A 113,999-nucleotide genomic window follows, 5' to 3' on the forward strand; every position below is an offset into this window, starting at 1 on the left:
CAACCCCTTGGCCCACAGAACGACATGGCTACGATCCGACTTGCCTCCGCCCGCCCCGGCGCCCGCGCCGCGCCGCCGCTGCCGCGCGCGCCCGCGCGGCGGTCAGACCTCGGGCAGGCCGGTGTAGTTCTCGGCCAGCTGCGCGGCGGCCGGGCGGCACGCCGCGATGTGCTCCAGGTAGGACTGCTGCATCCGGTTGTCGAACGGCGTCGCCGCCGGGTCGGTGTGCATCAGCGACGTCATCCAGTACGAGAAGTGCTCGGCGCGCCACACCCGCCGCAGCGCGGTGTCGGAGTAGGCGTCCAGTCCGGCGGTGTCCCCCTCGGCGTATCGGCGGCGCAGGCCCTCGGCCAGCAGCATCACGTCGCGCATCGCCAGGTTCAGCCCCTTGGCGCCGGTGGGCGGCACGATGTGCGCGGCGTCCCCGGCCAGGAACAGCCGCCCGTGGCGCATCGGCTCCGTGACGAAGCTGCGCATCGGCGTGATGCTCTTGTCGGTGATCGGGCCGGTGCCCAGCTTCCAGGCGCCGTCGGCGAGCTCGAAGCGCGCGGCCAGCTCCGACCAGATGCGGTCGTCGGACCACGCCGCGGTGTCGGTCTCGGCGGGCACCTGCAGGTAGAGCCGGCTGACCGTCTCCGAGCGCATGCTGTGCAGCGCGAACCCGCGCTCGTGGCGGGCGTAGATCAGCTCGTCGCAGGAGGGCGGCACGTCGGCGAGGATGCCCAGCCAGGCGAAGGGGTAGACCTTGTCGTAGGTGCTGACGACCTCCTCGGGCAGGCTGGTGCGCCCGATCCCGTGGAAGCCGTCGCAGGCCACCACGTAGTCGCACTCCAGCACGTCCTCGTCCCCCCCGGGAGAGGCGAAGCGGACGCGCGGCCGCTCGGACTCGACGCCCTCGACCGCCGTCGCCTCGGCCTCGAAGAGGATCTGCCCGCCGTCGGTCAGGCGCCGGGCGATCAGGTCCTTGACGATCTCGGTCTGGGCCCAGATCATCACGTGGCGGCCGGTCAGGTCGGGGAAGTCGATGCGGTGGCCGCGCCCGTCGAACCGCAGCTCGATGCCGTCGTGGCGGAACCCCTCGCGGTCCATCCGCCGGCCCAGCCCCGACTCGCGCAGCGCCTCGGCCACGCCGTGCTCGACCACACCCGCGCGCTGGCGCCGCTCGCAGTAGTCGCGGTCGCGGCGCTCCAGCACGACCGAGTCGACGCCGTGCAGGTGCAGCAGGTGTGACAGGAACAGGCCGGCGGGGCCTGCTCCGATGATGGCGACTGTGGTGCGCATGATCGGGTTCGCGGCGCGCCGGAGGGTCCGGTCGTGCGGGGACCGGGCCGCCGCGCCGCTTCCCTCCCTTCTAAGAGAAGCAGGAGAAACAGGAGAACCGGAGACAGGAGAAAGCGGGTGGGGCGTTGTTCACGGCCGAGCGCAAAGGCGCCCGCCGAATCCAGTGCGGCAGCAGCGGCGGGCCGCGGCCGAAGGCGGGGTGTGCCGGCGGCGGGACGGGGACGGCGGGCGGGTCCCATCCCTAGTTCCCGTTCTGTTCCCCGAGCTCGTCCAGCACGCGCTGGGCGATGCCGAAGGCCTTGTTGGCCGCTGGGACGCCGCAGTAGATCGCGGCCTGCAGGAACACCTCGGCGATCTCGTCGCGGTCGAGCCCGTTGCGTACGGCGGCGCGCACGTGCATGCCCAGCTCGTCCCAGTGGCCCTTGGCGGTCAGGGCCGTGAGCACCATGCAGCTGCGCGTGCGGCGGTCCAGGCCCTCGCGGGTCCAGATCTCGCCCCACGCGTAGCGGGTGATGAGGTCCTGGAACGGCTCGGTGAACCCCGTCTTGGCGGCTTCGGCGCGGTCGACGTGGGCGTCGCCCAGCACCTCGCGGCGCACCCCCATCCCGGCGGCGCGGCGGGTCTCGTCGGTACTCATGTGCTGTTCTCCGTTGCGGTTCGCGGTCCGTCGCCGGGGCCGCCGCCCTCGGGCCCGGCGGCGCCGAAGTGGTCGAGCAGCAGGGCGTCGACCTCCTCGGCGCACTCCCAGCTGGCCAGGTGCGCACCGCCGTCGAGCACGTGGAGGCGCGCGTCCGGCACGGCCGCGGCGATCCGCCCGGCGTGGTCGGGCGGGGTGGCGGGGTCCTCGGATCCGGCGACGACCAGGGTCGGTGCGGCGATGCGCGGCAGCACGGGCGGCAGGTCCATGCGCTCGATGGCGGTGCAGCAGCCGGCGTAGCCCTCGTCGGAGGTGTCGGCCACCATGGCGCGCATCCGCTCGACGAGCCGGGGACGCCCGGCGGCGTAGCCGGGCGTGAACCACCGCTGCACGACGCCGTCGGCGACCGCTCCGACGCCGCGGTCGCGCACCGTGGCCGCGCGCTGACGCCATCCCTCGCGCTCCAGCTCCGCGGAGGTGCACAGCAGCGCCAGCCGGTCGACGCGCTCGGGCGCGTGCGCGGCCAGCCACATCCCGGTCATCCCGCCCAGCGACAGTCCGGCGAAGTGGGCGCGCTCGGCACCGAGGCGGTCGAGGAGCCGCAGCACGTCGCCCCCCAGGTCGGCCAGGCTGTAGGGGCCGGGGGGCGCCGGAGAGCGGCCGTGCCCGCGGGTGTCGTAGGCGACGACGCGGAAGCGGCCGGCCAGCGCCTCAACTTGGGGCCGCCACATTTCCCGGGTGCTGCCCAGCGACCCCGACAGGACGAGCAGGGGCGCATCGGGCGGCCCCTGGACGGCATGGTGCACCTCGACGCTCAAACCGTCCTCCCTCCGTTGGACTCGGTGGCTGCGGCGCGGTGGGCGGCCAGCGCCTGTTCGACCATCGCGGGCGCCGACCCCAGGTAGCCGGCCGGGTCTAGCAGCGCGTCGACCTGACCGCGGTCGCGGAGGCCGTCCAGGTGGGCGGCGAGCACCTCCGCGAGGTCCCGGCCGCTCTGCGCCGCCTCCGCACAGGCCTCGCGCACCTTCTCGTGCGCCTGCGCCCGGCCCAGCTCGGGGGCCAGATCGGTGGTGACACGCTCGGCCATGGGGAAGCCGCCGGTGGCGGCCAGGTTGGCCCGCATGGCCCCGGGCCGCACCGCGAGCCGCTCCAGCGAGGTGTCCAGCCAGGCGGCGGCCGACCCCGTCGCCTCCAGCAGCCGCGACAGCGCCGGCCACTCGGCGTGCCAGGGCCCGGCCGCCCGCTGGTGCTGCTGCACCTGGGCGGCGAACAGCGTCGAGACCAGGCCGGGCGCCTGCTCGGCGCAGGCGGCGGCCGAGACGGCGGCGATCGGGTTGCGCTTGTGCGGCAGCGTCGACGACCCGCCCACGCCTGCGCCGGCGACCTCCTCGACCTCGCCGACCTCGGTCTGGGCCAGCAGCACGACGTCGCCGGCCGCCTTGCCCGCGGCGCCGCACACCCGGCCCAGGGCGGCCGCGACGTCGGCCACGCGGCCGCGCTCGGTGTGCCAGGGCAGGTCCGGCTCGGCCAGCCCCACCTCGTCGGCGAAGGCCGCGACGACCGCCGGGCCTTGGGCGCCGAGGGAGGCCAGCGTGCCGGCCGCACCGCCCAGCTGGGCGGCGGCCCGCCGCTCCAGCACGCCGGCCAGGTGCCGGGCGGAGTCCTCAAGCCCCGCCAGCCAGCCCGCCGCCACCAGACCGAAGGTGGTGGGCAGCGCCTGCTGGAGCAGGGTGCGCCCGGCCATCACCGTCTCGCGGTGCTCGTCGGCCAGTGCGGCCAGCCGATCGGCCGCCGAGCCGGCGTGCCCGGCGACGACCGCGCCCGCCCGCCGGCTGACGAGCATCGCCGCGGTGTCCATGATGTCCTGGCTGGTGGCCCCGTAGTGGATGCGGTGGGCGGCGTCCCCGCCCACCTGCCGGGTCAGCTCGGCCACCAGCGGCACCACCGGGTTGCCCGAGCCGGCCGCGGCCGCGCCCAGCGCCCGGGCGTCGAAGTTCTCCGGGACGCATGCGGCGGTGATCGCCGCCGCGTGGTCGGAGGGCACGAGACCCACCCGGGCGTGGGCGCGGGCCAGCGCCGCCTCGGCGTCCAGCAGCGCACGCAGCCACGCCCGGTCGCCGGTCTCGGCGCCGATGCCGCCGCGGCCGAAGATTCCGCCGTAGAGGCCGCCGACCGCTCCGTCGTCCTCGCTCACGGGTCCTTCCCTTCTTCCCGCCGCCGCGCCGCCCGTCCCCCTCCGCGGGCGGCGCGGCGCGCGTGTCCGCCTGCCTGCTCGCCCCGCATCCGCCACCACCGCCGGTCAGATGTCGAAGAAGACCGTCTCATCGTCTCCCTGCAGGCGGATGTCGAAGCGGTAGCCGTCCTCGGCGGGTCGGGCGACGATCGTGGCGCGCTCGGCCTCCGACAGCGTCGACAGCACCGGGTCGGCGGCGTTGGCCGCGGCCTCCTCGGGGAAGTAGATGCGGGTGACGGTGCGGTTGAGCATCCCGCGCGCGAAAACCGAGACGTCGATGTGCGGCGCCTGCACGCCGCCGTCCGCGCCCGGTACCGGGCCGGGCTTGAGGGTGTGGATCCGGAACCGGCCCTCGGGGTCGGTCTCGCTGCGGGCGAACCCGCGGAAGTCCGGCCACGCCTGGGCGCCGCGCGGGTCGTCGGGGTGGTCGAACCGTCCGTCGGGGTCGGCCTGCCAGGTCTCGATCAGGCCGTCGGGCACGGGCGCGCCCGCACCGTCGTAGAGGGTGCCGCGGATCCAGACGCCGCCTTCGGCGCCTTCGGCGAGGGCGAAGGGGCCGTCCGGCCAGGGCAGTCCGATGTGCAGGTAGGGGCCGACGGTCTGGGACGGAGTCGTCCCGTACGCAGTGCTCATCAGTCGTCGTCCACTTCCGACTCGAAGACGGTGGACTCGCGCCCGCGCAGCACGATGTCCCACTCGTAGGCCAGCGCCCACTCCGGCGCGGTGTTGGCGTAGTCGAACCGCGCCACGAGGCGCTCCCGGGCCTTCTCGTCCGGGATGGAGTTCCACATCGGGTCCTGGAAGAACAGCGGGTCCCCCGGGAAGTACATCTGCGTGACCAGGCGCTGGGTGAAGGCGCGCCCGAACAGGGAGAAGTGGATGTGGGCCGGCCGCCAGGCGTTGTCGTGGTTCTTCCAGGGGTAGGCGCCGGGCTGGATGGTGACGAAGCGGTAGCGGCCCTGTTCGTCGGTGAGGGTGCGCCCCACGCCGGTGAAGTTGGGGTCCAGGGGGCAGGGCCAGTTGTCGCCGGTGTGGCGGTAGCGCCCGCCGGCGTTGGCCTGCCAGATCTCGATCAGCGTGTGGGGCACTGGCCGCCCGTCGCCGTCGCGGACCCGGCCGTGCACGATGATGCGCTGGCCCTGCGGCTCCTCGGCGTGCTGGCGGGTGAGGTCGTTGTCGGTCTCGCCGATGCGGTCCTCGCCCAGCAGCGGACCGGTGACCTCGGTCAGCAGGTGCGGGAGAAGGTGCAGCCGCCGCTTGGGGTGGCGCAGCGCGGTGCTGCGGTATCCGGGATAGTCCAGCGGCGGGTGCACCTCGTGATCGCGCAGGTACCCCGCCGGCGGGACCGCGCCGACGCCCGGGTCGGTGCTCATGGCTCCTGTGCCTCCTCCCTCAGAGGGAACTGGTATGGGGGCGGGCCCGCTGCGGGCCCCGCTGCGCGTCATCAGGCGTGCAGCACCACGGCGAGGCCTTGGCCCACGCCGATGCAGATCGCGGCGAGCCCCCAGCCGCCGCCGCGGCGGTGCAGCTCGTGGGCGAGCGAGCCCAGGATCCGCGCACCCGATGCGCCGAGGGGGTGGCCGATGGCGATGGCGCCGCCGTTGGGGTTGACGATCTCCGGGTCCAGGCCGGGCCACAGCCGCAGGCAGGCCAGCGACTGCGCAGCGAAGGCCTCGTTGAGCTCGACCGCGCAGAGGTCGTCCCAGCCGATGCCGGCGCGGGACAGCGCCGTCTCGGCGGCCTCGACGGGGCCGACGCCGAAGCGGTGCGGCTCGACGGCGGCGACGCCGCGGCTGACGATGCGGGCCAGGGGAGTGGCGCCGGTGGCCGAGGCCGCCGCCTCGTCGCCGATCAGCAGCGCGGCCGCGCCGTCGTTGAGCGGCGAGGAGTTTCCGGCGGTGACGGTGCCGTCGGCGCGGAACGCCGGCTTGAGGCCCGCGAGTTTCTCCAGCGAGGTTTCGCGGATGCTCTCGTCGCGCGCCTGCTCCACGCCGGGCACCGGCACGATCTCGGCGTCGAAGACGCCCTTCTCCCAGGCGCGGGCAGCGTTGGTGTGGCTCCGCAGGGCGAACGCGTCCTGCTCGGAGCGCTCGATGCCGTACAGCTCGGCGATCTGCTCGGTGCACTCGCCCAGCGAGACCGTCCACTCATGCGGCATCGCCGGGTTGACCATGCGCCAGCCCAGCGTGGTGGAGTGCAGCGTCTCGTGGCCGGCGGGAAAGCCCTTGGCGGGCTTGGGCAGCACCCAGGGGGCGCGGCTCATCGACTCCACGCCGCCGGCCAGCACCAGCGACGCGTCACCCACCGCCACCGCCCGGTTCGCGGCGATCACGGCCTCCAGGCCGGACCCGCACAGCCGGTTCAGGGTGGCGCCGGGCACGGAGGTGGGCAGCCCGGCCAGCAGCGCCGCCATGCGGGCGACGTCGCGGTTGTCCTCGCCGGCGCCGTTGGCGTCGCCGAAGTAGATGTCGTCGATGCCGGCGGGGTCGAGCCCGGGCGAGCGCTCGACGAGGCCGCGCACGGCGTGGGCGGCGAGGTCGTCGGGGCGCACCCCGGCGAGGGCGCCCCCGTGCCTGCCGAAGGGGGTGCGCACCGCGTCCAGGACGAATACGTCGGTCATTGCGGGCCTTTCCTGTGCTTGCGGGGAGCGCCGCCGCGCGGAGGCAAAGCCGGCCGGCCGCGGGAGCCCGTGCCCGCCGCCGTTCCCCGGCGGCGGGCCGGCGCGGTCGGTGGCCGCCTTTGCCGACGGGTCATTGACTATCAGCCCCCGTCCGCCTCTCGGGGCGCCGCCCCCCTCGTTTCCGGTCTACCCGCGCGCGGTCAGCGACCGCAGCACCGACAGCTCCTCGGCCGTGGGCTCGGGCGTGGCGGCCAGGTCCGGCGAGACGGCCAGCTCCCAGCCGGTGGCGGCGCGGACCTCGTCGACGGTGACGCCGGCGTGCAGCTGGACGAGGGTCAGCTCGCGGGTGGCGGGGTCGGGCTTGAGCACGCCGAGATCGGTGATGACGCGGGTGGGGCCGGCGCCGGTCAGCCCCAGGCTGTCGCGGTCGCCGGGGCCGCGGCCGTGGCCGACCGAGGTCACGAAGTCCACCCGGTCGACGAAGGCGCGGGTGCTCTGGCGGGCGATCACCACGACCTCGCGGCAGGAGGCCGCGATCTCCGGTGCGCCGCCGGCGCCCGGCAGGCGGACCTTGGGGTCGGCGTAGTCGCCGATGACGGTGGTGTTGATGTTGGCGTAGCGGTCGATCTGGGCCGCGCCGAGGAACCCGACGTCGATCCGGCCGGGCTGCAGCCAGTAGTTGAACACCTCGGGGACCGAGACCACGGTGTCGGCGCTCTCGGCGAGCACGCCGTCGCCGATGGACAGCGGCAGCGTGTCGGGGCGCGTGCCCAGTGTGCCGGACTCGTAGATCATCCACAGCCCCGGCGCGTGCGTGCGGCAGGCCAAATTCGCCGCGGTGCTGGGCAGGCCGATGCCGACGAAGCAGGCCATCTGGGAGGTCAGCGCGTGCGCGGCCGCCACCGTCATCATCTCGTCGGAGGTGTAGCCCGTCGCTGTGGTCATCTCATCCTGCCTTTCCGGGCAGCGGGGCCGAGGCGCCCATCTCGTCCTCCAGCCACTGGAGGAACGTCTGCCTGTCGCGGCCGACGGCGTCCCAGTCCTGGTAGGCGCCGTTGTCCCGGGCGTAGTAGCCGTGGGCGTAGGAGGGCCGCGAGCCGCCGGGCGCCTCCGAGACGGCGGTGACCACGCGCGAGGGCAGGATCACCTGGCCGGGGACCGGTTCGAGCTCGTCGACGACCTCCTCGACGGTGGCCAGCGAGCGCTCGGCGGCGAGCACCGCCTCCTTCTGGATGCCGGTGATGCCCCACAGCTGCACGTTGCCCGCGCGGTCGGCGCGCTGGGCGTGCACGATCGCGACGTCGGGGTTGAGGGCGGGGACGGCGGCGAGCCGCTCGCCGGTGAAGGGGCACTCGACCGTCCTGATGGTGTCGGTCCGGCCGACCAGGTCGGTGCCGGCGTAGCCGCGCAGCACCGCGAAGGGCAGGCCCGAGGCGCCGGCCACGTAGCGGTTGGCCATGCCGGCGTGGCTGTGCTCCTCGATCTCCAGGGGGCGGGGCCAGCCGTACTGGATGGCGTCGCGGAACCGGTGGAGGGAGCCGACGCCCGGGTTGCCGCCCCAGGAGAAGACCAGCTTGGCGGCGCAGCCGGCGCCGATCATCTGGTCGTAGACGATGTCGGGGGTCATCCGGACCAAGGTCAGGTCACGCCGGCCCTGCCGGATGATCTCGTGGCCCGCGGCCACCGGGATCAGGTGGGTGAAACCCTCCAGCGCGACCGTGTCCCCGTCGCCGACGAGTTCGCGCACAGCCTCGTCCAGCGGCACGATCATATGTGGTCCAAATCTGTTCGTATGCCGAATGTGTGTTCTTTATACGCACATCATTGCCGACGGTCATCCCGCGGGTCAAGAGCGGGTTAACGGGCGGCGCGCGGCGCCGGGAGCTGCGGCGAACGGGAGTGGGCTGCGGCGCGGGGCCGGGCGGCGCGCGGAGCAGGCGTCCGCCGCGGCGGAGGGGTGGTGGGGTGAGGGAGGCAGGGGTCGGATGACGGGATGTCGGGGCGCGGTGGGCGGCGCCTTCGCGGCACTCCGGCGGGCGGGTGCCGTGTGCCGGGTGCGCCGGACGTCGCCGGGGCGGCGCGACGGCAGGGCGGAGCGGCTCGGCCGAGCGCGGGGGCGCGGCGGCGGAAGGCGGGTCGGCTAGAGGTGGCCCGAGGCCCGCTGGGAGATCTCCAGGTCGGCCTCGATGCGCGCGGCGGCGGCGAGCAGGGGCGGCAGCAGGTCGCGGCGGATGTCCTCCACCGAGGAGCGGCTGGCGTGGGCGGAGACGTTGACCGCGGCCACCACGCGGCCGTCGCGGTCGCGGACGGGGGCCGCCACCGAGCGCAGCCCCTCCTCCAGTTCCTGGTCGACCAGCGCCCAGCCCTGGTTGCGCACCCGCTCGATCTCCGCGCGCAGCCGGCCCGCCGTGGTCACCGTGTAGGCGGTCAGCCGCGCCGGCTCGGTGTTGTCCAGATAGTCGTCCAGCTCCTCCGCCGGGCGGCCCGCGAGCAGCACGCGCCCCATCGAGGTGGCGTAGGCGGGGAACCGGGTGCCGACGTTGATCGCCACGTTCATGATGCGCGAGGTCGACACCCGGGCGACGTAGACGACGTCGCCGCCGTCGAGCACCGAGACCGACGAGGACTCGTGCAGCTCGGCGGCCAGGCGCTCCAGGTGCGGTTGGACGACCTCGGGCAGCCCCGCGGAGGAGAGGTAGGCGTAGCCGAGCTCCAGCACCCGCGGTGTCAGCGAGAACAGCCGGCCGTCGGTGCGCACGTAGCCCATGTCGGTCAGCGTGAGCAGGAAGCGCCGGGCCGCCGCGCGGGTCAGCCCGGTCCCTCGCGCCACCTCGCTGAGTGTCATCGTGGGGGTCTGTGCGGTGAACGCGCGTATCACGGCCAGACCGCGCTCCAGCGACTGCACGTAGTGCTCGCCTTTGGGCTGGGCGCCGGGCTCGGTGAGGTCCGTGCTCATGTCTTTTCCCTTCGGTCTGCGGGGGCGCGCGGCGAACGCGGAGTGCGCGCTGCGCCGCCCCGCGTTTCTGCGCCTAGGGGGATGTTCTCATACCGCACAAGAGAGTCCCCAGGTGGCGACGCATCCGGCCGGTTCTGGTATCCGGAATATGGGGGTTGACGTGGGTGATCACCGTCACTTATGTTCGCTCGAAGAACGCGTGTTCGTATCTCGTACAGGTGCTGGCGGATGCGATACGGTGCACAGGCACTCGATCGCAGTTGTTCGCCCGCAGCGGCGGGCGATCGGGGCCTTCGTCGCGCGTCGGCGCATCGCCGCGCAGCGGCCCGCCCGCCGCGGAGCCCGACCCGGGCACAGCGCAGCGGTCGGCAGGCGAGTGGGCCCCGGCGCCGAGCGCAGGAGACTCTCCGCGCCGGTTCGCACGCACGACCGAAGGGAGACCGGCGAGACCATGACCCCATCTTCCAGCCGCCTAGACCGACCGCCCTTCCGAGCCGACCACGTCGGCAGTCTGCTGCGTCCGCGGCACCTGCTCGACGCCCGCGCCCGCCACGCCGAGGGCGCACTGAGCGCCGACGAACTGCGCCGCATCGAGGACGACGCCGTCCGCGACGTCGTGCGCATGCAGGAGGAGGTCGGCCTCTCCACGGCCACCGACGGCGAGTTCCGCCGCGCCTCCTGGCACATGGACTTCATCTACCAGCTCGGCGGCATCACCAAGGCCGCGGGCGACATGCAGGTCACCTTCCACAACGAGCAGGGCGACATCGAGTTCACCCCCGCCGCCCTGCAGGTCAGCGGCAAGATCGGGCTGGAGCACACGATCTTCGCCGACGACTTCGCCTTCCTGCGCGACACGGTCTCCACCGGCACGCCCAAGCTGACCATCCCCTCGCCGAGCATGGTCCACTACCGCGGCGGGCAGGCCTCCATCGACCCCGCCGTCTACCCCGACGCCGAGGAGTTCTGGCACGACCTGTCGGCCGCCTACGCCGAGCAGCTCCGCCGGATGGGCGAGCTGGGCTGCACCTACCTCCAGCTCGACGACACCAGCCTCGCCTACCTCAACGACCCGCGCCAGCGCACCATGATCGACGAGCGCGGCGACAACGGCGACAGCATCCACCGCCGCTACATCTCCCAGATCAACGCCGCCCTCGCCGGCCGTCCCGAGGGCATGCGCGTCACCACCCACATGTGCCGGGGCAACTTCCGCTCCTCGTGGGTGGCCGAAGGCGGCTACGATTTCGTCGCCGAGGAGCTGTTCGGCTCGCTCGGCGTCGACGGCTTCTTCCTGGAGTTCGACGACGCCCGCTCCGGCGGGTTCGAACCCTTGCGCTTCGTCCCCGAGGGCAAGTACGTGGTCCTCGGACTGGTCACCACCAAGCGCGGTGCCCTGGAGAGCAAGGACGACCTCAAACGCCGCATTGAAGAGGCGAGCCGCTACATCCCGCTCGAGCAGCTCTGCCTCGCACCGCAGTGCGGATTCTCCAGCACCTTCGAAGGCAACGACCTCACCTACGACGAGCAGGTCGCGAAGCTGCGGCTGATCGTCGAGACCGCCGCCGAAGTCTGGGGATGACCCACCCGGGAGTACCCCACCCGCGCCCGATGAGCGGCGCGTGCCCGACAAATCACCCACCAGGAGACCCAACATGCGCCGGATGATCCTCCCCGCGGCCGCCGCCGCGGTCACGCTGCTCGCGAGTACAGCCTGCGGCGGTGGCCAGGACGGCGGCGGCGGCGACAGCGGCGGCCCCCAGAAGATCAAGGTCGGAGCGATCCCCATCGTCGACGTCGCGCCCCTGCACCTCGGCCTGGACCAGGGCATCTTCGAGAAGCACGGCATCGACATGGAGATCCAGAACACCACCGGCGGTGCCCAGGCTGTGCCCAGCGTCGTCTCCGGCGAGTTCGACTTCGCCTTCGGCAACATCACCTCGATCATCGTCGGACGCAGCAACGACCTGCCGCTGACGATCGTCGCCAACGGCGTGACGAGCACCGGCGAGCAGGGCGCCGACTTCGGCGGCGTCGTGGTGCCCGAGGGCAGTGACATCTCCGACGCCAAGGGCCTCGAAGACAAGACGATCGCCGTGAACAACCTGGAGAACATCGGCGACACCACCGTCCGCAACTCCATCCGCAAGGCCGGCGGCGACTCCGACACCGTCGAGTTCGTCGAGCTGCCCTTCCCGGAGATGCCCGCCGCGCTGGAGCGGGGCGACGTCGACGCCGCCTGGGTCGTCGAGCCGTTCCTGACCGCCTCGCTGAACAACGGCGCGACCGAGGTCGCCTCGAACTTCGTCGACGCCGACCCCAACCTCTCGGTGGCCTACTACTTCACCACCGAGCAGATCGTCAACCAGGACCCGGAGCTGGTGGACAACTTCACCGCCGCCGTCAACGAGTCCCTCACCTACGCCGAGGAGAACCCCGACGAGGTGCGCCGCATCCTCGGCGAGTACACCGAGATGGACTCCGCCACCATCGAGAAGATCCGCCTGCCGCGCTGGCCCACCGACGGCTACAAGAAGCCCGCGCAGTCGATCGCCGACCTGATGATGCACGACGGCGTCATCGAGAAGCAGCCCGACATGGACAAGCTGTTCCAATGACGGCTGATACCACCACCGCGCGTCCCCCCGCCCGTCCCTCCGGGGCGGGGGGACGCCCCCGTGCCGCGCGGCGCCCGCCCAACCGCGCGCTGCTGGGGACCGTCGGAGTGGTCGGCTTCCTGCTGGTCTGGGAAGCGGTGCCGCGTCTGGGGGTCGTCCCCGCCCGATACCTTCCGCCGGCCTCGGAGGTGCTCGCCACGCTCGGCGAGCGGCTGGCGCTGCCCGAGTTCTGGACCGCGGTGGGCGACACCGTCATGACGTGGGCGATCGGCCTGGGCATGGCCTTCGCCGCGGCCGTCGTGCTCGGGTTCGTCGTCGGCTCGGTCCCGGTGCTGCGGGCCTTCACCTCCTCGACGGTGGAGTTCCTGCGGCCCATCCCCTCCGTCGCGCTCATCCCGCTGGCCATCCTGCTCTACGGCACCGACATGGCCTCCACCCTGCTGCTGGTGGTCTACGCCGCGTTCTGGCAGATCTACATCCAGGTGCTGTACGGCGTGGCCGACATCGACCCCGTCGCCGAGCAGACCGCCCGCTCCTACGGACTGGGACGCATGGCGCGGCTGCGCTACGTCGCCTGGCCCTCGGCGCTTCCCTACATGCTGACGGGACTGCGGCTGGGAGCGGCCGTCGCGCTGATCCTGACCATCACCGGACAGCTGATCATCGGCACGCCCGGCCTGGGCCAGCAGATCTCCGTCGCCAAGAACAGCGACGCCACCGCGCTGGTCTACGCGCTCATCATCGCCACCGGCGCCCTCGGCGTCGCCGTCAACGTCGGCGTGCGCGCACTGGAGCGGCGTGCGCTGCGCTGGCACACCTCGGTCCGCGGAGAGGAGATCGCGTGAGCGCCGCGACAACGACCGCACGCACCGCCGGAGGCGCCGGAGGCGCCGGCCGCGCTGCGATGCGCGCCCTGCACATCCTGCTGCTGCCGGCGGTGCTCATCGGCGCGTGGTGGGTCGCCAGCCTGGTCTCGGGCGTGTACTACCTGCCCACACCCGGGGAGATCGCCGCCACGTTCGTCGAGGTCTGGGGGACCGAGCGGCTGCTCGAAGACGTGCTGCCCAGCGTCGGGCGGCTCTTCGGCGGCTTCGCCCTGGCCGTCGTCCTGGGCGTCGGCCTGGGCGTGGTGCTCGGGCTGTCCGCGCGCATCCGCGCCCTGCTCGAACCCGTCCTGGAGTTCTTCCGCGCCATCCCCCCGCCGGTGCTGGTCCCGTTGCTGATGCTGTTCGTCGGCGTCAGCACCACGATGAAGCTCCTGGTGATCGTCTCCGGCTGCATCTGGCCGATCCTGCTCAACACCATCGAGGGCGTACGGGCCGTGGACCCGGTGCTGGTCGACACCTGCCGCTGCTACGGGATCCGGGGCCGGCGCTGGCTGACCACGCTGGTGCTGCGCTCGGCCAGTCCGCAGATCATGGCGGGCATGCGCCAGGGCCTGTCGATCGCGATCATCCTGATGGTCATCAGCGAGATGTTCGCGAGCAGCAGCGGGCTGGGCTACACCATCATCCAGTTCCAGCGCACCTTCGCCATCCCCGAGATGTGGAGCGGCATCCTGCTGCTCGGACTTTTGGGGTTCCTGCTCTCCGTGGTCTTCGGCCTCGTCGAGCGCAAGGTGCTGAGCTGGTACAACGGAACGCGCGCCGCGGCGCGCGGGGAGTGAGCGAACCATGGCGACCACATCGACCGCACCGGCGGAACAGACCGCCGCTGCGCATAAGAAGGCCCACATGCTCGATGTCACCGGACTGCAGAAGATCTACCCGGGCCAGCACGGCGAGGTCGAGGCGCTTCGCGACCTGACCTTCCACCTCGGCGACGGGGAGCTGGCCTGCCTGGTCGGACCGTCCGGCTGCGGCAAGACGACGCTGCTCAAGTGCATCGCCGGACTGATGCGCCCCACCAGCGGCAGCGTCGTGCTGGCCGGCACGTCGGTCACCGGGCCTCCGCCGGACATGGCGGTGGTCTTCCAGGAGTACGGCCGCAGCCTGTTCCCCTGGCTGCGGGTGCGCCAGAACGTGGAGCTGCCGCTCAAGGAGAAGCGGCTGCCCGCCAAGCGCCGCCGCGAGCTGAGCGACGAGGCGCTGGACGCCGTGGGCCTGCTCAAGTCGGCCGACGCCTACCCCTGGCAGCTCTCCGGCGGCATGCAGCAGCGCGTCGCCATCGCCCGCGCGATCGCCTACGAGCCGCGCGTGCTGCTGATGGACGAGCCCTTCGCCGCAGTGGACGCCCAGACCCGGGCCGACCTGGAGGACCTCATCCGCACACTGTGGAAGCGGTTCTCGATGACGGTCCTGTTCGTCACCCACGACATCGACGAGGCGGTCTACCTGGGCCAGCGCGTCCTGGTGATGTCGTCCTCGCCGACGGTCATCCAGGACGACGTGTCCATCGACCTGGCCGACGAGCGCGACCAGATCAACACCCGCGGCGAGCACCGCTTCGCCGAGCTGCGCACGCGCATCTACGCCGAGATCCGCAACGCCTCCCAGCCCGGCGCAGCGCAGCCGCAGGAGGCGGGCAAGGAGTAGCCGCCGCGGGCACGGCGCCGAGCACCGGCGGGCCGGGCGGCTGTTCACGAACCCGGCGGGCGGCGGAGGCGCCGCCCGCCGCCGGACCCTGCGGACGGCGACGGCGGACCGCCGCCGGCGCCGCCCGGCCCCTCATCCGTTCGACGCGCAAGGAGCCAACCATGACACTGCTCAACGACCGCGAATGGCGCGGCAACGTCTTCACCGGGTCCTGGCAGCCCGCTCAGGGCGACGCCCCGGTCACCTCGCCCACCACCGGAACCGAGCTGGGCCGGATCGGGTCGGCCGGAGCCGCCGACGTGGCCGAGGCGGCCGAGCGCGCCGCCGCCGCCCAGAAGGACTGGGCCGCGGCCTCGTTCGAGGAGCGGGCCGCCGTACTGCGGCGGGCCGCCGCCAAGTTCGAGGAGGAGGCCGACGAGATCGCCTCCTGGCTGCGGCGAGAGGCCGGTTCGGCAACCGGGAAGGCGGGCTTCGAGGTCCACCTGGCGGTCACCGAGGCCTACGAGTCCGCCGCCCTGGCCTCCCAGCCCACCGGAGAGGTGCTGCGCAGCGCCCAGCCGCGGCTGAGCCTGGCCCGGCGGGTGCCGGTGGGAGTCGTCGGCGTCATCGCCCCGTTCAACTTCCCGCTGATCCTGGGCATGCGCTCCGTCGCGCCGGCGCTGGCCCTGGGCAACGCCGTCGTGCTCAAGCCCGACCCCCGCACCGCGGTCTCGGGCGGCGCCGTGATCGCGGAGGTGTTCCGCGAGGCCGGCCTGCCCGACGGCGTGCTGCAGATGCTGCCCGGCGGAGCCGAGGCCGGCGCGCAGCTGGTGGCCGACTCCAACATCGCCGTCATCTCCTTCACCGGCTCCACCGCGGCCGGGCGCAAGGTCGGCGAGGCGGCCGGCCGCCACCTCAAGCGCGCACACCTGGAGCTGGGCGGCAACTCGCCGCTGGTCGTACTGGACGACGCCGACGTCGACCGCGCCGCGTCGGTCGGCGCCTGGGGCTCCTTCCTGCACCAGGGCCAGATCTGCATGACGACCGGGCGCCACCTTGTGCACGAGTCGCTGGCCGACGCCTACGTCGAGAAGCTCGCGGCCAAGGCCGACGCGCTGACCGTGGGCGACCCCGAGCAGGAGGGCACCGCACTGGGCCCGATCATCGACGTGGGCCAGCGCGACCGCGTGCACGACCTGGTCACCCGCAGCGTGGAAGCCGGCGCCCGGGTCCGCGCCGGCGGCACCTACGACGCCCAGTTCTACCGGCCCACGGTGCTGGAGGGGGTCACCCGCGACACCCCGGCCTTCCACGAGGAGGTCTTCGGCCCGGTGGCGCCGGTCATCCGGTTCTCCACGCTGGACGAGGCCGCCGAGATCGCCGCCGCCAGCGACTACGGCCTGTCGCTGGGCATCCTCACCGGCAACCCCATGCGCGGCATGGAACTGGCCGACCGCATCCCGACCGGCATCGTGCACATCAACGACCAGACGGTCGACGACGAGGCGGTGGCGCCCTTCGGCGGCGTCCGCGCCTCGGGCACCGGCGCCCGCTTCGGCGGCACCCGCGCCAACCTGGAGGCCTTCACCGAGACCCAGTGGGTCACCATGCAAAGCGAGATCCAGCGCTACCCGTTCTAGGACGCGCCCGGCGGGGGCCGCCCGGACGCCGTCGGCGACCGTTCCGGTCGACACGGCCAGCAGCACCGGGCGGGCCCCGCTCGCGTCCGCCTGCACGAATGCGGCGACCGGCCGGCGACCGCAAGGCCGCCTTGCTCCACACTCGCAATGCCCCGGCACCCCCGCCGCGACCTCCCGGCCACGGCGCACCCACGCGCGGCGGCACACCTGCGGAAGGGCGGGTTCGCCCTGCTCGCCGGGGGAGTTCCCGCGTGCGCGTGGTGGGGGTGCGGGATCGGGATGGTGTGATCTACGTGACCGGTTGCGTCGTCGCAGGTGGTGGCGGAGTCCGGATGGCGGGTGGGACGGGGCGGGGCGCTAGGCTGGCGGCATGCCCCGCCCCTACACGCTGCTCAGCTGCGCGGTGTCGCTGGACGGCCGGATCGACGACGCCGGCCCCGAGCGGCTGCGGCTGTCCTCGCCCGAGGACTTCGACGAGGTCGACGAGCTGCGGGCGGGCTGCGACGCCATCCTCGTCGGCGCGGGCACCGTCCGCAGCGACGACCCTCGCCTTCTCGTGCGCTCCCCGGAGCGGCGGTCGCGGCGCCTCGCCCAGGGGCGCGCCGCCGACCCGGTCAAGGTCGTGCTCAGCGAGCGCGGCGGCGTCGACCCCGCTGCACGCGTGTTCACCACCGGCGACGCCGCCACGCTGGTCTACGTCGGCTCGGCCGCCCACCGCGACGCGGTGCGCCACTTCGCCGAGGCGGGCGGCGGCGCCGAAATCGTCGAGGCCGGCCGCGGCCTCGGCGCGGTCCTCGCCGACCTCGCCGCGCGCGGCGTCGAGCGGCTGCTCGTCGAGGGCGGTACCGGCGTGCACACCCGCTTCTTGACCGAAGGCCTCGCCGACGAGCTGCGGGTCGCCGTGGCGCCCTTCCTCGTGGGCGACGCCGACGCGCCGCGCTTCGTGGGACCGGGCGCGTTCGCCGATGGCCCGGACCACCCCATGCGCCTCGCCGAGGCGCGCGCCCTCGGCGACATGGCGATCCTGCGCTACCTGCCCCAGACCACGGAGTCCCGACGATGAAGCCGCCCGCCTCGCCCCGCGCCTGCGGCCTGCGGCCCGGCACCGGCCCCGAACCCGGCGAGGCCGACCGCCACTGGCTGCGCAGCGCGATCGCCCTGTCGCGCCGGTGCCCGCCCTCCGAGACCGCTTACTCCGTCGGCGCCGTGGTCGTCGACGCCTGGGGCGGTGTCATCGCAAAGGGCTACTCCCGCCGCGACGACCCGCACGAGCACGCCGAGGAGGCCGCGCTGCGCGCGGTGGACGCCGACGACCCGCGGCTGGTCTCGGCGACCCTCTACAGCTCGCTGGAGCCCTGCACGGAGCGCACGTCGCGCCCCAGCCCCTGCACCGACCTGATCCTCGCCACGCCGATTCCGCGCGTGGTGATCGCCTGGCGCGAGCCGGCGCTTTTCGCCCACGCCGAGGGCGTGGAGCGGCTGCGCGGCGCCGGCCGCACGGTCGTCGAGGATGCGGCGCTGGCCCGGGAGGCCCGTGAGGTCAACGCCCACCTGCTGGGCTGAGGCCCGCAACGGGCCGCCGGGGAGGCGGGCCCCGCCCGGGCGCCGAGAGCGGGGCTAGTAGCGGTTGACGCCGGTGACGCGGACCACGGCGTGGCCGACCTCGTCGGAGGCGGTGAGGTCGACCTCGGCGCTGATGCCCCAGTCGCGGTCGCGGCTGGGGTCGTCGAAGATCTGGCGGACCTGCCACATGCCGTCCCGCTCCTCGATGAGCAGCATGGCGGGGCCGCGCGCGTCGGGGCCGATGCCCAGCTCGTCGTGCTCGTCGAAGTAGTCCTCCATCGCCGACTCCCACGCCTCGGCGTCCCAGCCGTCCTCGCCGTCGAGCCGGCCCAGCTCGGCGTAGCGGCCCAGCGCCGCGAGCTCCACGCGGCGGAACATCGCGTTGCGCACCAGCACCTTGAACGCCCGCGGGTTCGCGGTGACCGGCTTGACGCGCTCCTCGGCGGCCTCCTCGGCTGCGTCGTCCTCGGCGGGGTTGGTCAGCTGCTCCCACTCGTCGAGGAGGCTGGAGTCGACCTGGCGGACGAGCTCGCCCAGCCACTCGATCAGGTCGCGCAGCTCCTCGGTCTTGGCGTCCTCGGGAACGGTCTGGCTCAGGGCCTTGTAGGCGCTGGCCAGGTAGCGCAGCACCAGGCCCTCCGAACGCGCGAGCTCGTAGTAGCCCACGTACTCGGTGAAGGTCATCGCCCGCTCGTAGAGGTCGCGGGCGACGGACTTGGGCCGCAGCGGGTGGTCGCCCACCCACGGGTGGCCGCGCCGGTAGACCTCGTAGGCGTGGTCGAGCAGCTCCTCCAGCGGCTTGGGGTACTCGATCTCCTCCAGCCGCTCCATGCGCTCCTCGTACTCGACGCCGTCGGCCTTCATCTGCGCCACGGCCTCTCCGCGGGCCTTGTTCAGCTGGGCGCCGAGGATCTGGCGGGGGTCGTCGAGGGTGGACTCGACGACGGTCAGCACGTCCAGCGGGTAGGTGGGCGCCGCGGGGTCGAGCAGCTCCAGCGCCGCCAGCGCGAAGGTGGACAGCGGCTGGTTCAGCGCGAAGTCGGGCTGGAGGTCGACGGTCAGCCGGGCGACGCGGCCGGTCCCGTCCGGTTCCTCCAGGCGCTCCACGATCCCGCCGTCGATCAGCGAGCGGTAGATGGCCACCGCCTCGCTGATGTGCCGGCGCTGCGTGGGGCGGTCCTCGTGGTTGTCGGTGAGCAGATGGCGCATGCCCGCGAAGCAGTCGCCGGGGCGGGCGATGACGCTGAGCAGCATGGCGTTGCTGACCCGGAACCGCGACTTCAGCGGCTCGGGCTCGGCCGCGATGAGCTTCTCGAAGGTGTTCTGGTCCCAGCCGACGAAGCCGTCGGGCGCCTTCTTGCGCACCACCTTGCGCCGCTTCTTGGGGTCGTCGCCGACCTTGGCCAGCGCCTTCTCGTTCTCGATGACGTGCTCAGGCGCCTGCAGGACCACGTTGCCCACGGTGTCGTAGCCCGCGCGCCCGGCGCGCCCGGCGATCTGGTGGAACTCGCGGGCGCTCAGCCGCCGCACACGGGAGCCGTCGTACTTGCTCAGCGCGGTGAACAGCACGGTGCGGATGGGTACGTTGACCCCCACGCCCAGCGTGTCGGTGCCGCAGATGACCTTCAGCAGACCCGCCTGCGCGAGGCGCTCGACCAGGCGCCGGTACTTGGGCAGCATTCCGGCGTGGTGCACGCCGATGCCGTGCCGCACGTAGCGGGAGAGGTTGCGCCCGAACCTGGTCGTGAAGCGGAACCTGCCGATCTCGGCGGCGATGGCGTCCTTCTCGGCCCGGGAGCACATGTTGATGCTGGTCAGCGACTGGGCGCGTTCGACCGCCTGCGCCTGCGTGAAGTGCACGATGTAGACCGGGGCCTCGCGGGTCTCCAGCAGCTCCTCAAGGGTCTCGTGCAGCGGCGTGGTGCGGTAGGAGTAGTACAGCGGGACCGGCCGCTCGGCGGAGCTGACCACGGAGGTCGTGCGGCCGGTGCGGCGGGTGAGGTCGTCCTCGAAGCGGCTGACGTCGCCCAGGGTGGCCGACATCAGCAGGAACTGCACCTGCGGCAGCTCCAGCAGCGGCACCTGCCAGGCCCACCCGCGGTCGGGCTCGCCGTAGAAGTGGAACTCGTCCATGACCACGGTGCCGATGTCGGCCCCGGCGCCGTCGCGCAGCGCGATCTGGGCCAGGACCTCGGCCGTGCAGCACACGATCGGGGCGTCGGCGTTGACGCTGGCGTCGCCGGTCATCATCCCGACGTTGTCGGTGCCGAAGACGGCGCACAGCTCGAAGAACTTCTCCGACACCAGCGCCTTGATGGGCGCGGTGTAGAACGCGCACTCGTCGCGCCCGAGGGCGGCGAACAGCGCGCCGGCGGCGACCAGGCTCTTGCCGGAGCCGGTGGGGGTGCTCAGGACGACGTTGGAGCCCGACACCACCTCGATGAGGGCTTCCTCCTGGTGCGGGTAGAGGGTGAGCCCGCGATCACCGGCCCACGACGCGAACGCTTCGAAGAGGGAATCGGGTTCGGGGCGGGCGGGAAGCTGATCGATGAGACTCACGCATTCCATACTGCCTGCTCCGGGTGACCGCCCGGGCCACTCGTCCGCAGGCCCCGTGCAGGGGCCCGCCGGGCCGCCCGCCGCGCGTACCCGCGCGGCGGGCCCCGGGGCGCAGGCCCGCGGGTGCGCGGATCCGCGCGTGCGCGGGAGGGTGCTCAGCCCAGGTGCTCGGCCAGGAACGCCAGGTTCTCCTCGGTGGCGAACGCGTCGCCGCCCTCGTGCCCGTTGAACTCCCACAGCCGCATCCGCTTGGGCCCGGCGTAGGCGTTGTAGACGGCGTAGCAGGTGGAGGGCGGGGTCACCGCGTCCATGCCCGCCGCGCTGAACCGCGCGGGCGCGGTGGCGCGGGAGGCGAAGTTGAGCGCGTCGGCGTAGGCCAGCGTCGAGAACACGCGTTCGGCGCTGTCCCGGTAGGAGCGGCAGTACTCCGCGATCTCCAGGTAGGGCCCCTGCGAGGCGATCTCGGCGGCGCGGCGGAAGTGCGACAGGAACGGCACGTCGGCGACGACGGCCGCCACGCCGGGAGCCAGCGCGCCCGCCGCGACCGCCAGCCCGCCGCCCTGGCTCGCGCCCACCACGGCCACGCGGTCGGGGTCGACGCTTTCGAAGGAGCGGGCGGCGGCGACCGCGCGGACGGCGTCGGTGATGACCCGGCGGTAGTAGTAGCGGTGCGGGTCCAGCACGCCCTTGGTCATGAACCCCGGCCGGTGCGGGTGCGGCGAGTCCTCGGGGTCGGGGGTGTCCCCGGTGCCGCGGTCGGTGGTGCCCTGGCCGCGCACGTCCATCACCAGGTGGGCGTAGCCGCAGGAGGCGTACTCCAGGGCGCTGAGCGGGTTGGCGCGGCCGCTGCCGTAGCCGGGGAACCGGACCACGCAGGGCAGCCGCCCGCTGCGGGCGCGCGGCAGCGTCAGCCAGGCCTTGACCGTGTGCCCTCCGAAGCCCGGGAAGCCGACGTCGAAGACGTCCAGTGTGGTCAGGGGGGTGCGATGAACGGCGGCCGACACGGGGGCCTCGCGGCGGGCGGCCTCGCCGAGCGTCTGGGCCCAGAAGTCGTCGAAGTCGGCGGGGGCGGTGGAGGCGGCGCGGTAGCCGGGGAGCTCTGCGAGCGGGAGGTCGGTTCGCGGCATACCGGCATCGTAGGCAACCGCCCCCGGGCGCACGGCGTGCAGGGGCCGGGATGCGGGCCCGGCGGGGCCGCACCCCGGCCGCGCGTGTGCGCCGAGCCGGAGGCTCCGGTCTAGATCAGGCCGAGCTTGCGGACGGTGTCGCGCTCCTCGGTGAGCTCCTGGACGGAGGCGTCGATGCGCTCGCGCGAGAACGCGTCGATGTCCAGGTCCTGCACGATCTCCCAGCGGCCGCCGCGCGAGACGGCGGGGAAGGAGGAGATGAGGCCCTCGGGGACGCCGTAGGAGCCGTCCGAGGGGAAGGCCGCGGAGGTCCAGTCGCCCTCGGGGGTGCCGCGCACCCAGTCGTGGACGTGGTCGATGGCGGCGTTGGCGGCCGAGGCGGCGGAGGAGGCGCCGCGCGCCTCGATGATGGCCGCGCCGCGCTTGGCCACGGTCGGGATGAACTCGTCGCGCACCCACGCCTCGTCGCCGACCTGCGCAGCGGCGCCGGCGCCGGACACCTCGGCGTGGGTGATGTCGGGGTACTGCGTCGCGGAGTGGTTGCCCCACACCGCCAGCTTCTTGATGTCGGTGACGGACACGCCGAGCCTCTTGGCGAGCTGGCTCAGCGCGCGGTTGTGGTCCAGCCGCATCATGGCGTTGAACCGCTCGGCCGGGATGTCGGGCGCATGCGCCTGGGCGATCAGCGCGTTGGTGTTGGCGGGGTTGCCCACGACCAGCACCCGCACGTCGTCGGCGGCGCCGGCGTTGATCGCCTCGCCCTGCGGCTTGAAGATGCCGCCGTTGGCCTCAAGGAGGTCGCCGCGCTCCATGCCCTTGGTGCGCGGGCGCGCGCCCACCAACAGGCCGACGTTGGCGCCCTCGAACGCCGGGCGCGCGTCGTCGAAGATGTCGATGCCCTTCAGCAGCGGGAACGCGCAGTCGTCCAGCTCCATCGCGGTGCCCTCGGCGGCCTTGACCGCCGGGGGGATCTCCAGCAGACGGAGCTTGACGGGCGTGTCGGGGCCCAGAAGCTGACCCGAGGCGATGCGGAACAGCAGCGCGTAGCCGATCTGCCCGGCTGCCCCGGTGACGGTGACGTTGACAGGTACTTGGGCCATGACCTTCTTCTCCTGATGACGGTTGTGCGACCGGCGATGCTCTCCGCGGCCCTGCGGCCCCCGGCGTCCGCCTCCGCACACGGTGCCCCGCCGGCGCTGCCGAACGGCGCCGCGGCACCCCACCCTAGCCGTGCCGACGGCGGCGGCCGCGCCCCGCCCCACCTGCGTGTGCGGACCGATCGGCGGGAGGGGGCAGCGCGGCCGCGCAACCTCGGCCTCCCCTGCGGCTTTCCGGCAGAATGGGAGGAGCGGGGTGCTGTTAAGATAACGGCGTTCCCGACCGAGCACCCCGGCCGGGCAGCCATCGGCGGGACTCACTCCCGCCCCGTGGCGGGGCGGTAGCTCAGCTGGTCAGAGCAGAGGACTCATAATCCTTGGGTCGCGGGTTCGAGCCCCGCCCGCCCTACCCTTCCCGGACATGCAAAAAGCGCCGCTGACCTGCGCGAAGCAGGCCAGCGGCGCAGCGCCAGGCGTCCGGTCGGTTGCGGCGCGGAGCGGCTTCGCCCGGCGGGCCGGGGCGAATACCGGGTGAAGCCGGCTGCCTCTCGGAAGCCCCCGAACCGGCCGTTCTGCGGACCTCACGAGTATGACCGGCCCCGCTACACTGCGCAGGCGTGACCTCCTACATCTCCCACACCAGCGTCGACTGCCGGAACGCCTACGATCTCGCCGAATGGTGGAAGCCCGTTCTCGGCTACACGGACCTCCCCGGCGACCCGAACGAGCCGGGGCACCCGGAGTGCATGATCATCGACCCCGAGTCCGCCCACCGGGTGTTGTTCATCGAGGTGTCCGAGGAGAAGCCCGCGAAGAACCGGCTGCACTTCGACCTGCGTCCGCGCACGGGAACCCGGGACGAGGAGGTGGACCGCCTGCTCGGGAGAGGGGCGGCGCGGGTGGCCGACCACCGCGGAATCCATGGGCCCGGCAGCGGTTGGGTCGTGCTCGCCGACCCGGAGGGCAACGAGTTCTGCGTGTTGCGATCCGACGCCGAACTGGTCGAGCAGAACACCCGACCTGCCGTTTGACCCCGAACAGTGAGGGGTGGAGCGGCTCACCCCCGCCGAGCACGAAGCCGCGACAATGAGTACTGGGGTGGGAAATCCCTGCGGCTTCGATTCTCGCGCCGCCTCGTCCGCATCTCTTGTCCGAGTGGTGGCGACGATTCCTGCGGCTTGCTGCCTTCTTGAGCAGTACCTGTGGCACTCTCTCCTCTTCAACGGTAGCCCGGAGCGCCGTCGGACGGCTCGGCGTGCTCCGCGAGTAGGTCGATGACGACGTCGCAGGCACTCTCCTCGACCAGCGGGCGCAGCAGGCGGAGACTGGACAATCCTTCCGTGATCCGCGCCGGAGATGGCGAATCGGCCAGCATGCCGCGGACCATGGCGACCGCCCGGTCGGTCTCACCGAGCACGAGGTGGCACATCGCCGGATTGAACGTGTGTGCCTCCTCGCGCGGCTCCAGTTCGCGCAGCCGTTCGCCTTCAACGATCCCTCGGCGCAGGTACTCCTCCGCACGGGGACCCTCGCCGGCGCGGTGCGCCGCGAGACCCGTCAGGAAAAGCAGCCAAGGATGCGCCTCCGGTCCGTCGGGGGAGCGGCCGGCCTTCTCCGCGAGGTAGAGGAAGGCCTCCATGGCCTCGTCCGCGATCAACAGCAGCATCCCTGCCAGCTCGGCTGGAACCGAGTCCGGTGCGGCCCGGAAGTCCGCCAGCGCGCCCCCGTAGTCCTCTAGCAGAAGGCGAACTTTGAGGCGTCGGCCGATCGCCCAGAACTCGTCGGGCTTCGCCGCGATGGCCCGGTCCAGGTCTCGGAGAGCGGTTTCGAGATCTCCTCGGAGGCGGTGCACGTCGCCTCTGTGGGCGAGGACATGGGTGTACTCCGGATCGGCCTCGAGCGCCCGGTCGCAGTCGGCCAGTGCCCCCTCCAGATCGCCGATGTCCTGTCTCAGGACCGCCCGGTCCAGGAAGCGGCCACTCGTCGGCTCCAGTTCGACGGCTCGGTCGAGGTCGGCGAGCGCCGCTTCGAACTGATCCAGTCTCCAACGGGTGGACCCTCGCTGGGATAGTGTCCATGCGTCGTCCGGCGTGAGCCGTAGCGCCCGATCGAAGTCGGCCAGCGACTCGGCATGGCGGCCCTGTGCTCGGTGCAGGACGGCTCGGTGGGCTAGCAGATGGCCGTCTTGTGGGCGCAGGGCGAACGCCCGCGTGAAATCGGCGAGCGCCGCGTCGTGGTCGCCGCGTCCCTCAAAGGTCAGCGCGCGTTGGACGAGGGGTGCGGGGATCGTCGAGTCGAGTTCGCAGGCCCGGTCGAAGTCGGCGATCGCGGCGTCGAGGCGCCGGAGCTCCCGGTGGGTCCGGCCCCGTTGGATGTAGGAGGCGGCATCGTCGGGGCGCAGCCGGATGGCGCGCTCGATGTCCTCGAAGGCTTCGGCGTCCCTGCCGGCGTCGTGGCGCAGGCGCCAACGCTCGCGCAGGGCCTTGTGCAAGGTCGGCTCGGGCAGGTCCGCCTTGTCGATCAAATGGGAGAGGAAGGCCGCCTCGGGCTCCGCCCCGCTGAGGGCCGAGCCGAGCAGGTGCGCCCATCGGGCCGTCTCGGTCGCTCCGCTGTCTTGAGCGGCCTGCTCCAACGCCCTCGTCCAGCGCCGCGCCCCTGGCACGCCGTCGGCGCAGGCGTCCACCGCTCCACTCAGGGCGTCCGCGAGAGCGGTCTCCGGATCGGCGCAGAGGCGGTGGTAGATCTGCTGGAGCGGCGGACCGGGCTCGCCCACGCGCTCGTAGTAGGCGGTGAGCGTCCGGTGATGGCGCTCGAACTCGGCCGGCGAGCTGTTGCGCTGCAGACGCACCATCAGCGAGCGCACCACCTGGTGGTAGTGGCAGCGGCCGCCCTCGTCGACGACGAAGCGCAGCGAGCGCAGCCACCCGTAGAGTTCCGCGGCCCGCTCGGGCTCCTCCTCGCCGACGAAGAGCGCGAGGACGTCCTGGTTCAGGTACTGGGGGAGTGCGCACAGGCGGGCGATCCGCCGCCGCTCGGCGTCGTCGATCCCTTTGAGGAACCGGTCCACTGCGCCGCCGCTCGGATCCCTTATCGAGTCCGGGTCGCCGGCCGCAGCCTGCGCGAGCGTATCGACCAGGACCGGGAGCCCGCCGGTCAGCTCCCAGACGGGCTCGATCGTCTGCGGATCGGTGACACCGTGGCGCGCCAGCAGCCGGGAGGTCTCCTCGCGGGTGAAGGGGTGCAGCTCGACGTCGACGGTGAAGGGGCGCAGCAGCGACCAGGCGTTGGGGTCCGGCTTGTGCTGGCCGGCGATCGTGATCACGACGTCGTCGGGAAGGGAGCCGTGCTTCTCGCCCTCGACCAGAGCGAGCAGCCACTCCTGAGAAGTGGGGGCCGCGTTCTCGAAGGAGTCGAAGAAGAACGCGAGCCGTCGGGAACCGGCGGACTTGGCCAGCTCGCGGAGGAAGAGTGCTGTCAGCTCGCCAATCGGGTCGAGTGTCAGCCGCAGGTTCTGGGGCTCCTTGATCTTGCTCATCAGCCAGACCCGGCCCTCGTCGATCGCGTTCGCGGCGCCGTCCGGGTGCACGTGCCCCGCTACGTCGACCCCCGTCAGCACGGACATTCCGAGAAAGCCGACACGGGTGAGACCGTACGTGAGCATACTGGCGATGTTGTCCGGGACGTCCGGGCTGGACAGCAGCTCATGGCGGGTCTTGAGGTAGGCGGTGTACTGCTTCGTGTAGCCCTCCAGGCGCAGACCCTGGCTCTTCATCTGCTCCGCGACGGAGTTCAGCATGTCGAGCGGGCCGTCCGCGTGTTCGTCGTCGACGCGCGCGGTCAGGAACTCCGCATCGACGGCAAGCTGCTGGAACTCGCGGAGCAGCAGTGTCTTGCCGACGCCCGCGTTGCCGTGGATGTTGTAGACGAACCTCCTCGCCTCGTCATTCGGGGGGAGGGCGAGATTCGCGCGGTAGTCGTCGCGGTGGTTCTCCCGGCCGAAGAACGCCGCGCTGCGTCGTTTGCGGAGGATGTCCCGAAGGGAAGTGGTCACCACTGCTCCGAAGCCGGCCCGGGATCGTCTGTCTCGGATTCTGGCACGGAATACGGCTATCCGCCCCCCGTATTCGGCGATCCGGGTTGAACTTGGACGCGACCGACCGGGAGGCGGTCAGGTCTGCTGTGGTCGGTCGGCGATGAGGGGGACCTGGCGGGCCGCCCACGGGCTGACGGCCCAGGGGGCGCGCCGGGCCACCGTCGCGAAGTCGGCCCACTCGACCCACTCCCATTCGGCCACCTCGGCGGGCTCGGGGCGCGGGGTGTCCCGCGTGGCGGCCCGGTAGACGGGGCAGAACTCGTTCTCCACGATCCCGGAGGCGTCGGCCGCCCGATAGGCGAACTCGGGCAGCAGCACGGCGACTCCTTCGAGGGAGATCCCCAGCTCCTCGCGGGCGCGCCGGTGCAGCGCCTCCTCCATGGGCTCGCCGGGGCCGGGGTGCCCGCAGAAGGAATTGGTCCACACGCCGGGCCAGGCGGTCTTGTCCAGCGCGCGCCGCGTCACCAGCAGCCGCCCGCCGGGATCGAAGACGTAGCAGGAGAACGCGAGATGCAGCGGCGTCCGCGGGCCGTGCACCAGGCGCTTGTCGGCGGTGCCGACGGGGCGGTGGCCGCCGTCCAGCAGCACGACGAGCTCCTCCGCCGCCGTGCCGGGGCTTTCCGCTGTACCCGTCGCGTCCGCTTTCTCTGGCACGCGCCCCCCGTTTCCTCGAAGATCGTCCGCGGGAAACGTACTAGAGACGCGTGGGGGAAACAACAATTAGGTGAATTGCGATAAGTCAGGATTCCGGAAATATTCGCGGTGCGCTGCCCGCGAACGCGGTGGGGACGCGGGTGCGACCCGGGCGATCGGCGTCGGGGGGCCGAGAGGATCGGGGGCGCGCCGGGCCGTCGCCGTCCGGCCGGGGCTGCGGACGACGATCCGCGCCGAATCCCCGCAATAGGTGTGCGGGAGTGTGCGCCGATTCCGGATCCGCGAAAGCACTCCGAATTGCGCAGGACGCGGCAAAGGGCGGTGCCGCGCGCCGCTTCGGCCGCGGCCGCCGTTCGCCGCCCCGGCCCGAGCGGGCCGGCGGCGGGGGGCGGGGTCTGGCGCCGCCCGGTCGCCCGGCTGCGGCGCACCGCTGCGGTGCGCCGCCCCGGCGAGCGCGCCCTCATGGGAGTGAGCGGCGCTGCTGTCGGCGCTGCCGCCCGAAGCGGATCGCGACTCCTGGCGGCTGCCGAGCGTGCGCGGTCGGACCGCCGCTCCCAGCGCCCCGTGCGCCCCGTCTGCGGGACCGGATTCCGTGCGCGCAGGTCAGAAAGGCGGTGCCTTACTCGCAGTCGTCGAATTTCATCGAACGCGGTCTGCCTGATTGACAACCGCGGGTCGTGATGCGTAATATTCTGCGCATAAGGAAAGCGCTTTCCGGTGTTTTCCCCGAACCGCGTGGTGGAAAGGGAGTTCGTTTCGCGGTGCTTCCGATGCTCCGGGATCGGCGCCCTTCCGCATTCACCGCGGTCTCGCCGGCCGTGGAATTCCGTGTGTCCGCGGCCGGTGGTCCCCCGCCGCGATTCCCCCCGGCGTGCCGACGAGGAGGCCCGCCATCGCGGCGGCGGTCAAGCGAGGAGGTATTCCCGCAATGCCGTATTCCCCCAACAGCAGAAGAGACCCGCGGCGGTTCTCCCGCGGATTGGCCGCGAGCTGCGCTCTGGCGCTGGGCTCGGCCGTGCTGAGCGCAGCCGCACCGGCCGCAGCGGCCGCGGGCTGCGAAGTCGACTACACGGTCAACGAATGGAACAGCGGTTTCACCGCGAGCGTGGAGATCACCAATCTCGGCGACGCCCTCGACGGCTGGACCCTGGAATGGGAGTTCCCCGACGGCCAGGAGGTCACCGGGGCGTGGAACGCCGAGATCGACCAGTCCGGCTCCGCCGTCACCGCGGAAAGCGTCGCCTACAACGCCGCGATGTCCACCGGCGGAACCGCGTCGTTCGGCTTCCAGGCCACCCACTCCGGCCAGAACGGCGCGCCGGGCGGGTTCACGCTCAACGGCACGGTCTGCGACGGCAGCGCCGGCGGCGACGACGGATCCGGAGACGACGGCGACGACGGCGGAGGCGGCGGCGATCCGCAGCCCTCGGGCTCTCCCGCGGGGTGGGCCGGTGAGAACGGCGGCACCACCGGCGGCGCGGGCGGCGCGACCGTGGCCGTGGACACCGCCCAAGAGCTCACCGACGCCATGACCGCCTCGGGCCCCGCCGTCATCGAGGTCCACGGCAGCATCGCCCTGTCGGGCATGAACGACGTCACCTCCGACAAGAGCGTCATCGGCGCCGAGGGCGCCCGCATCACCGGCGGCGGCATCGACGTCGACGAGGCCCACAACGTCATCATCCGAAACATCGCCTTCGCCGACTGGGACGACGACGCCATCAACGTCCAGGACGGCTCCACCAACGTCTGGATCGACCACAACAGCTTCACCCGCGGCGACGACGGCGCCGTCGACATCAAGCGCGAATCCGACTTCGTCACCGTCTCCTGGAACCACGTCTTCGACCATGCCAAGTCGATGCTGCTGGGCCACTCCGACGACCACACCGCCGACCGCGGCCACCTGCGGGTGACCTACCACCACAACTTCTTCGACGGCTCCGGCAGCCGCCACCCGCGGGTGCGCTTCGGCGAGACCGTGCACGTCTACAACAACTACTACCGCGACAACGCCGAGTACGGCGTGGCCTCGACCATGGGCGCCGGCGTCCTGGTCGAGAACAACTACTTCGAGAACGTCGAGCACCCCACCCACGTGGGCTACGCCGACTCCGCCGCGGGCCGCCTCGAAGCGGTGGGCAACGCCTTCGAGAACTCGGGCGCGCCCGAGACCGCCGGCAGCGTGGCCGGGGTGCCCTACTCCTACACACCCGACCCGGCCCAGGATGTGCCCGCGATCGTCACCGACGGCGCCGGGCCCGGCAACATCTGATACCCGACCGGGCTCCGGTCCGTCCCCCGGGGACCGGAGCCCCTCACTGCGGGGGCCCGCCGCGCGGCGGCGGGCCCCCGCTTTTCGCGCGCCCGCGCTTCGCGGTTGCACGCCGCGGTTGCACGCGGCGGTCGCGGGTAGTCGTCGTCGGCCCGACGCGGCCGGCCTCCCGCGACCGGAGCCGCTTTCGATCCGCCGCGCGCCGCTTTCTCCGCCCCTGCGGGCGCCCGGGTGACACGCCCGGAGACCCAGATCCGCGGCGGGCGGGGACGGCCGGTTCAAGCTGGTGGGCGGATCGAGCTATAGGGTGGCGCAGCGCCGGCCATGCCCGCCTCCTCCATAAGAGACCGCGGCCGCATGGGCGGCCTGTCGAGACCCGGCCAGAAAGGTAGGCACTAGCGATGTCACAACAGAACCGCGAGCAGTGGGGGACCCGGACCGGGTTCCTGCTCGCGGCGATCGGTTCGGCCGTCGGCCTGGGAAACATCTGGCGCTTCCCCTATGTCGCCTATGACAACGGCGGCGGCGCGTTCCTGATCCCGTATCTCGTCGCGCTGCTGACCGCGGGTATCCCCCTGCTGATCCTCGAGTACGCCATCGGCCACCGGTTCCGCGCCTCCCCGCCCGCGGCCTACCGCCGACTCAACCGCTTCGCCCAGCCGCTCGGCTGGTGGCAGGTCGGCATCTGCTTCGTGATCTCGGTGTACTACGCCGTCATCGTCGCCTGGGCCGTGCGCTACGCCGGATTCTCGCTCACCCAGTCCTGGGGCGAGGACCCCGAGGCGTTCCTGTACGGGAACTTCCTGCACGTGGCCGAGGCGCCCGGCCCCCTCGGCTCCTACAACCTCGGCGTCCTCATCCCGCTGGTCGCCATCTGGCTCGTGGTGCTGGTGGTGCTCGCGCTGGGTGTGCGGCGCGGCATCGAGTGGGCCAACCGCATCTTCATCCCGCTGCTGGCGGTGCTGTTCCTCATCCTGGTCATCCAGGCGCTGTTCCTCGACGGCGCCGAGGTCGGCCTGAACGCGTTCTTCGCCCCCGACTGGTCGGCGATCACCGACGGCAGCGTGTGGGTGGCCGCCTACGGGCAGATCTTCTTCTCGCTGTCGGTGGGCTTCGGCATCATGATCACCTATGCCTCCTACCTGCGGCGCAAGTCCGACCTCGCCGGATCGGCGCTGGTCGCGGGCTTCGCCAACAGCTCCTTCGAGCTGCTCGCGGGCATCGGCGTCTTCGCCACGCTCGGCTTCATGGCCAGCGCGGCCAACGTGCCGGTCAGCGAGGTCGCCACCGACGGCCTGGGCCTGGCCTTCGTCGCCTTCCCGCAGATCATCAACAACATCCCCGTCGCGCCCGCACTGTTCGGCGTGCTGTTCTTCGTCTCGCTGATGGTCGCCGGCCTGACCTCGCTCGTGAGCATCGTCGAGGTGGTCATCTCCTCCGTCCGCGACCGCACCGGCATGCGCCGGGTCCCCGCGGTGCTGGTCGTCGGCGGCTTCACCGCCGCCGTGTCCGTCGCGGTCTTCCCGACCGACCAGGGGCTCTACCTGCTGGACGTGACCGACCACTTCATCAACCAGTACGGCATCGCGCTGGCGGCCCTGGTCGTCGTCGTGGTGGTCGGCTGGGCGCTGTGGCGCCTGCCGATGCTGCGCCGGCACACCGAGGCGGTCTCCTCCGTGCCGATGCGCGTATGGTGGGCGCTCACGCTGGGCGTGGTCACGCCGGTCGTGCTCGGCTTCATGATGTACGACAGCATCTCCGCGGAGCTCGCGGCGAATTACGGTGACTACCCGAGCTGGTTCCTCAACTCCGCCGGCTGGGGCGTGGCCGTCGGCGTCGTCGTGCTCGCCGTGCTGATCTCGCTCATCCCGTGGAAGCGCCGCGCGGGCGACGAGGACGACACCAACGCCACAGTCGCGGCTGCCGACCAGAGCGGAAAGGGGCAGTGATGTCCACCGGAGCCATCGTGATGCTGATCGTCTCCGCGGTGATCGTGTGGGGCGGCCTGGCGGCCGCGGTCCTGCACCTGCGCCGGCACCCCGAGGAGGCGGAGGACTGACGAACCGCGGTACCGCGCTCGCGGAGCGCCGCGCTGCCGACGGCCGCCCCGACGCCCGACCGGCGCCGGGGCGGCCGGCCCGTTTCCGGCCGCATCGGGCACAGGCGGGGCGGCCGGGCGTGTGGAAGAATCCGGGTGCCGGGTCGTACGCCGCCGCCCCCGCACCGCCCGCGTGCGCCGCGGCCGCCGGGGCCCGGTCCACCCGCACGCCCGAGCCCGCCGCGCCAGCTCCGACGAGGAACCGCCCCATGAGCGACCCCTACGGCCCCCCGCCGTACCCGCCCGGGTACGGGCCCTCCGGGCACTACCCGGGGGCCGCGCCTCCGCCGCCTCCGCCGCCCGGCCCGTATGCGGCCTCCGCCCCCTACAGCCACGGGCCCGCCGCCCCCGTCCACCCGCCGCCGGCGAGCTGGCCGGCCCGCGCCGTCGCCTACCTCATCGACGGCTTCATCGCCTCGGTCATCTTCCTCGTCCTGTTCTACGGCGCCATGGGCCTGGGCCTGTGGCTGTTCGACCCTGACAGCGGCGGTTCCGGGGAGGCGGCGATGATCGTCACCATGCTGGTGATGCTCCCCCTCGCCGCGTTCGCCTCCTTCTGCTACACCTGGATTCCGCACGCCCGCAGCGGACGGACGCTGGGCAAGCGCGCGGCCGGCGTCAAGGTGATCCTGATGAAGACCGGGCAGCCGCCCTCCCTGGGCCTGTCGGCGGGCCGGCAGCTGGTCGCCGTGGCCCTGGCGTCGGTCACCTGCGTCGGCACCCTGCTGGACCTGCTGTGGCCGCTGTGGGACGAGCCCTACCGGCAGGCCGTGCACGACAAGGCCGTCGGCACCCGTGTCATCCGCGTGCGCGGCGAGGGCGCCGGGCCCTACCCCGTCCACCCGCAAGCGGCTCGGCCCCACCCGGGCGCCATGCCCGCTCCGCCGGGCACCGGCGGCTGGTACTGAGCCCGAGCGGCGGCTCGCGGACGCGGCGCCGCCGCCTCCGCAGCGGAGACCCGGCGGGTCATCCGGCCGGTCGCAGGGTGAGGACGTTCTCCGACCGCTCCCGGACCGCGTCGCGGGTGAAGGGCATGGGGACGGTCTCGCCGCGGGCCCACAGCGCAGTCTGGTCCTCGTGGTGGGCGTGGAAGGCGTGGCCGGATGCGCCGGTCAGGTCGACCCAGCGTGCGGCGTCCAGGTCGGCCATGTCGACGGTCATGCGCATCGAGGGCACGGTCGTCACCGCATAGCCCTCCGTGTGCTCCCAGCCGGTCGCGTTGACGGTGCTGTCGCCTCCGGAGGCCTCCACCGGTGTGCCGTTGAACGCCCACTCCAGCGGGGCGATCCCCGACGACCCCAGTGAGGGGTGGGTCGCCGTCAGCGTGTGCAGCTCGCCCCAGCGCCACTCGGCCGGGTCGTCGCCCAGGCGCCGGGTCAGCTCGCCGGCGGCGCGCCGCAGGGCCTCGCTGAGCACGGCGTCTCGCCCCTCGGCCTCCCCGCCCTTCCACCAGGGCGAGCCCGGCTCCTCCAGCAGGCGGTCCACGACCAGCCAGGAGCGCGATCCGACGTCGAGGGCGTGGTCGCGGCCGAGCTCGTCGAAGGTCAGATCCAGCAGGTGGCTGTAGGCGGCGTTGTAGAAGGCGGCGGCCGGGGAGTCGGCGTCCTGCTGGAAGTCCCAGTCGGCGAGTAGGTCCTGCCCGCGGGCGGCGGCGCCCTCGGCGCCGACCCGCAGCAGGTACGGCACGACGGCGCGGGCGCCGCTGTTCTCGTTGTCCATCTGGATCGCGGCCATGTCGGCTGTGGTCAGGCCGCCCTTGCGCGTGGCCTCGGCCAGCAGGGTGTCGATCCGCTGCGAACGGTAGCCGTAGGCCCAGTCGCTGGTGAGCATGTGCTCGTATCCGGACCCCGCCGCGGCCTGGTTGGCTGTAACGATGTAGCCCCGGTCCGGGTTGCGCACCACCGGCAGTTCGTCGAAGTCGATGAAGCCCTGCCAGTCGTAGTCGGAGTCCCAGCCCGGCGCGGGCCAGCGGCCGTCCCCTTTGCCGCGCACGGGGATGCTGCCGGGCGCCTGGTAGCCGATGTCGCCGTCGGTATCGGCGTAGACGAGGTTCTGCGCCGGCACCTCGAAGGAGCGGGCGGCCTCGCGGAACGACGCGAAGTCGTCGGCGGCGTTCAGCAGGAAGATCGAGTCGGCGGTGGTGCCGGGCTCCAGGGCGGTCCAGCTGAGCGCGACGCCGTAGCCGTCCCCGGGCGCCTCGGCGGCCTTCCGGGCGGGATCGCCGCCCGAGTCCACGGGTGGACTGGCGCCGATCCCGCGCAGGTTTGCGGCCGCCTCGGCGTCGGACAGCAGCGGTCCGTGGCGCGTGGAGCGCACGGTGAATGCCACGTCCTCGCCGCCGGCCACCTTCACCGTCTCCTCGCGGGTGGTGAGCGGTTCGCGCTCGCCGTCGACGACGGCCGCTCCGCCCTCGATCCGCTCCAGGTACAGGTCGGCCACGTCGGGGCCGAGGTTGGTGAACCCCCAGGCGATGTCGGCGTTGTGCCCGATGACGACGCCCGGCAGGCCGGCGAAGCCGAACCCGGTGACGTCGAAGGGGCACTGCTCGGTGACCTCGGTGCAGTGCAGCCCGGTCTGGTGCCACACCGAAGGCATCTGCGCGCCCAGATGGGGGTCGTTGGCCAGCAGCGGTCTGCCCGATGCGGTGTACTCGCCCGAGACCACCCAGGAGTTGGAGCCCAGCCCCGGCGACTCGGGGCCCAGCATCGGCGGGAGCGCCTCCAGACCGGCGCCGACATCGGCCAGCACCCCGGCGGCCCGCCGCGGCGGCAGGGCCGCGTCGCCGTCCGCGGCGCCCGCGTCCCGGTCGGCGTGGAACGCGCCGCCGCTGACGCCTCCCTCGACGATCGGCCGGTGCTCCTGCTCGGGGTAGGGCGGGTACAGCTCCTCGATGCGGTCGCGGCCGATGCCGGAGGCCAGCAGCGCGGCCCGCTCGGTCTCGTGCTGCATGTTGCCGCGCAGGTCCCAGGCCATGGCCTTGAGCCAGGCCAGGCTGTCCACGGCCGTCCACTCCGCCACCTCGTGGTCGGGGTTCAGCGCCTTCAGCGCGGTGAACTCCAGGCCGCGCTCGCCGCCCTCGCGCCGGTCCAGGTAGGCGTTGACGCCTTCCGCGTAGGCGTCGAGGTAGGCGCGGGTCTCGGGCCGCAGCAGCGCGTACTCCTGCGCGGCGACGCGGCGCCAGCCCATGGTGCGCAGGTAGGCGTCGGTCTCGACCTGCTCCGCGCCGAAGACCTCGGACAGCCGCCCGGCGGTGGTCAACCGGTTGACGTGCATCTGCCAGAAGCGGTCCTGGGCGTCGACGAACCCCTGGGCGCGGAACAGGTCCTCGGAGGAGTCGGCGTAGATCTGGGGGATGCCGTAGGCGTCGCGGTGGACGGTGGCCGTGCCCTCCAGCGCGGGCAGGTCGACGGCGCCCTCGACGTCGGGGAAGGCGCGCTGCACCGACCAGAATCCGGTGCCCGCGGCGGCGAGGGCCAGGCACGCCGCAGCCGAGAGCACGATCAGCGACCACCGCCTGAAACGTGTTCTGGATCCCGCCATGGGCCGACTCTAGACCCGCGCGCACCGCGCTCGGGGCCCCGGGTGCCGTGAAAGCGGCGTGCCGCGGAGCCGCCCGCGCGCACCGCCCGCGCCGCGGGTCCGCGGTCGGGGCCGGGTCCCGTTCGCGGCCCGGCGGTTCAGTCCTCCGCGTCGGACTCGTCGCGCGGGCGGTGCGCGCGGGCGCCCCGGGTGGCCACCCGCCAGGCACCGAGGCAGCAGACGGAGACGGTCAGCCACGAGGCCACCAGAGCCCAGGCCGCGAACACGCCGACGAAGCCCGCGTCGCCGCAGTCGTACTCCGGCGGATAGCTGGCGAAGGCCCGCGTGCACCCCAGCGGCAGCAGCTCCAGGGTGAAGTAGCTCAGCAGGCCTCCCGCGCCGAGCGCGGTCGCTCCCAGGACCCAGGCGAGGCAGAGCAGTATCACCGCCGCGAAGAGCCGCCGGGCCGTGTTTCGGATCATGGTGCCCCTAGGATCGGGCCGTTTCCTCCTCGGGCGCGGCCCGGCCGCGGGACCGCGCCAGGACTCGGGGTCGAGGCGATTCAGGGGTAGGGAGCCGGTCTCGGAGTCGGAGTCGGACGTGCGCTGCCGCGATTCAAACACACTGGGAGATTCGGGGCACGCCGGACCGCGCCGCGGCGGCGGCGTGCTCGCCGCGCGGGGGCGGATCGGCCGGCGGGCCGCCCGGCCCGCCGCGCCCGTCAGCCGCCTTCGGCGCGCTTCTCGGAGTGGCCGAGGCTGCGGTGCGGCGCGATCCGGTCGCGCACCAGCCGCTTGAGGGCGGCGAGCTCGGGGAAGCCCTTGCTCTGCGCGCGGGAGTACAGGGTCTCGCCGTCGAGCCGGATCTCGAAGACCCCGCCCGTGCCCGGGACGAGCGCGACCTCGCCCAGCTCGTCCTGGAAGGTGGTCAGCAGCTCCTGGGCCGTCCACGCGCCGCGCAGCAGCCAGCGGCACTGCGTGCAGTACTCGATCTCCAGGCGGGGCGTCCTCGTCGTCATGGCGCCCATGGTGCCAACCCGTGCGCGGGCGCGCGCGGCGGCCCCGCCGGCTGCCGTCTGCGGAGCGCTGCGCCCGCTCGCGGACGCCCGCATACCCGCAGGCCGGGCGGACCCGTTGCCCGCGCACGCCGCGCGGCGGAGGTCAGGACAGCTGCATCGCCTCGGCGACGAGCTCCAGGGCCCGCAGCCGCCCCTCGACGGTGCCCGCCTGCGGCGCGACGATCAGCTCGTCGGCGTCGGCGTGGCCGGCGAACCACTCCAGGTAGTCCTTGACCTCGCCGGGGTCGCCCACGGCCGAGTACCGGGCCATCTGCAGCACCTGGCGCCCGGCGGGGGAGTCCAGTGCGGCGTCGGCCTCCTCGGACGTGATGGTGCGCCCGCGGGCGAGCAGCTGCTGGGCCATGCGGCGCTTGGCCAGCCGGGACTCCTCGGCGGCCCGCTCGGAGGTGTCGGCGGCGGCCACGTTGACCCCGGCGATGACGTAGGGCTCGCTGTGGCGCTCGGACGGGCTGAACTCGCGCCGGTAGGCCGCGACGGCCTCCTCCAGCGCTGCGGGGGCGAAGTGCGAGGCGAACGAGTAGGGCAGCCCCAGCGTCGCGGCGAGCTTGGCGCCGAACAGCGAGGAGCCCAGGATGTACAGCGGCACGTCGGTGCCCTTGCCGGGAACGGCGTCCACACCGGGGATGCGCGACCGGCCGATCAGGTAGCCCTGCAGCTCCAGCACGTCCTGGGGGAAGGTGTCGGCCGAGGAGGGGTCGCGGCGCAGCGCGCGCATGGTGTTCTGGTCGCTGCCGGGTGCGCGGCCCAGTCCCAGGTCGATGCGGTCCGGGTGCAGCGTGGCCAGCGTGCCGAACTGCTCGGCGATCGTCAGCGGCGCGTGGTTGGGCAGCATGACGCCGCCCGCGCCCAGCCGGATGCGCTCGGTGTGCGCGGCGACGTGCGCGATGAGCACGCTGGTGGCCGAGGAGGCGATGGTGGCCATGTTGTGGTGCTCGGCGTACCAGATCCGCCGGTATCCCAGCTCGTCGGCTTTCCTGGCCAAATCCAGGCTGGCGTCCAGGCTGTCGCGGGCGGTCATGCCCTCGGTGATGTGCGCCAGGTCGAGCAGGGAGATCGGGACGGACACGGGTGTCGGCCTTTCGTCGCGGCTGCGGGTGCCCGGCGGCGGGCGCCGGGCGGAGGCGGCCTCCCGCCTCGCTTGCCCTCCGGCTAACGGCGCCGGGCGACCGGTTTGTTCCGTCCGAGCCGCAGACCGCAGACCGCAGACCGCGGGCCGCGGCCGGGTGTCGGGGCGGTGCGTGTCGGGGGAGGCGCCTAGCATGCGTGGTGCCGCGCCGCGCGGCCGCCCGCGCCCCGAGGGGCGGGCGGGAGCATGCGGCGCGGCACCGGAAGCGGTCGGCGAGACCGGCGAGAGACGACGGCGGCGTCCGAGCGCCGCGAGGGAGAGGCGATGAGCACCGTTCCCGACTTGGAACCCGTGGCGAACCGGATGAGGGAGGCGGCCCAGGGGGTACGCGACCACGAGCTGGACGCGCCGACGCCCTGCGAGCGGATGCCGGTCGGCGCCCTGCTCGACCACGTCATCTCGCTCTGCGAGGCCTTCCGCCGCGCCGCGGACAAGACCTCCACCACCGCCGAGACCCCGCCGGAACCCTCCGCCGCCAACCTCCCCGACGCCTGGCGCGACGAGCTGGACCGGCGCCTGGACGCCCTCGTGGCCGCCTGGCGCGACCCGGCGGCCTGGCAGGGCGCGACCGCCGTCGGCGGCGTTGAGCTGAGCGGCGAGGCAGCGGGCACGGTCGTACTCAACGAGCTGCTGTTGCACGGCTGGGACCTCGCCCGGGCGACCGGCCAGGCCTACATCGGCGACCCGGCCAGCGTTGAGATCGGTTACGCCTTCGTCTCCGAGGTCCCCGCCGACGACCCCAACGCGCGGGAAGGCCTGTTCGGCCCCGTCGTGCCGGTGCCCGAGGAGGCGCCGCTGCTCGACCGCGTGCTGGGCCTCAGCGGCCGCCACCCCGACTGGACCCCGCCGCCGCCCTGAGGCGGGCCCGCGGCCCCGCCCGCGGCGTCCCGACCACCCGCGGCGGCCTCCGCTCCGCAGGCCCGCGGATGCGCCTGCCCGCGCCCGCGTTTCAGCCGCCCGCCCCCGGCCAGTGGACTCTGCAGGAAGAGGACGGCGACACCCGGACCCGAGGGGGGCCGATGCGAGCGGTGACATGGCAGGGCACCGAGGACGTGCAGGTGCGGGAGGTGCCCGACCCGGGGATCGAGCGGCCCACCGACGCGGTGGTCGAGGTGACCTCCACCGCGATCTGCGGCTCGGACCTCCACCTGTACTCGCCGTTGGGCATGTTCATGGAGGCCGGCGACATCCTCGGCCACGAGGCGATGGGCGTCGTCCGCGAGGTCGGCTCCGAGGCCGGCCGGCTGCGGCCGGGCGACCGCGTGGTCATGCCCTTCAACATCTCCTGCGGGAGCTGCCACATGTGCGAGCGCGGCTGCTACGCCCAGTGCGAGACCACCCAGGTCCGCGAGTACGGCAAGGGCGCCGCGCTGTTCGGCTACACCAAGCTCTACGGTCACGTGCCCGGCGGCCAGGCCGAGTACCTGCGCGTACCCCAGGCGCAGTTCGGCCCGATCCGCGTGCCCGAGGGGCCGCCCGACGAGCGTTTCCTGTTCCTGTCGGACGTGCTGCCCACCGCCTGGCAGGCGGTGGCCTTCGCCGACGTCCCGCCCGGCGGCTCGGTCGCGGTCGTGGGGCTTGGCCCCATCGGCCAGATGGCCGCGCGCATCGCCCGCCACCAGGGCGCCGGCCGGGTCTTCGGGCTGGACTCGGTCCCGGAGCGGCTGGCGATGGCCGAGCGGCACGGCGTCGCCGCCGTCGACACCGGCGCGGAGGACGACCCCGCCGCCCTCGTGCGCGACCGCACCGAGGGCCGCGGCCCCGACTCGGTGATCGACGCGGTGGGCATGGAGGCCCACGGCGCCCCGCTGGGCAAGGCCGCCCAGACCATGGCCTCGCTGCTGCCCGACGGCGTGGCCGAGAAGCTGGTCGCGAGGGCCGGGGTGGACCGGATGGCTGCCCTGCACCTGTCCTTCGACCTGGTCCGGCGCTGCGGCACGGTCTCCATCAGCGGTGTCTACGGCGGCCAGGCCGACCCCCTGCCGATGCTGGACCTGTTCGACAAGGGCGTGCAGATCCGGATGGGCCAGGCCCACGTGCGCCGGTGGACCGACGACATCCTGCCGCTGCTCACCGACGCCGACTCCGACCCGCTGGGCGTGGACGACCTCACCACGCACGTCGTGCCGCTGGACCAGGCGCCCGAGGCCTACGAGAAGTTCCAGCACAAGCGCGACGGCGCGATCAAGATGGTACTGCGCCCCGGGGCGCGAGCGGCCTGACCACAGGAGGGGGCGGCGATGCGGGTCGGCGGACGAGGAAACGGGGACCGGGGCCGCGGCGGGAGCACGGCCGCGTTCGCGGGCCGAGCTGCGGTGGCCGGCACCGCGGCCGCCGCGGGGGCGGCGGGTCTCGCCGCCCTGTGCCGGAGGCGCGGCGAGGCCGACATCGCCGGGTGCACGGCGCTGGTCACCGGCGGCTCACGCGGCCTCGGGCTGCTCATCGCCCGGGAGCTGGGGCGGCGCGGCTGCCGCGTCCTGGTCGCGGCGCGCGGCGCCGACGCCCTCGACGCGGCAGTGGCCGACCTGCGCGGCGAGGGCGTCGACGCCCGCGGCCTGGTCTGCGACCTCGCCCGGGACGCTGAGGTGACCGCCCTGGCGGCGCGGATCCGCGACGAGTACGGCGGGGTCGACGTCCTCGTCAACAACGCGGGGGTCATCCGCGTGGGACCGGCCGCCGCCATGTCGGAGGACGATGTCGCCCAGGCGCTGGACACCATGTTCTGGGGGCCGTTCCGGCTCACCCGCGCGCTGCTGCCGGGGCTGCGCGAGCGCCGCGGCCGCGTCGTCACCATCACCTCGATCGGCGGCAGGATCAGCGTGCCGCACCTGCTGCCCTACTCCTGCGCCAAGTTCGCCCAGGTCGCGCTCTCACGCGGCCTGGACGCCGAGACGGCCGGCAGCGGCGTCCGCTTCACCACCGTGGTCCCCGGGCTGATGCGCACCGGGTCCCACCTCGGCATCGAGGTCACCGGCTCGACGCGTGCGGAGTACACCTGGTTCGCCGCAGCGGCGGGTATGCCGGTGCTGTCCATGGACGCCGAGCGGGCGGCGCGCGCCATCGTCGCCGCCGCACTGCGGGGACGCCGGCACCTGGTCCTGACCCCGGCGGCCCGAGCCGCGCTGATCGCGGACGGCATCAGCCCCGGGCTCGTGCAGGCGGCCCTGCGGACCACGGCCCGGCTGCTGCCGCACGGGCAATCGCCCGCCGTGCGCACCGGCGCGCAGGCCCGCCGGCAGACCGGGGTGTTCCTGCGGGCGCTGACGCGCCTCAACGACAGGGCGGCCCGGCGCTTCAACCAGGTCCCCGCGCAGCGCGGCGGCGCAGCAGGCGCGGGCGGCCCCCGCGGACGCGAGGGCTGAGGAAGGGCTCCGCGGCCCGCGTCCGCAAGATCACCGCCGCCCCGGTCGGGGCCGGGGCGGCGCTCCGCTCGGGCGGGTCAGCGCCCGCCTCCGGAGACCGCGTCGCGCATGCGGTCCACCAGACCGGCGCCGGGGTCGAGGATGCGGTTGGCCGGCGGGGTGTCGGGAGCGTTCGGGTGCGGACGTGTGGGCGCCCACTCCTTGGCCTGCAGGACCTTGCTGCCCAGCTCGGCCAGCTCCTGTTGGCCGCACGCCTCGCGCAGCCGCGGGAGCAGGTCGTTCTCCTCGTCCTGGACGTGGTGCCGGATGTCGGACATGAGCGTGCTCAGCAGCTCCTCGAACCGCGGGTCGACGGGCTCCAGCCCGGACAGCTCGCTCATCACCCGCTCCGCCTCGGCGTGCTCCCCGATCTCGTGGTCGGCGATCTCGTCGCCGTCGGGCAGCGCCTTGCGCGCCGCCGGGTACATGTACTGCTCCTCGGCCACCGAGTGGCGCACAAGCTCGGTGATCACGTGCTCGACCATGCCCTTGCGCTTGGCAGGGTCTCCCGCCCCCTGCTCCAGCTGGCTGAACACGCCCTCGACGGCGCGGTGGTCGGCGACGATGACCTCGATGAGGTCGGTGGTGTGCCTGGTCTCTGCCATTCCGGCTCCCTTGTCGGATCGCGGTTCACGTGCGCGGTCAGGGGTCGACTGCCCCCATTCCCGCGGTCGAATCGCCGTGACATCCGGCCGTCCGGGCCCTCGGCCCCGCCGGCTCAGCCCGCCTGGATCTCGCCCCCGGTCGGCGCCAGCACCTCACCGGTGTAGTAGGACGACAGCCGGTTGCTGGCGAAGAAGACATAGGAGGGCGCGATCTCGTCGGGGTCGGCGGCGCGGCCGACGGGCGCCTGCCCGCCGAAGCCCTCGACCTTCTCCTCGCCCAGCGTCGAGGGGATCAGCGGCGTCCACACCGGCCCGGGGGCGACGCAGTTCACCCGGATGCCCTCGTCCATGTAGTGCTGGGCCAGCGAGTAGGTGAGGTTGTGCACGGCGGCCTTGCTGGTGGCGTAGTCGATGAGCGTCTTGTTGCCGCGCAGCCCGTTGACGGATCCGGTGATCACGATCGAGGCGTCCGGCGCGAGATACGGCGCCGCGGCGCGCAGCGTCCAGAACACGCCGAAGACGTTCACCTCGAAGGTGCGGCGCAGCTGCTCGGTGGTGAGCTCGGCGAAGTCGGACACCGGCTCCTGCGTGGCGGCGTGGGCCACCAGCACGTCGATGCGGCCGAACTCCGCCACCGTGCGCTCGACCATGTCGGTGCAGTGCCCCTCGTCGGCCACGTCGCCGCGGATCAGCAGGCTCTCGCGGCCCGCGCGCCCGACCAGGCCGGCGGTGTGCTCGGCGTCGTCGTCCTCGCTGAGATAGCCGATCGCCACGTCGGCGCCCTCCTTGGCGAAGGCGGCGCACACGGCCCGGCCGATCCCCGAGTCGCCCCCGCTGACCAGGGCTTTCTTGTCGGCGAGTAGATCACGGCCGGTGTAGTCGGCCATCTCGTCGCGCGGCCGGGGCTGCATCGGCTCCGTCGCTCCCGGGTGGGACTGCTGCTGTGCGGGCGGCTGCTGGCTCATGGTCGGCTCCCTGCTGGTGCTGTCGGCTGCACCCCGCGCGGCCGCTCGGCCGCCGCGCGGGAGGTCGCGTACGCGGGACCGCCCGCCCGGAGACCGGGCCGGCGGCGCCCGCGGCGGGCCGTCACTCCGACGACTCCCCGGTCACGTCGGCGATGTCGCGGCTGACCTCGTTGGGGCCGCCGTACCGCTGGCGCGGCAGCCGCTTCAGCGCGTCGATGACGCCTTCGTCGGCGTCGTGGGCCTTGGCGTGCTCCACCAGGCCGTCGCGCGTGGACGGGTAGTCGGCCCCGGACAGGGCCTTCTGGACCTCGATGAACGTCGGCTCTGCCATTGCGGCCTCCTTCGCCGAACCTCTGTGTATGCGGATAGGGACGCGCCTACCCCCGGTCGGCGAGCCCATGCCCGGCGGTTCGGCTCGGAGGAGGCCCCGTGCCGGCGCTGCGGCCGGCACGGGGCCCGAGGGTGAACGGCGCGCGTCGGCCCGGTCACCGCGCACCGCTGTTGCCGGGGTCACACCGCGATCGCCGATGAGCCGGGAACAGTTCGCGGGTCCGAAGTGCTGAAGCTCAGGCATTCACCGCAAGACCGAACCGGTCACAGGCTCCGCTGGTTCGCATGACCCTCGCGCTCCGGGCGGCACGCGACCGCGGACGGTGACGTCCCACGTTGCTCGACCTACGGGAAGGCCGGAACGAGACAGTGGCGGTATCCAGCACCCACTCAGCTCACACGGACGACGGTTCAGCCCAGGCGCCGACCGCGGCGCCGGCGGAACCGACTGGCCTGCAGCGCCTTCGGCTGATCCTCGTCCTGGGCGCGCTCGTCGCGCTCGCCCCCCTCACGATCGACATGTACCTGCCCGCTCTGCCGGAGATCGGCCGGGATCTCCAAGCACCGTCCTCCGCGGTGCAGCTCACCCTCACCGGCACCCTCCTGGGCCTGGGCCTGGGACAACTGCTCATCGGCCCGCTCGCGGACTCGGTGGGCCGGAGGATCCCCCTGATTTCGGGAACCGTCCTGCACATCTGCGCCTCGCTGCTGTGCCTGGTGGCGCCCAACATCGCCGTGCTGGGCGTGCTGCGCGTCGTGCAGGGCGTGGGCGCGGCCGCGACGATGGTCGTGGCCCTGGCCGTGGTCCGCGACCTCTTCAGCGGCCGCGCCGCCGCCACGACCCTGTCGCGGCTGATGCTGGTCATGGGCGCGGCGCCCGTCCTCGCGCCGACCCTGGGCAGCACCGTCCTGGTCGCCGGGTCCTGGCGGTGGGTGTTCGGCGCCCTCGCCGTCCTCGGCGTGGTGCTGCTGGTGGTGGCCGTGCTGGCGCTGCGCGAGACGCTGCCCCCCGAGCGCCGGATCGCCGGCGAGGTGCTGCCCGTCCTGCGCACCTACAGGTCGCTGCTGACCGACCGGGACTTCGTGGTCCTGGTGCTGGTGGCCTCGCTGGCCATGTCGGCCCTGTTCTCCTACGTCTCGGGCGCGTCGTTCGTGCTGCAGGAGCAGTACGGTCTCGACCAGCAGCAGTTCGGGTTCGTCTTCGGCGCCGGCGCGATCGCCGTCATCGGCGCCTCCCAGCTCAACGTGGTGGTGCTCAACCGCCTCAGCGCCGAGCGGATCGTGCTCTACGCGCTGGTCGCCGCCGTGGTGTTCGGCGCGGTGCTGATGACCGTCGCCTTCACGGGCGCCGGCGGGATCGTCGGCCTGATGATCCCGCTGTGGTGCATGCTCGGTGCGGTCGGCTTCGTGATGCCCAACGCTCCGGCGCTGGCGCTCTCGCGGCACGGCGAGGCCGCGGGCACGGCCGCGGCGCTGCTGGGCGCGGGCCAGTTCGGCCTGGGCGCGCTCATCGCCCCGCTCGTCGGCGTGCTGGGCAACGACGGGCCGGCCATGGCCACGACCATGACCGGCGGCGCCCTCGTCGCCCTGGCGCTGCTGACGGTCTCGCTGCTCAGCGGGCGCCGGGTGCGGAGCGCCGCTGCCGTCGCGGGCTCCTGAGCCGCGGTTCAAACCGCCGCAGGCGGCGGTCCGCGGCCGGGCCGCGGACCCGTCCGGCCGGTGCGGACGACGGGGGCCCGTACCGCAACCGCGGGCGGGCGGGGGCGCCGAGGGGCGCCCCCGCCCGCCCGCTCTGCTGTGCGCGGCACGCGGCCGCGGCGCCTCAGCCGAGTTCGGCGAAGAACTCCCGGATGTCGCCGGCGAGCACCCCGGTCGCCTGGTGCGCGGCGTAGTGCCCGCCGGCGCCGTAGGAGTTCCACCGGACGATCCCGGCGTGGTCGCGCTCGGCGAACCGGCGGATGGAGACGAAGTCCCCCTCGAACATGGCCAGCGCCGTGGGTGCGGTCGTGGGACCCTCGGGCCGGGCGTCGTCGTGGGCGTCCTCGTAGTAGAACCGGATCGACGATCCCGAGGTCCCGGTCAGCCAGTACAGGGCCACGTTGGCGATCACGAACTCGGCGTCCACCGTCTCGTCGAAGAGCTGCGCCTGCCAGGCGAGCAGCCCCAGCGGCGAGTCCGCGAGCGCGTAGGCGAGCGTCTGCGGCTGCTGGCTGTGCAGGGAGTTGAACGAGAACTTGTTCTCGTAGAACCACTGGAGGTGCGCCAGCGCCGCCTGGTCCTGCCCGCTCAGGTCCGCCATCTCCGCGGGGTCCCCTGTGGGGAAGGAGAAGAGCTGGGTGACGTGCACGCCCGCCACCCGCTCCGGTGCGATGCGGCCGACCTCGGGCGAGATCATCGAGCCGCCGTCGTTGCCCACGGCGCCGTAGGCCGAGTAGCCCAGCCGCTCCATCAGCTCGGCCCACGCCCGCGCGGTGCGGCGGGTGCCCCAGCCCGCCTCGCGCGTGGGCCCGGAGAAGCCGAATCCCGGCAGCGACGGGATCACCAGGTGGAAGGCCGGCGTGTCCGCGGAGTCGGGGTCGGTCAGCAGCGGGATGATGTCGAGGTACTCCAGCACCGATCCGGGCCAGCCGTGGGTGAGGATCAACGGGAGCGCGTCGGCGCGGGGCGAGCGGACGTGCAGGAAGTGGATGTTCTGGCCGTCGATCTCGGTCGTGAACTGCGGGTAGGAGTTCAGCCGCCGCTCCAGGGCGCGCCAGTCGAACCTCTCCAGCCAGTAGGCGGCCAGCTCGCGGACGCGGTCGCGGGGCACGCCGTAGGCTGCGCCGGAGCCGGGGACCTCCTCGGGCCAGTGCGCGCGGCGCAGCCGGTCGCCGAGGTCGTCCAGGGCGGTCTGGGGAATCTCGACGCGGTAAGGGCGGATGCTGTCGGCGGACATGGCGACTCCTTCTTCCAGAGCGGAATGCTCTGTTCCGCTGTTGGTTCGACTGTAGCAGAACGGAATGATCCGTTCCAGTGTTAGGGTGAGGGCATGCCGAATCCGACCGAGGCCGCCGACTTCTCCGGACGCCGTGCGCAGGCCGCGCGCAACGACTCCGCGATCCTCGACGCCGCCCGCGCCGTGTTCCTGGACGATCCCAAAGCCCCCGTCTCCGCGGTCGCCTCGCGAGCGGGAGTGGGGATAAGCGCCCTCTACCGCCGCTACGGGGGCAAGGAGGACCTGCTGCGCCAGGTCTGCCACGACGGTCTGCGCCGCTACATCGCCGAGGCCGAGCAGGCTCTGGCCGAAGACGACGACTGGCAGGCCTTCACCTCGTTCCTGGCCAGGATCGTCGACGCGGACGTGCACTCCCTGACCGTGCACCTTGCCGGGTCCTTCGAGCCCACGGCCGAGATGGGCGCCGACGCCGCGCGCTCCAGCGAGCTGGCCGAGCGCCTGACACGGCGCGGCCACGCGTCGGGGCGCCTGCGCTCCGACTTCACCCCGGCCGACATCGTGCTCGTGCTGGAAGGGTGCGCGGCCCTGCGGTTCCCCGATCCCGAACGGACCCGCCGGCTGCGCAGGCGCTACCTGGCGCTGCAGCTCGCCGGACTGGACACCGCGGCCGGAGCGGCGCGCGACACCGGGCTGCCCGGCCCGCCCGCGAGCGAGGAGGAGCTGGGCTGGCGCTGGCGGCGCTGAGGGCCGATAGCCGCGCGAACGACACCGGGGCGCGGCCGTACACCGGAGTACGGCCGCGCCCCGGTGCGTGCGGGCGCCGTGGGAAGCGGTGTGCTCGGCCGGTCGAGGAGTCGGCCGGCCGCGGGGCGAGGGGGCGGCCGGCCGAGGGGTCGAGGGGGTCGAGGGGGTCGAGGGGATTGACATCGGACTCGCTGCGCTGGATGCTCAACCTGAAAGTTGATAAACGATGAGGTTGAACGCGATGGCCGATGACGAGCTGAGCGCGACGTTCACGGCACTGGCCGATCCGACCCGCCGGGCCTCCTCGCCCGGCTGGCGCGGGGCGAGGCCACGGTCAGCGAGCTCGCCGCACCGTTCGACATCAGCATGCAGGCGATCTCCAAGCACCTGAAGGTCTGGGAGCGAGCGGGGCTGATCTCCCGCGGGCGCGACGCGCAATGGCGGCCCTGCCGGTTGGAGCGGGCGCCGCTGGAGGCCGCGTCGGGCCGGATCGACCGCTACCGCGAGATCCAGCGGGACCGCATGGACCGCCTCGATCGGGCCGTACGAGGGCTCACGGGCGACGGGGGACGGATGGCGGACAGCAGGCGAACGGCACGGAGTCGAGCCGGCGGGGATCGGCGGGACCGGCGCAGGAAGCGCCGAGAACACGGAGAGGGAGCAGGACCATGGCTGACACTACTGAGATCATCGTCGAGCCGGGGCGGCAGGACATCGTCATCACGCGGGTCTTCGACGCGCCGCGCGAGAAGGTCTTCGCGGCGCTGACCGACCCCAGGCTGGTCGCCCAGTGGTGGGGCGCCGGCGGGCCCGGCGAACTGGAGATCTCCGAGTTCGAGGCCCGCCGCGGCGGCACCTACCGCAACATCAGCCGCGACGAGACGGGCACCGAGTACGCGTTCCGGGGGGTCTTCCACGAGGTCATGGCGCCCGAGCGGCTCGTGCACACCTTCGAGTTCGAGGGCATGCCGGGCCACGTGGCGCTGGAGTGCACGGACCTGGAGGAGCTGGAGGACGGCAGGACCAAGTACACGGAGCTCTCGATCTACCAGTCGATCGAGGACCGCGACGGCATGATCGCCTCGGGCATGGAGCACGGCGCCCGCGCGGGGCTGGAGAAGCTCGCCGAACTGGTCGAGTCCTCCTGAGGCCGGGCGCCCGCGCCCTCCGGTGCACCGCCTTGCGCGGCGGACGGAGGGCGCTCGCGTGTCGGGACTCTCAGGGGTGGGGTGGGGCTGGGATCGGGGGCTGGGATCGGACTCGGACGCCGGGATGAGGCGGCCGGGTGCGGTCTTCGATGACGGGGCCCGGGATCAGGGGAGGGGGTCAGAGGGGGTCACAGGGCGGGGATCAGCGGGCCGGTGATGGCATCAGGGAGAGAACAGCGAGTCGGTGTCGGCGCCGATCGCTTCGAGCACCCGGCCGGTGAAGTACACGGTGCCCAGCACCAGGACGCGCCGGCCCAGATGCGTCAGCAGTTCCGGCGTGACCTCCTCCGCGCGCACGCGCACCCAGTCGGCGGGAAGCTCGGCCGAGAACCTCAGGTGGGCGTCGGGCAACTCGGCCGCCGTGACGCGCTCGCCGGCGAGCGCGTCGACCGCGCCGGATACGTCCTTGTGGTCGGGCAGGCACACCAGCACGTGGTCGGGGCCTCCCCAACGCCGCCGCGCGTGCTCCAGCGCGGCCGCCACGCCTGCACGCTCGACGGCGGAGTCGACGATCAGTTCGGTGGGGCCGGTGCCGGCGGAGTGGTGGGGGCCGGGGCAAGGACGGGGGCCGGGGGCGACGCTCCGGTCCTCGGGCCGGTCGAGGACGTGGTGGGAGAGCCGGCCGGGCAGGCGGACGCTCGCCAGCACCCGGCGAAGGCGCTCGGGCTCGGGCTGAGCCCGTCCGAGGACGGCGAGCAGCCTCCGGGCGGACGCATACCCCAGTTCGGCCGCCGAGCGGCCCAGGCCCTCGGGCAGCAGCGAATCGGGAGCGCCCGCCTCGCCCGGTTCCAGGCGCTCGGGGCGCACCCCGCCCCCGGTGCGCGCGGCGAGCGCCGCGTGGGCCGCGGCCTCGACCCCGGCCTCCAGCGGCCCGTGCACGAACGCGCGCGTGCCGGGGCCGGCTGCTCCGGCCTTCTCCTCGGCGATCTGGCCGACGGTGTCTCCCAGCACGCCCAGGTGCTCGCCGAAGACGGTGGTCAGCGCGACCGCCGCGGGGTCGAACAGGCTCACCTCGTCGCCGCGGCCGCCCATGCCGGCTTCCAGCACCAGCAGGTCGGCGCCCTGATCGCGGGCGTTGAGGGCACCCGCCGCCAGGAACAGCCCGCTGGGGGAGAGGTAGCCCGACCGTGGCGGCGGCAGATGACGCACGGCCTCGTCCAGCTGGTCGGCGAGCCGGGCGAGGTCGGAGGCGCCGATCGCGCTCCCGCTGAGCCTGATGCGGTCGCGCGGCCCGCGGATGCCCGGGCTGGTGACCGTCACGACGCGGGCGCCGGAGGCAGCCAGCGTCGCCGAGGCGTAGGTGGCGCAGGTCCCCTTGCCCTTGGAACCCACCACGGCCAGCACCGGTGTGTCCGGTGCGGGAAGGTCCAGGACGGCCAGCAGGTCGGCCGCCCGACCGATGTCGCGCCGCTCGCCTGCCCCGCGCCGGAGCCACTCCCGGAAGAACACACCGGGCGCCTGCGCGACCACGTCCACCTCGTTTCCCCGTTCCCTGTTGCGTGATGCGTGTTGCGTGTCCGTAGTGTGCGTCCCCACCCGAGCGGTACGCCCGCGAAAACCCGGGCCGAAGACCTTTCGCCGAGCCCGCCGAGACCGATTTCGCCCGGACGATTCTCGCTCATGCCCGCCGGAGGTCGAGCCTACGGCGACGTCCCGCGACGTCGCAGCAGTCACCGACCCGAAGGGTGGTGAAGGACGGCGCCCGCGTTCATCGGTGGGGGTGATGGCCGGTTGCGCGTGCGGCGAGGCGGCGAGGGCGGCGGTGGGCGGGGCCTGCGATCACCGGCGGGGGCGACGGTGGGTTGCGCGTGCGACGGGGGCCGCGAGGGCGGCGGTGGGTCGGACCCGCGTTCATCGGTTCGAGTGGAGGCAAGTTGCGCATCCGACGTCGGCAGCGAGGGCGGCGGTGGGCGGGGCCTGCGATCACCGGCGGGGGCGACGGTGGGTTGCGCGTGCGACGGGGGCCGCGAGGGCGGCGGTGGGTCGGGCCCGCGTTCATCGGTTGGGGCTGTGGTCTTGCGCGTGCGACGGGGGCGGCGAGGGCGGCCATTGGCCAAGCCCGCGTTCATCGGTTCGGGGTGGAGGCAGGTTGCGCGCCTGACGTCGGCAGCGAGGGCGGCGGTGGGGCGGGGCCTGCGATTACCGGTTGGGGTCGTGGGCGGTTGCGCGTGCGACGGGGGCGGCGAGGGCGGTGGTGGGTCGGGCCCGCGATTACCGGTTTGGGTGCTCGCCGGTTGCGCGCCTGACGTCGGCAGCAAGGGCAGCGGACGGCCGGGCCGGCGAACATCGGGTCGGATGATCGCCGGTTGCTCGCCCGTCGTGGCGGTGGCATCCGGCGTGGGGCCGCCGCCCGCTGCCGACCGGGCGCGCGGCGGGGGCAAAACGGGCATTTGAGACCCATGATCCCCACGAGTGGCGACGAACCAGACTTCCGCCTCACGGCAGCCCCTTAGGCTCCCGCATGCCCTCTCCAGTGGGGTGATTTTTGCCTCTGTGTCCGAATTGTACCCCAGGGAAGCTCCTTCGCACCGGACCGCGGGGCGACGAGACCCGCCGGATGCACCCCTCAGTGGCCTCGGGGCGCCGGTTTGCGCGGTCTCGTTGCCGCGCGGGGGCGACCTAGGGCATCCGATTCCGACAAACCTGACGATTCGCCCTGAATTCTTTCGCATAGTGGAAGTGCATCGGTGTGGTGATGCCGTCCTGCGGATCGCGTCGGTCTCGTGCTCGCGCAGGAGTGAACGGCGTGCCGGTATGCCCGAAATGCCCGATCCCAACAGCGGTATGTCCCGCCCCCGCCTCGCACCCCCTGCATTCCCCGCCCCCGAACCACCCACCGTCCTTGCTGCCTCGTCGGGGTGCGGGACCGGCGGGAACCCGAACCGGTGGGCGCAGGCCTGACCATCCGCCGCCTTCGCCGCCCCGTCGCTTGCTCCACCGGCGAGCACCCCTACTGATGGGCGCAGGATCAGCCACCCACCGCTCTTGCTGCCTCGTCGCATGCCTGGCCGGCGGGTACGGGACCGATGAATGCGGGCTGAACCATCCGCCGCCTTCGCTGCCCCCGTCGGATGCGCCACCGGCGAGCACCCTTACCGGTGGGTGCGGGCTGGGCCCACCGCTGTCCTCGCTGCAGACGTCGCGGGCTCGACCGGCGGGTACGGGGACCGATGATTGCGGGCTCAGCCACTCGCTGCCTTCGCTGCCTCGTCGGGTGCGCGACCGGCGGGCATGCGAACCGATTGGCGCGGGCCCGGCCATCCGCTGCGCATTTTCCGCGGGGCCGCCTTCCCCCTCTGTCCCGCTCCCGCTATCCCGTTCTCCTCGCTACCCCGTGCCAGCGGCTCGGGCGGGGACGGCCCGGAGCGGTCAAGTCGGCTTGCGCGCGCTCAGCCGTTCGATGAAGCCGCCTTTGGAGCGCTCGGCGGACTCCACGATGAACCCGTGCTCGCGCACCTGGACGATCGGTCGGCGCATGAAGCGCTCGCCGCTGCCGGGCTGGGTGCGGGCGGTGATCCACTCGACGGCTCGGAGGAACCAGCGCAGCGGGGGGAACGTCGGGCGCACGTGGTCGAGCAGCAGCAGGCGCCCGCCCGGACGCAGGACCCGGCGCATCTCGGCGACGGACGCGCCGACGTCGGGGACCGAGCACAGCGAGAGCGTGGCCACCACGGAGTCGAAGTGGGCGTCGGGAAACGGAAGGTGCTCGGCGTCGGCCTCACGCAGCGCGGCAACGTTCTCCATGCCCTGCGCTCGCCGCCGGGCGATGTCGAGCATCCGCGGACTGAGGTCGATACCGGTCAGCTCGACGTCCTCGGCGTAGAGCCCCAGGTTGCGCCCGGTGCCGACGGCCACCTCCAGGGTCCGTCCGCGGGCCTGCCGACACACCCACGAACGGCCGTCGCCGACCATCATCCGCTCGATGCGGTCCATCCCCCGGTCATAGGTGGGAGCCTGGCCGTTCCAGTGGGTGCGCATCGCGTTCAGCACGGCGTCCGGATCGTCGGGTCGCCGGGAGTTCCCGGAGTTGGGTCGGGACATGGCCGATTCCGTTCCGTCGCAGGATGGCGGAGGCCGCCAGTGGTGGCACCGGTGTACCCCTCTTGCTGGGGCAACGCAATGACGAGCCGACCGGTTCCGCGCGTCGTCGGCTGCCAGGCTCCGCCGGCCGCCGCAGGAGCCCCCGGCGCGGTCCGCGGCCGCTACGCCCCGGACCCGGCCTGGGCGTACGCGGGGGCGGCCTGTCCCGCGTTCCGGTCGGGCGCCGGGGCGCGGCAGGCGGGCCATGACTGGAATGGGACACGCCCTCCCACGCCCTCCCACGCCCGCCGGGGACCGACACGGAGCGCCCTGCCCGGCTAGTCTGGCGAACCGTCGGCCGAGCGGACTGAGCCGGGCGAGCAGGCCGAGCAGGACAGTGCCCGCGATCCGCGCCGCCTGTCCGCACCGCCTGTCCGCACCGCCTGTCCGCACCGCCTGTCCGCATCGCCCATCCGCACCGCCTGTCCGAATCGCCCATCCGCACCGCCCGCCCATCCGCACCGCTGGGAGGACGCCGTCGACTCCGCGCAGGCTTCGTGGCCGCCCGCGACGCCGGGCCTGCTGCGCATGCCGTCGGGAAGAACCGTCCGCGGCCGCGCGATGCGCCGTCCCCTCCCCGCGGGCCCTGAACCGGACTTCGGCATCTACCTGCGGTCCACCCCGCCCGGGTCGGTGACCTGGGAGTCCGTGTGGCTCCGTTGGCCGGACATGTGGCTGCCCGCCGACCGCGCCGCCGCCCGTGAGGCCTTGTGCGACGCCTGGTCGCGCGCCTCCGCCCAGCGCGTCGAGGTCGCCTGCCGCGGCGGCCGCGGGCGCACCGGTACCGCCTTGGCCTGCCTCGCCGTGCTGGACGGAGTGCCGCCGCGCGACGCCGTCGCCTACGTCCGCGAGCACTACGCGCCTCGCGCCGTGGAGACTCCCTGGCAGCGCGCCTACGTCGCGGCGTTCAGTTGAGGGACTGTTGCATGTGCCGGTGCGCGCGTTCAGTGGTAAGGGCCCGTGTGCACCAGCAAATGTCGATCCCCGGAACGGTCGGCGCGTCGCCGCCGAGCGCGGAGGTCGACCCGCCGGGGTGGCCCGCGACTACGGAGCGCGACCCGGCCGACAGACCATTAGCGCGATCGCGATGGTGCGGCTGACGGTCACACGGTCGGCCGGTCCGAGCTCCCGCTGGAGCAACGGACCAACCGAACGCACTGTGTGATCAACCGTAGAACCCACAGGCTCTGAGAGCGCCCACCACCCCGCAGACCCGTTCATCTGCCGACCCGCCGCGACCGGCGTCAGGAGGGAGTGTGGGAGCCCGGCACCATGCGGGTGGTGACCGCGATCCGATTCCAGGCGTTGATGGTCGCGATCGCCACGACCAGGGACGCGAGTGTCGGCTCGTCGTAGTGGCGGGCCGCCTCATGCCACACGGGGTCGGGCACCGGTTCGGGCCGGTCGGCCAGGCGGGTGGCCTCCTCGCTCACGGCGAGTGCAGCGCGCTCGGCCTCGGTGAACAGCGGCGACTCGCGCCAGGCCGCCACCGCGAAAAGACGCTCGTCGCTCTCGCCGGCCTTCTGGGCGTGCTTGCTGTGCAGGTCGACGCAGAAGGCGCAGCCGTTGATCTGGCTCGCGCGCAGCTTGACCAGGTTAAGGGTGGCCGTCGGCAGCGGGCTCTGCGCAAGGAACCGCTCCAACCCCGCCATCGCCTCGTAGGCGGTCGGCGCCTGCCCGAAGACGTTCACGCGTTCGGTCATCGAATCTCCTCTCCTTCTCTGCTTTTCTGCATCACTGCTTCTCCGACCCTGCGGCCCCTCGCTGCGACGTTCCGTCCCTCCGGCTCTCCGCCCCTCCGGCTCTCCGGCCACTCGGGCGCCGTGTCCGGTACCGGAGGCCCCGGATCGGATCCGGACCCCGGCCCCGACCCGGCTCCGGCTCCGGCCCCGAACCCACATCCGGATGCGGTCTCGGACTCGTGGACTGCGCGATCGGCCGCCGGTCCGGCTCAGCCGTCGCCGTGGCGGTCACCGGCGGTCCCACCGGCCCATTTCAGCTTCTTCGGGTTCCGTACGCCGGCGATCTCGACAATCCGGCCGCCGGACACCGCGAACGCGATGACGCTGTCGGTCTGCCCCTCCATCTCGCCGACCAGCCCCGGGCGCCCGTTGACCGTGGCCGGGCGCAGTTCCAGCGCCGCGCCGTAGCGGCTCCGGATGCCCAGCATGAAGCGCGCCACCTTGTGCGCTCCCACGATCGGGCGGAGCGCGCTGCGCACCACACCGCCTCCGTCGGAGCGCATGACGACGTCGGGATCCAGCACCGCGACCAGGCCGTCCAGGTCGCCGCCGCGCACCGCCGCCCGGAACGCGTCGACGATCCTGCGATGCTCGTCGGCGTCGACGTCGAAGCGCGGCGCCCGCTCGGTGACGTGCTTGCGGGCGCGTGCGGCGAGTTGGCGGCAGGCCGCCGGCGTGCGCCCCACCACCTTCCCCACCTCGGCGAAGGACAGGCCGAACACGTCGTGCAGCACGAAGGCCGTGCGCTCAGCGGGGGAGAGGGACTCCAGCACGACCAGCATCGCCATGCTCATCGACTCGTCCAGGGTGACCCGGTCGGCCGGGTCACCGTGCTGGACCAGCGGCTCGGGCAGCCACTCGCCGACGTACTCCTCCCTGCGGCGGCGCGCCGAGCGCAGCGTGTCCAGAGCGAGCCGGGAGACGGCCGTCACCAGCCAGGCGGCGACGTCGCGGATCTCCTCCTGTTCCGGGTCGCGCTGGGCGCGGTCCAGCCGCAGCCAGGCCTCCTGCACCGAGTCCTCTGCTTCCTCGACGCTGCCCAACAGCGAGTAGGCGACCGACAGCAGGCGCGGGCGCAGGGCACGGTACTCGGCCGCGTAGTCGGCGGCGGTGTTCGTTTCGCTGTCCACGCCACGAGGACGAAACGGGGGGCTCCCGTGTGACATCGGCCTGCTCCCCTCCTGGGCTCCGAGACCGATTCTTACGGACGACCGGCTGCTCAGCTCCAGGTTTTCTCGGCCTACGGTGAACGATCGTTGCCACCCCTCCCGGGTTCCGGCTCCCGCGGTGCCGCCACTCCGACGCCGCCCCGGCTCCAGCCCGCTTCCAGCCCGCCTTCCGCCCGCCCCTGCCTTCCTCTCCCGCCACTGCACCCTTCCCGGCGCGGTGTCGGCGGCGGCGCGAGGGCGGGGGCGCGTTGACGCGGCCGGCATCGAGGGGAGAATCTGGTATCTGGTATAGACCGGACCGTACCGGACGGCGGCTCACAGGGCCCCCGCGCCGGAGGCCCGGAAGGACCGTCCGTGTCCGGGCCGACGGGAGCGGCCGGGCCGGCCGCCCGCTGCTCGCAGTGGGCACGCCACCACAACCACGCCGAAAGGAATCCATGACCCAGGAAGCGGACTTCGGGGCGCTGATGCGCGATCGGCTCGCGCTCGTCCAGGAGCGCAACGCCGCGGCGCTGGCCGAGGTCGCCGACGTGCTGATGGAGCGGGTGGTCGAGGGCGGCGGGGTCGTCCTCGCCGCGGGTGCGGGCCACTCCTTCAACGCCGTCACCGAGGCCTTCTACCGCGCTGGAGGGCTCGCCACAGTGAAACCGCTGCACGCGCCGGAGCTGCTGCCGGTCAACGGTGCGTCCTCCAGCACTGCGGCCGAGCGCAAGCGGGGACTGGCCGCCGAGGTGCTGGCCCGCGCCAAGCCGGAGGCGGGCGACGTGCTGTTCGTGTTCTCCACCTCGGGCGTCAACTTCTATCCGGTGGAGTTGGCGCGCGAGGCCGCCGACCGCAGAATCCCCGTCGTCGCCGTCACCTCGCGGGAGTGCAACGCCGCGGCGCCCCCGCGCGCCGGCAGCACCCTCAGCGAGGAGGCCGACCACGTGCTCGACACCTGCGTGCTCCCCGGCGACGTCTCCTACCCGCCTGCGAGTCCCGAGACCGGCGCCGTGTCCAGCCTGGCCAACGCCTTCCTGTGGAACCTGCTGCTCGCCGAGCTGCACTCCCGTGCCGCCGCGGCCGGGATCCGCCTGCCGCTGTGGCGCTCCTCCAACATGCCCGGCGGCGACGAGGCCAACGCCGGCTTGCTGGAGCGGTATCAGCCCCGCGTGCCCGAGCTGGGGTGAGCGGGGCTGCGCGCGGCGGAGCCGCGGCGCCCCTGCCTCCTTCCCCCCTGAAGTGCCGCGCCGCGGCAGCCCGGCGTACCCGCACCGGAACCCCCCGTAGGTGCCCGCTGCGCCCCGTCCGGTCCCTCCTCGGGCCGGACGCGGCGGGCGCCGTGTGCGGGGGGTCACCGGGCCACCGCCCGGCGCCGCCGCTTGCTGCTAGAAAGGGACACTGCGGCGGTGCTCCCCTTAGGTCCGCTTAGGTCCGCGCACCGCCGGCGCACGTGCAGCCCTCCACCTCCCAGGGGTCATGCGATGAACCGTCCAGGCGACGACACCTCCGACCGGTCCGCGGAAGTCCCGGCGACCGGCGCCGCCCAGATACCCGACGTCGACACCACGGTCCCGCACACCGGCCGCGTGTGGAACTACTGGCTCGGCGGCGAGGACAACTTCGCCGCCGACCGCGAGCTCGGCGACCGCATCCGCGAGTTCCTGCCCACCGTCGTCGAGCTCGCCCGCGCCGACCGCGACTTCCTCGGCCGCGCCGTCACCCACCTGGTCGCCGAGGCCGGTATCCGCCAGTGCCTCGACGTCGGCAGCGGTCTGCCCACCGCGGACAACACCCACGAGGTGGCCCAGGCGGCCGCGCCCGAGTCGCGCATCGTCTACGTCGACAACGACCCCCTGATCCACGCGCACGCCCGCGCGCTGCTCGCGGGCACCCGCGAGGGCGCCACCGACTACGTCCACGCCGACCTGCGCGAGCCGGCCGCCGTGCTGAAGGCCGCGTCCAGGACGCTGGACCTGAGCCGGCCGGTCGCGCTGACCATGCTCGGCGTCGTCGAGCACATCCCCGACGACCAGCACCCGTACGAGATCGTCGGCCGCCTGGTGGAGGCGCTGCCCTCCGGGAGTTACCTCGTCCTCGCCCACGACACCAGCGTCGTGCACGGCGAGGTCTCCGAGGAGGCGGTTCGCCGGTGGAACGAGAGCGCTACGCCGGGAATCACGCTGCGCAGTCCCGAGCAGATCCGCCGCTTCTTCACGGGGCTGGAGATCCTGGAGCCCGGCGTCGTGTCCACCTCGCGCTGGCGGCCCGCGCCCACGGCCGACGGCGGGGCGCCGCCCGAGGTCGACGCCTTCTGCGCCGTCGGCCGCAAGCCCTGAGCCGCGCCGCCGGCCGGGCGCTCGGTCGCCGGCGACCGAGCTGCCTCTGAGCCGCGCGCGTGCGCCGCCGCTCGCGTCCGCACCCGGTCCGCCGTCGCCGCACGTCCCCCGCCCGCTGTCCTCGCCGTCACCTCCACGCGCGGACGCGGCCCGCGCGCGGCGGTTGCGCCGCCGGGCCGGGGCGAAGGCGGCGTGGACCCGGCCGACTCCGGCGGCGAGCACGGCGGCGTTGAGCGGTGCCATGGCCGGGACCGGAAGCAGCGATCTCCGCGCGCCCGCCGTGCTCCCCGACGCAGCACAGCGTGACGGTGGAAACGGGGCCCCGCCCGGAGGCGACGGTCGAGCCCGAGCCCATCGGTTCGGGTACCCGCCGGTTACGCACCCGACGGGGCAGCGAGGGCGGCGAACGGCCGAGCCCGAGCCCATCGGTTCGGGTACCCGCCGGTGGCGGTCGCGACGAGGCGGCGAGGACGGCGGACGGTCGAGCCCGCGGTCCTCGGTCCCGGTGCCCCGCCCGGAGGCGGTCGCGTCCACGACCACCACCGGCTCGGGGCGACGCTACCGGGTCTCCTGTGCACCTGCGCCGTGGCCGCAACCCGACCACGGCCGCCACCACGGTGCTGTGGCGGGGCGACCGCCCCGCGGCGCGGCCGGCCCTCGTCGCGCCTGCCTCACAGCCGCACCGCCTCGATCAGGCGGCCGTGGGCGTCGAACTCCGCCTCGCCAAGCGCGGGGCGAGGCGACGGTGACGCCGACGCGAACGGCGTCCCCGGAGGCGCGTCGCGCTCGACGCGCTCGACGCGCTCGCCGGGAATCCGGGTCTCCTCCAGCGCGATGGCCATCAGGTCCTGCACGTCCTCCAGCGCGGGAGCCTCGCCGAGCGTGAACGCCTGCGCTTGCTCACCCTCCGCCGCGCTCACCCGGACGGGCGCCGGCTCGCCGAGCCCTTCGCCCGTATAGGCGGACGCGTCGAGCCGGTCCGGGTGCTGCGGGTCGCGCACCGCCGGCGTGACGACGCCGCGCGCGGGGCGGCAGGGGAACGGTCCGGCGGGGCCGTGAATTCACGCGCGAATTCGATCGCGGCCGAACCGCCAGGCAGGGGCGTGGAAAAAGGCGCCCGGGCGGCGCTCGGCGGCCGGAGTCGGGGCGGCGTTTTCGCAGGTCAGAAAAACGTGAACGTAGTGTTCGCATTTGCTTTCCAAGAACCCGCGGATCCAGAATCGATTCGTTCCTCGGCCGCCCCCACCAGGGGGTGTCCCAGTTGTGCCCGGAAATTTCCGGGACAAGAATCCATGGAGGGGCGAGATGATCCGTGCCCGGGGGCTGACCCGGAGCTTCAAGGTCAAACGAGAGCGGGTCGAGGCGGTGCGCGGCCTGGACATCGACGTCGAACCGGGGCAGCTCGTCGCGTTCCTCGGTCCCAACGGGGCGGGGAAGTCGACCTGCCTGCGCATGCTCACCACACTGCTGCCGCCCACCTCCGGGACCGCCACGGTGGCCGGGTGCGACATCGCGGCCGATCCCGCGGGTGTGCGCGCCCGGATCGGCTATGTCGGCCAGCGCAGCGGTGCGGGCGAGAACTTCCGGGTGCGCGACGAGCTCGTCAACCAGGGCCGCTGCTACGGAATGAGCCGCGCGCAGGCCCGCCGGCGCGCCGACGAGGTGCTGGAGACGCTCGACCTGGTCCCGATGGCCCGCCGCACGCCCTCGACGCTGTCGGGCGGCCAGCGGCGCCGCCTCGACATCGCGCTGGGGCTGGTGCACCGCCCGCCGCTGCTGTTCCTCGACGAGCCCACCACGGGGCTCGACCCGCACAGCCGCGCGAGCGTGTGGGAGTACATCCTGCGGCTGCGCGAGCACTACGGCACGACCCTGTTCCTGACCACCCACTATCTGGAGGAGGCCGACACGATGGCCGAACGCGTGGTCGTCATCGACGGCGGACGCGTCATCGCCGACGGCACCGCCGACCGGCTCAAGCGCGACTTCGCCGGCGACCTCGTCTCCGTCGTCTCCGTCGAACCCGCCGACGCGGTCGACCTCGCGGCGGTCGCCGACACGGCGGCGCGCATGTTCGGGGCCGGACAGGTCGCGACGGGGAACGGCGGACGCGTCGAGGTGCGGGTGCCGCGCGCCGACGCGGCGCTGCCCGCGCTCCTGCGCGTCCTGGAAGGCGCCGGCGTCACGACCGCCGCCGCGGAGACCGCGCGGCCCACCCTCGACGACGTCTTCCTCGCCCTGACCGGCCGCAGCCTGGAGGAGTCCGAGCGAGCGGAGGAGGCCGCCGCATGAACGCACCCGCGAGCTACTCGCCCACCACCGGCTCCGCGGAGCCCCGGCCGCACCGGGGCGGCTCCTTTCTGCACGACACCTGGACGGTGCTCCTGCGCGAGGCCGGCCCGACCGTGCGGGAACCGGTCGGCCTGGCCTTCACCATGGTCCAGCCGCTGCTGTTCCTGTTCCTGTTCGGCCCGCTGCTGGGCGGCTCGGGCGGTTTCGCCGGCGGGCAGCCGCCATGGCAGTGGTTCGTGCCCGGCGTGCTGGTGCTGCTGTGCCTGTTCGGGCCGATGATGGCCGGCTACACGCTGCTGGTGGAGCTGCTCGGCGGCTCGCTGGAGCGGATGCTGGTCAGTCCGCTGAACCGCACCGCCATGCTGATCGGGCGGACCCTGAAGGAGTCGGTGGTGCTGGCCGTGCAGGCGGTGCTGATCGTCGCGCTCGCGCTGCCGCTGGGGTTCGAGCTGCACCCGCTGGGCGTGCTGGCGGGGCTCGCGCTGCTGACCGTGTTCGGCGTGGGGCTGGGCGCGCTGTCGTTCACGCTGGCGCTGGCCTCCCAGCCCAACGGCGAGCTGTTCTACGGCGTCACCCAGATGCTGCTGTTCCCGCTGCTCCTGCTATCGGGCGTGCTGCTGCCGCTCGACTCCGGGCCGGCCTGGCTGCGGGCGGCCGCCGCCGTCAACCCCGTCGCCTACATCGCCGACGCCGAGAGAGCGCTGTTCGCCGGGCGGTTCGCCGAGGCGGTGGTACTGCACGGAGCCCTGGCGGCGGCCGCCGTGGCGGCCGCGGGACTGGCCCTGGGGACGCGCGCCATGCGGCGCGGCGTCTGACCCGCGGCCCGCACGCGGCGGGCCGGCAGCCCGGGGCCGGGACGCGTCCCGGCCCCGGAGCGTTCGCGGGCGCTCAGTCGGCGCGCTCCTGGGTGCGGTCGCCGCCCCAGAGCGTGTGGAAGACGCCGTCGCGGTCCACGCGGCGGTAGGTGTGCGCTCCGAAGAAGTCGCGCTGGGCCTGGGTGAGGGCGGCCGGCAGCCGGTCCGCGCGCAGCCCGTCGTAGTACGCCAGCGCCGCGGAGAACCCGGGCGCCGGGACGCCGTGGCGCAGTGCCGTGGCCGCGACGGCCCGCCAGTCGCCCTGGGCGCGGCCGATCTCCGCCGCGAAGTCGGCGTCGGCCAGCAGCGTCTCCAGACCGGGGTCGGCGGCGTAGGCTGAGCGGATGCGGTCCAGGAACGCCGCCCGGATGATGCACCCGCCGCGCCAGATCGCCGCGATCGCGCCCAGGTCGAGGTTCCAGCCGTACTCCTCGGCGCCCGCGCGCAGCATGTGCCAGCCCTGGGCGTAGGAGACCAGCTTCGACGCGTAGAGCGCCTGCTCGACCTGGTCGGCGAATCTGCCGGCGGCGTCGGTGTCCATGGCCTCGGCGCGGGGGCCGGGCAGGCCGGCGCCCGCCGCGCGCAGGCTCGTGTGGCCGGAGAGGGAGCGCGCGAACACGGCCTCGGCGATGCCCGAAACCGGCACACCCAGCTCAAGCGCGGTCTGCACGGTCCAGCGCCCGGTGCCCTTCTGCTCGGCGCGGTCGGCGACCACGTCGACGAACGGCGCGCCGGTCTCGGCGTCGGTGTGGGCCAGCACCTCGGCCGAGACCTCCATCAGGTAGGAGTCCAGCCGCCCGCCGTTCCAGGTCCGAAACACCTCGGCGATCTGCCCGGGGCTGTAGCCGGCGACGTCGCGCAGCAGGTGGTAGGCCTCGCCGATGAGCTGCATGTCGGCGTACTCGATGCCGTTGTGCACCATCTTGACGAAGTGCCCGGCGCCGTCGGTGCCGACGTGGGTCGTGCAGGGCGAGCCGTCGGCCGCCTTGGCGGCGATGCTCTCCAGCATCGGGCCCAGCGAGTCGTAGGCCTCGGCGGAGCCGCCGGGCATGATGCTGGGACCGTGCAGCGCGCCCTCCTCGCCGCCGGAGATCCCGGCGCCCACGAAGTGGATGCCGCGCTCGCGCAGCTCGCGCTCGCGGCGGCGGGTGTCGGCGAAGTGGGCGTTGCCGCCGTCGACGATGACGTCGCCCTCGTCGAGCAGCGGGGCGAACTCGGCGATGACGGCGTCGGTCGCCTCGCCCGCCTTGACCATGGTGATCAGCCTCCGGGGCCGCTTCAGCGAGGCGACGAAGTCCTTCGCCGACTCGGCGGGCCGGAAGGCGCCCTCGCCGCCGAACTCCTCCACGAGAGCGCGGGTCCTGGCGGGTGTGCGGTTGTGCACCGCGACCGAGTACCCGCTGCGGGCGAGGTTGCGCGCGAGGTTGCGGCCCATCACGGCCAGGCCGGTGACGCCGATGTCGGCCGGTGTGTCCATTGCTGCCCCCTGCTGGACGTGTGCGGTCCCCCGAGCCCGGAGGCCGTTCTGTGCGCTGTCTGCGTCTGCACATTAGGCGCTGCCCATGCGCGGACGCGCGATGCGCGGGCGGTGTCGCGCTGTGGCGGGCGACACGTGCGCGGGCGCGAGGGGCCGAGCGCGAGGGACCCGGGCGGTGGGCGGCCGCGGCGGTGTGTAGGGTGCCCGCGCGGCGCCGCACGCGCGCCGCGCGTGCGCGGCTTGCCGCCGTGCGGCGACGACCCGCGCCGCTGTGCCCCGCGCACGGCAGCACCCTGCAGAGAGGTCCGGATGTCCGACCGATCAGTCCCCGCCGCCCCGATGCGCCTGCTTGAGCCCGAACAGGCGGCCCGGGAGCACGGCGAGTCCCGGGTCGCGCTCCTCGCCGAGGGCCTGCGCACCGGCGACCCGGTCGCCGACGCCGCCTTCGCCGAACTGTCCGCCGGCGGCGCCGCGGCCCGCCGCACCTTCGCCGCGGGCCTGCGCGACGGTCTCGCGTCGCTGCCGGAGGCCCCCGACGGGATCGCGGAACTGCTGCGGGAGTCGGAGGAGGCGGTCGCCGGGGCGGACCGGGAACTGCTGGAGCGGGGCGACGTCGCCAGCATCGCCGTCGACCCGTTCTGGAGCCGGATCGCGCTCGCCCTGGGGTCGCTGGTGCACACCTACAGCGCACCGGCGATCGCCCGGGTCCTCATCGGGACCGGCAAGCTCACCGAGTCCGCCGGGCGGCGGCTCGGCGAGACGGGGCTGTGGCGCACCAACGCGATCCTGCCCGGCGGCCTGCTGCGCGGTGCGCCCGGCTACGTCGACACGGTCCAGGTCCGCCTCCTGCACGCCCGTGTCCGCGCGGCAGCGCAGCGGCGCGGGTGGGACGCCCGGCGGTGGGGTGTGCCCATCAACCAGGCCGACGCCGCGCGCACCTGGCTGGACTTCACCGTCGTGCCCTTCCGCGCGCTGGAGAAGGTCGGCATCGTGCTGACCGGGGACGAGGAGCGCGACCTCTACCGCTACTGGCGCCACCTCGGGGCGCTGCTGGGCGTGGACCCGCGCTTCTGCGCCGACGTGGTCGACCACGCATCGGCCGAGCGGGTGCTCGGGCTGCTCGAAACGGCCAACGGCCGTCCGGACGAGACCGCGGGCGCGCTCGTGCACGCCCTGCTGGACGCGCTGGCCACGGGCCCCCTGGGTTCGGTGCTGCCGCTGCAGGGCGGCGCCGTCAGGCGGCTGCTGGACGCGCTGACCCGGCTGATCCAGGGCGACGAGCTCGCCGACGCGCTGGGGCTCGGCGCCGAGGACGCGACCCCCTACGTCCCGCTGCTGGCGATGGCCAACGCCCGGGTCCGCCGCTGGGAGCGGGCCAACGGCGAGTCGTGGCGTCAGGCGCTGGCCGAGCACATCGAGTACCGCCGCGGCGAGTTCGCGTACCTGCCGGGCGCCGAGTACCGCGACGAGACGGCCGGGGAGGCCGGGCAGGCCTGAACGCTCGACTGGCCGCCTCCGGCCAGCCCGGCGACGCCGATCGGCGCGGTCCTCTAGCGTTGCGCAGCAGGGCCGTCCTGCCGTTCCGGGCGTAGCGGGCAGGGCGCGGGCGCGCCGCCGGATTCCGTCCATCCGGCGGCGCGCCCTTCCCGTCCGGCGGCGTTCCCACGCCGCCCCCGGGCGCGCGTCCCGCATCCGCCGGCCGCCGAACCGCCGCCCGCTGAGGGCGCCTCCCGCTCGCCCGCCGGCCCGGACCGCCGGGCGGACGCCGCCCCCGGACGCCGCCCCCGTGCGGCGGCCCGTGATCGGCCCCGCCGCCTCGTCGCCGAGTCCCGCCGGCGCCACCCGCCTCCCGGCGCGTCCCAGGCCCGCCCAGCCGGTTTCCTTGACGGAAAGCGGGTCCGCTTTCTATTGTGGAAAGTGGAACGGTTCGGCGATGCGAGAGGGAGCGGGATGGACAGCGAGCACGAGGCGCGCGCCGCACTGGCGGACGTGCGGCGGCGCCGGGAGTCGGTGGAGTCCGAGCTCAGCCGCAACCGCCCGCTGTGGTGGATGGACCTTCTCTACGCCGTGGGCTTCTACGTGGTCCTGGCGAGCGTCGAACTGGGCGCGGGCCTGTCGATCCTCCTGGCCGGCCTCGGGTTCGCGCTGCTCCTGCTGGCCGTCGTACTGGGCATCCGGCGGGCCGCCCGGGCCGCCGTGAGCGGTCCGCGCCGCGTGTGGACGCCGGCCCGCCTGGCGGGCGCGGCCGCGTGGCTGGCGGCGATGTTCGCGGTGTTCTGGGCCTCGCAGCAGGTCGCCGAAGGCTTCCTGCCGGAGTGGGCCGCACCGCTGCCCGCGGCGGTACCGGCGGCGGTGCTGTCCTGGTTCTTCGTGCGCTGGCTGGGCCGGATCGGCTTCGGCCGGCGGGCCTCCGCCGCGAAGGGGGCGCTCTAGTGCCCGAGCCGCGGTTCGACGAGCTCATCCACGCCTCCACGCGGCTGTCGGTCATGGCCATGATCGCCGCGGGCAAGGGGGTCGAGTTCCGGTTCATCCGCGACGAGGTGGGCGTCAGCGACTCCGTCCTGTCCAAGCACCTCAGCGCGCTGGAGTCGGCCGGCTACCTCACCGTGCGCAAGGTCGACCTCGGGCGCGGTTGGCGGCGCACACTGGTGGACATCACCGAGCAGGGCGACGCCGCCTTCCGCGGGCACGTCGCCGCCCTGGACGCCATCATCGGCCGCTCGGGCAGGCGCGAGCCCGCCGTCCGCACGGACTCCGATGCCGGCGGCGAACAGGCGCACGGGCGGGAGTCGGGCGAGGTGCCGGGACCCGCCCACGGGTCCGGCGCGCGGGGGGACCGTCCCGCCGCACCCTCGGCTCGCGGCACCGGTGCCGCGAGCCGCGATCGCTGAGCCGCGGTGCGCGGGACCCGCCGCGGCCCTGCCGGACCTGCGTCCGCGTGTCCCTCCGCCTCCGCCGCCGCCCGCGCTCCGGGGCGCACTAGGATGCCCACGGCATCCGGACGCAGATTTCGGGGGGAGTCGGGGGAGCACGTGAGCACCGAGGGAAGCACGAAGGCGATCGTCGCGGCGCTGGCCGCCAACCTGGGCATCGCCGTCACCAAGTTCGTCGCGTTCCTGCTGACCGGCTCCTCGTCGATGCTCGCCGAGTCGATCCACTCCGTGGCCGACTCCGGCAACCAGGCGCTGCTGCTCGTCGGCGGCAGGCGGGCCAAGCGCCGCGCCGACCCCGAGCACCCCTTCGGCTACGGCCAGGAGCGCTACCTCTACGCGTTCCTCGTCGCGATCGTGCTGTTCAGCCTGGGCGGCCTGTTCGCGCTCTACGAGGCCTGGCACAAGATCTCCGAACCCCACCCCATCGAGTCCTGGCAGTGGGTGCCGGTCGCCGTGCTGGTGGTCGCGATCGGGCTGGAGTCGATGTCCCTGCGCACCGCCGTCCGCGAGTCGAACGCGGTGCGCGGCAACGCGAGCTGGGTGCGCTTCGTGCGCCGCTCCAAGTCGCCGGAGCTGCCGGTGGTGCTGCTGGAGGACCTGGGTGCGCTGCTCGGCCTGGTCTTCGCGCTGGTCGGCGTCGGGCTGACCCTGATCACCGGCAACGGAGTGTGGGACGGAGTCGGCACCGCCGCCATCGGCCTCCTGCTGGTCGTGATCGCCGTCGTGCTGGCGGTGGAGGTCAAGAGCCTGCTCATCGGGGAGTCCGCGAGCCCCGAGGACCTGCGCCGCGTCCGCGAGTCGCTGGTGGCCACCCCCGACGTGGAGGCCGTCATCCACATGCGCACCCTGCACCTGGGCCCCGAGGACCTGCTGGTCGCCGTCAAGATCGCCGTCAGCACCGACGACAGCGCCGCCGACGTGGCGCGCGCCATCGACGCCGCCGAGGAGCGCATCCGCGAGGCCGTGCCCATCGCCGGGCACATCTACATCGAGCCCGACCTGCTGCGCGCCGGAGCTCCCGCCGACCCCGCGGCGCCCGACGCCCCGGCCGGGGGCGGGGGCACCGGCGGCGGGGACGCCCCCTCCGCCGGCTAGCCCATCGCGACCAGGAAGGCCGTGCCGATCACGTAGGCGCCGAACATCGCCACGCCCTCGAACCCGATCCCGTGCTCCTGGCGGCGGATCAGACCGGCCGCCACCAGCAGGTTGAGTACGATGCCCAGCCCGATCAGCAGCTCCACCTGCGGCGTCATCGCGCCGTAGATCGGCCCTTCCCGGTAGACCAGGTCGGCCGCCGACAGGAACAGCACGTCGAAGCCGTTTCCGCCGATGATGTCGCCCAGCGCCAGGTGCAGGGCACGGATCCGCACCGCGTAGAGCACGGTGACCAGCTCGGGCAGCGAGGTGACGAAGCCGGTCACCACGGCGCCGACCACGCCGCCCGACAGGCCCGTCTGCTCGATCATCGCCAGCCCGGCCTCGCCGACGGCGTAGCCCGTGACCGAGACGACGGCCGCGAGCGCCGCGAACTTCGCCCACATCGCCGCCATGGACTCGCCCGGCCGCTCGGAGGCGGGGTCGGGCTCGTCTTGGCGCGTGTTGCGGGTCGGGGTCACCCGCCACATGGGGTGCGATCCCACTCTGCGCGACAACCGCAGCCAGTACACGTACAGCAGCACCAGCAGCACCGAGGCCGGATGCACCCCCATGACGTCGAACTGCGGCCCCACGCCCGAGACCAGCACGGTGCCGAGCATGATGGACAGCCCGACCGGGGCGAGCAGGTTGGGCAGGGAGGCGGCGGCGTGTTCGAGGTTGGCGCGCCGGTAGAACAGGTCCGCCAGGGCGATGAAGGTCGTCTGCAGCGCGATACCGCCCAGGGCGTTGTTCATCGCGAACGCCGCGTCGCCGCGGGCGGCGCCGAGGATACTGGTGATCAGGCCCGGCAGCGCGGTCACCGCACCCACCAGGATGATGCCGGCCAGCGTCTCGCCGAGCCCGGTGCGGTCGGCGAGCCGGTCCACCAGCCGGGTGAACGGCCCGCCGACGACGAGCAGGACGACGGCGGCGGCGATCATCACCAGCGCGCCGGCCCACACCGGCGACCCGTCCATACCGCCTCGCTTCCCGACGCCGCCGTCTGCCGCGGCTCCCACTACCCACGCCGTCCCGTTTCGACAGCCGGCCCCCGGCTCCGCGCGGAGTGGCGGTCCTCACGTCGCGGCCGGGGCCGCACGGGCGGACGGGGCCGGAACCGGCCACGTGGCGGGCGTGCCGGAACCCGCTGCGCGGCCGCGGTGTCGGACCGTGCATGGAGGCGAAGACGAACCGGCCCCAGTCGGCCGGACCCATGAGGTGGAAGACGTCCGCGCGAACGCTGGGAGCGGGGGCGGCGGCCGCGGCGCTGGCCGCGGCACCGGTGGCGCTGCCGCCCGCTGCGGCCGGCGCGGAGGGGTCCGAGCGGGTGATCACCGAGTTCGCCGCCGACGTCACCGTCACCGGGGACGGCGAGGTGCGGGTCCGCGAGGAGCTGACCTACCGCCTCGGCGACACGCCGGGCGACCCGGTGGAGCGGTGGCTGCCGCACAGCGGCGAGATCGACGGCGAGGAGCACGACTTCGGTCTGGTGGACCTGACCGTGGCCGACTCCGGGGGAGTCGACGCCGTCAGCACCTACACCAGCGGCGACTCCGACGTGGCCGCCATCGGGGAGGAGGCCGGCGACCCGCAGCTCACCGGCGAGAAGACCTTCGCCTATACCTACACCTACACCAGCCTCCTCACCTCCACCTCCGGCCTGGACGAGCGCCCCCGGCTGTTCCAGGACATCGTGGGCAGCGGGTGGGAGGTCCCCGTCGAGTCGGCGCGGGCCCGGGTGCACGCGCCCGGAGCGATCGAGAGCGCGGAGTGCTACGCGGGCGAGCCCTCCTCGGAGGACTCCTGCGCAAGCTCCGACGTCCAGGGCGGCGACGCGGAGTTCACCAGCGGACCCGTCGACCCGGGGGAGGCCTTCAGCGTCGACCTCGAACTGGAGGCGGACTCCGCGCGCATCCCGGAGGGGGAGGAGACCGGGCGGGAAGCGGGCGGCTTCCTCGATTCGCCGGGCATGGGGACGGTCTTCGTCACGATCGGGCTCGTCATCGCCGCCGTCCTCGTCGTCAACGTCATCTTCGGGGGCGCCGGGGGGAGCAGCACCGGCACCACCCGCGGCCGCGGGGGCGGCTTCGGCGGCGCCGGGGGCGGCGGCGGAGCCGGTGGCGGCGGAGGAGGCGGAGGCGGCGGCGGTGGTGGCGCCGGCGGCGGCGGTGGAGGGGGCGGCGGCGGTTGATGCGCTCCCCGGCTGCACCCGTCTGCGGCGCGGGCCGGTGCGCGCCCTCAGCACGGCGCGGCCACGACGGCGGCCGGCCGCCGCGCACGCGCGGCGGCCGGCCCGGCGGAGGAGGGTCTGTCAGGCGCAGGTCTCGCCGTTGACCGTGAACTCCTCGGGAGCGGGGTTGGAGCCCTCGTGGCTGCCGTTGAACCCGGCGCTGACCGAGGACCCCGCAGGGATGTCGGAGTTCCACGACAGGCCGGTGGCCGTGACCGCGTCTCCGTCCTGGGACCACTCGGCGTTCCACCCGTGCTTGAGCCGCTGGCCCTCGGTGAACGCGAAGCCCAGCTTCCAGTCGCGGATCGCGGAGTCGCCGGTGTTGGTGACCGTCACCGACGCGCTGAACCCGCCGTCCCAGTCGCTGGAGGTGTACTCGACCTCGCAGGCCGCTCCGCCGCCGGTATCACCCGGCTCGGTGGTGAACGCGGCGCTGGGGCTCGGCTCCGACTCGTTGCCCGCCCCGTCGCGGGCGACGACGTGGACGGTGTACTCGGTGTCGGCCTCCAGCCCGGTCAGGGTGAAGGAGGTGCCGTCGGCGGAGCCGATCTTCTGGGCGGAGTCGCCGTCCACCCGGTAGACGTCGTAGCCGTCGACACCGCTGCCGCCCTCGTCGGTCGAGGGGTCCCAGGTCAGGGTCGCCTCCGACGAGGTGACGTCCGAGACCGCGGGCTCGCCCGGGGCCGTGGGGGCCGTCTCGTCCTCGTCCGGGACGCCGCCGGAGCCGGTCTGGTCGGCGACGAACGAGGACACGAACGCCAGCGGCGCGTTCCAGTTGATGGTCAGCTCGTTGGTGGCCCAGGACTCGATGTCGTCGATGTAGCAGAACTGGGGAGCGCAGCCCTCCAGCTTCTCCTGCGCGACGGGGTCCCAGGTGCCCGCCTGCGAGTTGGGTCCGCCCGAGAGCGTGCCGTCGGGCGGGTTGGGCAGGTCCGGGTCGAGCTGGTTGGCGTACCAGCGGCTGTGCTGGTTGCGGGCGTCGTTCTCGCCGTAGCCGGTGACGTAGGACTGGCCCAGGGCGTTGCGGCCCATGATGTAGTCCATGCCCTCCAGCACGCCGTCGCGGTAGGCGGTGTCGCCGGTGAGGTCGTAGGCCGCGGCCATGACCACCATGTTGTTGAGCACCTGGCTGTTGGAGCCCCACACGAACTCGTTCTCCGGGGGCGCGTAGGGCAGACCGAAGGGGTGGTCCCGCAGCGTTTCCAGGTACCCGTCGGCGCCGGCGGTCACCGAGTCGGCCACGCGGTCGCGGTCGTCGAGGTCGTTGGGCACCAGTGCCAGGTCCATCCGGCCGAGCGCCGCCACGGCGCCCCAGGAGAGGCCTCCGGCGGTGAAGACGTCCTCGGTGTGCAGCGGGGAGTCCAGGACCGCGTCCTCGTAGGACTGCTCGCCGGTGGTGATGAACAGCTCGGCCGCGGCCCAGTAGAACTCGTCGGAGACGTCGTCGTCGTTGTAGGGGCCGCCGCCGACGCCCTCGGCCGGTGCGTAGACCTCCGGATTGGCCTGCGCCGCCTGCCACGCCGTCTCGGCGGCCGCGAGGCACCGGTCGGCGAAGTCGGCGTCGTAGGGCTCGAACACGCGGGCGCACTGCGCGCCCGTGGCAGCGAGGTTGAGCGTGGCCGCAGTGGAGGGCGGCTGGAGGTAGCGGGGCTGGGGATCGTCGGCCGGCATCAGCGGCAGGCCGGTCCACTCCGCGTCGTGGATCTTGTGGTGCGCCATTCCGGCGAGCTCCTCGCCCTCGGGCACCTGCATCCTCATCAGGAAGTCCATCTCCCAGCGCGCCTCGTCCAGCACGTCGGGGACCCCGTTGCCCTGCTCGGGGATCGACAGCGTGCCGTCCTCCAGCCGCTCCGGGCGGGCCGAGTCGGCGTAGGAGGTGCGCTCCCACACGCTCATCACCTGTGCCGCGGAGATGCCGCCGTTGACCACGTACTTTCCGTGGTCGCCGGCGTCGTACCAGCCGCCGGAGACGTCCAGCTCGTAGTCGCAGCCGGAGTCGGGCGCGCACGGCACGCTGAGGTCCCCCTGGTTGGGTTCGACGCCGACGTGGCCGGCCGCGCGGCCGTAGCCGGGCATCAGGGAGTCGTCGATCTCGATGCCGCTGCGCTGGGGGTAGTACAGCGACAGCGCGTCCGTGCGCAAGGCCTTGTAGGCGCTGCCGGAGATGTCGAAGGGGTGGCTGGTGTGCTCGCCGACGGTGAGCGTGTACCCGGTCCCCTCGGTCGTGAAGTCGCCGAAGTCGATGGAGTGGACGTTCTGCCCCGAGCTCTGCTCGGTGCCCTGCGGCTCGGTCCGCCCCTCGGCCACCGCCTCGCCCGCGGCGTCGTTCAGTGTCCAGGGCTGAGCCGTGGTGGCGTCGGTGACCAGCGTTGCGTTCTTGGGCCCGTCCGGCAGGTAGCCGACCTGGTTGACCTTGACCGGCGGACCGGTGTCGGGTTCGTAGACGGGCGGCTCGGCGCCGTCCTGCAGCGACACGTCGTCCAGGCAGAACGTCCAGGCGTCGGCCTCGCCGCCGATCTGGAAGGCCAGCTGGGCGTCCTCGAGGGTCGCGTCGGCGGTGAAGACGTAGCTGAAGGTCTGCGGTTCGGCGGTGAGGGCCGGGTTCTCGGTCAGGTAGGCGGTGTAGGGGTCCACCGGCTCCTGGACCAGTGCGCGGACGGTGGTCCCCGGTTCGGCGCTGGCGGTGAAGGTCAGCTCGTAGGACTCGCCGGAGGTGAGGGAGACGCCGTCCTGGCCGACGATCGCGTCCCAGGCGTTGGCGGTGCCTCCTTCGACGTCGGCGCACAACCGGCCGTCGGCGACCTCGGCGGGGGCGTTCTCGGTGTTCCACCAGCCGGTCTTGCCGTCGTCGAACGAGCCGTTGACCACGAGCTCGGCCGCCTGCGCGGCGGGGGCTCCGGCCAGCAGGGACAATGCGAGAGCGGAGGCGGCCGTGACCGCCCCTGCGGCGAATCCGCCGCGGGATGGGGATGGGCTCATGAGAGTCCTCACGTTGGGGGATGGGGGATCGTGAAGAGCGGGCGGGGACTCGCCGATGTGCTGTTGTTGTGGGACCGGCGTCTGGGAGCGCTCCCACACCGGATCGTGACAGTGCGCGGGTAGTGTGTCAATGGACACACTCGCTGCCGCCGCCGGGGCAGGCGCCTCGAACCGTTCGACTGCGCGGCCCCGCGTCCGCCGTGAACTCGCCGTCCGGCGGTCGCACGGGCGCGCATAACGAACCGGTCTCGACTCGCACGGCACCGGCCCGTGCAGCCGACCCCCGCCGATCTTGTAGCCATCGCAAATGGAAATCGTTTTCCTTTACGATAGCTACAGATCATAGGGGTCGGGTCCTGCGGGTCGGCGATCATCCGGTTACCCGACGGCCTGTCAACCGGCGGGCTCGGAGGGTTCGGCGGGCAGGTCGGGCTCTGCGCAGCCGTGCCGCTCGGCCGAGGCTTCGGCGAAGGTGCGCAGATCGGCGTGCTCGCTTCGGGTCAGCGGGGTGTCGGCGAAGCTGCGACCGCTGTCCTCGACGGGATGCACCGAGTACACGGCGTCGCCCAGGGCGCCGCCGCAGGCCGCCGAACCCCACACGGCGGTGGAGGTGGCACCGGTGGCCGCCCCCCAACCGCCGTATCTCTGCTCGCCGGCGTTGCGCACGTAGGGGCCGTAGGAGGACCGCAGCGCCAGCGAGCCTTCAAGCACGCAGGATTCGACCGGTGCGGTGCGCGCGGCCGTCTCCAGCACCCACAGGTGCGACGCCACGCCCTTGCAGGTGCCTTCGGCGCGGTGGGCCCGCAGGTGGGCAACGGTGGCGTCCGGGGAATCGATCTCGCCGATCCTGCCGCCGGGCTCGGCTTCGCAGCCGGTGGCCCGCGCCGCCCGCTCCGCGGTCGCGGTGGCGACACGGGCCGTATCGCGCAGCACGGAGGAGTAGCCCCCGGTTTCGACGTTGACCAGGATGCCGGAACCCTGCCGGCGATCCCAGTTCGGGCAGTCCAGCAGGACGGAGGCGCCGAGGCTGTCCCCCTCGTCTTCGCTGACCAGAAAGCCGGACCAGTCGGCGGGCAGCGGTACCGGAAGCGGCTCGTCAGGGCCGCTGGAGTCGCCGGTGACAATGGGTTCGCTACTGCCGCTCACCGTCTCGATCTGCACGCGGACGTAGTTGGCTGTGCAGGATGCCGGGAGTCCGTCCGGTTCCGCCACGCCCGGCGTGTGGTCGTAGGTGGTGCTGCTGAGTTCGAGGTCGTCGCCGCCGAATCCGCTCGCGGTCGTACCGGTCAGCGCCAGCACCTCGTCCACCGGCAGCATGCCGCTGCACGCCTCGGCCAGCCGGGCACCGGGCGACTGCTGCGCCACCCACACGTAGCCGCCGAAGCCGCCCGCGAGCAGCGCCGCCACGGTGGACGCCGCCAGGGCGCGTTTGCCCCACGTGTTGACATCGCTCCAGCTCATAGCCTTTCCCCTGCCATTGACCCCTGCACACCGGCGAAGCAGGCAGCGTAGTAGTACGTGTCACACGTCGTGCAGCCCCGGGGTCTTCGTATGGCCTGGAGAGACGGGCGGGGTGGCGGATGCGGCCGGAATTCGGCGGCTATAGCGGAAGTGCGTCCTTCACGGGTCCGTATCCCCGCCGCGGCCCGGTGCCGCAGCACGCCGGCTATCCGGCGGCCTCTTGACCGCCCGGCGGTGCCGCCGGGCCGTGCGCGGCGATCAGGGCCGCGGTCGCGCCCTCGGCCAGGCTGTCCAGGTAGTCGTCGGAGGCGGGCCTGCGGGTGACGGCGACGCGCCAGTACAGCGGGCCGAAGACCATGTCGAAGGCGAGTTCGGCGTCGGTGTCGGCGGGGAGGTCGCCGCGCTCGACCGCGTTCTTGACCATCACCGCGCTGAGGCCCTGCTGCGTCTCCCGCAGCGCGTTCTCCAGAGTTTCGGCTATGTCGGGGTTCCTAGCCGCTTCGGCCAAAAGGTCGGGTACGATCTGCGATGCCAGAGGGTGGCGCATCGCCTGGGCCCCCGCGTCGAGCAGTTCGCGTATGTCGCCGCTCAGCGTTCCGGTGTCAGGCACCGGCATCACCTTCACCGCGGCCGCCGAGACGACCTCGACGACCATTTGCAGCTTGGAGCTCCAGCGGCGGTAGATTGCCGTCTTGCCGACGCCCGCCCGCCTGGCCACGGCCTCGATGGACAGGCGCCCGTACCCGTGCTTCGCGAGTTCGGTGAAGACGGCCGCCTGGATCGCCACCGTGACATCCTTCTGCAGAACAGCGGCTCCCGCGGGTGCGCGTCGCCCTCGCCGGGGTTGGTTCTCTGCATCGGACACAAGGCCATCCTAACGCAGGACGAAACGGTTGCGTTCTGTCCTTTTTCGATCTACGCTGGCGGAGCGACGAAACGGTTGCGTTCTGACGTGATTTCGCAGGTGAAGCACTGGTCGGGAGCTGTCGCGGCGCCCCCACCCCTTAGTTTCTGAGAGCAACCCGAAGTGAGCAGAAGCGTGGCACAAGACGGAATCACCAGGGATCGGCCGGATCCCGAAGCAGCGCACCTGGCGGCCGAGCACGGGCTGTCGGTCAGCGGTGCGCGGCCGGGCCTGGTCGAGTACCTCCGCAGGTTGTGGCAGCACCGGTACTTCATCGGCGAGTTCGCAAGAGCGCGGTCGAGCGCCAAGTACACCCGAGCCCGGCTCGGCGGGCTCTGGTTCGTCCTGACTCCGCTGCTGAACGCGGCGGTGTACTACCTGATCTTCGGTCTCCTCCTCGGCACCAGCCGGGGCGTGGCGGACTTCGTCTCGTTCCTGGTGACCGGCGTGTTCGTGTTCACCTTCACCCGCAACACGATGACGAGCGGCGTGAAGTCCATCTCCGGCGAGCGCGGACTGATCCGGGCGCTGCACTTCCCCCGCGCGGTGCTGCCGCTCACGCAGGTGACCATCCAGCTCCGGCAGATCGCGATCTCCATGGTGGTGCTGATCGTGATCGTCGTGGCGCGGGGCAACTACCCCGACTGGGGTTGGCTGCTGGTCGTGCCCGTCCTGGCGCTGCAGCTGATGTTCAACACCGGCCTGGCGATGTGGGCGGCCCGGCTGGGCAGCAAGTCGACCGACGCCGCGCAGTGGCTGCCGTTCGTGCTGCGTGCCTGGATGTACGGGTCGGGCGTGCTGTACTTGGTGGAGGACCGGGCCGCGGACGCACCCCCGTGGGTACTGCACCTGCTGGACATGCAGCCGGCCGCCGTCTACATCGACCTCATGCGATTCGCGCTGATGAACACCGAGAACTTCGGCACCGAGTACCTGCCGGACCACGTCTGGCTGCTCGCCCTCGGCTGGGCGCTGCTCTCGCTGTTCGCGGGGTTCGTCTACTTCTACCGGGCTGAGGAGGAGTACGGCCGTGACTGACGTGTCCGAACAGGCCCAGCAGAGCGGGCAGGCCGAGGCGGAGCAGGAGCAGCCGCCCACGGTCATCGTGGACAACCTGCACATCGTCTACCGCCTGCGCGGCTCCGCGGCCGGCGGCAGGGGCAAGGGCGGCGGCAAGGGCAAGGCCGAGCTGCGCGCCCAGGCCGCAGCGGCCCGGCAGGAGCAGCCGCAGGAGCAGCGGCGGAACGGCCGCGGGCGCGCCTCCCGGGCGCTGCGCCGCCTGACGGGGCGCTCCGACGCTTCGGAGAAGAAGGGCGGCCGCACGGTGCACGCCATCAAGGGCGTGAGCTTCACCGCCTACCGGGGCGAGGCCATCGGCGTGATCGGCTCCAACGGCTCCGGCAAGTCCACGATCCTGCGCGCGATCGCCGGGCTGATGCCGGCCGAGGCCGGCCGCGTCTACACCGAGGGCCAGCCCTCGCTGCTGGGCGTCAACGCCGCCCTGATGAACGACCTCAGCGGCGAGCGCAACGTCATCCTCGGCTGCCTGGCGATGGGCATGACGCCGCAGGAGGCCTACGAGAAGCGCGAGGACATCATCAAGTTCTCCGGGATCAACGAGAAGGGCGACTTCAGCTCGCTGCCGATGCGCGCCTACTCCTCGGGCATGGCCGCCCGGCTGCGCTTCGCGATCGCCTCGGCCAAGAACCACGACGTGCTGATGATCGACGAGGCGCTGGCCACCGGCGACCGCAAGTTCCGCCGGCGCTCCGAGGCGCGCATCCGCGAGCTGCGCGGCGAGGCGGGCACGGTCTTCCTGGTCAGCCACAGCAACAAGTCCATCCGCGACACCTGCGACCGGGTGCTGTGGCTGGAGAGCGGCAGCCTGGTGATGGACGGCCCCACCGAAGAGGTGCTGGAGGCCTACGAGGAGTTCATGAACAGCTGAGGCGGTCCCGCCCGCACCGGAGCGGGCGGCGCCGCGCCGCGCCCGGCGCCCGGCGCCGGGACACGCGATCGGCCCGTGCGCCTTCGGAGCCCTCTGCGGGGGCTCCGCTCCGCGTTTCCGCCGCTCGGGCGCGTATGGGATCGTGGGCTCCATGCCACGCCCTTCGCCGACCAGGCAGGCGCCGCGCCGCGGGCGGCCCGGGTACGACCAGGAGACGGTCCTTCGCTGCGCCGTGGACCTGTTCAACCGCAGGGGCTACGACGGCACGAGCGTCGGCGACCTCGCCCGCGAGCTGGGGCTGACCAAGTCGGCCATCTACCACCACTTCCCGAGTAAGGCCGACCTGCTCAAAGGCGCGCTCAATGAGGCGCTGGACGCGCTCGCTGAGGTCATCGACACCGCCGTGGCCAGCGAGGACGGGGCACACGGAACCGCCGGCGACCGCCTGGTCTTCGCAGTGCGCCAGGCCGTGCACGTGCTGGTCGAGCACCTCCCGGCGGTGACGCTGCTGCTGCGCGTGCACGGCAACAGCGAGGTCGAGCTGGAGGCGCTGCGCCGGCGCCGGGAGATCGACGCGAAGCTGGCCGACCTGGTGCGCGCCGCCGCCGACGAGGGTTCGCTGCGCGCCGACATCCCGCCGGAGCTGACCAGCCGGCTGCTGTTCGGAATGGTCAACTCGCTGGTCGAGTGGTATCGGCCGGACGGCCGCTACGACGCCGCGGCGATCGCCGACGCCGTGACGCGCCTGGCCTTCGAGGGGCTGGCGCCGCGCGGGCGGTAGGCGGGGGCGGGAGCCGACCGCCTCGGTAGCTGGCGGTCCCGGGGACAAATCGGTAGCATAAATGCACGTGCAAACGCACGGTTGTTTGCGTGTGCGTAAGCATCCGCGAGACCGGGCCGGCATCAGATCGGCGGTCCGGCCTGCTGCCGGCCCTCGCGGACTCAGCGGAAAGGCGGTTTGACCATGTCCGAACCACAGCCGCAGAAGTCCGGCCCCTGCTCGTCCGGCCGGGAGGCGCCGGCGCCGCGCCGCACGCGTGTGCCGGCGGTGGCCCGCGGAGCCGCAGCGGCCGTCCTGGCCATCGCGCTCGCGGCGGTCCTGCTGCGCGCCGCCCGCTCCGCACCGCGCGGACGGCACCGGCGGCCGTAGTCGGCACCACCCCCGGTCTGAGCGGGCGGGGCCGGCCGCAGGGATGCCGCCGCGCAAAGGGTGGTCGTCCGGGTTCTTCGCCCAGCCGGATTCCATCATCCGATGATTATTCGCGAGGTCGCGGACCGCGGAAGGCGGTGCGGGTTCCAAGGTTGCGCGGATACCGAATCCGGGTACCGCGCAGAGGCGATCTTCCCCCTTCTCGAAACCGCGTTCCCCGTCCTTCATCCGTGCAGGCGGAAAGCGCCGATCGCCCGCCGCACACCGGATACCGGAACCGCGCGCCCACCCGGCGCATTCCGGTCCCCTCCTCCGGCGCGGCCGCGCGGTGGATATGGGCGCGGCCGTTTCCGGCCAGAAAGCACTTCCTTATCCGGCGGACCGGACGCGACCCCGTATATTTCGGCCCACAGCTTCGCTGCGGTGTCCGCAATCGGGCGGTGGTCGCGGACGGCGGACAGCGCGGCCGGCGGACCAGGAGGGCGGACCCATGGGGGGCGATCGCCGAAAGGGCGGCCAGACCCGGGAAGCCATGGTGTCCCTGCTCGGGCTGGTCTCCACGGCGATCCACGAGACCGTGGCCTTCGTCCTGCTCATCCTCGGCGGCGGGCTGCTGGAACTGGTCTCGGACCAGCCGATCGCGGGTCTGGAGGGACACGGGGCCCTCCTGGTGGGCGCGAGCGCGGCGGTGCTCCTCGTCTGGATGCTCTCCGGGCTGTGGGCCTGGGCGCTGAGCGGCGCATCCGCCGGGCCGCGGGAAACCCCGTCGTCGGCGGAGAGGGCCGCCACCGCGGGAGACCCCGACCCCCCGACCCCGCGGCGGTCCCCCGAGCAGGCCGATGCGCGGTCTCGGCACCTGCGGCGTGTCCGCCGCTACCTCGTCGCCCCGGCTCTGGCCCTCGCCGTGCTGGCGGCCGTCGTGGTCTGGCCCTCGGGCGAGTCCTGCGACCCGCCCGCCGAGCTCGTCGTCGCCACCACACCCGACGGAGAGCCCGCGGTGGAGGCCGCCGCCGCCGCGTTCGCCCAGGACCGGGCCGCGGGCGAAGGCGGAGCGCGCTGCCGCAGCGTGCGGACGACCGTCTACGCCGTGGCCGACGGCCAGAAGATGCGCGACGCCCTGCTGGGCGCATGGGACCCCGGACTCGGCCCGCTGCCGCACGTGTGGATACCCGGCTCCACCGCTGAGGCCCTGCTCGTGCGCGGTGCCCTCGATCGCCGGAGCGGGGAGCCGGCGGCCGCCTACCCGGACGGCCCCGGAACGGGCGCCACGGCGGGAGCGGCACCGGACGACGACGGCGGCCGGGGCGCAGACACCTCGGGACCCCCGGTTGCGCAGGTCACCGAGATCGAGGTGGGGGAGTGGACCCGCCTCACGCCGCTCGTCCTCGCGCTGCCCGGCGAGATGGCCGAGCGGCTCACCGGCGGCGACTCCGCGGCGGTCGAGATGGCCGACCCCTACGCCCGGTTACGCGAGGAGTTCGGCCGCGGCGGGGTCCGGGTGATCCGCACCGACCCGCGCGACTCCATCGCCTCCATGCTGCACACCGCGTTCCTCTACCACGGCCGCGGCGCCATCACCGGCAACGGCGCCGTGGCCGACGAGCGCAAGGCCGCCGAGGTCGAGGCGGAACTGGAGCTGGGCGCGGCGGCCGACAGCGAGCACGACCTCGTCTGCCAGGTGGCCCGCGACGCCGGCGACAGCGTCCCCACGGCCGCGCTGACCACCGAGGCCGCCGTCTACGAGACGTTCGTGACCGGCCGCTGGCGGACTGCCTGCCCCGGCGAGCCCGGTGCGAGCCGGAAGGTCGCCGCGCTCTACTCGCCCGAGCTTCCGGTCCTGGACCACCCGTTCGTGCGCATCTCCGGAGTGAGCGTCACCGGGGACGGCGGCCCGGCCCGGCCGGTCGCCGCGACCGCGGAGGTCGCCGGCGAGGTGGACCGGTTCGCGGCGTACCTCTCCGCGCTGCGCGACTCCCCGCCCACCGCGTTCTCGGCGTCCTTCAGCAACGACGCGGTCCGTGCGACGCCGACGGGCGTCTACGAGGGCTACCGCGACGACCAGGGCAACGGCCGGGTGGCCGCCCGGGTGGAGGACGCGCCCGAGACGATCCCCAACGAGCGCGGCGAACCGCAGGTCTGGAGCGACCGGGCCGCGGCCGTGGCCTCCCTGTACACCGAGGCCCAGGGCGGCTCGGTGCTGGTCGCTGTCGACACCTCCACATCGATGGACATCCCGCACCGCAAGTTCGCCACCGCCCGCGAGGAGGCGGCCGAGCTGGCCGGCGCGGCGGGCACCGAGGACGCGCTCGGGCTGTGGGCGTTTCCCGCGGGCGCGGGGCCCTCGGCCACCGGCGCCGCGGAGGCCGTCCCGCTGGAGCGGGGCGGCGGCGACCGGTTCGCCGAGGCGCTGGAAGGGCTCGCGCCGACCAAGGAGTCCACCCCGCTGCGCGACGTCGTCGCCGACGGCGCCGAGAGGCTGGCCGCGTGGTCGCAGGGCGCGGAGAGCGGGGACGCGGGCACCGGGGACGGCGGCGGGGAGCCCCCGGCGCCGATGCTCGTCGTGGTCACCGACGGTGTGGGCGAGCCCGAGGAGGGCGGGCTGGGCGCCAAGGCGCTGAAGCGGCGGCTGGAGGGGACGGACGTGCGGGTGCGCGTGCTGGCCGTGGGCGACGAGACCCGGCGCTGGGGCCGATCGGACCCCTGCGATGTGGGCGGCATCCCCGGGCTGACCGAGCACGAGCGCATCACGTGCGTGCCGGCCGACACAGACAAGCCGGGAGAGGCGGCCGTGGGCCTGCTGGACGAGGCGCGGAGGGGCTGATGGCCGAGGACCCCCGAGAGGGCGAGGACGTGCCCGGGGACCGTCCGGGCGGGCCGCCCGGAGCCTCCGGCCGTCGGCGCCCCGCCGTCCCGCTGCACTGGGTCTCCCTGGAGCGGCGCCGGGAGCGGGTCGCGGTAGCGACGGGGATCAGCGCGTGCCTGGCCGCAGCGGTCCTGGTCGCGGCCCTGCTCGCCGCCGCGGGACCGGATCCCGGCAGGGGGCCCGGCACCATCACCCTGGTCACCGGTGAGGACGTCACCGGCGGGGGCCTCTACCGGCACTTCGTCGACGAGTGGAATGCCGACCGCGGCGAGGGCGAGGTCCGCGCCGAGCTGATCGAGATCTCCGGCGGCGCCGATCTGGTCCGTTCGGAGCTGCTGCGCTGGACCCAGACCGAGGGCTTCTCCTACGACGTCCTCAACCTCGACAACCAGTGGACCGCCGAGTTCGCCCGCAACGGCTGGGTCGAGCCGGTGCCCGAGGAGACGGGGGCGCAGGGGGTGCTGGAGCCCTCGGTGGAGGCCGTCACCTACGAAGACGCCGTCTGGGCCCGGCCGTTCATCGCCGACGCGGGCCTGCTGTACTACCGTGCCGACCTGCTGGAGGAGGACGACCTGGTCGGCGGCTGGGCCGACACCCTGGAGCTGCTGCGTGAGACCGCGCGGGCCGAGGGCGTCGACTACGGCTACAGCGGCCAGTTCGGCCCCTACGAAGGACTGACCGTCAACATTCTGGAGATCAAGTACGACATGCGCGGCAGCGGCGGCGACACGGAGGCGCCGGTGCGGTTCGCCGCCGAGTCGGGGCGGGCCGCGGCGGACCTGATGGCCGCGTCTCTGGCCGACGGCACGGTGCACCCGGGGGTGCTCGCCGACGGCGCGACCGAGTACGACAGCTTCCGGCACTTCGTCGACGGCGAGGTGGTCGCCATGCGCAACTGGCCGGGGTGGTACGACCAGCTGGTGCGCGACCCCGCCGTCGAACCGGCGGCCGAAGGCGGCACCGGGCAGGAGCCGGCGGAGGCCGGCGACAGGGCGGGCGGGGAAGGCGGCGCCGACGCCATCGAGTTCGGTGTGGCGCCGCTGCCGAGCGAGAGCGTGCTCGGCGGGCAGAGCCTCGCGGTCAGCAGCGAGTCCGAGCACAAGAGCGCCGCGTGGGACCTCATCGAGTACCTCACCGCCCCCGACCAGCAGCGCCGCCTCCTCTACTGCGGCGGCTACCCGCCGGTGCTGGCCGAGGCCTACACCGGACCAGTCGAGGGCGCGTGCCCCGAGGCCCTGGCTCCGGAGGACGCCCCCGCCCGGCCCGCGGTCGAGAGCCGCCGCGGCGCCGAGTACTCGCAATTGCTGCTCGACGAGGTCGGCAACGCCCACAGCCGCCCCACCACCCCGTACTACGCCCGCTACAGCAGCGTCCTCTACAGCGAGCTGAACCGGCTGCTGCGCGAATCGGAGGGCGAGCTCGCCGACAGCGATCTGGAGTCCCTGGACGGCCGCCTCGATGCGGCGCTGGACGGGCGGTGACGGAGCGGTGCGGCGTTGCGGCGCCGCGCCGGCGCCTCCGGTCACATGCGGGCGTCGCCGCCGTCGGCCCGCCGGGGCGGGGCGAACGGGTTGCCGGCCTCGTAGGTCCGGCCGGGGCGTCGCCTTCGGCGGGGGAGCGGCGGCGCAGCGCGGTCCGGCCACATCAGCCGGAAGTAGGCGCCGCGCCCCAGGCAGCGCGGCCCCCAGGCGTCGGCGAAGGCGGCGACGAGCGCGAGGCCGCGCCCGGACTCCTCGTCGGGCGAGGCCGTGCGCTGCCGGGGTACGCGGGCGCCGAGCGGTCCGTCGTCCTCGACCTCCACGCGCAGGGCGCCGACGGCCAGCGACAGCCGCACGTTGTAGCCGCCGCCGTCGCCGCTGCGGGTGTGGCGCAGGGCGTTGGTCGCCAGCTCGGAGAGCAGGAGGACGGCGGTGGCGCGCGTGTTACCGGGGACGGGGCGGTCGCCGGCGGTGCGGCGGTGCAGCAGGTCGTCGAGCCAGTTCCGGGCGTCGGCGACGTTCTCGGGCCTGCCGGGGAAGGAGGCGCTGTAGACGTCCATGGTCAGCGCACCTCCGCGTTCGGCGTGCGAAGCGCGGCCAGGCGCAGCACATAGGGGCGAATTCGGGCGGACCGCCGTCGGCGGATAATCTTGGGCATGAAGTCCTCACCTGGTTTGCTCAGGTCGTGGGCTGAGGCCCTGTCCGGTGTGTGCAGCACCGGGCAGGGCCGTTTTACGCACGCACTGCCGATTGGGGTGTGCAGTAGAACACTTGCAGCACTTCGACGGCGCTTCCAGGCGATCTACTCTCTAGGAGAGATCTGTCGAAACGCGTGGACGAGAGTTCAGCCAGTGTGCTGAACTGTTCACTATGGTTCAGAAAATTGATCCGCTCTGGCTCCGCTTCGGAAGGCAGCTTCGCTGGATGAGGGAGCAGGCCGGGGTATCGCAAGATCAGCTCGCAAAGGCGCTGAATGTTTCGCCCTCGATGCTGAGTGCGATGGAACGCGGAACCAGAGGCACCAAATCGGAATATCTGGATCAGATCGAACAGGTTCTCAACACAGGTGGCCAGGTCCGCCAGCTATGGGAGCGTGTGACTGGAAGTAACGCGTTCCCTGAGTGGTTTCGGGACATCGAGCAGCTTCAGCGCAGAGCGTCTGAAATAAGGGAGTACCACCCTCTGCTGGTTCCTGGACTGCTGCAGTCGGAAGAGTACGCTCGCGCGATCATCCGGCTCGGATATCCGACGAGCAGTACTTCGGAGATCGACGAACAGGTGAAGGCTCGGATTGGCAGGCAGGCGATCCTTGCGTCAGATCGTCCTCCACTCCTCCTGGTCGTGCTGGATGAAATGGTGCTCCGCCGTCCCTTCGGAGGGAGTGCCACGATGACCTGCCAGTTGGACCACTTGCTGGGACTGTCTGACCAGCCGCACGTCGTTGTGCAGGTAGTCCCGTTTGCCACGGAGCAGCACCCGGGGTTGGATGGCGCCTTCACGTTGATGACGCTTCCCGGTCAGTCCGAGATCTTGTACCTGGAGACTCGCATATCGGGCACACCGGTGGACGAAACCGATGGAGTTCAGGAGTACTCGCGAGTCTTCGGTGAACTCAGAGGCGCGGCCCTTCCCCCGAAGGCATCGCGCGAGCTTATAGGGAAGATCCGAGGAGAGTTTCTGTGAGAGCGATCGACGGGACGTGGCGCAAGTCCAGCTACAGCAACTCCAAGGGCGGCAACTGCGTCGAGATGGCCACGGCCTGGCGCAAGTCCAGCTACAGCAACGACACCGGCGGCGAATGCGTGGAGATGGCCGTTCCTTGGCGCAAGTCGAGCCGCAGTGGAGCGACCAACGAGTGTGTGGAAGTGCGTCCGGGAACCCCAGAGGTGAAGGTCCGCGACACCCAGCACCGCGACCACGGCCACCTCGCCTTCCCCGCCGCCGAGTGGTCCGCGTTCCTCAAGGACCTCAAGGACCGCCGACTCTGACCGCCCTCCGATCCCCCCGCTCAACGCCCCTCGCGCCCGGCCGGACCCTCCGGCCGGTCCGCCGGGCGGCGAATTTTAACGTGCTAAGGTTAAATCCACCGACCCCCACGGCGGTTATCCTCGCCACGGTGCGGGGCCCCACCGCCCGCAGCCGGTCGGAAAGTAGAGGCAGGGTGCCGGACTCGAAGAGCACAGGCGGGGCCGCGGAGCCCAAGCGGCGGCCGACCATGGGCGACGTCGCGGCTCGCGTCGGCGTGTCCCGGCAGCTGGTGTCGCTGGTCATGCGCGACGCGGTCGGGCCCAGCGACGAGACCCGCCGCCGCGTGCGCGAGGCCGCCGAGGAGCTGGGCTATCGCCCGCACACCGCGGCGCAGCTGCTGCGTCGCACCCGCAGCCGCCAGATCGGCGTCCTGTTCGACATGGACCAGCCGCACAACGTCGAGCTGGTCGAGGGCCTCTACGCCTGCGCCCAAGACGTCGGCTACGGCATCGCGCTCAGCGCCGACGTGCCGTGCCGCGACGAGCGGCAGGCGATCGAGGAGCTGCTCGGCCTGCGCAGCGAGGCCCTCATCCTCACCGGCCTGTCCTCCGGCCCCTCGCCCGAGCTGGCCCGGGTGGCCGAGCAGGTGCCCGTGGTCGAGATGAGCCGCAGCGCCTCGGTGCCGGGGGCCGACCTCGTGCGCACCTCCGAGGCGCCGGGCATGAGCAGGGCCATCGGCTACCTCGCCGACCTGGGCCACCGCGACATCGTGCACGTCGACGGCGGCGCCGCGCGCGAGGCCGAGGAGCGCCGCAGCGGCTACCGCGACGCCATGCGCCGGCACGGGCTCGCCGACCGCGCGCGCGAGCTGCCCGGCGCGTTCACCGAGGAGTCCGGTGCCCGCGCCGCACGCGAGCTGCTCGCCCGCGACACGCTTCCCACCGCGGTGGTCACCGCCAACGACCGCTGCGCCCGCGGTCTGCTGGATGTCTTCGTGCGCGCCGGTGTGCGGGTGCCGGAGGATGTGTCGGTGATCGGCTACGACGACAGCCGGCTGGCCCATCTGTCGTTTCTCGACCTGACGTCGGTGCGCCAGGACTCCGCCCAGCTCGCCGAGCTCGCTGTGCAGGCGGTGACCGAACGCCTCGACGAAGGGCGTACGAGTGCCAAGGAGTTCGTGATCACCCCGACCCTCACCGTCCGCGGAACCACGGGCCCGGCGCGGACGGCGGAGTAGCGCCGCCTGGATCGGGCCCCTTGAGCCCGCGCCCGGCAGGCGGGGCCGCGCCGTCCGGTCCCGTCTGCCCGGTCCCGTCCGCGGAGCCGCGGACCGCGCAGACACCCGGCCGGAGACGCGGCGGGGCGCGCCCCGCAAGGAGTGCGGCCTTCCGCCGGGAGCCGACTCGGTGCGCCGGCTCCCGGCGGACCGGCTCCGCCTCCGGGTGAGCCGACCGGCTCCGCCGCTCCCGCAGCGGAGCCCGTCAGCGGACCCGCTGGCCGTACACCCGCTGGACCGCCATCGACATCAGAACCCTGCGGTCGGCGACCATGACCGACCGGTACTCGTCCCAGTCCGGGTGCTCCCCGGCCGCCCGGCGGTAGTAGTCCACCAGAGCGTCGACTTCAGGTCCGGCGGGGTCGGTCCCCGGGCCGGTGAGCTGTACTGGCCCCTCGGCGGTGGCCCACGCCCAGCCGTCCGGCGCGGTGACCTCCAGCGCGGCGCGCGGGTCGCGGCGCAGGTTGGCCGTCTTGGCGCGGCCCTCGGTCAGCGACACGAGGACGGCGCCGGCGTTCCGGTCGTAGAAGGGCGTGACGGGCGAGAGCTGCGGAAGGCCGTCCGCCTTGATCGTCGCGAGGACTCCGAGCCGGCTTTCGGCCAGCAGGTCGTGCGGGTCGAACGTCGTTTGCGTCATATTCGGGCAAGCGCTTCCGGATCCGGCCTATTCCCTGCAGGCCGACGGCGCGCGCCCGGCGCTTTCGTCCTGCGTGATCATCCTGCGCGGCCGCGTGGGGGCCGCGGCGTTCCGGCGCGCCGATGGGAAGCGCGTCTCACGCCCCCGTGACCGACCTCATCGCCGCCGGCGGCAATCTCAGGGCCGCAGGTGTTGGCACGTGCTAGGTCGTCGTGGTTGTCTAGAAGTGCGCACTTCGGGAGGCTCCGCCGGGCGCAGAGCCGCAGCGGCGAACGGACCTCCGCCTTGCCCCGGGGCCGCCCTTCCCGCGTGCACCCGACGACCCCGCTCCAGCACGCCCGCACGCCGCGCAGCCGGCGGCGGGCTCCGGAACCGCGCGAATCCCATCGCAAGCGAAAGGCCTGGCCCACCCATGCGTCTCGCCCTGCTCGCCATGGCCATCGGAGCCTTCGGCATCGGTACGACCGAGTTCGTCATCATGGGGCTGCTGCCCGAGGTCTCCGCGGATCTGGGCGTATCGGTCGCCGCGGCCGGCAACCTCATCGCCGGCTACGCCATCGGTGTCGTCGTCGGCGCGCCCCTGCTCACCGTCCTCAGCACACGCCTGCCGCGCCGGACCGCCCTCCTGCTGTTCATGGGCCTCTTCGCGGTCGGCAACCTGCTCACGGCCGTGGCGCCCCAGTTCGAATCCGTCCTCGGGTTCCGCGTGCTGACCGGGCTGCCGCACGGCGCCTACTTCGGCGCCGCGGCCGTCGTGGCGGCGCAGCTCGCCGAGCCCGGGCGGCGGGCGCGCAACGTCGCCCGCGTGTTCCTCGGCCTGACCGTCGCCAACATCGTCGGTGTGCCCGTGGGCACCTGGCTCGGCCAGGAGCTGGGCTGGCGCGCGACGTTCGGCGTCGTCGCCGCCATCGGGGCCGTCGCCGTGGCGGGCATCGCGCTCTTCGTGCCCAAGCTGCCCAAGCCGGCGGGCGTGCGCCTGCGCCACGAGCTGTCCGAGCTCGCCGGCCGACAGGTCGTCCTCGGCCTGCTGACGATCGTGCTCGGCTGCTCCGGTGTCTTCGCGGTCTATACCTACATCGCGCCGACGATGAAGGAGCTGGCCGGCTACTCCGAAGCCGGCGTGACCGGCATTCTGGCCCTCTTCGGGGTCGGCATGACGCTGGGCTCGCTCCTCGGCGGCCGCATGGCCGACCGCGCCCTGCGCCCGTCGGTGTACGCCTCGCTGGCCCTGCTGGCGCTGGTGCTGCTGCTGTTCTCCTTCGCCGCGCACAACCCCTGGACCGCGGCGGTCGGGGTCGTGGCGCTCGGCGTGGCCACCTTCGCGGCCTGCACCGTCATCCAGGTGTTCCTGATGACCAAGGCCGAGCGGGCGCCCAGCCTCACGTCGGCCTCCAACCAGGCGGCGTTCAACATGGCCAACGCCCTCGGCGCGTGGATCGGCGCCGGGGTCATCGGCGCGGGCCTCGGTTACGCCGCGCCCGCCCTGGCCGGCGCCGCGATGGCCTTCGTCGGACTGGGGCTGGCCCTCGCCGCCGGTTACCTCGACCGCCCCCGCCCGCCGCACGCGTCCGCTCCGCAGGCGCCCGCGCGGGAAGCGGAGCTGGTCTCCGCCGGGACCGGCCCCACCCACTGACCCGCCCGCCGACCGCCCCCAGCCGCGCCCGCGCCGGGGCCGGGGGCGGCGGTCGGGGGGATGATCCGCTCCGGCGGCACGTCGCGCGCCTGAAGAAGCGCTCCGGGGGCCGGAAGCGCGCTGAGTCGGAGGCCGGGCCGGGGCCGCGCGTGTTCACGTACAGGTTGCCGTCCGGGTGGTGGGAGCGAACCCGAAGCGCCCCGTGAAGGTCCGGCGCCGTCTGACCGACTCCGCGGGCTCCGTCGATCATCGACACGCCTCCGGCCCCGCCGCCCGGAGGGTCCCGGTCCCGGCTCCGTCTGCGAAGGCCGGTTCCAAGGCGTCATGCCACGTGATCACCGGGCTGCGACTCACGAATCCGGTGAGCGCAAGGGGCGTCGGCGGGGTGCGGAGCCGGTGGTCAGGGGGCGCGGGCGTCTCGCCGGTGTCGCCTTTCGGGGGCCACCGCCCTCAACTCGGGGTGAGCGGCTCAGGGGTTCCTGGCCGGTGCCGGGCACGCGGAAAGGTGTCGCCTTGCAGGTTCCCCAATCCCCGATACGGCAACGGGCTACCGATGCGCGTGCCGACCGAATGCGGCGGGGGTGATCGCCAGAGGCTGTCGGCTCTGCGGCCGTCCCCGGTCCTGCCGGGCGGGGGCGGCGGCCGAAGGCTCAGCCGAGGAGGGCCCCGGCCGCGGCCCGTGCTTCACGGGCGGACGCGGCGTCGCCGGTGACGCCGGCGGTGACGATGGCCCCTTCGGCGAGGAGGTACACCGGCTCGACGGCCGTGCTCCCGGCGGCTTCGACCAAGGCCGCGATCTGGTCGTGGAAGGCCCGCTTGTGCGAGCGGACCTCGTCGAGGACCGCCGGGGAGGAAGGGCCGAGCTCGCCGTGCGCGTTGACCCAGGCGCAGCCGCGGAAGCCCGGCTGCTCGAACCACAGGCCGAGCCAGTCGAAGACCGCCAGAACCCGGGCGCGCGGGTCGTCGAACCGCTCCACGTGCTCGGCCATGCTCTGCCGCCACCGCCGGTCGCGCCGCCGGAGCATCGCGACCACCAGGTCCTCCTTCGTGGCGAACAGGGAGTAGATCCGCTTCAGCGGCAGCCCGGCGGACGAACGGATCTCGTCCATCCCGACCGCCCGGACGCCCCGCTCGTAGAAGAGCGACTCCGCGGCGTCCAGCAGGACCTCGCGGTCGCGACGGCGTTGGTCCGCGCTGATCGGGGCCGGCATTACACACTCCTTGACGTCGAGAACAACCGTTCTCTAGCGTAGCCACCTGTCGAGAATGCTCGTTCTCTATTGTGGGAGGCCGCCGTGCCCGAGTCCCGCCCGCCGTACCCGCCGTTCGACGCAGAGGCCGCGCTGCAGAAGGTCCAGGCCGCAGAGGATGCGTGGAACACCCGCGACCCCGAGCGCGTGGCCCTGGCCTACACACCGGACTCGGTCTGGCGCAACCGCGACCGCTTCCTCACCGGGCGCGCGGAGATCGCGACGTTCCTGACCGCCAAGTGGGAGCGGGAGCTGGACTACGCCCTGCGCAAGAGCCTGTGGAGCTTCGACGGCAACCGCATCGCGGTCCGTTTCCAGTACGAGTGCCACGACGCCGCGGGGCAGTGGTGGCGCAGCTACGGAAACGAGATGTGGGAGTTCGACGACAACGGCCTGATGCGGCGCCGGGAGGCGAGCATCAACGACGTCGCGATCGACGAGGCCGACCGGAGGATCTTCGGGCCCCGGCCCAAATACGAGCACGACCTCGACCTCGAACTGCGCCTTCAGTGAGGGCACCCGGCCCGCATGCAGCCTCCGCCTTCAGGGCGGGGCGCTTCGGCTCGTGCCGACCGGCCGCCGATCGCGGAAGCGCGGTCGGCGGTCGCTCACCTGCTCGCCCCTCCGCGGCGGCCGGCCGCTCCGGCGGCTGGGGTTCCTCGCGTCCCGGATGCGGCGGACCCGCCGCACGACGCCGGCGTGGTGGGAGCTGCGGGGCTCTGCCGCTCCGGTCGGGACCGAGGCCGCCGGGGACGTGACCGCGGGGCCGCCGCGGCCCTCCTGGCCGCCGTCCAGTGGCGCGGCCGGGGGCCTGTTCGCCGGTGCGTGGCTCGGACTGGTGTTCGGCGCCGCGTTCGACCTCGCCTACGCCGGTCTGCACCGGGCGCGGTCCTCGTGCACGCCCTCCACGCCGCTCCGCCTGTGGCTCGCCGCGGGCGGCCGCGTCCCGCTGCGGCCGGCCGAGTTCCGCGTCGATGCCCGCAGGTGGGAGGTGCTGCGGCAGCTCGGCGCCCACCACCGGATCCGCCACGCGGCGCTGAAGCGCCATTCGCCGTCGCGCGAGCCGCTGCGTTGGCCCGCAGGCATGCCCGCGGCAGGGAAGACGCCCGCTGGTCTCCGCGGGCTTGCGCGCGGTTCCCGGCGGGTTCGGACGGTTAGTCGCCGGGGTGAGGAGGTGGCGACATGGCCGACGGTGCGCTTGATCCCGGGGAGGCGCAGGAGGGGCTGGAGCGGACACTGGCCGATCTGCGGCTGATGGCCGACGTCAGTGCGGCGCTGGTGAGCAGCCTGGACGCCGGCGACGTGCTGGGGCGCCTCGCCCGGCTGGCGGTGCCCGCGCTGGCCGACTGGTGCGCGGCCTACCTCGTCGCCGACGGTGTGAGCCGGGTGGCCGTGGTCCACCGCGATCCCGACGTCGAGCCGCCGTCCGGCGCCGAGGGGCCGATGCCCAGCCCGGACCCGCTCTCGGAGAATCCGGTCGAGCGGGTGCTGGCGGGCGACGGGCCGCTGCTGGCCGACCAGGGCTCCGCGCCGACCAGCGACCTCGCCCGCGCCCACCGCGAACTCACCGACGCCCTGGGCCTGCACACCGAGGTCCTCGTCCCCTTGCAGGCCCGCCGACGCGTGCTCGGCGCCCTCAGCCTCGTACGCTCCGCCCCCGACCGCCCGTTCACCGACGACGATCTCCATTTGGTCGGGGACATCGCCCACCACGCCGCGCTGGCCCTGGACAACGCGCGGCTGTACGCGGCCCAGCGCGACGCGGCGCAGCGGCTGCAGCGGGCGCTGCTGCCCGAACTGCCCTCCCTGGGCCGACTCCAGTTAGCCGCGCGCTACGCCCCCGCGCAGGAGGGCGCGGAGGTGGGCGGCGACTGGTACGACGCGTTCGTGCTGACCGACGGCGCGCCCACTCTGACCGTGGGCGACGTCAGCGGCCACGACCTCACCGCCGCGGTGCAGATGTCGCGGCTGCAGAGCATGCTGCGCACCCTGGCCTGGGAGCACCGCGAGCCGCCCAGCGCGATCATGCGCCGCCTTGACGGCCTGCTGCAGTATTACTCGGAGCACACGGCCACCGCCGTCTACGGCCGCCTCGAAGGCGCGGACGGCGGCCCGCTGGTCTTCCGCTGGACCAACGCCGGCCACTACCCGCCGCTGCTGATCGCCGGGGACGGCACGACGCGGTTCCTGGACGAGGACGGTGACGTGCTGCTGGGCACGGGCGCCGACCCGGAGCGCCGCGACATCGTCACGGAGCTGCCCCGCGGTTCCACGCTGCTCATCTACACCGACGGCCTGGTGGAGCGCCGCGGCGAGGACGTCGACCGCGGCATGGTCCGCCTGCGCCAGCAGGCCGCCCAGGCCGCCGGCGAGCCGCCCGGCGCGCTGTGCGACGGCCTCCTGGAGCACACGCCCGAACCCGCGGAGGACGACGTCGTCCTCCTGGCCGTGCGAGTACCGTGAGAGCCCGCCCGTGCGGCGGAGCGGCGTCGGCACAGCGGCGGCGTGCGCTCCGGCGCTGCGCGCGGTCGTGCCCCGTTGCCGCGGCCTTTGCGGCGGTGGGCCGGGGGGTTGGCGGACGGCTCCCGGCGGGTTCCGCGAGTCGCGGCGCGTGCTCACGGAATGTCGTACCCGCCTGCCACGCTCGTGTCGATCGTCCGGCCGCACCAACGCGGACCGGCGCGCGGTCGGGCCTGCCGGCGGGGGACGGAACCGCCGGCGGGTGCCCCGCCGTGCGACCGCTTCCCCCGCTCGCCCGGTGGTCCGCGCTACCGGCGGTCTGGTCGCCGGCCTACTGCTTGGCGTCCTTGTCGCGGCGCACGATCGTCTTTCGGCCCTTGATGGTGGTGTTCTTCAGGGCCGAGATGACGTCGTCGGCGGCGTCGGAGGGCACCTCGACCAGCGAGAACCGCTCGGCGATCTCGATGTGGCCGATGTCGCGGCCGCGCAGCTCGGACTCGCCGGTGATCGCACCCACGAGGTCCTGCGGGCGCACCTTCGCGCCGCGGCCGGCCCCGATGAACAGGCGCGTCATCCCGCCGGCGGGCCCGCGGGCGCCCCGCTGGCCCTCGCGCTCGCCGCGCCGTCCGCCTTCGCGGCGGGCGCCCCGGCCCTTGTCCTTCTGCTCCGGCTTGATGCTGACCTCGGGGATCTCCTCCTCGTTGTCCACCGCGCCGCCGGTGGACTCGTGGGCGAGCTTGACCGCCGCCAGAGCCACCTCCATCACGTCGAACTCGTCGGCCAGCGTCTCGACCACCACGCGGAAGTGCTCGCGGTCGTCCTCGGCGTCGTCGTCGAGCAGCGACTCGCGCAGCGCCCCGCTGGTCAGCTCCAGGCGGCGGGCCCGGATGTCGGCGACGGTGGGGATCTTCTCCACCGTGATCGTGTAGTCGGTGGCCCGTCGGATGCTCTTGAGCATGCGGTGCTCGCGCGGCTCCACCAGAGTGATGGCCACGCCTTCGCGGCCCGCCCGGCCCACGCGGCCGATGCGGTGCACGTAGGAGTCGGGCGCCGAGGGCACGTTGTAGTTGACCACGTGCGACAGGTGCTCGATGTCCAGCCCGCGCGCGGCCACGTCGGTGGCCACGACCAGGTCGGTGGTGCCGGCGCGCAGCCGCCCCAGGGTGCGGTCCCGCTGCTCCTGGCTCATTCCGCCGTGCAGCGCCTCCGAGCGGTGCCCGCGCCCGTTGAGCACCTCGGTGAGCTGGTCGACCTCCTCGCGGGTGCGGCAGAAGACGATCGCCGCGGTGGGCGACTCCACGTCCAGCAGCCGACCGATGGCGGCGGGCTTGTGCGCCCGCGGCACCACGTAGGCGCTCTGGCGCACCAGCGGCGCCTCGCCGACCTCGCGGGTCTCGCGGGCGATCTGGATGCGCACCGGGTCGGTGAGGTTCCCGCTGGCCATCTGCTCGATGCGCGGCGGCATGGTCGCCGAGAACAGCACGGTCTGGCAGTCCTTGGGGATCTCCTCCATGATCGCCTCGATGTCCTCGGCGAAGCCCATGTCGAACATCTCGTCGGCCTCGTCGAGCACCGTCATGACCAACTCGCCCAGGTCGAGCGTGCCCCGCCCCAGGTGGTCCAGCGCCCGACCGGGGGTGGCCACCACGACGTCGACCCCGCGCTCCAGCCCGCGGATCTGGCGGCCGATGGGCTGCCCGCCGTAGACGGGCAGCACGCGCACGCCCATGTCGCGGCCGTAGCGGTGCACCGCCTCGCAGACCTGCACGGCCAGCTCCCGGGTGGGCACGAGCACCAGCGCCATGGGGGCCGCGCCCTCGCGCCCCTCCGGCCGCTCGGCCATGCGCTGCAGGATCGGCAGCGCGAAGGCGGCGGTCTTGCCGGTGCCGGTGGCGGCCTGGCCGAGCAGGTCGCGCCCCTCGACCAGGTGCGGGATGGCCTCGCGCTGGATGGGGGTGGGCTCCTCGTAGCCGAGCCGCACGAGCGCGCCGAGGAGCTCCTCCCGCAGCGGGAGGTCGGCGAAGCCGGGAACGGCGTCGGCGTCAGTGGTGGACATGGTCGGACTCCTCGTGCGGGCTACGGCGTGTACTGGTCGGTGTCGGCGGCAGACGCCGCCAGGGAATGTTCCCACTTCCCGGGCGCTTCGCGGACCCCGGGCGGGCGCATAGCGGCCGTGCGATCGCCCTCATCGTGCCGCTTCCCGCGTCGGCGGCCCGCTACGCCTGGGACTCCTGCGCCCCGAGCGGCTCCGGCCGGGCGCCGGCGGGCAGCGCGGCCCGGCGGCAGTAGCGCAGGAACTCCTCGGCGCGGCGGTTCAGCGTCACCGCGCGCGGCCAGGCCAGCAGGACCGCCTCGGCGCGCACGGGCTCGGCGATCTCCTTGATGACCACCCGGAACCCCTCGTAGGTGCGGTCGTTGGAGGGGCGCTGTACCAGGATGCTGAAGCCCATACCGCGCCCCACCAGCGCGCGGGCGACCTCGTAGCTGGTGGGGCGGTAGCGCACGCGCGGCACCAGGCCGAAGGCGTGGCACAGCCCCAGCGCGTGGTGCGAGCTGGGCGCGGCGTCGAGCAGCACCATGGGCTCCTCGGCCAGTTCGTGCAGCGACACGGACTCCCGGTCGGCCAGCGGGTGATCGGCCGGAAGCAGGATGTGCGGACGCATGGTGAACAGCTCGGCGCGCGCCATCTCCGGCAGCACGTCCATGTCGTAGATGACCGCCAGGTCCAGTTCGCCGCTGAGCAGCCGCCGCTGGAGCACGTCCTGGGTGGCCTCGGCGAAGTCCACGGTCAGACCGGGGTGCAGGGCGGAGAACCCCTGGAGCAGCGGCGGCAGCACCGTGGGCGCCAGCGTGACGTAGCAGCCCAGCGACAGCACCCCGGCCAGCGCACCCTCGCCCGCGCCCGCCTCGCCCTCCAGGTCCTCGGCCTGGCGCAGCAGTCGGCGTGCGCGGTGCAGCACCTGGGTGCCGGTGGGGGTGAGCGTGACGCCGTGGGCCTTGCGCCGCACGCACAGCTGCACCTTGAGCGCGCGCTCCAGGTCGTTGAGCGCCAGCGACACCGCCGGCTGGGAGATGTGCAGGCGCTGGGCCGCCTCGCTGATCGTCCCGGCTTCGGCGATCGTCACGAAGTAGGCGAGCTGGCGCAGGGAGAACCGCGGAGCACCACTCATAAGTTCCACTGATGCCACTCCCAAGTTTCCGATGCTTTACCAATGCAGTGATCGGGATCACCCTAGAGGGAGTGCGGTGACCCGAAGCACACCGGCTGGCCCGAGTGCGGCCGGAGGCGACGATCGGGCACCGCGGCAACCGGCAAGACCGACCGTCGACCCGCTACGCCGGCTCGCCCGCACCGGGTGGACCGACGAGCTCTGCGAGGTGCCGCCCATGCCCCCCGCCCCGTCCGCGCCCGCGGCCGCGAGCACGGCCCCCGTCCGCCCCTTCAAGGTGGCCGCCGCCAGCTTCATCGGTACCGCGGTGGAGTGGTACGACTACTTCATCTACGGCAGCGCCGCCGCGATCGTGTTCGGGCCGCTGTTCTTCCCCGAGTTCTCCTCGGTGGCCGGAACCCTGGCCGCCTTCGCCACGTTCTCCGTCGGCTTCCTGGCCCGCCCGCTGGGCGGAGTCGTCATGGGCCACTTCGGCGACCGGCTCGGCCGCAAGTCCATGCTGGTCACCTCCTTGATCATGATGGGCGCGGCCACGTTCGCCGTCGGGCTCCTGCCGACCTACCAGACCATCGGCGTGTGGGCGCCCGTGCTGCTGGTGGCGCTGCGCTTCGTCCAGGGCCTGGGCGTGGGCGGCGAGTGGGGCGGCGCCGTGCTGATGGCGGTCGAGCACGCCCCGCCCAAGCGGCGCGGCTTCTACGGCAGCTTCCCGCAGATGGGCGTGCCCGGCGGGCTGATCCTGGCCAACCTCGTGTTCCTGTCGACGTCGGCGGTCGTCAGCGACGACGCCTTCCTCGCGTGGGGTTGGCGCGTGCCGTTCCTGCTCAGCGCCGTGCTTGTCGCCGTAGGCCTGTTCATCCGCTTCCGCATCACCGAAAGCCCCGACTTCGTCGAGGTCAGCCGCAGCGGCGAGCGCGAGCGCATGCCCGTCGCGTCGGTGCTGCGGCACAACCCCAAAGAGGTGCTGCTGGCAGCGGGCGCGTTCATCGGCAACAACACGGTCGGCTACATCTTCATGGCCTACGCGCTGTCCTACACCACCACCGTGCTGGGCCTGGACCGCAGCCTGATGCTGGGCCTGACTCTGGCGGGCGCGCTGGTCTGGCTGGCTGCCATCCCCTGGGCGTCGGCCATGAGCGACAGGTACGGCCGGCGCCGGGTGCTGCTCGCGGGATCGGTGGGCCTGGCCGCCTGGGTACTCGTGTTCTTCGCGCTCATCGACACCGCGAGCACCGGGCTCATCCTCGTCGCGATGGTCGGCACCGCGTTCTTCCTCGGCGCCACCTACGGGCCGCTGGCCGCCCTGTTCTCCGAACTGTTCAGCGCCCGGGTGCGTTACAGCGGCGCGTCGCTGGGCTACCAGATCGGCTCGATCCTGGGCGGCGGCCTTGCGCCCACCGCCGCCACCGCGCTGTACGCGGCGTGGCACTCGTCCTGGCCGGTCACGGGCTACCTGTTCGCGGTGTGCCTGCTGAGCCTGGCCTGTCTGGCGGCGCTGACGCGCCCGGCGCGCCGCTGAGCCGGAGGCGCCCCGATCGGCTCCAATCGAACCCGGTACCCGCACGCGAATCCGACGGCCCGCGCAGAACCGAAACCGAGACCGGCCCCGTCCGCCCCGCACACACCGACCGCCGCGCACGGCCCACCGCCCGCACCGGCACCGCAGCAGCAGGAGGAGACATCCCATGGCAGCCAAACCGTTCGCGTCCTCGGCCGACCTCGGCGAGAAGGAGCAGACCCTGGAGGTCCTCGCCGACGGCGTCTACGCGCTGACCGCCCAGGGCGACCCCAACATCGGCGCGATCGAGGGCGAGGACTTCCTGGTCTGCTTCGAGGCCCTCGCGACGCCCACCGCCGCACGCGAGTGGCTGGCGCGGCTGCGCGAGCACACCGACAAGCCGGTGCGCTACCTGGTGCTCTCGCACTACCACGCGGTGCGTGTGCTGGGCGCCAGCGCCTTCGGCGCCGACGTGATCGTCGCCCACGAGAAGACCCGCGAGCTCATCGCCGAGCGCGGCGAGGCGGACTGGGCCAGCGAGTTCGGCCGCATGCCGCGCCTGGCCAAGGACCCCGACTCGGTGCCCGGCCTGACCTGGCCGACCCTGACCTTCTCCGACCGCGCCTCCATCGAGCTGGGCGGCGACCGCGGACGGCTGGAGCTGCGCTACCTGGGCCGCGGCCACACGGAGGGCGACATCGTCGCCTGGCTGCCCCGGCAGCGCATCCTCTTCGCCGGCGACCTCGTCGAGGCCGAGGCCGCGCTCTACACCGGCGACGCGTTCCACCATGACTGGGCCGGAGGGACCCTCGACGGCGTCGCCGCTCTGCGCGCCGAGGCGCTCGTCGGCGGGCGCGGACCCGTCACCCGCGGGCGCGAGGCGGTCGACGCGGCCGTCGCCCAGACCCGCGACTTCCTCCGCACCATGATCGCCGAGGTGGGCGCGGTGCACGCGCGCGGCGGCTCCCTCAAGGACGCCTTCGCCGCCGCGCACGCGGCCCTGGTCGACGGCTACGGCCACTGGCCCATCTTCGAGCACTGCCTGCCCTTCGACGTTGCGCGGCTGTGGGACGAGCTGTCGGGGATCGAGCGCCCCGTCGTCTGGACCGCCGAACGCGACCGCGAGGTCTGGGACCGGCTCCAGGGCTGAGCACCCGTCGGAGACAGCGAGCGAACGGAGGCGACATGCCCGAGGCACCCGTACCGCCCCCCGCGCCGCCCGCCGACACCGGCGCGGCGCCCGAACCCGTGCTCGTGCTGGGCGCGGGGCCGGTCGGCCAGACCGCTGCGCTGCTTCTGGCGCGCTGGGGCGTGCCGGTGACCATCGTCGACGCCCGCCCCGAACGCGCCGCCGCCGGGTCCAAGGCCATCGTGCAGCAGCGCGACGTGCTCGACGTCTGGGACACCCTGGGCGCCGGCGCGGTCGCCGAGGAGGGGCTCACCTGGGACACCGCCCGCACCTTCTACCGCGACCGCGAGCTGTTCAGCGTCCGGCTGCGCGACCGCGGCGCCTCGCCCCTGCCGCCGTTCGTCAACCTCTCGCAGTCGCGCACCGAACGCATCCTGGACGAGCGCATCGCCGCCGCCGGGCTGCGGGTGCGCTGGAGCCACGAGGTCACCGCCATCGACCAGGACGCCTCCGGCGTGCGGGTGCGGTGCGCGACCCCCACCGGCGACGTCGAGCTGCGCGGCTCCTACGCGGTGGCGTGCCTGGGACCGCACGGGCGCGTGGCGCGCGAGGCGGTCGGCGCCGACTTCGGCGGCGCCAGCTTCGACGACCGGTTCCTCATCTGCGACATCCGCGCCGACCTGCCCGGCTGGGAGCGCGAGCGGCGGTTCTACTTCGACCCGCGATGGAACCCGGGCCGCCAGATCCTCATCCACCCCTGCCCCGACTCGGTCTTCCGCATCGACTGGCAGGTGCCGCCCGACTTCGACCTGGAGCGCGAGGAGGCCGAAGGCGGACTGGACCGGCGTATCCGCCAGATCATCGGCGACCGCCCCTACGAGATCGTGTGGCACTCGCTCTACCGGTTCCACACCCGGGTCGCCGACCCGATGGGCGCCGGACGGGTGCTGCTCGCCGGCGACTGCGCGCACCTGGTCGCCCCGTTCGGCGCGCGCGGCCTCAACTCCGGCGTGCACGACGCCGAGAACGCGGCCTGGAAGCTCGCGTTCGCCCTCAAGGGCTGGGCCGATCCCCGGCTGGTCGACACCTACGCCGCCGAGCGGCTGGCCGCCGCCCGCGACAACGCCGAGATCACCGGCGCCACCATGCGCTTCCTGGTGCCCCGCACCCCCGAGGAGCACGCGCACCGGTCGAGCGTGCTGGAGAGCGCGGCCTCCGACCCGCGGGCGGCCTCGCGGGTCGACTCCGGGCGGCTGTTCGAAGCCTTCTACTACACCGACTCGGCGCTGACCACCCCGTGCGCGGGCCGCCCCTTCCCGGGGCGCCCGCCGCGCGGCGAGCCCCCGGTGCCCTGCCCCGGCGTGCTCGTGCCCGACGTCCCCCTCAGCCTCGCGGAGCGGCCCGAAACCACCCGGCTGCGCACGCTGGCGCGCGAGGGCGTCACCGTGCTCGCCACCAGTGCGCGCGGCGCGCAGGCGGCCCGCGCCGCCGCGCGGCGGGCCACCCCCGCTCCCGTCAGCGCCCTGGTCCTCGCCGACGCCGACCCCACGGGCGCGCTGGCCGCGGCGCTGGACGCCCGCCCCGGCGAGGTGTGGCTGCTGCGCCCCGACGCCCACATCGCCGCGGTCTGCGACGAGGACGACACGGCGGCCGTCACCGCGGCCGTCCACACCTGCCTGGGCGGGGGCGCACCCGCCGCCGCGCGGGCTCCGCAACCAGGAGAGGAGCAGGACGGTGGCGTACTACCGGCGAGTGGGTGAGGTTCCGCCCACACGGCACACCCAGCACCGCACGCCCGAGGGCGGGCTGTACTACGAGGAGCTGATGGGCGAGGAGGGGTTCTCCTCGGACTCCTCGCTGCTGTACCACCGCAACATCCCCTCGGCGATCGTCGACGCCCGCCCGTGGGAGGTGCCCGACCAGGCGCGAACGCCCAACGCACCGCTCGTGCCGCGCCACCTCAAGCTGCACGGGCTCTTCGGCGAGGAGTGGAAGTCCGCCGACGCGGTGACCGGGCGGCGCCTGGTGCTGGGCAACGACGACGTGCGCCTGTCCTACGTCGTCGCGGGCGAGGCCTCGCCGCTGTACCGCAACGCCATCGGCGACGAGTGCGTGTACGTGGAGTCGGGCCGCGCGTCGGTGGAGACCGTGTTCGGCACCGTCGAGGCCGGCGAGGGCGACTACGTCCTGCTGCCGCGCGCCACCACGCACCGGTGGGTGCCCGAGGGCGGCGAGCCGCTGCGGGCCTATGCCATCGAGGCCAACAGCCATATCACCCCGCCCAAGCGCTACCTGTCGCGGTTCGGCCAGTTCCTGGAGCACGCGCCCTACTGCGAGCGCGACCTGCGCGGGCCGTCCGCGCCGCTGCTGGCCGAGGGCACCGACGTCGACGTGCTGATCAAGCACCGCGGCGGCGGCCCCGGCGGTATCGCCGGCACCCGCTACACATACCCGGCCCACCCCTTCGACGTCGTGGGCTGGGACGGCTGCCTCTACCCGTACGTGTTCAACGTGGCCGACTTCCAGCCCATCACCGGGCGGGTGCACCAGCCGCCGCCCGTGCACCAGGTCTTCGAGGGGCACAACTTCGTGGTGTGCAACTTCGTCCCGCGCAAGGTCGACTACCACCCGCTGTCGATCCCGGTGCCCTACTACCACTCCAACGTCGACTCCGACGAGGTCATGTTCTACTGCGGCGGCGACTACGAGGCCCGCAAGGGCTCGGGCATCGGCCCCGGCTCGATCTCGCTGCACCCGGGCGGGCACTCCCACGGCCCCCAGCCCGGGGCCTACGAGGCCAGCGTCGGCGTGCAGGCGTTCGAGGAGCTGGCCGTCATGGTCGACACCTTCCGCCCGCTGGATCTGGGCGAGGGCGGCCGGGACGCCGAGGACCCGGGCTACGCCTGGACATGGGCCGGCGGCCGGAGGCCGCGGTGAGCCCGGAGCGCGCGCAGGGCGCCGGCCGGGCGGGCGGGGCGCCCGCCGGGGCGGGTGCGGCGGCGGCCGCGGCGGGTGCGGCGACCGCGCCCGCCGGCACGCCCCAGCTGTATGCCGCGCTGCTGGACGACGCCGCGCTGTTCCCGCCGGGCGAGGCCCCGATGGACGAGGCCGTGGCCGGGCACCTGCGCTACCGCGTCGGCCCGCAGGCGCCGCTGACCGGGCCTTTCGTCGTGGCGGCCGGGCGCTTGGCCGAGCTGGGCCGGGTGCTGCGCGGGCATCCGGGCTCGCCGCTGGCCGTGTGCGTCACCGTGCCCGAGGGGCCGGGCGGGCTGGGGCCGGCGCTGGAGGAGGCGGCGGCGCTGCCTCTGGTCGAGCCGGTCGCGGTCGAGGTCGCCGCCGGTGCGGCCGGGGGCGGCGCCGACGGCGGAGAGGCCGCCGCGGAGGTGGCGCGGGCGGCCGCCGCGCTCGACCGGCACCTGCCCCGGAACGCGGCCGGGTTCGTCGAGCTGCCGCGCGGCGCCGACCCCGGCCGGTGCCTCGACGCGCTCGCCGGCACCGCGCACCGCGCCAAGCTGCGCACGGGCGGCACGCGGGCCGACGCCTTCCCCGGCGAGGACGAGCTGGCCGGTGCGCTGTGCGCCGCCGCGGAGCGCGGCCGGGCGCTCAAGTGCACCGCCGGGCTGCACCACGCCGTCCGGTACACCGACCCCCGCACGGGGTTCGAGCACCACGGGTTCCTGAACGTGCTGCTGGCGGTGCACACAGCGCTGCGCGGCGGCGACCGCGCCGATGCCGCCGAGGTGCTGGCGCTGCGCGACGGTGCGCGCGCAGCGGCAGCGGCGGCCGGGCTCGGCGCGGAGGAGGCCGCCGCCGTCCGCGCCCTGTTCTCCTCGTTCGGCACCTGCAGCGTGCTGGAGCCGCTGGGCGACCTGGTGGCCCTCGGCCTGCTCTCGCCCGCGGTACTGGAGTGACCCCCGCCTCCGCCCGCGCCGCCACCTGCACCGCAGCGGGTGAGGCCGGGTCCGCCGCCGACCGCACCTTCGACCCGAGAGGACCACTTCCGTGCGCGTTCCCCAGACCTGGCTCGGCGTCGCGGCCGACGACCCCTTCGGCCCGGCCAACCTGCCCTACGGCGTCTTCAGCACCCCCGACCGGCGGCCCCCGCGCGTCGGCGTGGCCGTCGGCGAGTGGGTGCTCGACCTGGCCGCGGCCGCCCACGCGCTCGACGCGCCCTTCGCCGAGGCCGCCGACGCCCCGGTGCTCAACCCCCTGATGGCCCGGGGGCCCGAGACCTGGCGCGCGGTGCGCGCGACGCTGACGGCGTGGCTGAGCGACCCCGCCTACGAGGAGGCGCTCCGTCCGCACCTGGTCGAACGGGCGGGTGTGCGGCTGCACCTGCCGTTCGAGGTGGGCGACTACGTCGACTTCTACTCCTCGGAGCACCACGCGGCCAACCTGGGCCGAATCCTGCGGCCCGGCCAGCCGCCGCTCACCCCCAACTGGAAGCACCTGCCCATCGGCTACCACGGACGTTCGGGCACCGTGGTGGTCTCGGGGACCGAGATCGTACGGCCCATGGGACAGCGCAAGCCGCCGTCCGCCGAGGAGCCGGAGTTCGGACCGTCGGCGCGGCTGGACATCGAGGCCGAGGTCGGGTTCGTCGTGGGCGCGCCCGCTCCGCGGGGCGGCCGGGTGCCGGTGTCCGACTTCGCCGAGCACGTGTTCGGGGTGTTCCTGGTCAACGACTGGTCCGCCCGCGACCTGCAGGCCTGGGAGAACGTGCCGCTGGGGCCGTTTCTGGGCAAGTCCTTCGCCACGTCGGTGTCGCCGTGGGTGGTTCCGCTTGAGGCCCTGGAGAACGCCCGCGTGCGGCCGCCGGAGCGCGACCCCGAGCCGCAGGAGTACCTGCGCGACGCCGCGGGCGAGCCGTGGGGACTGGACCTGCGGCTGGAGGTGCGGCTCAACGGCCACACCGTCTCGCGCCCCCCGTTCTCGGCCATGTACTGGACGCCCGCCCAGCAGCTCGCGCATCTCACCGTCAACGGCGCCTCGCTGCGCACCGGCGACATCTACGCCTCGGGAACGGTGAGCGGCCCCGGAGCCGGCGAGCAGGGCTCGCTCATCGAGCTCTCCGCCAACGGCGCCGAGCCGCTGGAGCTGCCCGGCGGCGGCACCCGCGGGTTCTTGGAGGACGGCGACACCGTCACCATCGTGGCGAGTGCGCCGGGCCCGGGCGGAGCGGTGATCGGGTTCGGCGAGGTCGCCGGGCGCGTGCTGCCCGCGCAGGGCTGAGACGCACGCGCAGGCGGCGGGCCCGCGAGGGACGCGGCCCGGGCCGGGGCGCGCGCCTGTGTGGCGCGGCGCCCCGGCCCGGGGATAGGGCGTCGGGGATCGTCCCGGATCAGCCGAGGTCGTAGACGCGCACGTAGTCGATCTTCATCTGCTGGGGGAACTGCGTGCTGGCGTCGGGGTCGCCGGGCCAGGACCCGCCCACGGCCACGTTCAGGATCATGAAGAACGGGTGGTCGTAGACCCAGGGGTTGCCGCGGGTGTCGGCGGGGGTGAACGTCTGGTAGGCGTTGCCGTCGACGAACCAGGTGATGGACTCCGGGCTCCACTCCACCGCGAACGTGTGGAAGGTGTCGGCGAACGCCCAGCCCTGCGGGTGGTAGTAGGAGCCCGTGATGGGGTTGCCGCCGGAGTAGCCCGGGCCGTGCAGCGAGCCGTGCACATCGGCGGGCTTGCTGCCGATGTTCTCCATGATGTCGATCTCGCCGCTGTTGGGCCAGCCGACCTGGCCGAGGTCGTTGCCCAGCATCCAGAAGGCCGGCCAGATGCCCTGGCCGATGGGGATCTGGATGCGGGCCTCGAAGCGGCCGTAGGCGTGCTCGAACTTGCCGGCGGTGTTCATCCGGCCCGAGGTGTACTGGCAGTACCCGTAGTGGCACTGGTAGTCGCCCGGGTTGCCCTTGCGGGCGGTGATGACCATGTTGCCGTTGCCGTCGTGGGCGAGGTTGTCGCGCCGGTTGGTGTAGTACTGCAGCTCGTCGTTGCCGCCGCCGTCGCCGTTGACCTCGACGTTCCACTTGCCGCCGTCGGGGGCGGTGCCGGCCGGCCGGTTGAACTCGTCTCTCCAGATCAGCGCGCCGGCGGACTTGGCGGCGTTGTCTGCGGCGACGGGGGCGGCCTCGGGGGAGCCGGCGCCGTCGGAGGTGTTCAGGGCGATGAGCCCGGCGGCCGCGGTCGCCGCGGCGCAGGCCACCGCGGCCGCGCTGATCAGCGGACCGCGGCGGCGCCGGTTCTTCCGGGGGGTTTCGGTGTCGGTGTTCATCCTTCAGACCGATCCGGGCGCCTACCGGCCCGCGCGCGGCATGGCCGCAGCGGGGTGACACGGACCGGGCGCGCCCTTGTCGACAGGGGGCGTGGGACGGCCCGCCCCGGGACTCGGCCGCCCGCGCAGAAGGCGGACGGCCGCGGAGCGGGCCTGACGTGCGCATCACTGAAATGCACACAAAAGTCACCCTATGTAGTTGGCAATGAACTTTACTAAATCTGCGTAAAGTGCCGCAAGGGGTGCAGGGCCTAAGATTCCGCGATCGCCGCCGTGGAGTCGCCCACACCCCGCTCCCGTCCGCCGCACCACCCCGACAAGCCCGAATCCCCGACCGAACACCACGTCCCGCCACCGGTTCGGTGTTCCCTAGGCACCGAGCGATGAGTCTGCCGTCGCCGGGTGGCGGAAGTCCGTTGCGGAGCGCAGAAGCGGCGGAACCAGCACCCGTGCGTCGCCGCGGCGGTACAGGGCCGCCGGGCGCCCGGACTCCATGACGCGCCGTTCGCCCGTCGGCTCGACGAACCCCGCGGTGCGGGTCACCTTGCGGCGGACTGGGGTCCAAGGGAAGGCCCCAGACCACTTCGTAGACCGCGCGCAGGTCGCTGATGGTGAAGGGCTCGGTGCAGAAGGACGTGGCGACGGTGGTGTACTCCAGCTCCGACCGGGCCCGCTCGACGCCGTCGGCGAGGATCTGCGCGTGGTCGAAGGCCAAGGGGAAACCGTGCCCCAGCGCCTCGCCCACGGGGCCCACCAGGCGACTTGCAGCCGGTCGCGGCCCGCAACGCGGCCGCCTTCGCCTGCACGTTCATGGACCTGTTCACACCCGAACGGCAGAGCTGGCCCGGACGGGCGAGTCGGCCGCCGGCGCCGAGGGTCGGTCCAGGCGCCGGCGGTCTCCTCTCAACCCGCCCGGGTGCAATAGGTGTGCGAAGCGTCCCGACGGTGGGGGAAGCCGCGGGTCAGGCGGTGCGGCGCATGCCGGCGCAGGCGACTTCGGCGAGGCGGCGCTTGGCGGAGCCGTCGGCTCCGGGTGCGGCGGTGCGCGAAAGGCACCCCACCAGCAGGGCCATGACGTCGGCGGGCTCCAGGTCGGCGCGAACGGCTCCGGCGCGCTGGGCGCGGGCGAGCAGGCGGCCTACGGCGCCCGTGACGTCGTAGTCGGGGTCGGCGGCGATCGCTCCCTTGTCGAATGCGGTGCCGCCGAGCGCGTCGCTCAGCCCCCGGTCCATCGCCCCCTCCTCGACCAGGAAGCCGAAGTAGGAGAACAGCGCCTCGCCGGGCGCCTCGCTCCCGGCGAGCGCCTCGGCCCGCCGGACGTAGGCGTGCAGGCGCTTGAGCAGGATGGCCCGGAACAGCGCCTGCTTGGTGGGGAAGTGGCGGCTGACCGTGCCGGTGCCGACACCGGCGCGCCGCGCGATCTCGTGCACGGGCACCGACAGGCCCTCGGCGGCGAACACCTCCTGCGCCACCTGGAGCACCCGCTCCCGGTTGCGCCGGGCGTCGGCACGCAGCGGCCGCGCCTCCGGCGCCGCCGGTCCCGTGGTCTCGCGCTCGGTCCCCATAGGCTGATCCGCTCCGTGCTCGCCCACCCGCCCGCGGGCCGGAAGGCTCAGGCGAGTGGTCAGGATAGCGCGGGGCACGCGACCCGTTCGAGAAGGGTGAAACGTGTGCACACTCCCGAACGCGGCGGTGTGACCGGCGTCCCCGCACTGGAAGGGAACCGCCCGCGGCGGCGGCCCGTTGTCCCAGCGGCTTCGCGCCGCTGCGGCCCTGCCCCCGCCGCAGTCCCCGCCCCCTCCACCCGCCGCGCCTGCCGTCGGCGGCCGCGACCGCATCCCGGTCCCTCCGCCGGTCACGCGTGCATCCGAGTGCGCACCCGCACCGCCCGGCACCAGCACCGCCCGGCATCCGCCGCCTGCTCGGCGCGGCTCACCGGCGGCTCCCCGACCTCCGTGCGCCCGTGCGCGCCTCCTCCGCCGGTCGGCGGGGGCCTCACCGAACGCGCACCGGTCCCACCGGGTGAACCACATCGCTGCGGAACCCCGGGACCCCCGGGGAAACCGCGCCGGACCCGCTGGGACCCCGCAACCCCCGCTGTTCCCGGCATCGACCACGGGATGCCGCGACGTGCTGACCACCCCGGACGCGGGGGAGGCCGGCCTCTGCGCAAGTGCCGGCCGCCCCCGCCGTCCGGCGGACGTCAGTGCCCCGGGCGCCAGGTGCCCTGCGCGACCTGGGGGACGAACGAGTCCAGCTTGGCCGCCTCACCCCGGTCGGAGAGGTCGATGCGGCGGCCCTCCTGCGCCGACATGTAGGCGGCCATGAGCAGGCGCGTCACCTGCAGGCCGTCGTCGAGTCCCTCGTCGGGCGCCCGGCCGTCGAGGAACCGGGTGACCATGTGGCGGTTCTCCTCGGTGTAGCCGTAGGCGCCCGCCTCGTCCGGCAGCACCGGCATCAGCCCGCCCTCGGCGTTCTGCTTCTCCACCAGGTCCTCGCCCGGTCGGCCCGCGACCTCGCGGCTGAGGAACACCTTCGCTTCGGTGTCGAGGCTGTTGACCTGCATCGCGTACTCCGGGCCCAGCAGCTCGAAGCTGAGCCGCAGTCCAGCGCCGACGTAGCTCCACGACGTGGTGCCCTCGGCCACGACCTCGTCGCCGTCGCCGTTGCGGAACACGATCGTCGAGCGGGCGTAGTCCTCCGCCGGGCGGCCGCGGTAGTCCACCTCCGGCCCGTAGCGGCGCATCAGCTCGTCGGCGTAGGCGGGCCGCGACCACTTCAGGCAGGCGATGGTGGCGTCGACGCTCACGGGCGTGAGCCACTCCGACGCCGGCACCCCGGGCGGGGACAGCAGGTAGCGCCCGGCCTCCACGCTGTGGCACATCATGTCGTTCAGGACGCCGCCGCCCTGCTTCTCTCCCTGCCAGAACCACCCCTTGTGCGGCCCGCTGTGCTCCTCGGCGCAGCGGGCGAGATACGGAGAGCCCGCCGCCGCGGCGCCGCGCGACCACACCAGGTCGTGCGCGCGCACCACGCCCGGCGCGAAGACCTGGTTCTCCAGGTAGCCGTGCAGCAGCCCGGCCTCCTCGACCAGCCGCTTGACCTCCTCGGCCTCGGCCACGGTGCGGCCCAGCGGCTTCTCCACCGCGATGCCGCGCAGCCGCGCGCGCCCCGAGGCGACCTCTTCGGTGATGGCGCGCACGGTCTCCACGCGCACGTGGTTGGGGGTGGTCACCCAGACCGCGTCCACCGCCGGGTCGCGCACCATCTCGCGGACGTCGGCATAGGCGGCGGGGGCGCCGACGCGCTGCTCGCGCGCGAGGTCGCAGAGCCGGCGCACCGCCGACTCGGTGCGGCCGCAGACAGCGGTCACGTCGGCGTGGCGCACGCCGCGGAACGCGCGGGTGTGGAAGTCGGCGATGAATCCGCTGCCGACGATTCCGACTCCGAGCCGGTCGCTCGCCTGTGCTGTCACGTTGGTCTCTCCAAATCCGTGAATGGGTGCCGCGGGGCGATCGCCGATCACTGCCGCAGCCTCTTCTGCCTGCCGTAGGCGGTCAGGACGATGACGAGCACCACGCCGTAGATGATCTGGCGGGGCGCGTCGCCCCACTCCCCGCCGCCGATCTGCATGATCCGCAGCAGGGAGTCGAGGACGGTCAGCAGGATCGCGCCGATGGCGGTGCCCACGTAGCCGCCGACTCCGCCGACCAGCGCCGTGCCTCCGATGACGGCCGCCGCCACGCTGTTGAGCATGTAGTCGGTGCCCAGGCTGGTGTAGACGTTCTGGGAGTAGCCGAGCAGCAGCAGCCCGCCCACGCCCGCGAACAGCGACGACAGCACGTAGGCGGAGAACTTCACCACCGAGGTGTTGACGCCGGAGAGGTAGGCGGTCGTGGGGTTGGCGCCCACCGCGTACAGCCGCCAGCCGAAGGGGCTGCGCCGCAGCAGCCAGACGACCAGGACCGACAGCCCCAGCCAGAGCCACAGCACCCCGGGTATACCGGCCACGGTGTCGCCCGCGACCAGGGTGCGCAGCATCGGCGCGGCGGAGCCCTCGGGCCGCCCGCCGGTGTAGAGCCGGATGAACCCGGTGACCACCGCGATCATGCCCAGCGTCATCACCAGCGGAGGCACGCGGAAGACCAGCACGCCCACCGCGTTGACGACCCCCACGACGCAGCACGCGCCCAGCGCCAGCAGCACCGCCGTGAGGATGCCCTCGTCGGAGCCGGCCATGAACCGCGAGGCGACGATGGCCGACAGGGTCGCGGTGGCGCCCACGGACAGGTCGATCCCCTCGCCGCCGGCGATGATCACCAGCGTCTGGCCGATCGCGATCACGCCGAGGAACGACGCCACGGTCATCAGCGTGACGAACTGGCCCCAGCTCGCGAACTCGGGGGAGACCAGCGCCGCGGCCACCCACAGCAGCACGGCCACCGAGCCCGAGATCACCACCGGGTCGCGCGCCAGGCGGAGTGCGAGCGGGGTCCGCGCCGGGGCGGGCGCCTGCTCGGGAGCGCCGGGCGCCCCGGCTCCCGGCCGGGCGGTGTCGACGTTCATCGCGTCCCTGCCTTTCCGCGCGTGAATGCCGGCCGACGCACGCCGCTGCGGGCCGTCAGCAGCCCGGCCAGCGCGATGGCGGCGATGATGATGCACCCGTAGACGAACTCGCGGGCGTCGGTGGGCACCCCGGCGAAGAACACCAGGCTCTGGATCAGCGACAGCACGATCGCGCCCACCAGGGCGCCGCCGACCCCGCCCGAGCCGCCCTTGAGCCGGGTACCGCCGATGACCAGCGCCGCGATCGACCCCAGGGTCAGCTCGGTACCCAGCGTGGGATCGCCGGCGCCGGAGTCCGCCAGCAGCGCGACGCCGGCCAGCGCGGCCACCGTGCCGCCCGCCACGTAGGAGAAGACGCGCACCGACGAGACCGGCACCGCGGAGGTGTAAGCGGCGTCGGCGTTGCCGCCCACCGCGTAGAGGTACTGGCCGAACCGGTGCTGGCGCAGCAGCCGCCAGGCCAGCCACAGCGCCAGCAGCAGCACGGCGGGGATGGGGATGTACAGCGCCAGCACCATGCCGAAGGTCTGCGTGAGCGCGGGCGATGCGGTGCCGCCCGGCTGCGGCAGCACCAGCAGCGCCAGGCCGCCGAAGACCGAACTGGTGGCGAAGGTCGCCACGATCGGCTGGAGCCGGAGACCGGCCACCACCAGGCCGTTGACGAGTCCGCACGCGGCGCCGGTGGCCAGGCCTGCGGCCAGGGCCAGCGGCAGGCGCGAGTTGTCGCCGTCCATCAGTACCACCGACACCGCCGACGCGAGCGTCACGATCGTGCCGATGGACAGGTCGATCCCGCCGCCCAGCACGATGATGGTCTGCGCGGCGGCGATGGTGGCCACCGGCAGGAACGTCGCGAAGCTCGCGCTGAGCGAGTAGGGGGAGAAGAAGTCGGGCTGGAGCACCACCGAGGCCGCGAGCGTGATGACCAGCAGCGCCGCGACGGCAAGCGTCGGCATGCGCGCCGACGCCGCCGACCGCGCCACCTGGGCCAGCGGCCCGGGCGCGGCCGGCGCCGGCCCGGCGTCGGGGGAGCGGGTGGGTGTGGGCGTACTCATCGCCTTCCTCGGTGTGGGAGCGGCCGCCTGCGGTGCGGCGCGTGCGCCGTACGGGCGGGCCGGAGGGCCGTGCGGGCGCCGGCGGGTGTGCGGGGTGGCGGGGATGCGGGGGATGCGGAGGGCACCGGGGCGGTGGCGCCGCGGGCGGCGGGGTGCCGCGTCGCCGCCGAGCTCACGCGCCGCCGCCGTTGTCGGTGGAGGCCGGGGCCGAGCGCGCCGGGTCGGACTCCGCGCCGCCCGGATCGCCGCCGGAGGCCGCCCCTGAAGGTCCGGCCCCACCGGTGTCCTCCTCCGGGACGGCGTCCTCCGGACCCGACGTCCCGCGTGGAGCACCTGCGGTCGGCGTTCGGGGCCGGGCCTCCGGGGCGGGTGCTTCCTGCGCGGCCTCTCCGGTGCCCGCGTCCGGCCGGGCCTCCGCGGTCGGCGCCGGGGGCCGGTCCTCCGCGGAGGTCGCCCCCGGCGCGGGACCGGAGGCAGCGGTGCCGTTTGCTTCGGTGACGTGCATGGCGCTGGCGATCAGCGTGTCCTCGGTGAGGCGCTCGCCGGCGACCTCGTCCACGACGCGGCCCTCGAACAGCACCAGGACCCGGTCGCAGACCTCGACCAGCTCGCGGTCGTCGCTGGAGCCCAGCACCACCGCCGCTCCGGCGGCCGCCAGCTCCGCGACCACGGCGAACATCTCCGCCTTGGCGCCCACGTCGATTCCCTTGGCGGGGTCGTCCATCAGCACGACCCGGGGATCGGTGGGGAACCACTTGCCCACGACGATCTTCTGCTGGTTGCCGCCCGACAGCGTCGAGACCGGGTCGTCCAGCGATCCGTAGCGGGTGCCGATGCGCTCGGCGACGGAGCGCGCCTCGGCGGCCTCGCGGCGCTTGGACAGCGCCACGCCCAGCGCGGCCCGCCGGCCCACCGAAGGCAGCGCGAAGTTCTCCAGGATCGGACGGCCCAGCGCGAGCCCCTGCACGCCCCGGTTGCCGGGCACGTAGGCGAAGCCCGCGCGCACCGCCTGCTTGGGCGAACGCGGGTGGACGGAGCGGCCGCCGAGCCGCACCGTGCCGCCGGAGCGCCGGCGCGCACCGAATAGCGCGGCCAGCAGCTCCGACTGCCCCTGTCCCTGCAGTCCGCCCAGCCCCAGCACCTCACCCGGTCGGACCTGGAAGGACACGTGGTCGAGGCGGTCGCCGGTGAGGTCGGCGACCTCCAGCAGCGGCTCGGATCCGGCGCTGCCGGAAGCAGTGGCGCCCCCGGCACCGCCGGTCACCGAACCGTCGGCTCCCGACGCGTCGGTGACCGGACTGCCGGTTACCGGACCTCCGGCGCCGGCCGCCGCACCGCCCGGGTGCGCGGCCGCCGGCGCCGAGCCTTCCGACATCAGCTCCACCAGTTCGGCCTCGGCGGTCTCTCCGACCGCGACCGTGGTGACGTCGCGGCCGTTGCGCATGATCGTCGCGCGGTCGCAGACCGCCCGGATCTCGGCCAGCCGGTGGGTGATGAACAGGATGAGCACGCCGCGCTCGCGCAGCTCGGCGACCACGTCGAAGAGCACACGCACCTGGGCCCGGCGCAGCGAGGCGGTCGCCTCGTCCAGCACCAGCACGCGCGGGTCGCGCACCAGCGCCTTGCAGATCTCCACGACCTGCCGTTCACCGGGATCGAGGTCGGCCACCCGTTCGTCGGCGGGCACCCGGCCGCCGAAGGCCGGGGCGAAGCGCTCCAGCCACGGCCGTGCGCGCGCCCGGGCGGCGCGCCGGTCGCGCAGCCCGAACCGGGTCGGCTCGACGCCCAGCACCAGGTTGTCCAGGACCGTGAAGTCCTCGATCAGGGACAGCTCCTGGTAGACGGCGCTGACCCCGGCGGCCAGCGTGTCGCGCGGGCCGCGCGGGCGCAGTCGTCGGTCCTCCAGCAGGACCTCGCCCGCGTCGGGCCGAACCACGCCCGTCAGCACCTTCAGCAGCGTCGACTTGCCCGACCCGTTGGGGCCCAGCACGGCGTGCACGCTGCCCGCCTCGGCGCCGAAGTCGGCGCCGGCCAGGGCGGTGACGCCCCCGTAGCGCTTGCGCACGCCGCTCATCCGCAGAAGCGGCGGTGTGTCCACAGCTCTCGTGTCCACAGCTCTCTCCCTGCTCCGCCCGCCCGGAGCCGGGGCGCGGGTACGCCCGGCCCCGGCGCCCGGGTCACTTGAAGTAGCTGTCGGCCTTCTCGGCGCTGATGCTGTGGTCGACGGCGTAGGCGTCCGGCTTGTCCTCCACCTCGGCGAAGCGCTCGTCGAAGTTCTCGTCGGTCACGGTCTCGGGGATGGGCAGGTAGATCGTGTTGCCGTCCTCGATCGCGCCGTTTGCGAACTCCCCGCCCTGCAGCATCCGCACCACCACGTGCAGCGCCGACACCGACACCGACGGCGGGTTCGGCACGCCGATGCTGGAGAAGTCCTCGTCGGACTCGCGCAGCTTGTTCCACTCCTTCATGTAGCCCACGCGGGCCTCGCCGGTGATGGCGACCTCGTCCTCCAGGCCCTCGGCCTGCAGCGCCTGCATGGCGCCCAGCGCCATGCCGTCCTGGACGAAGACGCCGTCCACGTTCGGGTTGCTGGCCAGCAGGTCGCGGGTGACGGTCTGGCCCTTGCTCTGGTCCCATTCGGCGAAGTCGTTGGCCACGACCTCCACGCCGGCCTCGTCGAACACCTTCTGGGCACCGGACCAGCGGGCCTCGTTGGCCGGGTGGCCGTCGATGCCGTTGACCGCGATGACCCGGCCGCCGTCGCCGACCTCGCCGGCCAGCCACTCGGCCGAGATCGAGGCCCACTCGGCCTGGTCGATGACCACGTTGGTGACGTGCTCGGACTCCACCGCCTGGTCGATCGCCACGATCTCGATCCCCTGGTCGGCCGCCTCGGCGAAGACCTGGTCCAGGGCGGTGGGGGAGTTGGGGTTGACGATGATCGCGTCCACGTCGGAGCGGATCAGGTTGCGGATCTGCTGGATCTGGCCGTTGACGTCGACATCGGCGCTCTCGACCACGAGTTCGTCGACGACGCCGTCGGACTTGTACTCGGCGAAGGAGTCCTCCAGGACGGAGAGCATCTGCTCCCGCCACTCGCTGCCGATGAAGCCGTTGCTGACGCCGATGGTGAAGGGGCCCTCGGACTCCCCGCCGCCGTCGTCGGTTGCTTGCGGGTTGCTGCACGCGGTCGCGGCGAGCACGATGCCCGCCGCGGCGAGCGCGCCGAGGGCGCGGGGGCCGAAGCGCCGGCGCGGATTCCAACCCATGGTGGGCCTCCAAGTGCCTGAGAAGGGGGATCGGTCGGTCGGTGGGTGGGGGGATGGGGATGGGGGATGGGGGATGGGGTCCGCGAGGAGAGGGGGTCCGCGAGGAGATGGGGGCGGAAGTGGGTGTTGGTGTGGAAGCGGGAGGGGGACGCAGGTGAGCGGGACGGGAGCCGGTCTCGGGGTCGGGGTCGGTATCGGTTTGTTGGTCTGGAGCGGGGCTCGGCTTCGGCTGAGTGCGGCGGCCGGGGCGGGGTTAAGGCGCCGCCGCGGTGGCCCCGGCTGCCTGAGCGGCGGCCAGGGCTCGGTCGATCTGCTCGGGGGCCAGGACGTGGTCGATGGCCAGGCGGCCCGCGCCCAGCGCGCCGCCCGCCTCGCGGGTGCCGGCGGGGATGACCGTGAGCCGGTGGGTCGCCAGCGGCAGCGACCGCTGGTAGATGACTTCACGGACGCCCGCAAGCAGGGGTTCGTGCGCCGAGGCCAGCACGCCGCCCACCACGATGGCTTCGGGGTTGAAGAAGTTGACGAGCCCGGCGAGAACGTCGCCGATGGCCCGCCCTGCCTCGCGCACCAGGCGTACCGCCAGCGGGTCGCCGCTGCTGACCAGTTCGACGACCGCGCGGCCGTCGGCGGCGGGCACGCCGGCCTCGCGCAGCCGCGCGGCCAGCGCTGCGCCGCCGGCCACCGCCTCCAGGCAGCCGGAGTTGCCGCAGCGGCAGTGCGCGTCGTCGGCTCCGGGCACCCGGATGTGCCCGATGTCGCCCGCGCTGCCCTGGGCGCCGCGGTGCAGCCGTCCACCGGCGATGATGCCGCAGCCGATGCCGGTGCCGACCTTCACGAAGAGCAGGTGGTCCGCGCCGGTACCGCCGTGGCGGACCTCGCCGAGCGCGAGCGCGTTGACGTCGTTGTCCACGAGCACTTCCAGCGGGTAGCGCGAGGTGAAGTACGCGGGTACGGGGTACTCGTGCCAGCCGGGCATGATCGGCGGGTTGACCGGCCGCCCGGTGGCGAACTCGACGGGACCGGGCACGCCGATCCCGATCGCCTTGACCGCTGACAGCGGGCGCCCCGACGCGGCGAGCAGTTCGTGCATGCGGTCGTCTATGTGGCTCAGCACGTGCTCGGGGCCCTCGGTTATGTGCAGCGGGGCCTCGGTATCGGCCAGCACAGCACCGCCGATGTCCATCAGCGCGACGCGGCAGTGCGTGGCGCCGAGATCGACGCCGAGCACGCAGTTGGACTCGGTGTTCAACCGGAGCACCCGCGGCGGTCGTCCTCCGGTGGAGGCGCCGCTCTCGCGCTCCTCGACGATCCCGTGGGCGATGAGCGTGTCGACGCGCTGAGCGACCGTCGACCGCGCCATGCCGGTCAACCGGGCCAGCTCGGCCCGGGTGTCGGCATCCCCTCGGCTGATGATCCCGAGGACATCGCCCGGTGAGTTCACGGGGGGCTCCGTTCTCCTGGTGTAGCCGTCGGCGCGCAGCGCGCCGACGAAAGGTTGGGGGAGGGGCGAAGAAAGGTCGGGGGGTTCGGGAGGTTCGGAGGTTCGGGAGGTCGGGGGAGGGTCAAGCAGGCTGTGACCCAGGCCACGAATCTACGCACGCTTATGTCGCGCGTCAATACCCCTTCTGACGAAAATCGTTAGAAGTGTCGCAAAATCAGCCACGAATGAGGCAGAAGGAGGGGCGGAGGGGGCCGACAGGCAGTCTCGGGCAGAGAGAGGCGGCGAGGGGCGGCGAGGGGTGCTGAGCGGCAGCGGGGGGTGCTGAGCGGCAGTGAGGGGCGGTGGTTGGCCGAACCCGCGGTCCTCGGTCCGGGTACCCGCCGGTCGCGGTCGCGACGGGGCAGTGAGGGGCGGTGGGTGGTTGGGCCCGCGGTCGTCGGTTCGGGTGCTCGCCGGTGGCGGTCGCGTCGGGGCGGCGAGGGCGGTGGGTGGTTGGGCCTGCGGTCGTCGGTTCGGGTGCTCGCCGGTGGCGGTCGCGTCGGGGCGGCGAGGGGCTGGAGTTGCTGCGTGCAGTGCGGTGGGCATTTCGGGTATATCGGCCCGAGCCCGGTGGGGTGGGGCGCGCGAGCCGAAGCGAACCAGCGCAGCGGCATCGCAGCCGCACCCTGCTTCCGTGATGCGGAATAGTGTGGGGTGTTTTGTCCTGTTTCCCTCGATTCGGCGGGTGGCTCGGGTGTCCGCGTTGCGACGAGACCCCTGAAAACAGCGCTTCAGGGCCGCTGCGGGGTGCATTCGGGCCGACTCGTCGCCGCCGGCGGCCTGCAGAAGCTCTCGGTCTGGGGTGCAATTGGGGCATACATACCGGAATCGCCTCGTGTGGCGGGGGTATGCGGCGCGTTGGAGTGCGACGGCCTGCATCAGGGCGATCTCGTCGCATGCCGGGGTCGCCGAATGCCCGCAATGCCCGGTTTGTGCCCGCCGTGTGCGCCACCGTCCCGCACGGTCACCGTCACGGAGTTAGATTAAATCGGGCATGGGTGCTTCGGTCCGGCCCGCGCGGGCGAGAGGCCGCGCCGAAACCCCCTAAACGCTTGCGGCCGACCCGCCCGCATCACCACCTTCGACCGCGGCCCTCGCTGCTCCCGCCGCCGGGGTCACCCGCGGGCACCCGAACCGCCGACCGCAGGCCCGGCCCTCCGCCGCCTTTGCTGCCTCGCCGCGACCGTCACCGGCGGGCGCCGGGGCCGATGGCCGCGGGCTGGACCACCCGCTGGCCTCGCCGCCCCGTCGGGTGCGCAACCGGCGAGTATGCGCACCGATGTTCGCGGGCTGGGCCGCCCGCTGCCTTTGCTGACTTTGCTGCACGACAAGGACGGCTTTCCCACTCGGCGGGTCTACGAGGGGGAACCGGGCAGGGCGGTGCTGCGACTGATCACGTGCGGTGGAGCGTTCGACGGCGCCGGCGGCCGCTACACGGCCAACGTCGTCG

94 protein-coding genes, 1 tRNA gene and 1 pseudogene (1 of these 96 running past the window's edge) are annotated in these 113,999 nt (G+C 73.5%); 50 read left to right on the plus strand and 46 right to left on the minus strand.

All coding sequences use genetic code 11. The annotated features are described in order from the left end of the window. Nucleotides 1–102: 102 nt before the first annotated feature. The 10 genes from ABEA15_RS00005 to ABEA15_RS00050 all read right to left on the minus strand — a co-directional run bounded on the left by ABEA15_RS00005 (nt 103) and on the right by ABEA15_RS00050 (nt 9,727). Entirely contained in the window at nt 103–1,281 is a 1,179-nt protein-coding gene (locus ABEA15_RS00005) for a 4-hydroxybenzoate 3-monooxygenase (RefSeq protein WP_345554894.1), read from the minus strand. A 241-nt stretch (nt 1,282–1,522) separates the two neighbouring features. After that, nucleotides 1,523–1,918 carry a 4-carboxymuconolactone decarboxylase gene (gene pcaC / locus ABEA15_RS00010; RefSeq protein WP_344140411.1) on the minus strand — a complete coding sequence of 132 codons (396 nt, stop codon included), beginning with the start codon at nt 1,916–1,918 and terminating at the stop codon, nt 1,523–1,525. Next, complete coding sequence (gene pcaD / locus ABEA15_RS00015; RefSeq protein ID WP_345554895.1) at nt 1,915–2,736, minus strand: 3-oxoadipate enol-lactonase; 822 nt, start codon at nt 2,734–2,736, stop codon at nt 1,915–1,917. The genes pcaC and pcaD overlap by 4 nt, the downstream gene beginning before the upstream one ends. Continuing rightward, nucleotides 2,733–4,112, minus strand: coding sequence for a 3-carboxy-cis,cis-muconate cycloisomerase (pcaB, locus tag ABEA15_RS00020; RefSeq protein ID WP_345554896.1), 1,380 nt, complete (start codon nt 4,110–4,112; stop codon nt 2,733–2,735). Before pcaB ends, pcaD begins: the two co-directional genes overlap by 4 nt. Before the next feature lie 105 nt (nt 4,113–4,217). Further along, complete coding sequence (gene pcaG / locus ABEA15_RS00025; protein ID WP_345554897.1) at nt 4,218–4,784, minus strand: protocatechuate 3,4-dioxygenase subunit alpha; 567 nt, start codon at nt 4,782–4,784, stop codon at nt 4,218–4,220. Continuing rightward, entirely contained in the window at nt 4,784–5,524 is a 741-nt protein-coding gene (pcaH, locus tag ABEA15_RS00030) for a protocatechuate 3,4-dioxygenase subunit beta (protein WP_345554898.1), read from the minus strand. Before pcaH ends, pcaG begins: the two co-directional genes overlap by 1 nt. Before the next feature lie 71 nt (nt 5,525–5,595). Then, a complete protein-coding gene (locus ABEA15_RS00035; protein WP_345554899.1) occupies nt 5,596–6,771 on the minus strand; it encodes a thiolase family protein in 1,176 nt (391 codons plus the stop codon). Between the two features lie 186 nt (nt 6,772–6,957). Continuing rightward, nucleotides 6,958–7,716, minus strand: a complete 759-nt coding sequence (locus tag ABEA15_RS00040) for a CoA-transferase subunit beta (RefSeq protein ID WP_345554900.1) — start codon at nt 7,714–7,716, stop codon at nt 6,958–6,960. A 1-nt stretch (nt 7,717) separates the two neighbouring features. Next, the gene (locus ABEA15_RS00045; protein ID WP_344140398.1) at nt 7,718–8,542 is read right to left on the minus strand and encodes a CoA transferase subunit A; all 825 of its coding nucleotides are present in this window, start codon (nt 8,540–8,542) and stop codon (nt 7,718–7,720) included. A 369-nt stretch (nt 8,543–8,911) separates the two neighbouring features. Then, entirely contained in the window at nt 8,912–9,727 is an 816-nt protein-coding gene (locus tag ABEA15_RS00050) for an IclR family transcriptional regulator domain-containing protein (RefSeq protein WP_344140396.1), read from the minus strand. A gap of 451 nt (nt 9,728–10,178) precedes the next feature. Here ABEA15_RS00050 and ABEA15_RS00055 point away from each other — a divergent pair, with 451 nt between their 5' ends. From ABEA15_RS00055 to ABEA15_RS00090, 8 genes are all read left to right on the plus strand, one after another. After that, a complete protein-coding gene (locus ABEA15_RS00055) occupies nt 10,179–11,309 on the plus strand; it encodes a 5-methyltetrahydropteroyltriglutamate--homocysteine S-methyltransferase (RefSeq protein ID WP_345554901.1) in 1,131 nt (376 codons plus the stop codon). Between the two features lie 40 nt (nt 11,310–11,349). Then, nucleotides 11,350–12,345, plus strand: coding sequence for an ABC transporter substrate-binding protein (locus ABEA15_RS00060; RefSeq protein WP_344140392.1), 996 nt, complete (start codon nt 11,350–11,352; stop codon nt 12,343–12,345). After that, on the plus strand, nt 12,342–13,190 hold the full coding sequence (locus tag ABEA15_RS00065; RefSeq protein ID WP_344140390.1) for an ABC transporter permease: 849 nt from the start codon (nt 12,342–12,344) through the stop codon (nt 13,188–13,190). The genes ABEA15_RS00060 and ABEA15_RS00065 overlap by 4 nt, the downstream gene beginning before the upstream one ends. A gap of 59 nt (nt 13,191–13,249) precedes the next feature. Beyond that, nucleotides 13,250–14,011, plus strand: a complete 762-nt coding sequence (locus tag ABEA15_RS00070) for an ABC transporter permease (protein WP_344140764.1) — start codon at nt 13,250–13,252, stop codon at nt 14,009–14,011. Between the two features lie 67 nt (nt 14,012–14,078). After that, nucleotides 14,079–14,879, plus strand: coding sequence for an ABC transporter ATP-binding protein (locus ABEA15_RS00075; RefSeq protein ID WP_344140763.1), 801 nt, complete (start codon nt 14,079–14,081; stop codon nt 14,877–14,879). A gap of 161 nt (nt 14,880–15,040) precedes the next feature. Continuing rightward, nucleotides 15,041–16,498: an aldehyde dehydrogenase family protein gene (locus tag ABEA15_RS00080; RefSeq protein WP_344140388.1), complete on the plus strand. Its 1,458-nt coding sequence runs from the start codon at nt 15,041–15,043 to the stop codon at nt 16,496–16,498. Nucleotides 16,499–16,868: 370 nt separating this feature from the next. After that, on the plus strand, nt 16,869–17,561 hold the full coding sequence (locus tag ABEA15_RS00085) for a RibD family protein (protein WP_345554902.1): 693 nt from the start codon (nt 16,869–16,871) through the stop codon (nt 17,559–17,561). After that, nucleotides 17,558–18,061 (plus strand): cytidine/deoxycytidylate deaminase family protein, encoded by a 504-nt coding sequence (locus tag ABEA15_RS00090; protein WP_345554903.1) that lies wholly within the window; start codon nt 17,558–17,560, stop codon nt 18,059–18,061. The genes ABEA15_RS00085 and ABEA15_RS00090 overlap by 4 nt, the downstream gene beginning before the upstream one ends. A gap of 54 nt (nt 18,062–18,115) precedes the next feature. On the opposite strand, the gene ABEA15_RS00095 is transcribed toward ABEA15_RS00090, so the two are convergent. The 3 genes from ABEA15_RS00095 to ABEA15_RS00105 all read right to left on the minus strand — a co-directional run bounded on the left by ABEA15_RS00095 (nt 18,116) and on the right by ABEA15_RS00105 (nt 22,847). After that, nucleotides 18,116–20,629, minus strand: a complete 2,514-nt coding sequence (locus ABEA15_RS00095) for a DEAD/DEAH box helicase (protein WP_345554904.1) — start codon at nt 20,627–20,629, stop codon at nt 18,116–18,118. Between the two features lie 146 nt (nt 20,630–20,775). Continuing rightward, nucleotides 20,776–21,747, minus strand: coding sequence for an acetylxylan esterase (locus ABEA15_RS00100; protein WP_345554905.1), 972 nt, complete (start codon nt 21,745–21,747; stop codon nt 20,776–20,778). A 110-nt stretch (nt 21,748–21,857) separates the two neighbouring features. Beyond that, complete coding sequence (locus ABEA15_RS00105) at nt 21,858–22,847, minus strand: malate dehydrogenase (RefSeq protein WP_345554906.1); 990 nt, start codon at nt 22,845–22,847, stop codon at nt 21,858–21,860. Nucleotides 22,848–23,179: 332 nt separating this feature from the next. Between ABEA15_RS00105 and ABEA15_RS00110 the strand changes: the two genes are divergently transcribed. Together ABEA15_RS00110 and ABEA15_RS00115 are read left to right on the plus strand one after the other, a co-directional pair. Further along, a tRNA-Ile gene (locus ABEA15_RS00110) sits at nt 23,180–23,253 on the plus strand. 208 nt (nt 23,254–23,461) lie between these two features. Next, entirely contained in the window at nt 23,462–23,875 is a 414-nt protein-coding gene (locus ABEA15_RS00115) for a VOC family protein (protein WP_344140377.1), read from the plus strand. 188 nt (nt 23,876–24,063) lie between these two features. Here ABEA15_RS00115 and ABEA15_RS00120 read toward each other — a convergent pair whose 3' ends face one another. Together ABEA15_RS00120 and idi are read right to left on the minus strand one after the other, a co-directional pair. Next, nucleotides 24,064–26,895, minus strand: a complete 2,832-nt coding sequence (locus tag ABEA15_RS00120) for a tetratricopeptide repeat protein (RefSeq protein WP_344140375.1) — start codon at nt 26,893–26,895, stop codon at nt 24,064–24,066. Nucleotides 26,896–27,012: 117 nt separating this feature from the next. Then, entirely contained in the window at nt 27,013–27,591 is a 579-nt protein-coding gene (gene idi / locus ABEA15_RS00125; RefSeq protein WP_345554907.1) for an isopentenyl-diphosphate Delta-isomerase, read from the minus strand. Between the two features lie 928 nt (nt 27,592–28,519). Between idi and ABEA15_RS00130 the strand changes: the two genes are divergently transcribed. The 4 genes from ABEA15_RS00130 to ABEA15_RS00145 all read left to right on the plus strand — a co-directional run bounded on the left by ABEA15_RS00130 (nt 28,520) and on the right by ABEA15_RS00145 (nt 32,872). Next, complete coding sequence (locus ABEA15_RS00130; RefSeq protein WP_345554908.1) at nt 28,520–29,866, plus strand: pectate lyase family protein; 1,347 nt, start codon at nt 28,520–28,522, stop codon at nt 29,864–29,866. 401 nt (nt 29,867–30,267) lie between these two features. Continuing rightward, nucleotides 30,268–31,815: a sodium-dependent transporter gene (locus ABEA15_RS00135; protein WP_345554909.1), complete on the plus strand. Its 1,548-nt coding sequence runs from the start codon at nt 30,268–30,270 to the stop codon at nt 31,813–31,815. Then, nucleotides 31,815–31,925 carry a methionine/alanine import family NSS transporter small subunit gene (locus ABEA15_RS00140; protein WP_311544520.1) on the plus strand — a complete coding sequence of 37 codons (111 nt, stop codon included), beginning with the start codon at nt 31,815–31,817 and terminating at the stop codon, nt 31,923–31,925. The genes ABEA15_RS00135 and ABEA15_RS00140 overlap by 1 nt, the downstream gene beginning before the upstream one ends. Nucleotides 31,926–32,173: 248 nt before the next feature. Beyond that, nucleotides 32,174–32,872 carry an RDD family protein gene (locus ABEA15_RS00145; RefSeq protein WP_344140365.1) on the plus strand — a complete coding sequence of 233 codons (699 nt, stop codon included), beginning with the start codon at nt 32,174–32,176 and terminating at the stop codon, nt 32,870–32,872. Nucleotides 32,873–32,930: 58 nt separating this feature from the next. Here ABEA15_RS00145 and ABEA15_RS00150 read toward each other — a convergent pair whose 3' ends face one another. The 4 genes from ABEA15_RS00150 to ABEA15_RS00165 all read right to left on the minus strand — a co-directional run bounded on the left by ABEA15_RS00150 (nt 32,931) and on the right by ABEA15_RS00165 (nt 37,627). Next, nucleotides 32,931–35,504 (minus strand): penicillin acylase family protein, encoded by a 2,574-nt coding sequence (locus tag ABEA15_RS00150; RefSeq protein WP_345554910.1) that lies wholly within the window; start codon nt 35,502–35,504, stop codon nt 32,931–32,933. 137 nt (nt 35,505–35,641) lie between these two features. Further along, nucleotides 35,642–35,965, minus strand: coding sequence for a hypothetical protein (locus ABEA15_RS00155; RefSeq protein WP_344140361.1), 324 nt, complete (start codon nt 35,963–35,965; stop codon nt 35,642–35,644). A gap of 239 nt (nt 35,966–36,204) precedes the next feature. After that, a complete protein-coding gene (locus ABEA15_RS00160; protein WP_345554911.1) occupies nt 36,205–36,501 on the minus strand; it encodes an Rdx family protein in 297 nt (98 codons plus the stop codon). A gap of 142 nt (nt 36,502–36,643) precedes the next feature. Further along, a complete protein-coding gene (locus tag ABEA15_RS00165) occupies nt 36,644–37,627 on the minus strand; it encodes an LLM class flavin-dependent oxidoreductase (RefSeq protein ID WP_345554912.1) in 984 nt (327 codons plus the stop codon). A gap of 324 nt (nt 37,628–37,951) precedes the next feature. On the opposite strand from ABEA15_RS00165, the gene ABEA15_RS00170 reads away from it, so the two are divergent. The 3 genes from ABEA15_RS00170 (at nt 37,952) to ABEA15_RS00180 (ending at nt 41,049) form a co-directional block, all read left to right on the plus strand. Beyond that, the gene (locus ABEA15_RS00170) at nt 37,952–38,545 is read left to right on the plus strand and encodes a TIGR03086 family metal-binding protein (RefSeq protein ID WP_344140355.1); all 594 of its coding nucleotides are present in this window, start codon (nt 37,952–37,954) and stop codon (nt 38,543–38,545) included. 161 nt (nt 38,546–38,706) lie between these two features. Then, nucleotides 38,707–39,909, plus strand: coding sequence for a zinc-dependent alcohol dehydrogenase (locus tag ABEA15_RS00175; RefSeq protein ID WP_344140353.1), 1,203 nt, complete (start codon nt 38,707–38,709; stop codon nt 39,907–39,909). Between the two features lie 93 nt (nt 39,910–40,002). After that, nucleotides 40,003–41,049 (plus strand): SDR family NAD(P)-dependent oxidoreductase, encoded by a 1,047-nt coding sequence (locus tag ABEA15_RS00180; RefSeq protein ID WP_345554913.1) that lies wholly within the window; start codon nt 40,003–40,005, stop codon nt 41,047–41,049. Nucleotides 41,050–41,126: 77 nt separating this feature from the next. Here ABEA15_RS00180 and ABEA15_RS00185 read toward each other — a convergent pair whose 3' ends face one another. The 3 genes from ABEA15_RS00185 to ABEA15_RS00195 form a co-directional block, all read right to left on the minus strand. Next, the gene (locus tag ABEA15_RS00185) at nt 41,127–41,693 is read right to left on the minus strand and encodes a hemerythrin domain-containing protein (RefSeq protein WP_344140349.1); all 567 of its coding nucleotides are present in this window, start codon (nt 41,691–41,693) and stop codon (nt 41,127–41,129) included. Between the two features lie 113 nt (nt 41,694–41,806). Continuing rightward, nucleotides 41,807–42,658 carry an SDR family oxidoreductase gene (locus tag ABEA15_RS00190; protein WP_345554914.1) on the minus strand — a complete coding sequence of 284 codons (852 nt, stop codon included), beginning with the start codon at nt 42,656–42,658 and terminating at the stop codon, nt 41,807–41,809. Nucleotides 42,659–42,779: 121 nt separating this feature from the next. Then, entirely contained in the window at nt 42,780–42,989 is a 210-nt protein-coding gene (locus tag ABEA15_RS00195) for a DUF2795 domain-containing protein (protein WP_344140345.1), read from the minus strand. A gap of 368 nt (nt 42,990–43,357) precedes the next feature. Here ABEA15_RS00195 and ABEA15_RS00200 point away from each other — a divergent pair, with 368 nt between their 5' ends. Then, nucleotides 43,358–44,647: a multidrug effflux MFS transporter gene (locus tag ABEA15_RS00200; RefSeq protein ID WP_345554915.1), complete on the plus strand. Its 1,290-nt coding sequence runs from the start codon at nt 43,358–43,360 to the stop codon at nt 44,645–44,647. A 163-nt stretch (nt 44,648–44,810) separates the two neighbouring features. On the opposite strand, the gene ABEA15_RS00205 is transcribed toward ABEA15_RS00200, so the two are convergent. Then, nucleotides 44,811–45,923 (minus strand): epoxide hydrolase family protein, encoded by a 1,113-nt coding sequence (locus ABEA15_RS00205; protein ID WP_345554916.1) that lies wholly within the window; start codon nt 45,921–45,923, stop codon nt 44,811–44,813. Between the two features lie 93 nt (nt 45,924–46,016). Here ABEA15_RS00205 and ABEA15_RS00210 point away from each other — a divergent pair, with 93 nt between their 5' ends. From ABEA15_RS00210 to ABEA15_RS00220, 3 genes and pseudogenes are all read left to right on the plus strand, one after another. After that, nucleotides 46,017–46,667 carry a TetR/AcrR family transcriptional regulator gene (locus ABEA15_RS00210; protein ID WP_345554917.1) on the plus strand — a complete coding sequence of 217 codons (651 nt, stop codon included), beginning with the start codon at nt 46,017–46,019 and terminating at the stop codon, nt 46,665–46,667. Nucleotides 46,668–46,908: 241 nt separating this feature from the next. Continuing rightward, a pseudogene (locus ABEA15_RS00215) lies at nt 46,909–47,216 on the plus strand (ArsR/SmtB family transcription factor); the annotation flags it as partial. A 119-nt stretch (nt 47,217–47,335) separates the two neighbouring features. Beyond that, nucleotides 47,336–47,815, plus strand: a complete 480-nt coding sequence (locus ABEA15_RS00220; protein WP_345554918.1) for an SRPBCC family protein — start codon at nt 47,336–47,338, stop codon at nt 47,813–47,815. 222 nt (nt 47,816–48,037) lie between these two features. Here ABEA15_RS00220 and ABEA15_RS00225 read toward each other — a convergent pair whose 3' ends face one another. Then, entirely contained in the window at nt 48,038–49,351 is a 1,314-nt protein-coding gene (locus ABEA15_RS00225; RefSeq protein WP_345554919.1) for a hypothetical protein, read from the minus strand. 1,893 nt (nt 49,352–51,244) lie between these two features. Beyond that, nucleotides 51,245–51,916 carry a class I SAM-dependent methyltransferase gene (locus ABEA15_RS00230; protein WP_345554920.1) on the minus strand — a complete coding sequence of 224 codons (672 nt, stop codon included), beginning with the start codon at nt 51,914–51,916 and terminating at the stop codon, nt 51,245–51,247. A gap of 600 nt (nt 51,917–52,516) precedes the next feature. Here ABEA15_RS00230 and ABEA15_RS00235 point away from each other — a divergent pair. Beyond that, nucleotides 52,517–52,870: a protein-tyrosine phosphatase family protein gene (locus ABEA15_RS00235; protein ID WP_345554921.1), complete on the plus strand. Its 354-nt coding sequence runs from the start codon at nt 52,517–52,519 to the stop codon at nt 52,868–52,870. Nucleotides 52,871–53,199: 329 nt separating this feature from the next. Here the strand turns inward: ABEA15_RS00235 and ABEA15_RS00240 are convergent, their stop codons facing one another. Next, nucleotides 53,200–53,658 carry a carboxymuconolactone decarboxylase family protein gene (locus ABEA15_RS00240; RefSeq protein ID WP_345554922.1) on the minus strand — a complete coding sequence of 153 codons (459 nt, stop codon included), beginning with the start codon at nt 53,656–53,658 and terminating at the stop codon, nt 53,200–53,202. Nucleotides 53,659–53,906: 248 nt separating this feature from the next. Next, nucleotides 53,907–54,827, minus strand: coding sequence for a sigma-70 family RNA polymerase sigma factor (locus ABEA15_RS00245; RefSeq protein WP_345554923.1), 921 nt, complete (start codon nt 54,825–54,827; stop codon nt 53,907–53,909). A gap of 476 nt (nt 54,828–55,303) precedes the next feature. On the opposite strand from ABEA15_RS00245, the gene ABEA15_RS00250 reads away from it, so the two are divergent. After that, complete coding sequence (locus tag ABEA15_RS00250; protein WP_345554924.1) at nt 55,304–56,035, plus strand: sugar isomerase domain-containing protein; 732 nt, start codon at nt 55,304–55,306, stop codon at nt 56,033–56,035. 294 nt (nt 56,036–56,329) lie between these two features. After that, nucleotides 56,330–57,184 (plus strand): SAM-dependent methyltransferase, encoded by an 855-nt coding sequence (locus ABEA15_RS00255; protein ID WP_345554925.1) that lies wholly within the window; start codon nt 56,330–56,332, stop codon nt 57,182–57,184. Between the two features lie 671 nt (nt 57,185–57,855). On the opposite strand, the gene ABEA15_RS00260 is transcribed toward ABEA15_RS00255, so the two are convergent. Continuing rightward, nucleotides 57,856–58,185 (minus strand): hypothetical protein, encoded by a 330-nt coding sequence (locus ABEA15_RS00260; protein ID WP_345554926.1) that lies wholly within the window; start codon nt 58,183–58,185, stop codon nt 57,856–57,858. A 304-nt stretch (nt 58,186–58,489) separates the two neighbouring features. Between ABEA15_RS00260 and ABEA15_RS00265 the strand changes: the two genes are divergently transcribed. Next, on the plus strand, nt 58,490–59,476 hold the full coding sequence (locus ABEA15_RS00265; RefSeq protein WP_345554927.1) for an ABC transporter ATP-binding protein: 987 nt from the start codon (nt 58,490–58,492) through the stop codon (nt 59,474–59,476). Further along, nucleotides 59,473–60,291 (plus strand): ABC transporter permease, encoded by an 819-nt coding sequence (locus ABEA15_RS00270; protein ID WP_344140315.1) that lies wholly within the window; start codon nt 59,473–59,475, stop codon nt 60,289–60,291. Before ABEA15_RS00265 ends, ABEA15_RS00270 begins: the two co-directional genes overlap by 4 nt. A 73-nt stretch (nt 60,292–60,364) precedes the next feature. Here ABEA15_RS00270 and gndA read toward each other — a convergent pair whose 3' ends face one another. Beyond that, nucleotides 60,365–61,807: an NADP-dependent phosphogluconate dehydrogenase gene (gene gndA / locus ABEA15_RS00275; protein WP_345554928.1), complete on the minus strand. Its 1,443-nt coding sequence runs from the start codon at nt 61,805–61,807 to the stop codon at nt 60,365–60,367. Between the two features lie 309 nt (nt 61,808–62,116). On the opposite strand from gndA, the gene ABEA15_RS00280 reads away from it, so the two are divergent. The 4 genes from ABEA15_RS00280 to ABEA15_RS00295 all read left to right on the plus strand — a co-directional run bounded on the left by ABEA15_RS00280 (nt 62,117) and on the right by ABEA15_RS00295 (nt 65,835). After that, nucleotides 62,117–63,304 carry an oxygenase MpaB family protein gene (locus ABEA15_RS00280; protein ID WP_345554929.1) on the plus strand — a complete coding sequence of 396 codons (1,188 nt, stop codon included), beginning with the start codon at nt 62,117–62,119 and terminating at the stop codon, nt 63,302–63,304. Between the two features lie 453 nt (nt 63,305–63,757). Continuing rightward, complete coding sequence (locus tag ABEA15_RS00285; RefSeq protein ID WP_344140309.1) at nt 63,758–64,240, plus strand: hypothetical protein; 483 nt, start codon at nt 63,758–63,760, stop codon at nt 64,238–64,240. After that, nucleotides 64,240–64,698, plus strand: a complete 459-nt coding sequence (locus ABEA15_RS00290) for a winged helix-turn-helix domain-containing protein (protein WP_345554930.1) — start codon at nt 64,240–64,242, stop codon at nt 64,696–64,698. Before ABEA15_RS00285 ends, ABEA15_RS00290 begins: the two co-directional genes overlap by 1 nt. A gap of 141 nt (nt 64,699–64,839) precedes the next feature. Continuing rightward, complete coding sequence (locus ABEA15_RS00295; RefSeq protein ID WP_345554931.1) at nt 64,840–65,835, plus strand: cation diffusion facilitator family transporter; 996 nt, start codon at nt 64,840–64,842, stop codon at nt 65,833–65,835. Here the strand turns inward: ABEA15_RS00295 and ABEA15_RS00300 are convergent. After that, nucleotides 65,832–66,854, minus strand: coding sequence for a sodium:calcium antiporter (locus ABEA15_RS00300; protein WP_344140303.1), 1,023 nt, complete (start codon nt 66,852–66,854; stop codon nt 65,832–65,834). The two genes, ABEA15_RS00295 and ABEA15_RS00300, sit on opposite strands and share 4 nt — an antisense overlap. Nucleotides 66,855–67,051: 197 nt before the next feature. Here ABEA15_RS00300 and ABEA15_RS00305 point away from each other — a divergent pair, with 197 nt between their 5' ends. Continuing rightward, on the plus strand, nt 67,052–68,068 hold the full coding sequence (locus ABEA15_RS00305) for a DUF2207 domain-containing protein (protein ID WP_345554932.1): 1,017 nt from the start codon (nt 67,052–67,054) through the stop codon (nt 68,066–68,068). A 120-nt stretch (nt 68,069–68,188) separates the two neighbouring features. Here ABEA15_RS00305 and ABEA15_RS00310 read toward each other — a convergent pair whose 3' ends face one another. The 3 genes from ABEA15_RS00310 to ABEA15_RS00320 all read right to left on the minus strand — a co-directional run bounded on the left by ABEA15_RS00310 (nt 68,189) and on the right by ABEA15_RS00320 (nt 73,334). After that, nucleotides 68,189–71,086, minus strand: a complete 2,898-nt coding sequence (locus ABEA15_RS00310; RefSeq protein WP_345554933.1) for a glycoside hydrolase family 9 protein — start codon at nt 71,084–71,086, stop codon at nt 68,189–68,191. A 393-nt stretch (nt 71,087–71,479) separates the two neighbouring features. Beyond that, nucleotides 71,480–72,547: a hypothetical protein gene (locus ABEA15_RS00315; protein ID WP_344140297.1), complete on the minus strand. Its 1,068-nt coding sequence runs from the start codon at nt 72,545–72,547 to the stop codon at nt 71,480–71,482. Nucleotides 72,548–72,752: 205 nt separating this feature from the next. After that, complete coding sequence (locus tag ABEA15_RS00320) at nt 72,753–73,334, minus strand: TetR/AcrR family transcriptional regulator (protein ID WP_345554934.1); 582 nt, start codon at nt 73,332–73,334, stop codon at nt 72,753–72,755. A gap of 252 nt (nt 73,335–73,586) precedes the next feature. On the opposite strand from ABEA15_RS00320, the gene ABEA15_RS00325 reads away from it, so the two are divergent. The 6 genes from ABEA15_RS00325 (at nt 73,587) to ABEA15_RS00350 (ending at nt 80,893) form a co-directional block, all read left to right on the plus strand. Beyond that, complete coding sequence (locus ABEA15_RS00325; protein WP_344140293.1) at nt 73,587–74,489, plus strand: ABC transporter permease; 903 nt, start codon at nt 73,587–73,589, stop codon at nt 74,487–74,489. Nucleotide 74,490: 1 nt separating this feature from the next. Continuing rightward, on the plus strand, nt 74,491–75,399 hold the full coding sequence (locus ABEA15_RS00330; protein WP_344140762.1) for an ABC transporter ATP-binding protein: 909 nt from the start codon (nt 74,491–74,493) through the stop codon (nt 75,397–75,399). A gap of 151 nt (nt 75,400–75,550) precedes the next feature. After that, a complete protein-coding gene (locus ABEA15_RS00335) occupies nt 75,551–76,180 on the plus strand; it encodes a TetR/AcrR family transcriptional regulator (RefSeq protein ID WP_344140291.1) in 630 nt (209 codons plus the stop codon). A gap of 183 nt (nt 76,181–76,363) precedes the next feature. Further along, a complete protein-coding gene (locus ABEA15_RS00340; RefSeq protein ID WP_345554935.1) occupies nt 76,364–76,549 on the plus strand; it encodes a hypothetical protein in 186 nt (61 codons plus the stop codon). 490 nt (nt 76,550–77,039) lie between these two features. Then, complete coding sequence (locus ABEA15_RS00345) at nt 77,040–79,370, plus strand: hypothetical protein (protein WP_345554936.1); 2,331 nt, start codon at nt 77,040–77,042, stop codon at nt 79,368–79,370. Next, nucleotides 79,370–80,893 carry an extracellular solute-binding protein gene (locus ABEA15_RS00350; protein WP_345554937.1) on the plus strand — a complete coding sequence of 508 codons (1,524 nt, stop codon included), beginning with the start codon at nt 79,370–79,372 and terminating at the stop codon, nt 80,891–80,893. The genes ABEA15_RS00345 and ABEA15_RS00350 overlap by 1 nt, the downstream gene beginning before the upstream one ends. Nucleotides 80,894–80,934: 41 nt before the next feature. Here ABEA15_RS00350 and ABEA15_RS00355 read toward each other — a convergent pair whose 3' ends face one another. Next, nucleotides 80,935–81,450, minus strand: coding sequence for an ATP-binding protein (locus ABEA15_RS00355; RefSeq protein ID WP_345554938.1), 516 nt, complete (start codon nt 81,448–81,450; stop codon nt 80,935–80,937). A 310-nt stretch (nt 81,451–81,760) separates the two neighbouring features. Here ABEA15_RS00355 and ABEA15_RS00360 point away from each other — a divergent pair, with 310 nt between their 5' ends. The 3 genes from ABEA15_RS00360 to ABEA15_RS00370 all read left to right on the plus strand — a co-directional run bounded on the left by ABEA15_RS00360 (nt 81,761) and on the right by ABEA15_RS00370 (nt 84,095). Beyond that, nucleotides 81,761–82,573 (plus strand): helix-turn-helix domain-containing protein, encoded by an 813-nt coding sequence (locus tag ABEA15_RS00360; protein WP_345554939.1) that lies wholly within the window; start codon nt 81,761–81,763, stop codon nt 82,571–82,573. Then, nucleotides 82,570–82,878 (plus strand): DUF397 domain-containing protein, encoded by a 309-nt coding sequence (locus ABEA15_RS00365; protein ID WP_344140279.1) that lies wholly within the window; start codon nt 82,570–82,572, stop codon nt 82,876–82,878. Before ABEA15_RS00360 ends, ABEA15_RS00365 begins: the two co-directional genes overlap by 4 nt. A gap of 227 nt (nt 82,879–83,105) precedes the next feature. Then, the gene (locus ABEA15_RS00370) at nt 83,106–84,095 is read left to right on the plus strand and encodes a LacI family DNA-binding transcriptional regulator (RefSeq protein WP_344140760.1); all 990 of its coding nucleotides are present in this window, start codon (nt 83,106–83,108) and stop codon (nt 84,093–84,095) included. Nucleotides 84,096–84,339: 244 nt separating this feature from the next. On the opposite strand, the gene ABEA15_RS00375 is transcribed toward ABEA15_RS00370, so the two are convergent. Continuing rightward, on the minus strand, nt 84,340–84,771 hold the full coding sequence (locus tag ABEA15_RS00375; protein WP_344140277.1) for a PPOX class F420-dependent oxidoreductase: 432 nt from the start codon (nt 84,769–84,771) through the stop codon (nt 84,340–84,342). 412 nt (nt 84,772–85,183) lie between these two features. On the opposite strand from ABEA15_RS00375, the gene ABEA15_RS00380 reads away from it, so the two are divergent. Further along, nucleotides 85,184–86,404, plus strand: coding sequence for an MFS transporter (locus ABEA15_RS00380; RefSeq protein ID WP_345554940.1), 1,221 nt, complete (start codon nt 85,184–85,186; stop codon nt 86,402–86,404). A gap of 650 nt (nt 86,405–87,054) precedes the next feature. On the opposite strand, the gene ABEA15_RS00385 is transcribed toward ABEA15_RS00380, so the two are convergent. After that, a complete protein-coding gene (locus tag ABEA15_RS00385; protein ID WP_345554941.1) occupies nt 87,055–87,615 on the minus strand; it encodes a TetR/AcrR family transcriptional regulator in 561 nt (186 codons plus the stop codon). An 84-nt stretch (nt 87,616–87,699) separates the two neighbouring features. Here ABEA15_RS00385 and ABEA15_RS00390 point away from each other — a divergent pair, with 84 nt between their 5' ends. Together ABEA15_RS00390 and ABEA15_RS00395 are read left to right on the plus strand one after the other, a co-directional pair. After that, nucleotides 87,700–88,167 carry a nuclear transport factor 2 family protein gene (locus ABEA15_RS00390; protein WP_345554942.1) on the plus strand — a complete coding sequence of 156 codons (468 nt, stop codon included), beginning with the start codon at nt 87,700–87,702 and terminating at the stop codon, nt 88,165–88,167. Nucleotides 88,168–88,836: 669 nt separating this feature from the next. After that, the gene (locus tag ABEA15_RS00395) at nt 88,837–90,117 is read left to right on the plus strand and encodes a PP2C family protein-serine/threonine phosphatase (protein ID WP_345554943.1); all 1,281 of its coding nucleotides are present in this window, start codon (nt 88,837–88,839) and stop codon (nt 90,115–90,117) included. Nucleotides 90,118–90,445: 328 nt separating this feature from the next. Here ABEA15_RS00395 and ABEA15_RS00400 read toward each other — a convergent pair whose 3' ends face one another. Further along, complete coding sequence (locus tag ABEA15_RS00400; protein ID WP_345554944.1) at nt 90,446–92,170, minus strand: DEAD/DEAH box helicase; 1,725 nt, start codon at nt 92,168–92,170, stop codon at nt 90,446–90,448. Nucleotides 92,171–92,330: 160 nt separating this feature from the next. Further along, entirely contained in the window at nt 92,331–93,284 is a 954-nt protein-coding gene (locus tag ABEA15_RS00405) for a LysR family transcriptional regulator (RefSeq protein WP_345554946.1), read from the minus strand. 217 nt (nt 93,285–93,501) lie between these two features. Between ABEA15_RS00405 and ABEA15_RS00410 the strand changes: the two genes are divergently transcribed. The 6 genes from ABEA15_RS00410 (at nt 93,502) to fahA (ending at nt 101,140) form a co-directional block, all read left to right on the plus strand. After that, nucleotides 93,502–94,800 (plus strand): MFS transporter, encoded by a 1,299-nt coding sequence (locus ABEA15_RS00410; RefSeq protein ID WP_344140265.1) that lies wholly within the window; start codon nt 93,502–93,504, stop codon nt 94,798–94,800. A 166-nt stretch (nt 94,801–94,966) separates the two neighbouring features. After that, nucleotides 94,967–95,929 carry an MBL fold metallo-hydrolase gene (locus ABEA15_RS00415; protein WP_345554948.1) on the plus strand — a complete coding sequence of 321 codons (963 nt, stop codon included), beginning with the start codon at nt 94,967–94,969 and terminating at the stop codon, nt 95,927–95,929. 35 nt (nt 95,930–95,964) lie between these two features. After that, nucleotides 95,965–97,668, plus strand: a complete 1,704-nt coding sequence (locus ABEA15_RS00420; protein ID WP_345554949.1) for an FAD-dependent monooxygenase — start codon at nt 95,965–95,967, stop codon at nt 97,666–97,668. Then, complete coding sequence (locus ABEA15_RS00425) at nt 97,643–98,845, plus strand: homogentisate 1,2-dioxygenase (RefSeq protein WP_345554950.1); 1,203 nt, start codon at nt 97,643–97,645, stop codon at nt 98,843–98,845. Before ABEA15_RS00420 ends, ABEA15_RS00425 begins: the two co-directional genes overlap by 26 nt. Next, complete coding sequence (locus tag ABEA15_RS00430; RefSeq protein WP_425579340.1) at nt 98,842–99,819, plus strand: hypothetical protein; 978 nt, start codon at nt 98,842–98,844, stop codon at nt 99,817–99,819. The genes ABEA15_RS00425 and ABEA15_RS00430 overlap by 4 nt, the downstream gene beginning before the upstream one ends. 91 nt (nt 99,820–99,910) lie before the next feature. Next, nucleotides 99,911–101,140: a fumarylacetoacetase gene (gene fahA / locus ABEA15_RS00435; RefSeq protein ID WP_345554951.1), complete on the plus strand. Its 1,230-nt coding sequence runs from the start codon at nt 99,911–99,913 to the stop codon at nt 101,138–101,140. 109 nt (nt 101,141–101,249) lie between these two features. Here fahA and ABEA15_RS00440 read toward each other — a convergent pair whose 3' ends face one another. From ABEA15_RS00440 to ABEA15_RS00480, 8 genes are all read right to left on the minus strand, one after another. Further along, nucleotides 101,250–102,179 (minus strand): glycoside hydrolase family 16 protein, encoded by a 930-nt coding sequence (locus ABEA15_RS00440; RefSeq protein WP_344140254.1) that lies wholly within the window; start codon nt 102,177–102,179, stop codon nt 101,250–101,252. A gap of 962 nt (nt 102,180–103,141) precedes the next feature. Continuing rightward, complete coding sequence (locus tag ABEA15_RS00450; RefSeq protein ID WP_345554952.1) at nt 103,142–103,744, minus strand: TetR/AcrR family transcriptional regulator; 603 nt, start codon at nt 103,742–103,744, stop codon at nt 103,142–103,144. A gap of 638 nt (nt 103,745–104,382) precedes the next feature. After that, nucleotides 104,383–105,654: a Gfo/Idh/MocA family protein gene (locus tag ABEA15_RS00455; protein WP_345554953.1), complete on the minus strand. Its 1,272-nt coding sequence runs from the start codon at nt 105,652–105,654 to the stop codon at nt 104,383–104,385. A gap of 47 nt (nt 105,655–105,701) precedes the next feature. Beyond that, the gene (locus tag ABEA15_RS00460) at nt 105,702–106,745 is read right to left on the minus strand and encodes an ABC transporter permease (RefSeq protein ID WP_344140248.1); all 1,044 of its coding nucleotides are present in this window, start codon (nt 106,743–106,745) and stop codon (nt 105,702–105,704) included. Next, the gene (locus ABEA15_RS00465) at nt 106,742–107,800 is read right to left on the minus strand and encodes an ABC transporter permease (RefSeq protein WP_345554954.1); all 1,059 of its coding nucleotides are present in this window, start codon (nt 107,798–107,800) and stop codon (nt 106,742–106,744) included. The genes ABEA15_RS00460 and ABEA15_RS00465 overlap by 4 nt, the downstream gene beginning before the upstream one ends. Before the next feature lie 172 nt (nt 107,801–107,972). After that, entirely contained in the window at nt 107,973–109,913 is a 1,941-nt protein-coding gene (locus tag ABEA15_RS00470) for a sugar ABC transporter ATP-binding protein (RefSeq protein ID WP_345554955.1), read from the minus strand. Nucleotides 109,914–109,977: 64 nt separating this feature from the next. After that, nucleotides 109,978–111,069 (minus strand): ABC transporter substrate-binding protein, encoded by a 1,092-nt coding sequence (locus tag ABEA15_RS00475; protein WP_345554956.1) that lies wholly within the window; start codon nt 111,067–111,069, stop codon nt 109,978–109,980. Nucleotides 111,070–111,322: 253 nt separating this feature from the next. Further along, nucleotides 111,323–112,510 (minus strand): ROK family transcriptional regulator, encoded by a 1,188-nt coding sequence (locus ABEA15_RS00480; RefSeq protein ID WP_345554957.1) that lies wholly within the window; start codon nt 112,508–112,510, stop codon nt 111,323–111,325. 1,308 nt (nt 112,511–113,818) lie between these two features. On the opposite strand from ABEA15_RS00480, the gene ABEA15_RS00485 reads away from it, so the two are divergent. Continuing rightward, nucleotides 113,819–113,999 carry the 5' portion of a class F sortase gene (locus ABEA15_RS00485; RefSeq protein ID WP_345554958.1) on the plus strand. The gene runs 23 nt beyond the window's last position, so only the first 181 of its 204 coding nucleotides appear in the window; its start codon is at nt 113,819–113,821; its stop codon lies off the right edge, out of view.

This window comes from Streptomonospora halophila (genome assembly GCF_039542725.1).
GTDB classification, from domain to species: Bacteria; Actinomycetota; Actinomycetes; order Streptosporangiales; family Streptosporangiaceae; genus Streptomonospora; species Streptomonospora halophila.

Excerpts from the sequence above, each read along its gene's own strand:
- ABEA15_RS00345 (WP_345554936.1), top strand. The coding sequence starts at position 77,040 with ATGGGGGGCGATCGCCGAAAGGGCGGCCAGACCCGGGAAGCCATGGTG.
- ABEA15_RS00040 (WP_345554900.1), bottom strand. The coding sequence starts at position 7,716 with ATGACCACAGCGACGGGCTACACCTCCGACGAGATGATGACGGTGGCG.
- ABEA15_RS00065 (WP_344140390.1), top strand. The coding sequence starts at position 12,342 with ATGACGGCTGATACCACCACCGCGCGTCCCCCCGCCCGTCCCTCCGGG.
- ABEA15_RS00105 (WP_345554906.1), bottom strand. The coding sequence starts at position 22,847 with ATGGCCCAAGTACCTGTCAACGTCACCGTCACCGGGGCAGCCGGGCAG.
- ABEA15_RS00035 (WP_345554899.1), bottom strand. The coding sequence starts at position 6,771 with ATGACCGACGTATTCGTCCTGGACGCGGTGCGCACCCCCTTCGGCAGG.
- ABEA15_RS00150 (WP_345554910.1), bottom strand. The coding sequence starts at position 35,504 with ATGGCGGGATCCAGAACACGTTTCAGGCGGTGGTCGCTGATCGTGCTC.
- ABEA15_RS00080 (WP_344140388.1), top strand. The coding sequence starts at position 15,041 with ATGACACTGCTCAACGACCGCGAATGGCGCGGCAACGTCTTCACCGGG.
- ABEA15_RS00210 (WP_345554917.1), top strand. The coding sequence starts at position 46,017 with ATGCCGAATCCGACCGAGGCCGCCGACTTCTCCGGACGCCGTGCGCAG.
- pcaC (WP_344140411.1), bottom strand. The coding sequence starts at position 1,918 with ATGAGTACCGACGAGACCCGCCGCGCCGCCGGGATGGGGGTGCGCCGC.
- ABEA15_RS00095 (WP_345554904.1), bottom strand. The coding sequence starts at position 20,629 with ATGGAATGCGTGAGTCTCATCGATCAGCTTCCCGCCCGCCCCGAACCC.
- ABEA15_RS00265 (WP_345554927.1), top strand. The coding sequence starts at position 58,490 with ATGATCCGTGCCCGGGGGCTGACCCGGAGCTTCAAGGTCAAACGAGAG.
- ABEA15_RS00100 (WP_345554905.1), bottom strand. The coding sequence starts at position 21,747 with ATGCCGCGAACCGACCTCCCGCTCGCAGAGCTCCCCGGCTACCGCGCC.
- gndA (WP_345554928.1), bottom strand. The coding sequence starts at position 61,807 with ATGGACACACCGGCCGACATCGGCGTCACCGGCCTGGCCGTGATGGGC.
- pcaH (WP_345554898.1), bottom strand. The coding sequence starts at position 5,524 with ATGAGCACCGACCCGGGCGTCGGCGCGGTCCCGCCGGCGGGGTACCTG.
- ABEA15_RS00130 (WP_345554908.1), top strand. The coding sequence starts at position 28,520 with ATGCCGTATTCCCCCAACAGCAGAAGAGACCCGCGGCGGTTCTCCCGC.
- ABEA15_RS00005 (WP_345554894.1), bottom strand. The coding sequence starts at position 1,281 with ATGCGCACCACAGTCGCCATCATCGGAGCAGGCCCCGCCGGCCTGTTC.
- ABEA15_RS00085 (WP_345554902.1), top strand. The coding sequence starts at position 16,869 with ATGCCCCGCCCCTACACGCTGCTCAGCTGCGCGGTGTCGCTGGACGGC.
- ABEA15_RS00285 (WP_344140309.1), top strand. The coding sequence starts at position 63,758 with ATGGACAGCGAGCACGAGGCGCGCGCCGCACTGGCGGACGTGCGGCGG.
- ABEA15_RS00205 (WP_345554916.1), bottom strand. The coding sequence starts at position 45,923 with ATGTCCGCCGACAGCATCCGCCCTTACCGCGTCGAGATTCCCCAGACC.
- ABEA15_RS00070 (WP_344140764.1), top strand. The coding sequence starts at position 13,250 with ATGCGCGCCCTGCACATCCTGCTGCTGCCGGCGGTGCTCATCGGCGCG.
- ABEA15_RS00155 (WP_344140361.1), bottom strand. The coding sequence starts at position 35,965 with ATGATCCGAAACACGGCCCGGCGGCTCTTCGCGGCGGTGATACTGCTC.
- ABEA15_RS00375 (WP_344140277.1), bottom strand. The coding sequence starts at position 84,771 with ATGACGCAAACGACGTTCGACCCGCACGACCTGCTGGCCGAAAGCCGG.
- ABEA15_RS00450 (WP_345554952.1), bottom strand. The coding sequence starts at position 103,744 with ATGGGGACCGAGCGCGAGACCACGGGACCGGCGGCGCCGGAGGCGCGG.
- ABEA15_RS00190 (WP_345554914.1), bottom strand. The coding sequence starts at position 42,658 with ATGAGCCAGCAGCCGCCCGCACAGCAGCAGTCCCACCCGGGAGCGACG.
- ABEA15_RS00420 (WP_345554949.1), top strand. The coding sequence starts at position 95,965 with ATGCCCGAGGCACCCGTACCGCCCCCCGCGCCGCCCGCCGACACCGGC.
- ABEA15_RS00410 (WP_344140265.1), top strand. The coding sequence starts at position 93,502 with ATGCCCCCCGCCCCGTCCGCGCCCGCGGCCGCGAGCACGGCCCCCGTC.
- ABEA15_RS00310 (WP_345554933.1), bottom strand. The coding sequence starts at position 71,086 with ATGAGCCCATCCCCATCCCGCGGCGGATTCGCCGCAGGGGCGGTCACG.
- ABEA15_RS00360 (WP_345554939.1), top strand. The coding sequence starts at position 81,761 with ATGGTTCAGAAAATTGATCCGCTCTGGCTCCGCTTCGGAAGGCAGCTT.
- ABEA15_RS00385 (WP_345554941.1), bottom strand. The coding sequence starts at position 87,615 with ATGCCGGCCCCGATCAGCGCGGACCAACGCCGTCGCGACCGCGAGGTC.
- ABEA15_RS00145 (WP_344140365.1), top strand. The coding sequence starts at position 32,174 with ATGAGCGACCCCTACGGCCCCCCGCCGTACCCGCCCGGGTACGGGCCC.
- ABEA15_RS00250 (WP_345554924.1), top strand. The coding sequence starts at position 55,304 with ATGACCCAGGAAGCGGACTTCGGGGCGCTGATGCGCGATCGGCTCGCG.
- ABEA15_RS00335 (WP_344140291.1), top strand. The coding sequence starts at position 75,551 with ATGCCACGCCCTTCGCCGACCAGGCAGGCGCCGCGCCGCGGGCGGCCC.
- ABEA15_RS00475 (WP_345554956.1), bottom strand. The coding sequence starts at position 111,069 with ATGGGTTGGAATCCGCGCCGGCGCTTCGGCCCCCGCGCCCTCGGCGCG.
- ABEA15_RS00370 (WP_344140760.1), top strand. The coding sequence starts at position 83,106 with ATGGGCGACGTCGCGGCTCGCGTCGGCGTGTCCCGGCAGCTGGTGTCG.
- ABEA15_RS00355 (WP_345554938.1), bottom strand. The coding sequence starts at position 81,450 with ATGGACGTCTACAGCGCCTCCTTCCCCGGCAGGCCCGAGAACGTCGCC.
- ABEA15_RS00220 (WP_345554918.1), top strand. The coding sequence starts at position 47,336 with ATGGCTGACACTACTGAGATCATCGTCGAGCCGGGGCGGCAGGACATC.
- ABEA15_RS00235 (WP_345554921.1), top strand. The coding sequence starts at position 52,517 with ATGCGCCGTCCCCTCCCCGCGGGCCCTGAACCGGACTTCGGCATCTAC.
- ABEA15_RS00465 (WP_345554954.1), bottom strand. The coding sequence starts at position 107,800 with ATGAGTACGCCCACACCCACCCGCTCCCCCGACGCCGGGCCGGCGCCG.
- ABEA15_RS00280 (WP_345554929.1), top strand. The coding sequence starts at position 62,117 with ATGTCCGACCGATCAGTCCCCGCCGCCCCGATGCGCCTGCTTGAGCCC.
- ABEA15_RS00460 (WP_344140248.1), bottom strand. The coding sequence starts at position 106,745 with ATGAACGTCGACACCGCCCGGCCGGGAGCCGGGGCGCCCGGCGCTCCC.
- ABEA15_RS00415 (WP_345554948.1), top strand. The coding sequence starts at position 94,967 with ATGGCAGCCAAACCGTTCGCGTCCTCGGCCGACCTCGGCGAGAAGGAG.
- ABEA15_RS00175 (WP_344140353.1), top strand. The coding sequence starts at position 38,707 with ATGCGAGCGGTGACATGGCAGGGCACCGAGGACGTGCAGGTGCGGGAG.
- ABEA15_RS00195 (WP_344140345.1), bottom strand. The coding sequence starts at position 42,989 with ATGGCAGAGCCGACGTTCATCGAGGTCCAGAAGGCCCTGTCCGGGGCC.
- ABEA15_RS00140 (WP_311544520.1), top strand. The coding sequence starts at position 31,815 with ATGTCCACCGGAGCCATCGTGATGCTGATCGTCTCCGCGGTGATCGTG.
- ABEA15_RS00400 (WP_345554944.1), bottom strand. The coding sequence starts at position 92,170 with ATGTCCACCACTGACGCCGACGCCGTTCCCGGCTTCGCCGACCTCCCG.
- ABEA15_RS00440 (WP_344140254.1), bottom strand. The coding sequence starts at position 102,179 with ATGAACACCGACACCGAAACCCCCCGGAAGAACCGGCGCCGCCGCGGT.
- ABEA15_RS00305 (WP_345554932.1), top strand. The coding sequence starts at position 67,052 with ATGGAGGCGAAGACGAACCGGCCCCAGTCGGCCGGACCCATGAGGTGG.
- ABEA15_RS00230 (WP_345554920.1), bottom strand. The coding sequence starts at position 51,916 with ATGTCCCGACCCAACTCCGGGAACTCCCGGCGACCCGACGATCCGGAC.
- ABEA15_RS00255 (WP_345554925.1), top strand. The coding sequence starts at position 56,330 with ATGAACCGTCCAGGCGACGACACCTCCGACCGGTCCGCGGAAGTCCCG.
- ABEA15_RS00300 (WP_344140303.1), bottom strand. The coding sequence starts at position 66,854 with ATGGACGGGTCGCCGGTGTGGGCCGGCGCGCTGGTGATGATCGCCGCC.
- ABEA15_RS00045 (WP_344140398.1), bottom strand. The coding sequence starts at position 8,542 with ATGATCGTGCCGCTGGACGAGGCTGTGCGCGAACTCGTCGGCGACGGG.
- ABEA15_RS00380 (WP_345554940.1), top strand. The coding sequence starts at position 85,184 with ATGCGTCTCGCCCTGCTCGCCATGGCCATCGGAGCCTTCGGCATCGGT.
- ABEA15_RS00340 (WP_345554935.1), top strand. The coding sequence starts at position 76,364 with ATGTCCGAACCACAGCCGCAGAAGTCCGGCCCCTGCTCGTCCGGCCGG.
- ABEA15_RS00350 (WP_345554937.1), top strand. The coding sequence starts at position 79,370 with ATGGCCGAGGACCCCCGAGAGGGCGAGGACGTGCCCGGGGACCGTCCG.
- ABEA15_RS00090 (WP_345554903.1), top strand. The coding sequence starts at position 17,558 with ATGAAGCCGCCCGCCTCGCCCCGCGCCTGCGGCCTGCGGCCCGGCACC.
- ABEA15_RS00395 (WP_345554943.1), top strand. The coding sequence starts at position 88,837 with ATGGCCGACGGTGCGCTTGATCCCGGGGAGGCGCAGGAGGGGCTGGAG.
- ABEA15_RS00405 (WP_345554946.1), bottom strand. The coding sequence starts at position 93,284 with ATGAGTGGTGCTCCGCGGTTCTCCCTGCGCCAGCTCGCCTACTTCGTG.
- ABEA15_RS00075 (WP_344140763.1), top strand. The coding sequence starts at position 14,079 with ATGCTCGATGTCACCGGACTGCAGAAGATCTACCCGGGCCAGCACGGC.
- ABEA15_RS00315 (WP_344140297.1), bottom strand. The coding sequence starts at position 72,547 with ATGAGCTGGAGCGATGTCAACACGTGGGGCAAACGCGCCCTGGCGGCG.
- ABEA15_RS00240 (WP_345554922.1), bottom strand. The coding sequence starts at position 53,658 with ATGACCGAACGCGTGAACGTCTTCGGGCAGGCGCCGACCGCCTACGAG.
- ABEA15_RS00270 (WP_344140315.1), top strand. The coding sequence starts at position 59,473 with ATGAACGCACCCGCGAGCTACTCGCCCACCACCGGCTCCGCGGAGCCC.
- ABEA15_RS00050 (WP_344140396.1), bottom strand. The coding sequence starts at position 9,727 with ATGAGCACGGACCTCACCGAGCCCGGCGCCCAGCCCAAAGGCGAGCAC.
- pcaG (WP_345554897.1), bottom strand. The coding sequence starts at position 4,784 with ATGAGCACTGCGTACGGGACGACTCCGTCCCAGACCGTCGGCCCCTAC.
- ABEA15_RS00135 (WP_345554909.1), top strand. The coding sequence starts at position 30,268 with ATGTCACAACAGAACCGCGAGCAGTGGGGGACCCGGACCGGGTTCCTG.
- ABEA15_RS00160 (WP_345554911.1), bottom strand. The coding sequence starts at position 36,501 with ATGACGACGAGGACGCCCCGCCTGGAGATCGAGTACTGCACGCAGTGC.
- ABEA15_RS00185 (WP_344140349.1), bottom strand. The coding sequence starts at position 41,693 with ATGGCAGAGACCAGGCACACCACCGACCTCATCGAGGTCATCGTCGCC.
- ABEA15_RS00055 (WP_345554901.1), top strand. The coding sequence starts at position 10,179 with ATGACCCCATCTTCCAGCCGCCTAGACCGACCGCCCTTCCGAGCCGAC.
- ABEA15_RS00170 (WP_344140355.1), top strand. The coding sequence starts at position 37,952 with ATGAGCACCGTTCCCGACTTGGAACCCGTGGCGAACCGGATGAGGGAG.